Raw genomic sequence first — 115343 nt, forward strand, 5'->3', positions numbered from 1 at the left:
CTCCGATTCGCGCCGAGAGGCCGCTGAACCGCTCGGCTCGCGGCAGCCGTTCAGTGCGGTGGAGCCGTGCTCAGCCGACACGCGCTCCTGGACTTCCCGCACCGGGCGAACGGGTGCGGCCGACAGCCAAGGAGGGTGGGCGAGCGTGAGCATGAGCGGTAGTGCGATCGCGGGTCTGTGCCGCCTCAGATTCCGAGCGCCGGAGACGACCTTCGAGCTCGCGGTGCCCGCGGACGTCCAACTGGCCGACCTGCTCCCCACGGTGCTCGGCTACGCCGGGGCCGACCTGGAGGAGAAGGGCCTGGAGCACGGCGGCTGGGTGCTGCAGAAGCTCGGCGGGGAACCGCTGGACGAGAACCGCACCCTGGACGCCCTCGAGCTGCACGACGGCGACGAGCTCCACCTGCGGCCGCGCCGTCAGGCGTTCCCGCCGGTCCACTTCGACGACCTGGTCGACGGCGTCAGGACCGGCATGCAGGAGCGCGGCGACAACTGGCGGCCCGCGCTGACCCACCACTTCGCCCTCGGGCTCGGCCTGGTGGCGCTGGCCGGTGGCCTGGCCCTGCTGGCCATGCCGGGACCGCAGCAGCTGCGTGAGATCGCGGCCACCGTCGTGGGCATGCTGCTGCTGCTCGGCGCGGTCAGCGCCGCCCGGGCGGTCGGCGACGCGATCGCGGGCACCGCGCTGGGCGCGATGGCCATCCCGTACCTGGCGACGGCCGGTCTGCTGCTCCCGGTCGGCACCGCGGGACCGGCGCTGACCGGTGCCCGGCTGCTGGCGGGCAGCTCGGCGGCGGCCGGCGCGGCCGTGCTGGGGCTGGCGGCGGTGGGCTGCTCGGCGCCGTTCTTCCTCGGGGCCGTGGTGCTCGCGCTGCTCGGCGTGATCTCCGGGGTGCTCGCGCTCTGCGGGCTCTCGGCGCACGACTCGGCGCTGGCGGTCGCGGTGGTCGTGGTGGTGTTCGGCGCGCTGATGCCGTCGATCGCGTTCCGGCTCTCGGGCCTGCGGCTGCCGGCGCTGCCGCGCAACGCCGAGGAACTCCAGGAGGAGATCGAGCCCTTCGAGGCGTCGGGCGTGCTGAGCCGCAGCGTGATCGCGGACAACTACCTGCTGGCCTTCCACCTGGTGGTGGGACTGGCGCTGACCGCCTCGCTGTCGCTGCTGGGCACCGGCACCAGCACGGCGGCCCGCTGCTTCACGGTCGCCCTGAGCGTGCTGTTGCTGCTGCACGCCCGGGCGATCGGGAGCATCTGGCAGCGGCTCACGGTGCTGCTGCCCGGCGCGTACGGCCTGGCGCTGCTGCTCGCCGGGATCGCGCTGCACCAGTCCCCGACCGGTCGGCTCGGGGTGCTCGCCGGACTCGTCTCGATCGCCTCCGTGCTGCTGGTGGCCGCCTGGTCGGTGCCCGGCAAGCGGCTGCTGCCGTACTGGGGACGCGCGGCGGACCTGCTGCACACCCTCTCGGCGGTCTCGCTGGTGCCGCTGGGCATGTGGGCGATCGGCGTGTTCGGCAAGGTCAGGGGCCTGGGCGGCTGAGCTTCGCCGGGGTTGCGGTAGTCGGAACAACGCCACTGGAGGAACAGGATGCAGTCCCGACGCGATCAGGTGCAGGCGCACCTGTTCGTGATGAGCCGGCTTGCCTCGGGCATGCTGCGCGCCGAGCCGGACGCGCCGGACACCCCGCACGGGCGCACCACGCGCGGCGCGGTGATCGGTATCGCCCTCGGCATGGCCGCCTGCGCCGGCGTCGGCGTCTTCGGTCTGATCTCGCCCGGGGTGAGCACCAGCCTCCCCAAGGCGGGCACGCTGGTGATGGTCAAGGAGACCGGAGCGCGCTACCTGTATCTGGGTGGCGCGCTGCACTCCGTCCTCAACGAGACCAGCGCCAAGCTGCTGGCCGGCGACCAGATGACGATGCAACAGGTCGGCCAGGCCTCGCTGGCCGGTGTCACCCGCGCCGCGCCGGTCGGCATCGTCGGCGCGCCCGACGGGCTGCCGCCCGCCGGCCAGCTCGGCGGCGGTGCCTGGCTGGCCTGCGGCGTCACCAAGCCCGGCCAGTCCGGCGGCGCCACGCCCCAACTGGCCCTCGCGGTCGGCGCGCAGGACGAGGGCGACCAGCTGAGCGCCACCCAGGGCGCCTTGGTCGCCACCCCGGACGGTGGCAGCTACCTGCTCTGGGACGGGCAGCGGCTGAAGGTCGACACGGCGAACGGCGCGTTGCAGGCCCTCGGCTACGCCCAGGCCACGCCGACCCCGGTCACCGCGAGCTTCCTCAACGCCCTGCCGGCCGGCTCCGAGCTGACCGCCCCGGTGATCGACGGGCGCGGCACGGCGGGTCCGTCGCTGGCCGGCGCGCCCAGCAAGGTCGGCCAGCTCTTCGCCGGCCCGAGCGGCGAGCACTACGTGCTCACCGGCTCCGGTCTGGTGCCGCTCACCAACACCCTGCTGGCACTGCTGCGCGGCGACCCGCGCACCCAGCACGACGCCTACGGCGGCGGCGCGGTGACGGTGGCGACGATCGGCCCGGAGGATCTGGCCGCGCACACCGCCGCCGGGGTGAAGCCCTCGACGGCGCTGCCGGCCGACCCGCCACAGCTGGTGACACCGGGTCAGGGGCAGGGCGTCTGCGCCGACACGCACCCCGGCGCCGGGTCCCCGGTCACCTCGGTGAGCATCGTGGACGCGGCGGCGGTGGCGGGCCTGATGCCCCCGCCGCAGCCGGGCGTGGTGCCCACCTGCACGCAGGCCGACCTGATCGCGGTCCGGCCGGGCGGCGGAGCGCTGGTCCGGGCGCTGTCGGGTGGCGGCAACGGCACCACCGACTACCTGGTGACCGACGCGGGGGTGAAGTACCCGATCCCGTCCGCCGCCGTGGTCAAGTCGCTGGGCTACGCGGCGGTTTCGCCGACGGCGGTGCCGGACGGGCTGCTGACCTTCCTGCCGACCGGGCCCAGCCTGGATCCGAGCCTGCTGGCCAACGGCGGGGTGGTCAACCCGTCGGCGACGAACGCCCCCTGTGCGGGGTGACGGCGCGGCGGTTCCAGAGCTGAACCGGCCGTCCCCGGCAGCCCGTTCACCCTGGTGAGACGCCGCTGATCCGCGCGTCGAGAGAGATCGGCACACCGAGAGAAGGAGCAACAGTGGCCACATCGTCCAAAGTCGATGCCGACGTCCAGTCGTGCATCAACGGTCTGCAGGAGCAGGTCGCCAGCATGATCACGCACGCCCAGAAGATCGAGCAGGTCACGGTCGACGTCGAGACCTGGTTCAAGTCCCTGGCGGCCCAGTCCTTCGTCGGCACCATGCGGGACTGGAACTCCACCTACGGCAACCTCATGACCGGTTTCCAGAGCTTCCTGGACGCCACCGTCCACGCCCAGACCGTCCTCAACAACGCCGAGGACGAGGCCCACGCGATTGGTGGCAACTGGGGCGGCAACAGCCTGATCACCAAGGCCCTCGGCGGCTGAGCCGACCCACCGCACGTCCACCGGTTCAGCCACCCAACGAAAGGAGCCTCCGATGGACATCTCCATCGAGTACGACGAGATCGCCAACTGCATCACCCAGTTCGCCCAGGCCAGCGCGGCGATGGAGCAGGATCTGGCGAACCTGATCCAGAACCTGACCAACAGCACCGAGTCCTTCCAGGGCCCCTACAAGGACCCGTTCGACACCTTCAGCCAGCTGCTCAACCGGAGCCACGACCAGCTGACGACGGACCTCCAGCAGGGTTCCGTCGCGCTGCAGAACATCTCCGACGCCCTGCACCAGGGCGACAGCAGCGCGGCGTCCATCCTCTCGCAGCACTGAGGCCGGGATGGCTTCCACGACGAACTGGGACAACGGCAGCGCGGGCGTGACCGTTGTCACCGACGCCTGGTTCACCGAGTACATGGTGCCGAACCTCAACAACATGTACGACGACATGAGTGGCAGCACCGGGAACAACGGCACGCATGTCATCGACATGCTGCACGATTTCGCCGGCACGGGCGGAACTACCCCACAGGGCGGTTGAGCATGGCAAACCCCAACAGCACCGGCGGTCCGCCGGCGACCGACGGGCGCACCGCGCAAGCCGGTCGCTACACCCTGCTGATGCCGGGCAATCCCGCCTACTACTCGCGGGCCGGAGACCTCCAGCAGAAGTGGAAGACCTTCTGCGGAAGTCTGCAGACGCAGGTCGTCACGATCCAGGGACAGGTCCAGCGCACCGAGCAGGACCTGAAGAACGCGAGCACCACGCTGCACAACTCCGACACCGACAGCCTCACGTCGGCGGACATCTGGCTGGTCCTCAGCGACGTGGTGCCGCCCGGTGGCGGCAGCAGCAATCTCAACCTCACCCCGCCGCCCGGCTCGTAGCACCGACCGGTACCGGCAGCCGCAACCGCGGCACCCCAGGGGCCCGGCCGAACCTCGGCCGGGCCCCGACCCGCGACCACGAACCGCGACCACGACGGCGTCAGCCCGTCCGCACCCCTGGGAGTCCACGGCAATGGCGGCAATGAACTGGGAGAACGTGGTGGGGACCTTCGCCGACACGAAGCTGGTCCCGACCGTCACCCAACGCGCCGCCGTGGCCTCGGACGGGAGCGCCGGCTCCGGCGGCAGCGGCCAGGATGCGTGGTACACCGACTCGAACCGCTACGTCTGGACCTCGAACGCCGACTACTCGCACTCCTTCGACTACTGCTGGATGATCAGTTTCGACACCGGCGGCGGCTTCTACACGAACACCAGCGTCACCGGCGTGGTGGACAACCAGAGCGGTACCGGCATCGTCTACACCACCTACATCGGCATCAACGCGAACCAGGCCGCGTTCGCCACCGGCAGCCCCTACGACGGCTTCATCACCCAACCGGCCAACACCTGGGAGCAGTTGTGCTATGGAGGAGCCCAGAACAACACCACGAGCAAGTGGAGCTTCGAGGCCGCCTCCACGCTCACCCGGAACCTGGACGCCCAGTTCAGCACGTGGCAGCAGACGCTCAACACCTGGCGCAACACCGTGGGCGACCCGACCAGTGACTTCCAGGGGAGTGCGGCCAACGAGTTCCGGGCCGTCCTGGACGCGCTCGGCGTCGAATTCCACGGCCTGCAGGGCCAGATGAACATGCAGGCCATCGCGCCCGCGCTGGACGCCGCGTTCACCACGCTCGGTGCGACCCACTCGCAGCTGTACTCCATCTACTGGGCCTGGCGCGCCGATCCGTTCTCCAACCCGCTGAACTGCCTGAAGTGGGCGCTCGATCCCGCCGGGGGCATGGCCGGCGCGAGCGGTGTCGCGATCTGCGGTACGGACATGAGCAACTACTCGCCGACCCAGGTCACCATCACCACCCCCTATGGCGTCATCGTCGACAACCCGGACGCCAACGCCCACTACAACAGCGGTCCGTTCGGCTCGTCGAGCCCGGTGCCCGATGGGAACCACGCGGACTTCTGGCTGAAGCTCAAGACGGCGGCCTGGAACAAGTGGCTCACCAGCGTCACGACGTTGCTCGACGGCCCGGCCGGCCAGGCCATGAGCACGCTCGACGGGGTGTACGTCACGCTGTTGGACAAGATCCCCACGATCAGCGCGGTCTCGCTGAACGTCAACGCGTTCGGGAGCCCCAACAGCAGCGCCAACGCCAATAGCAATGCCAATGCCAACAGCAACGCCAGCGCGAACGCCAATGCCAACGCCAGCGCCAATTCGTCGATCAGCGGGCCGGCCGTCGGCCCGCCGGCCGGCAACGGCAACTCCTCGGGCAAGAGCCTGCCGGCGGGTTCCATCCCGAACGGTCTCGGCCCGGGCGGCCTCCCGCCGGTGTCACGTCCGAGCGGCACCAGCAACCCGGCCATGAACCCTGGCGGCCCGAGCCTGCCGGGCTTCGGCCCAGGCTTCGGCCCGGGGCTCGGTGGCGGCAGCGGCCAGGTGCCGGTGCTCGGTGCGAACGGCCTGCCGCTGACGGACCGGAACGGCTTCCCGATCCTGGTCCCGCCGGGTTCCACGATCGGTACGAACGGCGAGCTCCTCGGGCCGAACGGCCTGCCGCTGATGATCAACGGCATGCCCTACTACGCGCCGAGCGGCAGCCAGGTCGGCGCCTCGCCGAACCCCCTCGCGATGCCCGGCTCGAACATGCCGATGAAGGTTCCGCCAGGCTCGACGGTCAACGCCAACGGCACGGTCACCGGTCCGGACGGCAAGCTCGTGACGGACGGCAACGGCAACCAGGTCGTGCTCAGCCAGGGCAACACGATCAGCGCCGACGGCACCGTGCTGGACGGGAACGGCAATCCGGTCTCGCAGTCCACCCAGCTGCTGGCCGACGAGCAGCACACGCTCTCGCTGCTCCCGCCGGGGCCCACCCAGTTCGACCCGAGCGGCCTCAGCATCGGCTCGCACCGGCCGCTGGCCTCCGGCACCAGCGGGCTCGCGGTCAACCCCGACGGTGGGATGCCGGACGCCTCCGGCCTGTCCGGGGTGGCGACCGTCGGCGGGACCAACCCCCAGCTCAGCGTCAACGAGCAGAGCCTTCAGGACAAGGGCCTCGCGCTGAACCCGGAGCAGATCGATCCGATGGAACTGGCGCAGTTGCAAGGCCAGTCGACGCCGACCAGCTCGGCGGGGATGCCGGAGATGCCGCCGATGGGTGGCATGGGCGGCATGGGCGGCATCGGCTCCCAGAGCGGGCAGGAGCGGCAGCGGACCACCTGGCTCTCCGAGGACGAGGAGACCTGGGGCACCGATACCGACGAAGGGGTGCGTGGCGTCATCGGCCGGTAGCGCCGCAGCAGTACCGAACATCAGCACGTCTGGACACACTGGGAGCCAACCGCCATGAACTGGGAAGAAACGCTGCAGACGTTCGACTGGTCCGCCAAGGCGGCGAACATCGTCGACCGTAGTGCCGTCGCCTCGGACGGGACCAACCCGATGGTCAAGAATTCGAGCGGGCAGCTCAACCCCAACAACTCGAACTCCCCGTCCACACAGTGGCTCATCCCCAGCGGCCAGTTCGTCTGGACGACGCAGACCAATCTCTGGAGCACCTTCGACGCCTGCCTCTGGGTCCCCTACCTGGACGGGTTCGGCCAGAACTGGTGGTACACGTTCGTCGGCATCAAGATGAACTACCCCGCCTTCGACACGGGTTCCGCCTTCTCCAACTTCTACCAGCAGCCCGGCCAGGTGCTCACCGACCTGCTCTGGGGTGGGGCCCAGAACGACACCACGAGCGTGTGGAGCTTCGACGCCGCCTCCCAGATGATCGGGAACTTCGACTCCTGGCTGGTCGGCTGGCAGCAGACGATCCAGGGCTGGCGGGACACGGTCGGCGATCCGAGCAGCGACTGGCAGGGTACGGCGGCCAACGAGTTCCGCATGGTGCTGGACGGACTGGCCGGCGAGTTCAGCAGCCTGCACGACCAGTTGAACATGCAGGGCTCGCTCGCCCAGCCGCTGCAGGACGTCCGGTCGCAACTCGGGGCCACCCACCGCGCGCTCTGGGACACCTACAACCAGTGGCTGGCGACCGACCTCGCCTACCCGGCGAACTGCTTCAAGTGGGTGCTCGGTGTCGGTCCCGGACAGCCGATGAACGGGGTCAAGGCGAACATCCAGTACGACTCGTACGGATATCCCCTCCAGGTCAGCATCACCACGCCCTACGGCACCGTCGTGGACAGTCCCAAGCTCTACGACGACGGCACCCCGGTGTACAGCAATGTGACGCAGGACAGCAATCCGAACCAGGCCTTCTGGGACAACGTTCGGAACGCCGCCATGCAGAAGTGGCTCCTCAATCTGCAGACGACGCTGGACGTGGGTGCCGGCAACGCGATGTCCGATTTCGACAAGGTGATCCAGACCTTGATGGACAAGATCCCCACCAACATCACGCCGGCGCCGAAGAACATCCCGCTGCCGCAGAGCCCCTTGAACAGCAACAGCAACAGCAACAGCAACTCGAACCTCAATCCGAACCTCGACAGCAACTCGCTGCCGAACAGCAACAGCGGTCTGCCGGGCGGCGGCTCACCGGGCGGTGGCCTGCCAGGTGGTCCGAACAGCAAGAACAGCAAGAACAGCGGCAGTGGCCTGCCGGGCGGCCTGCCGGGCAGCAACTCCAAGAACTCCGTCCCGAACCTCAACAAGAACAGCAACGGCCTCCCGAACCCGAACTCCACGCACAACCCGAACCTGAACCCCAATCTCAACCCGAACGCCAACCCCAACAGCAACGGTGACGTCCCGCTGCTCGGCCCGAACGGCCAGCCGCTGAAGGACAAGCACGGCAATCCGATCATGGTTCCGCCGGGCTCCACGATCGGCAAGAACGGCGAACTCTACGGGCCGGACGGTCACCCGTACATGATCGGCGGTCACCCGTACTTCCCGCCCAAGGGCAGCAAGGTCGGCACGCAGCAGCAACAGCAGAACCCCAACGCGAACAGCGACGCGCTGAAGGTTCCGGCAGGGTCGAAGATCAACGCGGACGGGATGGTCACCGGTCCGGACGGCAAGCTCCTGACGGACAGCAACGGCAACAAGATCGTGCTCGGCCAGGGCGACACGATCAGCCACGACGGCTCCGTGCTCGACTCCAGCGGCAACCCGGTCTCGCAGTCGAGCCAGCTGCTGGCCGACGAGGAAGCCGCGATGAGCTCCAACCACCCCTCGCAGCAGCAGGGCGGCTGGAACGACTTCAACAACACCCCCTTGCCGCAGAGCGGACCGCCCCAGTTCGACACCTCCAACATCCCCGCCTCCACCCCGCTGCCCACCACGGGTGGTGCGGGCTCCGGCTTCAACCCGCAGCAGGTCCTGAACAACGGCGGCCTGCTGACCCCGGACCAGACGAAGGCCGCCCAGCAGGCGGCGGCGCTGAACCCGGACCAGGTCCCCGGCGGGCAGAACCCGGGCCGGAGCACGTCCTCCGCCGCCTCCTCGCTCGACCCGTCCCAGTCGTCCGGCGGTCCCTCGACGCCGACCCCGACCCAGTCCCAACAACCCCCGATGATGCCGCCGATGGGCGGCATGGGCGGCATGGGCGCGGGCGGTGCCGGCGGCCAGGGGCAGGAGCGGCAGCGCACCACCTGGCTCTCCGAGGACGAGGAGACCTGGGGGACGGAGTCGACCGCGGTGGACGGAGTCATCGGGCGCTGATCCGCCTGCCCGACCCCCTGTGAACCCCACTCTGAACCTCGCCGTGGACCGTGCCCGTAGAGCCGGTTAGAGGCGAGAGGTACCCGCGTCGATGCGCGTCGGGCCCGGCACGTCCGGCCCGGCGCGCATCTCGGTTTTCAGTGAGTTCAGTGAGTTATTCGGAGGTGGGACATGGCGGAGATGGACGACCCGTCCGGCTCGGAGCACGTCCAGGAGGTGATGGCCAGGGTCCAGGAGCACCACGCCAAGCTGCAGGAGATGCGCAAGGAGTACCTGGCGACGACCGCCGAGGTCACCACGAAGGACCGGATGGTCACCGCCAAGGTCGGTGCGCAGGGCCAGGTCGTCTCGCTGACCTTCCACACCACCGCGTACCAGGCGATGGCACCGGCCCAACTCGCCACCGTGCTCACCGACCTCCTCAACGAGGCCCGCGCGAAGGTCGGCGAGAAGCTCACCAAGCCGACCGAACGCCTGGACGGCGTACAGGACTTGCTCCGCCTGTCGGTCCCGGGCGGCGCGGAGCTGCACGCGCTGCTCGAACCGCTGCGGTCGATGCGTCCCGGCTATGCCGAGGCGGAGGCCAAGAAGAACCGGAACAAGAAGCAGGAGGAATTCAATGGTTGAGCTTTTCGTCGGCGAGGAGTCCCCACGGGGTTTCGAACTTCTCCAGAGCGTCTCGGATTCGCTCCTGAAGGTCCAGGGGGACCTCCACACGCTGAACGAGTACAACACCGAATTCGGCGGGGACCGGACGGTCGATTCCGCCGCCGAGGCGTACTTCGAGCAGAGCGATCCCGTGATGAGGGACGCCACGGACACGGTCGGCCGCCTTGGTGAGGTCGTGGACGCGAAGGGTGTGAACGGGCGGACCGCGGTCAACCACATCGGCAATATCGATGAGGCATCGGTTCATCTCGCGGATTTCCACCACTAGTACCGGTCAGCCGGGCGGTTCCGGGGGCCGGTCCAGTTCGTTCGCATTGCTGGTAGTAAGCATTTAAGGATACGCGGTAATGGCCAAGTTGAGTGAAGACCTCCTGAACATGCTCGCCGTGCTCGGCGGCCAGCAGTGCTATCCGACGATGGACCCGGACGGCATGCGGGAGACCGCTGTGGCCTACCAGCAACTCGCGAAGGACCTCCCGGAACTGCGGGACCACATCACCGCGCTGACGAACTGGCTCGCGGACAACTTCCAGGGCCAGGGCGGCAGCGCGTTCGTCGATTCGATGCGCAACCTGGTCGCCCTGTCGGACGGCACCGACCCCCTGTCGATGACCGCGAGTCAGGTGTCGGACCTGGCGGCTTACGCCTACCAGACCGCGACCCAGACCGAGTACACGCAGCTGATGATCATTGCTCAGCTGGTGGACCTGCTGATCAACACGATCAACGCGTGGCTCTGGGCGCCGTTCCAGCCGGAGGTGCTGTTCGAGCTCGCCTGGGAGTACTTCCTGACGAAGGAGTTCCTGGTCCAGCTCTCGAAGTGGTTCGTGGAGCAGGTCGCGAAGCAGGCGTTCAACCAGGTCACCTCAGGTCTGCGGCTCGACGCCCTGGTCCAGACGATCCAGATCATCGAGGGTCACCGCGACGGCTACGACACGTCGAACATCGTCTCGACGCTGGAGAACGCGGGCGTCAACGCGATCCTCGGTCCGATCATGCACATCGTGGGCAAGGGCCTGGGCGACTTCCTCAGCTCGGCGCTCGGCCGTAGTGGCGGCGAGGTGCTGGCCGGGGACCTCGCGCACGCGCTGGACACCGCTGTGAACGACGGCACGCACACGGCGGCGGGCGACCTCGGCCACGCCGTGGTCAACGACGTGACGCACGACCTCACGCACGACCTCACGCACGAGGTCACCAACGACGTCACGCACGACGTCACCACGGTGGCCGGCCACGACGTGACGCAGAGCGTCGAGACGCAGGTCGACGAAACGCTGGCGCTCGCGGCCAGGGCGGCCGCCGAGGAGGCCGCGAAGCAGGCCGCGGAGCAGGAGGCGGAGGCAGCCGTCGAGCACGTCGTGGCCGAGGAGGTCACCGAAGTCGCGGTCCACGAGGTGGAGAAGGAAGCCGGGCAGCTCGACCACGGCGGGTCTCTGACGCCCCAGGAGGCGACTGCCGTCGCCCAGCTGTGGTTGGAGACGCAGGCCTCGGAGGCGTTCTCGCAGGACCTGGGGATGCTGCTGAAGGCGACGGCCACCCAGTTCGGGACCGGCTTCCAGCGAATGGGCGAGGGCTCGATCGCCGAGTCCTTCGAGCAGAAGATGGACAACCTCTTCCGGAAGCACCTCGGCGAGGTACTGGGCGGTCGGAAGCTCGCGGGGGACGTCGGCAAGGACTTCGGTAGGACGATCACTCAGATGTGGGGCCGGGCCGGCGCAGACCACACCGATCTGAGCGCCGCACTGGAGCGGACACTGACCCAGGGAGCCGGTCGGATGGACGCGGGTGCGGTCGGCACGCTGTCGCACCTGCTGCCGGAGCTGATCGACCACATCGGCGAGGGCGACTCGACGTTCCTGATGGGCCGCGAGATCATCAACCACGTCGACCAGGGCCTGCAGAACCTCTTCTCCGGCTGGATCATCAACGCGGCCAACGGCCAGAACTTCGACGTCAACGCCGTGGGGTTCATGTCCGGCATGGCCATGGGCGTGCTCGGCCAGGCCATGCACCACGTGACGTCCCCGCTCGGCCACGTGTACATGGAGAAGATCAACGCCTGGCGGAACAACCCCGACCGGGCGCCGAGCGGGGACAAGTACTACGGCGCCAAGGACCCGATCACCTACCTCTCGGTGCTCGCCAACCTGGCCGGCTACGAGGCGCCCTTCCCGGTGCCGCGCAACAACCCGCACGGCGCGCCGACCATGGTCGAGGACCTCTACGCGGGCCACACCTGGCCGGACCTCGGGGACGTCTCCCGGCCGGCCACCTCCTCCGCCGCGCCCAAGCTGGCCGAGCCGGACCTGGGCGAGTCGTTCGGCGACCTGGTCAACACGGGCATGCAGCCGGAGAACCTGCCCAGCGCCCGCCCGAGCACTGTGAGCGACGGCGGGTTCCTCAAGCCGATCGAGCCGGTCAGCACCTCGTTCAGCGACGAGGCGCTCACCGGGATGGGGCTCAAGCCCGCCACCGCTTCCGAGCACGCCACTGCCACTGCCACTGCCACCGCCTCCGCGGATTCCGCCAGCACCGCTGATGCCCCCACCACCTCGCACACCCCCTTGTTCAGCAACGCGGAGGAGTCCCCGACGGTCCACGAGACCGTCGGGAACACCACGCTGAGCGACTCCTGGAACACCGCCCTCAAGACCGTCACCGAACGGTTCAACGACGGCAGCGTGGTCGACAGCCACAGCCTGCTCTCCGCGCTGGAGGTCAGCCGCCACGGCAGCCTCCTCGACGACACGCAGCTCGCGACGGCGAGCCGGAGCACGAAGCTCACGGTCGACGCCTTCCTGACCAAGACCACGCCGCAGACGCTGCCGGTCGAGGTCGCCAAGGCCTTCCGCCAGCAGAACCCCGAGGCCGTGCACGCGGCCGCCGAGGAGATGACGGTCCATCAGGTTCGGTCCGAGCTGCGGGCCTTGGGCCTGAGCAGCGCGCCCAGCCACGAGGTGGTCCCCGAGCACGTGCTCCAGGCCGCTTACCTCAAGGCGCGGGTCAAGGAGCTCACCGGTCAGGGGCGCAGCGAGCAGTACGCGCACCGGACGGCCGAGACCGAGGTCGCCTGGGACTTCCGGAACCAGACCGGCCGCAACGCCGCCCGTAGCTTCGTCGCCGCCCACCGGGAGCAGCCGGCCGACGAGGCGGGCGAGCTGCGCCGCCAGTACATCGAGCTGCGTGCGGCGGAGCTCGCCGAGTCCAAGGGCATCACCCCGGCGCGGGCCCGTGCCGAGGCCGAGGCCGAGTTCGGCCAGAAGTTCCCGGGCCGTGGTGGCCGCACGCTCTCGGCGGAGCAGCAGTTCGCCTACCTGGCCAAGAAGGGCGTGCGGATCAACCTCAACCGGCTCGCCAAGGAGAAGCTGGTCGACCTGCTGGCGAAGGCCCGCACCAACAGCCGGACCATGCTCTCCGAGGAGGAGTTCAAGCAGCTCCGCGAGCTGGTCAACTCGGGTGCGCGGCAGGACGAGACGCTGGTGCCGCTGACGGCGCACGCGCTCGGCATCCGGCTGCGCGTCGTGAGCAGGGACGAGGCCGGCATCGAGCACGAACTCGCGGTCCACGGCCCCAAGGGCCGCCCTGAGGTCACCGTGCACCGCGACGGCGACGGCTACCAGGCGAAGCTGACTCAGGCGCGCGAGCGGACTCCGGAGCGAGAGGAGGGGCCGGCCGAGTTCCGCGAGTGGGCGGACACTCTGTTCGGCGGGGTCGACGAGGAGCCCGTGGTCGAGGACTCCGGCAGCCACGGCGAGGGTCCCATCGAGTCGGACACCACGCCGCCGGCCCGCTCGACGGTCAAGGCGCCCGCGAAGCCCACGCTGGTCGAGGGGGAGGAGTACAAGAGCCTGACCGGCGACCATGGTTCGACCGACAGCGAGGTCGAGGCGCCGAAGCCCACCGCCTCTGAGTCCATGGGGGACGGTCCGAAGCCCGCCGTCGAGTCGTCGGCAGCGGACACGCATGAGGACGTCGCCGGTGGGAACCTCGAACTCCCCACCATCGCCGAGGTCTCGTCGTTCGGCGACATCTTCGACGAACTGGCGATGACGCCGCGTGCCGACCGGTCCGAGCCGGTGGCGCCGAACGTGAACGTGGAACCGGCTGCCCACGAGTCGGTCGCGTCCGACGTCCATGCCATGAGCCCGGACAACGGTCCGAGTGAGCACGGGCTGCCCGAGCTGCAGGTGAATCTGCCGTCGGGTGCGATTCTCGGTGCGAACGGGAGGACGAACGGTTCCGCGCGTGAGCTTGATGAGCTCGTGTCGCGGATGAGCAATTTCGAGTTGCTGTCGGCGGATCAGGCGAAGTCGTTGAAGGACGCGCTGGCGCCGATCGCCGAGAAGGACTTGCAGAAGAAGGCGAGCGAGTCGGTCGCGATCGGTGCGGTGAAGGGTCGTCCGGCGCCGCGTCCGACCGAGGTGAAGATCGAGATCGGTCTGGAGCTGCTGGAGCACATCGAGGTGGCGCGGCAGCAGCCGTTGCGGCGTGAGCAGTTGGCGCACCTGGACCTGGAGGTCGAGGGTTCGGTCGGGGTTGGTGGTGACAACCACCCGGCGGATGTCGCCAAGGTGCGGGAGTTCCTGCAGCAGCACGACATTCCGCACCTGGCGGAGTCGGCCGAAGGCTTGGCCGACCAGCTGCTGATGCACAACATCTCGGGTGCGCTGGACGACCACCCGGGGCAGCCGCTGCGGGCAGGTCGCCGGGTCTCGTCGCTGCTGGACGAGCTCGCGGTGAAGCAGGCGCGGATGCGGTGGGATTCGTCGGGTCAGGAAGGCACGACCGACTTCGCGGTCTGGGCGCGGAACGGTGCGGATCCGGAGCTGGCGCCGAAGTTGGCGGAGGGCACGTCGGCGAACTGCTGGGAGACCGTGATGTTGGCGGGCTTCCACAAGCGTGTGCTGTCGGCGGAGTGGATCAGGGAGACGTACCAGACCACGGACACGGGGGGCCAGGACTGGAATCAGTGGCTGGCGAAGCGTCTGCTGCCGTTCTCACAGAGCGAGTTCGTGGCGGGTGTGCGGGAGCCGAAGGTCGGCCAGTTGGTGGTGCTGGGTGCGAACTCGCAGCATGTGGCGATCGTGGTCGATGGGCGGGGGCCGGAAAACGACAGTGTGAAGGTCGTGGGCCTGGGCTGGACGAGTGAGACCTTCGGGAACACCGAAGAGAACAAGATCGCGTATGCCTCGCTCGCGGAGGATATGCCGGGGAAGGTGTTCTTCGGTTCTGGTCCGTTCTCGCTGCCCGATAACGGGCGGTTGGTGACGCATGGCGGGGAGGTGATCGATGATTCGCAGGTGCGGACGCGGCAGTTGACCGACCAGAGCGGCAAGTCGTTTGGCCGTGCCGTGTTCAAGGACAGCGACTGGCAGGTCCGGCAGGATCTGTACCGGCAGTTGCGGGACTTGCGCAGTTACGAGAAGCGTGATGACTGGCGTCAGCCGTCGGGGAAGTTCCAGCAGGTGCCGTGGGGCAAGGACTTCTATCTCTTCGCGGACCATTACGAGGCGAAGGGCTTCAGTCTGGAGACCGAGGACGGTCGCACGAAGTGGGTGGGTGGCAACGGTCTCGGTCGGCTGCTGAACCGGCGTGAGAGTCTGATCGATCTGAAGGCTGCTGCGGCCTTGGAGAAGGAGCCGGAGAAGCCGGCGTCGATCGTGCTGTTGAGCTGTGGGTCGGCGGCGGACGCGCAGGCGGTCGCGGACGAGACGAAGATGGTGGTGCACGCGCCGACCGGCCGTGCTGGTGTGGTGAGTGGTGACCCGGAGGACCCGTTCAACGCGAAGTCGGGTGCGGTGCTGTACGTGCGGCCGTCGGCGAATGGTGAGGAGGGGACATTCCAGACGTTCCACCCCCGGCCGCAGGAGACCCTCAGCGCCCACAGTGACGATGACTCGGTGCACCCGCTGGACCTCGTCGGGTCGGCTGAGCACCGGACCGAGGTGAGCCCTGACAACACTCCTGACGATGAGGGTGATGGTCCGCGTCCGGAGACGGTGACGCAGATGGGGGTGGCGGGGCATCCGCTGGACCGTCCGCTCCGGGTGCGAGGCGATCAGACCGAAGACCCGTTCACCACTGCGGCCTCGAAGTGGGACGAGTTGGCAGGGCAGCGCCGAGAGTTGGCAGACCTGAAGGATCGTCAGGATTCTGGCGGGGCCTTGTCGGATGCCGAGCGCGGTCGTGTGGGGGAGCTGGAGCGGGGTATTTCGCGTCAGCAGTCCGGTCTGCGTTCGGAGTTCTCGCGGTTCTTGCGGGGTTCGGATGAGTCGCTGCAGGCGGGTGTGGACCGCCGCACGGCGGAGATCGCCTCGCTGCGTGAGAAGTTGGGCTCGCTTACGCATGGGTCGGACCCGCAGTGGCAGATCGAGCATGTCCAGGCGAAGCTGCAGCATGTGGAGGCGGAGGTCGCCGACCTCCAGGGCGAGCAGGGTTTGCGCGATCTGGAGGGCTGGCCGCGCCAGTTGATGATTCCGGGTCCGCGTGACCTGGAGTTGTCGCACGACCTTCAGCACCCTGAGAGCGCGGTGGCGCACCTGGATGAGAAGGTCGCGCAGGCCCAGGCGTTGGCGGCGAAGGAGCCGAACAACCCGCTGGCGACGCTGGATCTGTGGCGCGCGCAGGATGACCGGGCGCTCTTCGACACGTTGAAGGACCAGACGGACTGGAAGGCGTTGGAGCCGGCGCAGGTCTCGGCGTTGGTGTTGGCGGAACGCAAGGCGGTCGAGTTCGAGGCGCGTGAGCGTCAGTTGCTGATCGAGAAGTTGCGGGACCCGAAGGGTGAGTGGGCGTGGGCGAAGGACTACCCGCTCGGCAGTGACGAAGAGATCAGTGCGCTGCTCCAGCGGGTGCACGACCACATGCACCGGAACATGACGGTGGCGACCAACTTCCACCTGGACCGCGAGCTGAACGCGAACCGCCGGGTGAGCGTGGGTGGTCGGCGCCGTTCGTCGGGGCTGCTGCTGGACAAGTTGACGGAGAAGTTCAAGCGGCGTCCGTCGACGTTGCTGGACAAGCTGATCAAGGATGAGGGTCAGGAGTTCCGTAACACGTGGGAGACGGGGGCTTCGCAGGCGGCGGTCGATGATTCGCGTCGTGGGAGTGTGGAGGAGCACTTCGGGTACGCGCCGTCGCTGCGGCGGGACTCGGCCTCGAAGGAGTTCTTCCAGGATACGGAGAGCAAGGGTTCGAAGTTCAAGCCGGAGAACCCGGATGAGCTGCCGAAGTACGCGGCGTTGATCTCGCCGTTGCAGACCAAGGGTGTGGCGACGCGCTACGGGGCGTTCGTGATGCACTGGGACGGGGCGATTCGTGGCCGGGTGACGCACACGCCGCGCGACAGTTGGACGGCCGGTCAGATGGGCGCGCGGTCCGTGACGCCGGACTCGCACCTGGACCCGCTGCTCAACTACGGTGACGCGCACCAGGTCCGCCTTGCGTTCGGCGAGGCCACCGACTTCGCGCACGACCAGGCGTTCGGCGAGGACGCCAAGAAGAACGGTGTGACCACCGAGTCGTACTTCGAGACGCAGATCCATGGTCCGCTGCGTTGGTCGGATCTGAAGACAATCACGGTCAACCACCTGCACGAGGGTCACACGGGCCTGAACCCGGACAGCCTGCCGACCGCCGCCCGCGCCCAGGAGTTGAAGGCGACCCTGGAGCAGCACGCGCAGCTCAAGGGTTACCGGTACACCGTCGAGCTCCGTCACCACGACGACGCGCCCACCAACCACGAACTCAGCCCCGACAACGGGACCAACAGCGAGGCCGGGACCGCCACTGACACTGCCCCGCACGGCGCGTCCTCGGTCGACCCGCAGTTGGACGCCGAGAGCCGGAGCCGCTGGTTCCAGGAGGGACTTCTGCAGGGGCACTTCGACACGATCGGCGGGGACGAGGCCTTCAAGCTGGTCAACGAGCTGCCGACCAAGTCGGCGCAGGAGCGCGCTCGCGAGCTGGATTCGCTGACCGACGCACAGCGTCGCTGGCTGGCCCTCAACCCGGACTTCGTCAATGGGTTGCGCGCCTCACTGTCGAAGGAGGAGATGGCCGCGACGGCGGCCCAGCTGATCGTCCGGGTGGATCCGCGTGCGGAGCAGCCGATCTCGGCCCGGCTGGCGGCCCGTGCGCAGGTCGCACGGATGCTGCAGGACCCGGATGTGGCCGCCCGGATGCTGAAGAAGGGCGCCGGGGCCACGGTGGTGCCCAGGGACGTCATGATGACGGAGGTCCCGCCGTTCGAGGGTCTGCGCGGGCAGAAGGCGGAGGGTGCGTCCGGTGACGGGCGAAGCCTCGACCAGATCAGGGGATTGCAGGCCGGCGGCGAGGCCGCCGTCACCGAGGAGAACCTGCTCGGGGAGGACACCTCGATCGGCTGGGTCCGGCACTACCCGGACGGCTACTCGACCACGACGCACGAGTTCGCCCACGCGGTCCATGAAGCGGGCCTGTCGCCCGAGGACAAGCAACTGGTGACTTCGGCGTACCAGTACAAGCTGATGATGGACCAGGCAGCTCACGCCCTAGGCCAGGACAGCCTGGTCGCGTGGTCCGACGGCCCGCGCCGGTACGACCACCCGGGCGGCGACAACTACGCCTCCCGCAACGAGTACGAGTACTTCGCCCAGGTCAGCAACGCGTACCTGGGGACCAATACCAACAAGGACCCGTACACGGATCATCCGCGCAACAACGGGCACGAGTGGGTTCGCGCGAACGAGCCGATGCTCCTGCCGCTGCTGGAGCGCCTCTACGGCCCGGACCCGCAGGCCGTCCACTCGGAGCGGGCCAACCCGGTGGAAGCCGTCGCGGCCGAGCGGCGGCTGTCCGAGGACTTCCGCAAGCTCATGGGCGCCGAGGAGCAGAGCAAGCCCCAGCACGGCTTCCAACTGCACGACGGGCCCGTGGCATCGGCCTCCCACGAGCCGAGCCCTGACAACGCGCCGCTGCAGACGCATGGCGGGGAGGTGATCGATGATTCGCAGGTGCGGACGCGGCAGTTGACCGACCAGAGCGGCAAGTCGTTTGGCCGTGCCGTGTTCAAGGACAGCGACTGGCAGGTCCGGCAGGATCTGTACCGGCAGTTGCGGGACTTGCGCAGTTACGAGAAGCGTGATGACTGGCGTCAGCCGTCGGGGAAGTTCCAGCAGGTGCCGTGGGGCAAGGACTTCTATCTCTTCGCGGACCATTATGAGGCGAAGGGCTTCAGTCTGGAGACCGAGGACGGTCGCACGAAGTGGGTGGGTGGCAACGGTCTCGGTCGGCTGCTGAACCGGCGTGAGAGTCTGATCGATCTGAAGGCTGCTGCGGCCTTGGAGAAGGAGCCGGAGAAGCCGGCGTCGATCGTGCTGTTGAGCTGTGGGTCGGCGGCGGAGGCGCAGGCGGTCGCGGACGAGACGAAGATGGTGGTGCACGCGCCGACCGGCCGTGCTGGTGTGGTGAGTGGTGACCCGGAGGACCCGTTCAACGCGAAGTCGGGTGCGGTGCTCTATGTGCGGCCGTCGGCGAACGGTGAGGAGGGGTCGTTCCAGACCTTCCACCCCCGGCCGAAGGAGACCGTCACCACCCACAGCGGCGACGACTCCGTGCACCCGTTGGACTCCGTCGGGCCGCGGGACCAGCGGACCGAGGTGAGCCCTGACAACACTCCTGACGATGAGGCCGATGGTCCGCGTCCGGTGATCGAGATGGGGGTGGCGGGGCATCCGTTGGACCGTCCGTTGCGGGTGGCGGGCGATCAGACGGAGGACCCGTTCACCACCGCTTCGCAGAAGTGGGATGACCTGGGGTCGCAGCGTCAGGAGCTGGCCGGCCTGAAGGATCGTCAGAACGCTGGCGACACCCTGTCGGACCAGGAGAAGGATCGTCTTGGGAAGCTGGAGCGAGGCATTCCGCGCCAGCAGGACAGCCTGCGCTCGGAGTTCTCGCGGTTCCTGCGGGGGTCGGACGAGTCGCTCCAAACGGGCATGGACCGCCGCACGGCGGAGATCGCCTCGCTGCGTGAGAAGTTGGGCTCGCTCACGCTCGGCTCCGACCCGCAGTGGCAGATCGAGCATGTCCAGGCGAAGCTCCAGCACGTGGAGGCGGAGGTCGCCGACCTTCAGACCGAGCAGGGTCTGCGGGATCTGGAGGGCCGGCCACGCCAGTTGATGATTCCGGGTCCGCGTGACCTGGAGTTGTCGCACGACCTGCAGCACCCCGAGAGCGCGGTGGCGCACCTGGACGAGAAGATCGCGCAGGCCCAGGCGCTGGCGGTCGAGGAGCCGAACAACCCGTTGGCGGCGTTGGATCTGCGGCGTGCGCGGGAGGACCGTGCGCTGTTCGACACGTTGAAGGACCAGACGGACTGGAAGGCGTTGGAGCCGGCGCAGGTGGCCGCGCTGGTGTTGGCGGAGCGTAAGGCGATCGAGTTCGAGGCGCGCGAGCGTCAGCTGCTGATCACCAATCTGCGGGAGCAGAAGGGTGATTGGGCGTGGGTGAAGGGCTACCCGGTCGGCACTGACGAGGAGATCTCGTCGCTGTTGCAGCAGGTGCACGAGCACATGCACCAGAACATGAGCATCGCGACCAACTTCCACCTGGATCGCGAGCTGAACGCGAACCGGAAGGTGAGCACGGGTGGTGGGCGTCGTCGTTCGTCGCAGATGCTGGACAAGCTGAGGGAGCCGTTCAAGCGGCGTTCGTCGTCGGGGGTGGACTCGACGCTGCTGGACAAGCTGATCAACGACGAGGGTCAGGAGTTCCGCAACACGTGGCGGACCCGGGCTTCGCAGGCGGCGGTCGACGACTCGCGTCGTGGGAGTGTGGAGGAGCACTTCGGATACGCGCCGTCGCTGCGGCGGGACTCGGCGACGAAGGCGTTCTTCCAGGACACGGAGAGCAAGGGGTCGAAGTTCAAGCCGGAGAACCCGGATGAGCTGCCGAAGTACGCGGCGATGATCTCGAAGTACCAGACCCGGGGTGTGGCCACCCGGTACGGCGCGTTCGTGATGCACTGGGACAGGGACATCCGTGGCCGGGTGACGCACACGCCGCGCGACAGCTGGACGGCCGGCCAGATGGGTGCGCGGTCCGTGACGCCGGACTCGCACCTGGACCCGCTGCTCAACTACGGTGACGCGCACCAGGTTCGCCTGGCGTTCGGTGAGGCGACCGGGTTCGCGCATGACCAGGCGTTCGGGGAGGACGTCAAGAAGAACGGTGTGACGACGGAGTCGTACTTCGAGACGCAGGTCCATGGTCCGCTGCGTTGGTCGGATCTGAAGACGATCACGGTCAACCACCTGCACGAGGGTCACACGGGTCCGAACCCGGACAGCCTGCCGACCGCCGCCCGCGCCCAGGAGCTGAAGACCACCCTGGAGCAGCACGCGCGGCACAAGGGCTACAGCTACACCGTCGAGCTCCGTCACCACGACGACCCGCCCACCGGCCACGAACTCAGCCCCGACAACGGCCCGAGGGAGGACGGGTACCAGGTCGTCCGGGGCCGCCGGCCGGTTCCCCGGGAGCAGGCGCGGCCGTCGACCTACCTCGACGACTACGAGGTGATCAACGAGCACGAGGACGTCACCGCGCAGGAGTCGGGGCAGCGCGAGCACCCGGAGTCCGTGTTCAACTACCGCGATGCCTACGCCACCGGCGGCCGGGTCAAGCAGGTCGGCGATGGCGAGGGCAGCACGTCGTTCCCCGCGTATCGGGCCGAGCGGCCCGTGGAGAGCCTTGACCACCCGCAGCTGCGGGTTTCCGGCGATGGATCGCTGGTGATCGCCAGCCACCAGGGGCGCTCGAGGGAGTTCTTCGGCCACCCGGACGCCATCCGTCACGCGCAGCAGAGCCTTCGCGAAGCCGGCAGTAAGGCCGAGTTGGTGATCGACACCAAGGTGAAGATCCGTTTCAGCCACGAGGGCGAGCAGCGTGAGCTGCTCAAGGTCAGCGTGCGCTTCGACAGTGACCCGTCATCCGTATGTCGCGACTTCTCCGAGAAGGTTCTCGGTGCCTCTCACACGCACGCGGTGCTCTCCGACATGCGCAGTCCCGAGGAGGGCGGCACCGGAAAGACGGTCACTGCCAGGATCGGCACCAACAACGGCGTCGAGATCGAGGGAACTCATCACCTGGCCGACGCCCTCGCCAAGGCTGCCTACGGGAAGAGCACGGTGGAGCTGGACCCCGAGTGGGGCCAGGCGGTGATGGCGCAGGCGCCGAAGACGAAGGAGAGTGACTGGCCCACTCCCGGCGAGGCATACGGCCGGGCGCTGAATCGGTTCACGCCCGGTAACGAGGCGCTGCGGAAGAAGCTGTCCGAGCAGGCCAAGAGCATGGGGGTGAACGAGGAGGCCTGGGCCCGGGTCGGCGGCGAAGGCTACGTCATGCAGTCGGTCGCCCACGACTACCGAGACCGCCGGCGCCGGTTCTCCCTCGACTTCGCCCAGACCTTGGGCAGCGACGACGACGGGGTCCGGGCACCGGTCTGGGGCTATCACTTCGCGCCGGTCGTGATCGAGAGCCTCGACGGTCAGCACCAGATCACCCTGGAGAACGCCAACTTCCACACGCGCGCCAGGGAGCTCGCGGCCGAGGCGCTGGACGCCAACATCCAGCACTACGGGGAGCGCATCGACGCCATCCTGGAGGACCTCAACGAGGCCGTGGCGCGGGGGGAGCTCTCCGAGGGAGACCCGCAGGTCGGGCTGGCCAAGGTGATCGTCCAGATCCGGGATGTGGGTGCGGAGCTCGCACGGGTCAAGGAGCAGTTGCGGGAGGCCGGTACCGGCGACGATCAGCAGCTGGCGCTCAAGGAGCGTTCCCTCCAGTCCGAGCTCGACGACGCGCGCGCCAACGGGCACCGCGTGATGCTCGCCCTCTCCGGCGACGACATGGGCCGCGAAGGTGACATGTGGTGGTTCGCCATGAACGGTCGTGCCAAGGGCGAGACGCTCTTCGAGCAGTACGCGATGCTCGACAGTCGCACGACGCGCGGGAACAAGAACAACCCGATCGCCATGGTCGTGCTCAGCGATCACGCCGACCCGCGAATTGAGCTGGAGTTCGGAGCCGAGACGGAACAGCTCACCGAGATCCAGAGCGACCGTGTCGACCACATCGCGCACCGGGTGGCCAAGGCCGCGTTGTGGCGCTTCCGCCAGGAAGTCGAGCTGCCGTCCGTCCGTTTCACGACGCACTCGCTGCCGACCGAGCACGAGTCGGCGAGTGGGCTGACGGATGCGGCGGTGGCCGAGTTCGGTCGACGTCTCGGCCACTACCTGGACGACTTCCAGCAGCATCTGGAGCCGGGCGAGGAACGGTTGACGGCCGACCGGATCGAGATCACCACCGAGCTCGGGGCCCGCGATCCGGAGGCGCTGAAGCGGGACTACCCCGAGCTCTACGACGGACCGGACGCGCAGCCGATCCTCTCGCAGCTGGCCATCAGTGCGACGCTGAGCGTCCACCCGGCCGAGCACACGCCGGAGCAACTGGCCGACCTGGCAAGGGAGACCGGACTGCTCCGGGAGCCGCGCACCCTCCTGGGGCGAGGGTCCGAGCCGAGCGCCGAGGTGTCCGGGGACGAGATCCTGCGGATGCGGGACATCGTCAAGGTGACCCGGTACCTCACCGGCTCCGACGCCACGCCCACCGTGGCCGAGCTGACGCACGTTCGCAGGCTCTCCGACGTCCTGCGCCAGGAGTACGGCCACAGCGGCGAGTTGCGCCCTGAACACCTCGACCGGCTGGCCCGCTCGGTCCTGGGCATGGACGCCGAGGCGGCGGTCCAGCCCGGCGACCGGCAGCGGCTGCTCGCCCTGGCGCAGCAGGCCAAGCGGCGCGGACGTCCGCTGACCGCGGCCGCGCTGGCCAAGGCGGCGGGCACCAAGCTCGACCCGGAGAGCCTGGCGACCGGTCGGCACCAGGAGCCGTCCGTGGAGCGACCGCTGGTGCTGGACGAGCTGAACGTCATCTTCGACAAGGGTGCGAAGACGCTCGACTCCGAGGGCCACAGCGAGATCAACAAGTTCGGTGGGAAGGTCGCCGAACTCATCAAGGTGTACAACGACCCGTCGAAGTTCGCCGTCAAGATCGAGGTCGGCGGAAACGCCCGGGTGTCCCGGCGCAAGGACACCGGTCAGCTCCGCGCGGACAACCTGAAGGGTGACCTGCAGAGCTTCCTCGAAATCGCCGGCCGGGACAGCGAGAACCCGTTCGACCACACGCAGGTGAACATCGTCGCGACCTCCCGCGGCCAGCGACTTCCCGCGAAGGACGTCCTGCCCGAGGAGCGCACGTCCGTCCGGCGCCGCGTGGGCAGCGTGCAACTGACCGGGACCGCGCCGGCGACGGACCGACCTGGCCCGTCGCACGTCGCCGACGAGCTGGAGCCGATCCCTGAGCCCGTTCGGCTCGAGCCGGCCCAGGAGCGACCTCTGACGGAGAGTCAGGAAGCCGCGCACGCTGAGTTGGGACATCAGGACGCGAACAACCCGGAGGAGCACTCCGAGCTGTCCGGAGCTGTGGCGTTCGGTGGTGATCGGGTAGCCGGTCCGGCGGTGGTGTCGTCAAGCGGCGACCGAGTGGACGCGATGGTCTCCGCGCTGATGCACCATCAGAGTCGCTCGGGTGCCAGGCTCTTGGATGACGGCTCGGCGTCGCAGGGTCGCCGGGACGCGGTGGATCGTTTCCCGCGAGATGACCGGTTCTTCGTGCTGGCAGCACACACCGATCGACAGGGGCGGCCGCTGTGGGAGGGCCGGCCGGTATCAGTGGACGAACTCGCTTCGGTGCTGGCGAAGTTGCATGGGCTGGGGGTGTGGCAGGGTGACAAGCCGCTCTTGGTGTCGGCCTGTGACGCGGCCAGCGGCGCCGAGGCGTCCTTTGCCGCCGACGTGTTGCGGGCGCTGCACGAGAAGCTGCCGCAGCTGGACCTGGAGGCGTACGCACCGGAGGGCACGCTCTGGTTCGCGCCGCCGGTGGGCAAGGACGGAGCGGTTCGGCCGTCGGGGTCGGGCCATCTGGTGGTGTCGAGCGCGAACGGTCTCGGGTTCGATCTGCTGGGTCGGCCGTCGGTGCAGACCGGTGGACACTGGCTGAAGCTGAAGGTGTCCGCTGGTGCCGGTGAGGTGACGGTCGAGCGGTTGGGTGCTCATCTGCCGGTGGACGACAGCCGGTCGCCGGTGGGTTCGGTGGCTGCGCCGAAGGGATACGTGACGCACGACGGGTCGCGGTTCGCGCGCCTGGCGGGCTCTGGCGACGGGCCGTTGCCGCGGGATCACGGCCGGGCGTTCCACGGGTTGTCCGGCCTGGTGGACTCCGGCGGTCGGCCGGTCGAGGGAATCACCCACGCCATCCGTTCGCAGTGGACCGGTAGTTCGACGGTCAGCGACTATGTGCTGACGTCTGGCCATGCGAAGGACGGGGCCTCGGGCCAGGGCGTGCCGGTGCCCTTCACCCGTCGGGAACCGAGGGCGAAGGTGGTCTTCGGCTCGTCGGGTGACCTGGTGGGCTCGTTCGGTGATCTTCAGGTGGCACGGGTACTGCACCACGACGAGAAGCCGGCGCTGCGGCTGTCGGCGGACGGGTCGATGGCGGTGAACTCGCTGCTCGGCGAGCACGGTGAGTTCTACGCCACGAAGGAGGTGGTGGAGCAGGCTTCGGCGGCGCTGCGCCGGGCCGACAGCGGAGTGACGCTGCGGATCGTGCCGGAGAACAGCGTCGAGGTGACGGTCGACGGCGCGCAGCGGAAGCTGTCGATGGTGGTGGCGGACTTCGGTGACGCGAAGCTGACGGAGGTCTGCCGTGACTTCGCGGCGATCGTGCTGGGTGGCGCTCCCTCGCATTTCGTCTTCCGGGACGGACTGGGCACGGCGCTCGGTAAGGACGAGGGCGGCCTGAACGCGTTGGTCGGGCCGCTGAAGGCGGCGAGTGGGATCGAGGTGACCGGCACCCATGAGATCGCCGACCTGCTGGCCAAGGTCGCCGAGGGTGGCGTGTCACTGGACGAGTTGTCCGGCGAGCAGGCCGTCTCGGTGCTGAAGGACGCGACGAAGCCTGGCGAGTTCGGCGGTTCGGCAGGACAGGGCAAGCGCTACGGGCAAGCACTGCACGCGAGTTGGGGACAGGATCCGGCAGAGCCGGATCCGCTGGCCGAGGCCTCGATGAAGCTGGGGACCAACCAGTTCGCCTGGCCCGATGTCAGTGAGGCGTATCTGATCCAGGCGGTGGGTAGCGGCGGTATCACCGGCGATCGTGACTTCGGCGCTGACTTCTCCCTGGACCCGGTGAACGGCTACCAGGAAGGCCGTCGCGGTGGCTACCACTTCGCCTCCGTGATCGCCGCCGCTGATGACGACCTGCACCACATGACGCTGCAGAACTACCGGCGCGACGGCGGGGTCCGGAACGCACTGCAGGAGGCGACCGACCAGATCTACGACCGGTACAAGGATGTGCTGCCGCAGATCGACGCGGAGTTGAAGTCCGGTCGGATGGCCGACCCGTCCGGGGGACGCGCCCAACTCCTCGACAACCTCGGCAAGATGCGCGATCTTCGCGCCGCTCTGGACACGGCCGACGAGGCGGATCGTCCCGAGTTGGAGAAGCAGCTCTCCGCGGTCCGGGACAAGACGGTCAACGTGCTGAAGCGGCTCTCTCCGGAGCACCTCGGTAAGGACACCGATCTGTACTTCTTCCAGATGTACGGCCGGGCCAAGGAGGAGACCTTCTACGAGTGGCGTGTCGCCCAGCGGGTCAAGCTCGCCAACCCGTTCGCGGGTGTCGTGTCCGGCGGCCGTGGCTTCAACCAGACCACGATCGCGTTCGACCGCAACGGCACGTCGCTCGACGATCTCGCGCAGCAACGGGTACAGAAGTTCTCCGAGCAGGTCCTCAAGGAACTGCACTACGACTGGCGCAACGACCAGCCGCCCTCGTTCAAGGTGGGGATCACCGGCTACAGCAACTCCCGAATCCCGTTCAACGCGAAGGCGCAGGGCCGCAGGCGCAGCGTCGCCACCGAGCACGCCCTGTTGGGCTACGTCTCGGCCGCGTTGAAGAAGGAGGCCGAGATCGCCGGCGATCCGAAGCGCACGGCCAGTGTCGATCAGCTCAACATCCAGAGCCGCTCCAAGGGACGCGACCCGAACCCGGCCGCGATGGGAGAGACCGTCGAGCAGCGCCGTCGCAGCTCGCTGATCACGATCGAACGTGAAACCGAGGCGCTGTCCCGGTTGCCCGGTGCGGTGACGTTCGGTGGCGAGCACGTTGGCAGCGCTGACGACCGTTCGCCGGTCGCGCTGCACTTCCCGCAGTCAGGGCCGGACGGCCGCGATCTGCACGAGCTGCCCGGAACGGAGCAACTGGTCCAGAGCCGCCCACTCGGTTCGGAGGACGACCCGCGGGCCAAGGGTCGGGCCTTCGCGGAGCCGGAGGACTTCGAGGAGCTCGATGGCGAACTTCCGCGCTTCCGGAGTCACCTGGTGGACTACCGCCACATCCTGGTGAACCCGGAGCGGGACCCGGACGAGCAGGGCTACCTGGTGCAGGACCTCGGCCGCTTCCCGGTGCCGTGGCTGGGCGGCCCGGAGCCGTACTTCGTCATGGGACGCCACTCCGGGGACGAACTGCTCATGACGGACGAGAGCGGAAACCTCATCACGGTCAGCCACGATGCGTTCGCGGCCGTCCTGGCGGGCGATTCGGAGTTGGCCCGGCTTCCCAAGGACGTCCCGCTGGTCCTCGCGATCCCGCACAGCGGCGACGGCACGCTGGACCTGCCGCGCCGGATCGCAGCGGCCACGGACCGGACCGTGTACGCCCTGACCGGCGACATGGACATGGTGCCGGAGGACGACGGCTGGTCGCTGGGCCTGCGGACCCCGCATCAGGACGGCCACGGCGAACCCGTGCCGCGCGGCACGATCGTGCGGGTCGACCCGCCGTCCGCCGGTGGTGTCGACCCCGCGCACGGCGACGACTCCGGCCAGGTGACCTTGGTCGACGGAACACAGGTCGCCGACAGCCGACTGCGGAGCTGGACGATCATCGACGGTCATGGGAGGCCGATCGGTCGGGCCTTGCTGGACCAGAGCACCCAGCATGAGCAGGCTCCGCTGCTCGGTCGGCTGAATGAGCTCTTCTCCTATCAGAGCCTGGCGGATGAGGAGTCGCTCAGCGGTCCGGAGCACCACGTTCCCTGGGACCCGGAGCACGCGTACTTCTTCAACACGCACGCGGACGAGACGGGCTTCGAGTTCGTCCCGGGTGCCGCACCGGCCGATGGACCGCAACTCGGCGGGTTCCTCAAGCGCAGGCCGAGCATCGTCGCGCTCAAGCAGGAGGCGGTTGCCGGAAAGCCCGTCTCGGTGGTGCTGATGTCCTGCGAGTCGGCCGCGCACGCGCAGGCGGTCGCGGACGAACTCGGTCTCACGGTGCACGCACCGACGGCCATGGTCGGCTTCACACCACCGCCGGACGACCCGTACGACCGCTCGGAGGAGGTCACGATCGCCGTGGCCCCCAATGCTGAAGGTGGCGAAGGGGAGTTCCGCACCTTCTACCCGGGTGGCCACGACGGTGTCTCGTCGGTCGCGTCGGGGCCCGCCGCCAAGCCTGCTCGGCCGCTGCTGGACGGGACGCAGCCCGACCGCACGGGGTCGTCGCGGAAGGGCGGCATCGACTGGTTCACCTCCGATCGGGCTTCGAGCGTCGAGGCCGAGCTGCCGGCCAGCGACTGGGGCTTGTTCCACTCCGTCGAGGGCACGGCGACCACGGAGACGGACGGCGGCCACGCCGGACCCGGCGACCTGCCGAGTCACCAGTCGCCCGGGACGTTGACGGACCAGCCGCCGGCCACCAGGACCTCCTCCTCGGGTCCGCCGCAGATCGGCGATGCCTCGCGCGACTGGCGTCGTGGCACGGTGCGTTCCGGCGTCCCGAAGATCGAGCAGGTGCCCGAGGCGGTCCTGGGCAAGGTGAGCTTCCTGCGCATGGCCCCGCGCTACGCGGAGGAGGTGCTGGGCATGCCCCGGGAGACCCAGCAGAAGTTCCAGGAGATCACCGACCGGCTGGGCGTCGTCATCGAGGTCCGGCCGACCAACCCCGACGCGGTGGCGCACCTGAGGGGCGATCACGGTATCCGGGCGCTGCCCAAGCCGGAGGACATCAAGGCGAAGACGATCAGCCCGGAGGACCTCTACCTTCGGGACGACGTACCGGGAGCGAAGCCGTCCGACCGCGGCCTCGTCGGGTTCTTCGAGCCCGTGCTGCCGGAGCGGTCGTCCAGGCCGGAACTGGCCGACGACAAGCTCTGGGCCGCCGTCCAGCGGCGCCACCAGCAGCGGGGCGCCGAGTTCAAGGAACTCCAGGAGAAGATGCGGCAGTTCGGGCAGGCGGAGCAGCCGCGCTTCCGGGTGGTGGACGGCGTGGTCGAGCAGCTGGACAAGGACGGGGTGTGGCGGCCGCTGACGGGTGACCACGACGTGTTCGACCTCCAGCGGGCAGACGGCATCCGGTTGGACGAGGACGAGTACGAAGCGGCCAAGCAGGAGATGCTCGACGCGGGCATCGTCCAGCACGGCGCGCACATGTTCTGGAAGCCGACCAAGCCCTTCGACCTGGGGATCTACCAGAAGATCGTGGGAACCCACCGGCCCTCGGAGACCAAGGGGCTCAAGGACCAGCCGGGTCTCGAACCGCTGCTGCGCTTCGTCCCCGGCGGGGAACGGCCGCTTCTGTCGTTGGCCGAGCAGGAGGCCGAACTGCCCGATCGTCGGGTCAGCCTCGGTCCGTTCGGCGGGGATCCGCGTCGGATCGGGGCGCAGATCGGCGAGATCGTCTGGCCGGAGTCCAGCGACTCGATGTTCGGCGAGGATGCGTCGCCGGAGCCCGAGACCGTGTCGCTGCACCCGGGCGATCACCCGGTGCTCTCGACCGACGAGCACGAGTCGGCGGCTGCCTGGCTGGCTGATGACGAAGCTTCGAACGGCACGGCTGCCGCCGGCTCCGCCCAGCTGACGGGTTCGGAGGAGGCCGGTCAGCTGGTCGCACTCGACGGGACCATCGTGCGGGACGACCAGGTCATCGCCAAGGATCTCTACAGCCCCAACGGAGAGCTGATCGGCCGCTTCGGCGCGATGGACCGCGATCCCAGCCTGTACTCGCACCTGCTGAAGCTCGACACCTATGAGCACCGGGTGCATCCGCAGCTGGCGACGGGTCTGGTCGAGAAGGTTCCGTACGAGCCGAAGAACACGGTCTTCTATGTGACGCACGCCGGGAAGCTCGGTGTGCGCACGTCCACGGAGTTGGGCGACAAGAGGTTCAGCGGCGCCCAGTTCGGCGGCTATCTCAAGCGCCTCCAGGTCGTGAAGGGGCTGAAGGAGGCCGCTGCGCAGCGTGGCCAGAAGCCGGAGCTCGTGCTCATGGGGTGCGAGGCGGCATCGGTGGCCCGGGACGTGTCCGCTGCTTCCGGGCTCAAGGTGCACGCACCGACACATCTGATTGCGGTTGCTCCGACCGTCCCGTCCGACGGCACCCAGCGTCCGACGCTCTCCATGCTGATGCGGGACGGGACGAAGGGCCGCTTCCAGACCTTCGAACCCGACAGCGCCCTCGCCGAGTCACTGACCAGCGCACCCTCGGGCTACCACCCGGGCGCCGGGCCGGAAGGCCGCGATCTGCACCGGGTGCCGGGGACGGACACGCTGGTGCACGGCATGCCGCTGGGTGAGGACGACACGAAGCCGGCCGGTCGCGCGTACCTGTCCCCGGGTGACTGGGACAGCATCGACCCGGTGATCTTCGGGTTCGACGGCGGCGCGCGGGCGTTCAGCAAGGTCACCGTGGATCCCGAGGTGTATCCGGGCGAGCCCGGCTACGTCCAAGGGGAGCACGGTTCGGTCGAGGCGCCCTGGTCGGCCGAGCACCAGCCGTACTTCGTGCTGGCGAGCGGTACGGCGCAGGAGGTGAAGCTGACGGCCGGGACGGACTCGCCGCTCGCGGTGGAGTCTGACGGCTTCGCCGAGATGGTCGCGGCGGACCCGGCGCTGGCGAAGCTGCCGAAGGCGGCGCCGATCGTGCTGATGGTCCCGGGCGCGGGGGTCGGTGGGATGGAACTGGCCCACCAGGTAGCAGACCTGACGGGTCGTACGGTCTTCGCGCTGACCGGTGGGCACGCGTTCCTGCCCGGCCGCCGGGGCAGCTGGATTCCGGCGATCGGATGGCCGGCGGACGGTGGCTCGCCGGGAGGGGCGCAGGGCTTCGTCCGGGTGGATCCGGCCGCGGAGCAGGACACCCCGGTGGTGGAGGAGGTGCTCAGCCCGCCCTCGACCGCCAATCCGCCCTCGATCGCCGACGACATCGCGAACGCGCTGATGGGCTGAGGCCGGTGGTGGTCCGGGGCTCGGCTGAACCTTCGGCCGAGCCCCGGCCGTGGATCCAGACGGACGCCGCTGTGCGTTCGAAACGCGTTCGCCCAACGATCAGGAGGCCGTCGTGGCCGAAATCGCCACCGAGAGTGCCGCCGAGGCACTGGTCGCACCGGCCATCGGTGCGCAGGACATTCCCGACTACGTCCGCGCTGCCGCGAAGGCCGCGCCCGGTCAGTGGATCGGCCTGGTCGACCCGACCTGGCAGGGTGAGGGGCCGCCGCCGGCCTGGGCCGTGCTGGGGGAGTGGCTCGGGGACGAGGGCGGCGAGGTGACCGAGTTCAAGGAGAACGAGGAGTACCGCCCCTCGCCACTCGCCCACGAGTGGCCGGAGCCGACCGACCCGGTCGACGCGGCCGTCCAGCTGGCGGCCACCGGTTACGGCTCGCCCGAGGACGTCCTGCGGGCGCTGGCCGGGGCGACGGTGGCCCTTGCCGTGGGCGAGGACAAGTCCATTCAGGTGGTCGAACTGCCGGACGGGGAGCGGGCCGTGCTGGTGTACACGGCGGAGGAGCACCTGGAGGCGGCGGAGGTCCAGTCCTACGGTGAGGTCGAGCTGGCGGGGCTGGCCGGGAACATCCCCGAGGGGCTGTGGATCATGGTCAACCTCGGCGGTCCGGTCTCGATGCGGATCGACCCGGCGGACGTCCGCGCGCTGCTCGAGGCCCAGGGCGCCGCCGCGGTTTCCTGATCCGGATGCCCAAGAGCTGCCCCCGGTCACGGCGAAGCCCGTGCCGTCCGATGCTCCGGACGGCACGGGCTTCGCCGCACCCACGGCCCCAGCGTGGGGCCGGCGTTCACCCCCGCGCGGACCAGCCGCGTTCGGTCGAGGCCGGGGCAGTAGCGGGGGTAGCGGGGACAGCGGGCGCGGTCGCGGCGGTCCTGGGCACGGTCCTGGAGACCGCGGGCGTGGCGGGCACACCGCCGCCGCCCGAGACCGTCGACACCCGTGCGGCGGGCGCGATACCGGGCCGCTCGGCGGTCCGCGCCGAGGTGGCGGGGGCGCGCTGCTCCTCCTCGTACGGGTTCCCGACCTGGTCCAGGCGGATCACGATGTTCTCCTCCACCGTGTCCCCGGGCCAGTCGTGGTCCTTGCTGTAGAGCAGCTCGCTGGTGAGGCCGTTGTTGTTGCGTCCGCCCGCGCGCGGCACGGTCCGGACGTTCTCCCGCCAGCCGGCACCGTAGTTGTGCTGGAGCTCGATCTCCCACGCCGGCGCGTCGATCAGCTGCCCGGCCCCGGCCCGGCCCGGGATCACGATCTCCCGCCCCCGCACCCTGACCAGCACCCGGTTGTCCCAGTCGGCGGCCTTCTTGACCACCGTGACCCGCCAGGCACCTCGGTAGCTACGCGCCATGTCTCTCTCCCGGTCGTTCCTGGTCGTCTCTGGTCGTTCGGTGGATGCCCCCCGGCCAGAGGTACGGGGGGCACCGGAGCCGGGGTTCAGTGCCCGCTCGGCGCGGGCGTTGGCGCGATGTTGGTGCGAGCGGTGCCGTTGGTGCGCGTGGTGACCGTTCGCCCGTTCGGCGTGTGACGTCCGACGGTCGACCGTTCGGCGGACGGTCGGCCGGTCCCCGATGGTCCCCAATGGCCCCCGACCGTCCGCCGTCCGTCCGCCGGTCGCCGTCCGCCGGTCCAGCGGTCGACCGGCGGCCGCCGAAGGCCTCCAAAATTGGCAGTCTTGGCCGGCCTCGCCTTGCCATCGCCGGAAAGCCGCAGGTCACAGCCTTCTCGTCGGGAATTGTTAGGAACGTTGGCAGTCCGTTGGCGGCCTACGGCACGCTGAGTTCTGTTGAGAGGACCCGCCGGTCAGGGGGGCACCTCGACCGTTCGGGTCGAGCCGAGGCAAGGGAAGCGGTGGCGATGCAGGCACAGGAGATGGTCAAGGGCGGCACCGCCGAGCGGCGGACGCTGGACCAGCAGACGCTGGCCGAGTTGTACCGACTGCACGGCCAGCACCTGCTGCGCGCGCTGCTCCGGCTGACCAGCGGCGACCGGGGCAGGGCCGAGGACATCCTTCAGGAGACCCTGCTGCGGGCCTGGCAGCACCCCGAGGCGATCGCCGGCGGTCCGGAGAAGAGCCGCCCGTGGCTCTTCACGGTGGCTCGCCGGATCGCCATCGACCACTTCCGGATGCGGGCCGCCCGCGCCCAGGAGGTCGGGGACGGCACTGTCCCCGAGGAGGCCGACCTCATCCACGACCCGTACGACGACGTGCTGGCCGCGCACGACATCGGCCTGGCGCTGGCCGAACTGCCGGCGCACCACCGCGAGGTGCTGGTCGAGCTGCACCTCAACGGCCGCTCGGTGGCCGACGCCGCCACCGTGCTGGGGATCCCGGCCGGCACCGTCAAGTCCCGCAACTTCTACGCGATCCGGGCGCTGCGCCCGGTGCTCGAGCAGCGCGGCCTGGCCGTCCTGGCGTGACGCGGCCGGCGCCACCGGTCAACCGCCCACCGGCCGACCGAGCCCTAACGCCCGGACGGCTGCGCGACGAGCGCCTCCACCTCGGCCACCTGGGCCACCAACTGCTGGGCCAGGGCGAGCTCCCCGCGCGTCGTGTACAGCTCGACGGCGATCCGCAGATGCCCGGCGGCGTCGTCCGGGCGCCCGCGTTCCAGCAGGAACTCCGCGAACTGACGCTCCGTCATGGCGTGCAACTGGAGCAGTCCGGCGCTCCGGCAGCGGGCCAGTGTCTCCTGCCACGCCGCTTCCGCCGCCTCCCACTCCCCGAGGCTCTGCAGGGCGTGCGCCTCGTTCACCATCGCCGAGAGGTGATGGGTCGCCTCGGGATGGTCCGCCAGCAGCCGGCGGGCCTGCCGGGCGAGCTCCAGCGCGGTGCCGACCTGCCCGGCCATGCCGTGCAGGGCCGAGGCATTGCTCAGCAGCCCGGCCGACTCGATGCCGAGGCCCAGCCAATTGCGCAGCTCCACGGCTCGATTGATCACGACCACGGCTTGGTCGATCTCGCCGGACTTCGCCCGCACCTTGGCATCGGTGACCAGCGCCACCACATGCACCTGGCCGTCCGTCGCACTGGTCCCCGCGACCGCCTCGCCGACCAGCTCCCGCGCCTCCTCGAGCCGCCCCGTGTCGGCCAGCACGCTCGCGGTGAGCGCCTGCAGCGCCGCGAGTGCCGTCCGCGAGCCGCTGCGGCGGGCCGCCAGCAGCCCTGACCGCAGGCAGCTCAGCTGGTCGGTGAGCCGGGCCGCCCCGTGGTACAGGACGTAGCTCAACGCGGCCAGCCGCCAGGCCCGTTGGTGCTCACCCTGGTCGGCGGCGATGGTGACCAGGCGGCGGATGGTCGGCTCTTCGGCGGTGAACCAGGCCAGCGCGGAGCGCACGTCGACGATCCGGGGCAGCGCGGCGGGCGGGTGCTCGATCGCGCAGGGGCTGATCTCGCCGCCCGGCTGGACCAGTTCGGCGGCCGCTCGGGCCGCTGCCAGGTAGTAGTCGAGCAGCCGGACCGAGGCGCCGCGCCGGCCGCCCTCGCCCTGCTCGGCCAGCAACTGCGCACCGAACAGCCGGATCAGGTCGTGCCGCCCGTAGCGGCCCGGCGCGTTCTCGCCGAGCAGGTGGTAGGCGGCCAGTGCGCCGAGCGCGTGCCGGGCCGGCCCGGTCCCGCTGCCGAGCAGCGCGGCCGCCGCCAGCGCGTCCACCTCGGTGCCCGGATGGGCGGCCAGCAGGCCGAGCAACTGGGCGGCGTCCGGTGGGAGGTGACGGTACGTCAGAGAGAGGGCACTGGTCACGCTGGCGGTGCCCTGGGTGTCCAGGGCGAGCAGTCGGGTCCGTTCGTCCGACAGCTCGGCGACCAGGTCGGCGATGGTCCAGCCGGGCCGGGAGGTCAGCCGGGCGGCGGCGATCCGCAGCGCGAGCGGCAGTTTGTCGCAGAGCTCGACCAGCCTGGCCGCCGTCTCCCGCTCGGCCCGCACCCGGGCCGGGGTCAGCAGGCGCTCCAGCAGGCCGATGGCCTCCTCCTCGGCGAGCGCCTCCAGCCGCAGCACGGCGGCGCCCTCGGCGACCACCAGGTCCTCGAGCGTGCTCCGGCTGGTCACCACCGTGGCGCAGCCGGGCCCGGCGGGCAGCAGGGGGGTGACATCGGCCGCGCGGCGGACGTTGTCCAGCACGACCAGCAGCCGGCGGTTCCTGGTCCGTTCCTGGAACAGCGCCGCACGGGCGGCCAGGTCCTCCGGGATCGCACTCTCCGGCAGACCCAGCGCGTGCAGGAACCGGCCCAGCGCCTGGGTGGGATCGGTGGGGCCCGCCGGGTCGAAGCCACGCAGATCGGTGAAGAGCAGGCCGTCCGGGAACCCCGGGGCCGTGGCGTGCGCCCAGGTCACCACGGTGGCGGTCTTGCCGGTGCCGGCCGGGCCGACCACGACGGCCAGGCCCGCGCCGGTGCGGTCGGCGCCGCACTCGCGGTCCAGCCACCGGGCCTCGGCGCCGCGGCCGACGAAACCACCGGGCCGCCGGGGCAGCCGGCAGCCGACCAGGTCGGCGGCGCTGTGGGCCCGGGGCGCGGCGGCGAGGCCGGCGCCGGGCAGCGTGGCGCCGGCGCGCGGCGGCTCGGCGCCGGGCGCGACATCGCACGGGGCGTCCGGTGCGCCGTCGGTGGCCGGCAGACGGTCGGCCGCCGCCTGGAGCGCGGCGCCCGGGCTGACGCCGAGCTCCTCGTCCAGCCGGGTCCGGGCGTGCTGATAGGCGGCCAGCGCCGCCGAGTTCCGGCCGGCCTGCCGCAAGCAGCGGATCAGCAGGGCGACGGTGGATTCGCGCAGTCCGTCGGCCCGCACGGCCTGCTCCAGCGCCGGGATCGCCTGCGGGCCGCTGCCCAGTCGCAGCAGCCGCTCGGCCCAGGACTCCACGGCGGCGACGCGGGCGCCGTCGAGGCGGTCGACCAGGGCCAGGGCCAGCGGGGTGTCGGGCAGGTCGGCCAGCGCCGGGCCGCCCCACAGATTGAGCGCGGACTGGAGCAGTGCCGCGGCCGCGGCGTCGTGGGCGGTCGTGGCGGCCTCGGTGACCAGGGCTTCGAAGTGCCGGGTGTCCACCGACCGGGCGTCCCCGTCGAGTTGGTAGCCGGGGGAGCGGGTGAGCAGCGTGAAGCAGGTGCCGTCGAGCACCTTGCGCAGTGCCGCGATGTGCCCCTGCAGTGCGGCCTTGGCCTGGGCCGGCGGCTGCTCGCCCCAGAGCAGCTCGAAGAAGCGCTCCACCGGGACGGCCTGGCCCAGTTCGAGGGCGAGCAGGGCCAGCACCGCGCGCCGCTTCGCTCCCGCTATCTCGGCCAGTCCCCCGTCGCCGGTCCGCAACTCGACCGGGCCGAGCAGCCGTATGCCCATGTCTCTGTTTCCCACCTCGGTGTCCGCACAGCACCGGATCCGAAGTCTAACGGCGTGCTGAACCACGCTCACCGCCCCTGACGTGCTCTGTGACAGAACCTCGAGTCCTCCTGCCATCCCCCGAAGGTCCACCGCCATCCCCCACCGGTAAGAATCGAGACCCTCGCATGCGCCTGCTCCGCGCCCTCCGCACCCTCGGCACCACCGTCGCCGCCCTCGGCCTCGCGGCCGCCGGACAGCTGCCCGCCCACGCCGACACCGCCCAGCCCAGCTACTACCTCGCGCTCGGCGACTCGCTCTCCCAGGGCTACCAGCCAGGTCAGGGCAACACCGACCAGGGCTACGTGGACGACGTCTACGCCGGGCTCCGGCTCACCCACCCGAACCTCCAGCTGGTCAAGCTGGGCTGCACCGGTGAGACCTCCGTCACCATGCTGAACGGCGGCCACTGCGCCTACGCCGGCTTCCCGAGCCAGCTCGCGGCCGCCGAGGATTTCCTGAGCACGCATCAGGGGCAGGTGGCGTATCTCACCATCAACATCGGTGCCAACGACATCTCCGCCTGCGTGACCCCGACCGGTGTCGACAGCTCCTGCGTCCCGCAGGCCATGCGGAACGTGTCCACCAACCTGCCGCTGATCCTGAGCGGGCTCGACGCGGCGGCCGGCGGCCGGGCGCCCGTCTCGGTCGGCATGGGCACCTACGACCCGGTGCTGGCCGCCTGGCTGTCCGGCCCGGCGGGCCAGGCCGAGGCCAAGGCGTCGGTGCCGCTGACGGACGCGTTCAACAGCACCGAGGCCGGCGCCTACCAGCAGGCGGGCTACCTGGTCGCGGACGTCGAGCAGGTCTGGCACACCGACGACTTCAGCGGCGCCCCCGTGCCGCTGAACGTGGCCGAGATCTGCGGCCTCACCTATATGTGCACCGAGCAGAACCTGCACCCGAACCCCGTGGGCTACGCGGCGATCGCCGCCGAGTTCCTCCACACCATCGCGACCGCTCCGCAGGAGGGCACCGGCTCCTGACAGCCACACCGGTGGGTGCGCCGCCCGCCGCACGTCCCGTAGTCTTCGGCGAACCGAAGGCGGCGCGGACTCGCGATGACGTGCGGCGATCGCCGGAGTCCGATGGCGTGGGGAGTCCGCATGCTGGTCCTGCTGCTGGGGCCGATCGCGCTGCGCGACGCGCGCGGCGCGGCGGTGCAGATCGGCGGGCCCAAGCGCCGGGCGGTGCTGGCCGCGCTGGCGCTGGAGATCAACCAGCCACTCTCCGTCGACCGGCTGCTCGACCTGGTCTGGGACGGCGAGCCGCCCGCCCAGGCCAAGGCCGCACTGCACGGCCATGTCGCGGCCCTGCGCAAGGTGCTGCCGCAGGAACTCTGCCTGCAGACCCTCCCCTCCGGGTACCGGCTGACCGGGGATCCGTCGCTGGTGGACAGCGAGGTCTTCGCGGATCTGTGGCGGCGAGCCCGGGCCACCGAGGACCAGGACGAGCGCTCGGAGTTGCTCCAGCAGGCCCTCGGCCTCTGGCGCGGCAGCACGATGGCGGACCTTCCGCCCAGCGCCTTCCAGCGGGAGGTGGCGGTGCGGCTCTACGACGTGCGCCTCACCGTGCTGACGGCCTGGGCCGACTGCGAGCTGCGGCGGGGCCGGATCGGCCGGGTGATTCCGGTGCTCGAGGTGGCGGTGCTGGCCGAAGGGCTGCGGGAGGACCTGGTCGCGGCCCTGATGCGCTGCCTCTCCCACGCGGGCCGGCAGGCCGAGGCGTTGGAGGCCTACCGGCGGGCCGCGACGCTGCTCCGCACGGAGCTCGGCGTCCACCCGGGGCCCGAGCTGCGGGAGGCGCTCAGCCGGGTGCTCGCCGGGGAGCCCGCCGCCGAGCCGGACCGGGCCGCGGTCCCGGACGCTGTGGCACCCCCGGCCGATCCCGCCGGCCCGACGGTGGGCGACGCCGGCCCGGAGCGGCTGCCCCGCGTCGACCGGCTGATCGGCCGGGCCTGCGACAGCCAGTGGCTGGACCAGGCGCTCCAACCGAGGCCGGGCGAGGTGCCGCTGGCGGTGGTGGTCGGCCCGGCCGGGGTCGGCAAGACCTCGCTGGCCGTCGACTGGGCCCACCGGGCGGCCGGCCGCTACCCCGACGGCCGGCTCTTCGCCGACCTCCGGGGCTTCGACGAGCAGGATCCGAAGGATCCGCAGGACGTGCTGAGCGGCTTCCTGCTGGCGCTCGGCGTGGAACCGGAGCAGATCCCGGCCGGGGAGCAGGCGCTGGCCGAGTTGTTCGAACGGCTGACCAGGGACCGCCGCCTGCTGCTGGTGCTCGACAACGTGCGCTCCGCCGAGGACGTCCGGGCGCTGCTGCCCGCCGGCGAGGGCTGCGCGGTGGTGGTGACCAGCCGGATCGCGCTGCTCGACCTGGTCGCCCAGGACGCGGCGGCCTGGCACCTGCTCCAGCCGCTGCCGGTCGAGGAGGCCGTCGCGCTGCTGACGGCCACCGTCGGCGAGGCGCGGGTGGCGGCCGATCCGGCGGCCGCCCGGCGCCTCGCCGGGCTCTGCGACCGGCTGCCGCTCGCGCTGCGGATCTGCGCCTCCCGGCTGGCGGTCCGGCCGGGGTGGACGGTGGCGCAACTGGTGGCCGAGATCGAGGACGAACAGACCGGCCTGGCCGGCCTGGACACCTTCGGCGGCATCGGCATCAGGGCCACCCTCGCTCTGACGTATCGTCAACTTCCGCCGGTGTCAGCGCGGTTGCTGGCACTGCTCGGGCTCTGCTCCGGGGGCAGGATCAACCCCGGGGTGGCGGCGACGCTGCTCGGCTGCGACCTCACCCTGGCCCGGTTCGCGCTGGGCATCCTGGCCGCCTACCACCTGATCTCCGAGGAACGGCCCGGTCGTTACACCCGCTCCAGCCTGATCCGCCGCTACTCCACCCACCTGCTGGCGGAGACCGTCCCCACCGAGGAGCGGGACGAGGCCTTCGAGCGGCTGCTCGACTTCGGGTTGGCGGTCAGCGCCGCGGCGGCGGAGCCGTTCGCGGTCTTCTGGTGGTCGGTGGAGCGCCCGGCCGGACCGCAGCCGCCGGGCCTGCCCTCCTGGGAGACCGGGGTCGAGGAGCAGGAATGGTACGGCGAGCACGAGCCGGAGCTGCGCTTCCTGATCCAGGAGGCCGCCCGGCTGGGCCGCGCCGGGCACGCCTGGCGGCTGGTGGAGAACCTCAGCACGCTCTACTGGCGTTCCGACCCGGCCCGGCACTGGCTGACCACCGCGACCATCGGCCTGCGCGCCGCAGAGGCGACAGGTTCGCCCACCGCCGTCGGCCGGCTCACCGGGCAGCTGGGGCTCGCGTTGACCCGGGCCGGCCGCCCCGAGGAGGGCCTGCCCCACCTGGAACGGGCCGTGGCCACCGCGATGGCCGCCGGGGACCTGCGCAACCTGTGCGCCGGCCAGATCCGGCTGGCGATCTGCGGCGAGGCGCTGGGCCGGCCGCCGATGGCCTGCCTCGCCGTCTGGGAGGCCGCGGTGGGCTGCGCGCAGGCCCTGGACGAACCACGGGTCCTGGCGGCGGTGCTGCGCCGGTGCAGCCGGCTGGCCCGCAGTTGCGGCGACCCGGAGTCGGCCCTGCGGTACGTCGAACGGGCGCTGGCGCTCGGCGAGGTGTGCACGGAGGAGGAGCACCGCTGGCTGGTACTGGAGCGGGCGCTGGTGCTGGAGTTGCTCGGCCGGCCCGGGGAGGCGCTGGAACTCGCCCGGGGCGTGCTGGAGCCGGTTCTGGCGATGGCCCAGGAGGCGTTCCCGCAGCGGGATCAGTTCGTGGCGGAGGGCGGCGAGCTGGTGGCCAGGCTGAACCACGGTCCGAACCGGGGGTAGCGAGCTCTGAACCAGGGGTGGCGGCGGGCCCGTTCTGCGGGGTGCGCCCGGCCTTCGGGCGAGACACCTGAGACAGATGGAGACAGCATGACTCGCAAGAGGGCCGCGGTCGCTCTCGGTACGGCCGGCCTCGCCGCGTCCGTGATCTGCGGTGCGGGCACCGCGTACGCCTGGGCGCCGGGCAGCGTCACGCTCACCGCGACCTGCAAGGACGAGCCCGGCAAGATCGTCCTCACGGTGACGGACAAGGACTCGCACGAGGGTTCGTTCGTGATCGGCAACGACAGGACGAGCGACACCGTCAAGGGCACGGTCAAGGGCGGCGGCACCGCCGACTTCACCGTCCCCTACGCGGGTGCCGGGACCACCTGGACGGTCAAGTTCGACCTCCCGGGCGAGGACGTGCACGCCTCGGTCACCACGGTCGCCGAGCCCAAGTGCGCGCCGGCCAGCCCGTCGCCGAGCCCGACCCCGACCCCGACCCCGACCAAGAGCGTCCCCGCGAGCCCGTCGGTCACCCCGAGCTCGTCGCAGAGCGCGACGCCGACCGCCTCGCCGTCCAAGCCGGCGGCCGTGGTTCCGTCGAGCCCGACCGCGAGCGCCTCGCCCAAGGGCCAGCAGCTCGCCTTCACCGGTGCCGGCAACGTGACGGGCATCGCCGGTGGGGCCGCCGCCCTGCTGGCCGCCGGTGGCGCCGTCCTCTTCTTCACCCGCCGCGCCGCGCGTCACCACTGACGCGGGCGCACTCCCGCAGGCCCGTCGACTCCCCGCGACGGGCCTGCGGACCGTCCGGAAGGCTCAGCCGGCCAGGTGCTCCAGCAGCAGCGGCATGATCCGCTCGGCGTCGGCCTCGGGCAGCCAGTGGGTGGCGCCCTCCAGGGCCACGAAGCGGTACGGCGCCTTGACGTGGTCCGCCGTCAGCTCGGCGGCCTCGCGGCCCAGCGCGCGGTCTTCGGTGCCCCAGACGAAGAGGGTGGGCACGGTGATCTCGCCGGCCGGCACCCGCAGTTCCTCGTTGAGCGCGCGGTACCAGTTGATCCCGCCGGTCAGCGCCCCCGGCTCGGTCAGCCGCTTCACGTTGGACTCGATCAGCTCCGGCGACAGCGCGCCGCGGTAGAGCGCGCGCAGCGTGGCCGCGTCGTCCGCCAGCAGCCCCTGCTCGGCGACGTGCCCGGGCAGCCGGAAGTGCCGGACGTACTGGGAGCGTTCCCGCTGGTCGCCGTCGCCGGTGAGGGCTCGGTAGAGGGCCTCGGGGTGCGGGGTGGCGAGCACGGTGAGGCTGCGCAGCCGCTCCGGGTGGGCCCAGGCCAGCGCCCAGGCGACCAGGCCGCCCCAGTCGTGGGCGACCAGGTGGAAGCGCTCGGCGCCGAGGGCGTCGGCGAAGCCGAGGGCGTCCGCGACCAGCTTCTCGACGGCGTACTCCTCGACGGCCTCGGGCCGGGCGCCGGGGGAGTAGCCGCGCTGGTCCACCGCGAGAGCGCGGTAGCCGGCTGCGGCGAGGGCGTCGAGCTGCTCGGTCCAGCAGTCCGCGAACTCGGGGAACCCGTGCAGCAGCAGGACGAGTTCGCCGTCGGCCGGCCCGGCGACCAGGGCGTCGAAGGTGTGCTGGCCGATGACCAGCTGGGTGGCGGTGGCTGTTGACATGGGGTCAGCTCCTGTCGGTGGCGCGTGAGGCCTGATGATCAGACCACACCGCCTCGGTGAACCCGGCACCGGCTCCGGGCCGTGTTCCACAAGTGCCGGTGGATTCCGGCGCCTTGTCCGCAGTTCCGCACCTGACGGGAGTCGTCATGCCGACCGGTGACCCGAACCCGCCCGACCGCCAGCTCAGCCGGTGGTCGTGGAGCGTCCAGCGCGCGGCGGCGCGCAAGCGGGCGCGGCAGCGGCGGCTGCGGCTCTCCCGGGGGAGCGGGGCGGCGCTGCTGGCGCTGGGGATCGGGCTGCCGCTGCCGCTGGTCTACGAGTTCACCATCGGTGACCAGCAGGCCCGTGACCAGGCCGCTCAGGTCACCGCCGGTGTCGAGCGCGGCTGGAGCCAGGCGGCGGCCGCGTCGAAGCCGTCCGCCGCGCCCGCTAGCCCGTCCGCCGTCCCGACCCCGACCGCCGTCCCGAGCCCGACCGCCACCGCTGCCCATGGCCTCACCGCGACCGGCAGCTACCCCCAGCACTACGCCGAGGGCCAGGCCTTCGCCGTGCTGCACGTCCCCGCGATCGGCCTCGACACCGCGATCGCCGAGGGCACCGACACCACCACCGTGCTCGACCACGGACTGATCGGCCATTACTCCGGCGCCCAGGAGACCGCCTTCCCCTGGCAGGGCCTGGGCAACTTCGCGCTGGCCGCGCACCGCACCACCCACGGCGCGCCGTTCAACCGGCTGGCCGAGCTCAAGCCGGGCGACGAGGCCGTGGTCGAGACGGCGGAGGAGTTCTTCGTCTACGCCTTCACCGGCGGCATCCCCCAGGTCGCCACCGGGGACGTCGGCGTACTGGCCCCGATCCCGGCCGGCTCCGGCTTCACCGCGCCGGGCCGCTACCTGACCCTGACCACCTGCACGCCCGAGTACAGCTCGGCGGGCCGGCTGATCCGCTTCGGGCAACTGGTGAAGGTCGTCCCGCGCTCCGCCCAGCCCACCGGGATCCCCGGCCTGTGAACGGGGACGCCACGCCCGGACAGGCCCTGTTGCCTGACGCGGCACTAGACTCCATCGCCGTGCTACGTGTACTGGCGGTGGACGACGAACCCCCGGCCCTCGAGGAGCTGCTCTACCTGCTGCGCGCCGACCCCCGGGTCGAGCGGGCGGACGGGGCGGGCAACGCGACCGAGGCGCTGCGGCGGATCGGCCAGGCCCTGGAGACCGGGAACGACGGGGACAACCGGCTGGACGTGGTCTTCCTCGACATCAACATGCCGGGGCTCAACGGCCTGGACACCGCGCGGCTGCTGGCCGGCTTCGCCAAGCCGCTGGCCATCGTCTTCGTCACCGCCCACGAGGGGTACGCCGTCCAGGCCTTCGACCTCAAGGCGGTCGACTACGTGCTGAAGCCGGTCCGCCGGGAGCGCCTGGCCGAGGCGGTCCGCCGGGTCTGCGAGCGGGTCGAGCCGGACCGTGCCGCGCCGCCGGCCGCGCCCGTGGCGCCGCCGGAGCCCGCCGCGCCGTCAGCCCCGTCGGTCCCGTCGGTCTCGCCAGTGCCGCCAGTGCCGCCGGCGCTCGCCGGACCCGCGCGGGCACCCGATCACGCCGAGCCGCCCGCCGCCCCGCTCCCGGCGGACGACGTGATCCCGGTCGAGCTGGGCGGCATCACCCGGTTCGTCCCGGTCGACCAGATCGACTACGCCCAGGCGCAGGGCGACTACGCCCGCCTGTACACCGCCACCGGCAGCCACCTGGTCCGGATCCCGCTCGCCACCCTGGAGGAGCGGTGGCGCGCGCAGGGGTTCGTCCGGATCCACCGCCGCTATCTGGTGGCGCTGCGCGCGGTGCAGGAACTGCAGACGGAGGGCGGCGCGGTGAGCGTCCGGGTCGGCGGTGAGCTGCTCGCGGTGAGCCGCCGCAACGCCCGGGCGCTGCGCGATCTGCTGGTCCGCCGGGCCACCAACGGCCCGGGGTAGCGGCCTGCCGCGACCGTTCGTCGCCGCGCCGCTGCCGTACGGCGCACCAGAGCCGCCGTACGGCGACGGGGCTCGCCGAATGCCCTCCGCGCAGAGGGGGTTGCCCTATCGTTGGCCCTGGTCCCGCGCCGTGAAGGGGACCGCGGGATGTCCTGCGGACGGCGGACCGAGCTAGGAGGAACCAGGGGTGTCCCACATCGATGAGCTGCTGGTCGAGGTCCATCGCCTCCCGGCCGGGACACCCACCAATCCTCGCGAACTCGCCGAGCACCTGGGGCGGTTGAAGACGGTGGCGGCCTGGTGGGCCGATGTGCTCCTGGAGGTCTCCGAGGCCAGCCGGGGGCTGGCGAGTGCCCCAGCGGCGGCCGCGATGGAGATCGCCTTCCGCCGGGCCGAGGAGTCCTTCGTGGAGCTGCAGATCGCCCACACCGCGGCGTCCGGGACGTCCGGCCGCTGACCCCGGGCAGCCGCCCGTCACCGCCGGTTTCTCCCCTGTTTTCACTGTATTTTCCGTGTGTTTTCCCGTGGTGATCGGTGATGACCGCATCCGACCGGATGCGTACACTGTGCGACTCAAGACACCGACAGCGGCAGGCGGCTGCCGTGCCATGCGCGCATGTGTGCGCACATGCGCGCATGCCGACGCGGAGGGAAGCACCGTGACCGCAGAGGAGCCGCGCCCGCGCCGCGAGCTGGTCACCGGCGGACCGCGCGCCGGACGGGTCCCGGCTCCCAGAGGCTCGGCCCCCGCGCCCCCGCCGGCCGAGGCCGCCGATCCCGCCGTCAGCGCGCTGATCCGGCGTCAGCTGCGCACCTCCCTCACCGCCGCGGCCGCCCTGGTGCTGCTGATCGCCTTGCTCCCGCTGCTCTTCGCCGTGGCACCGGGCCTGGCCGGCAGCAGCATCGCCGGCGTGAACACGGTCTGGGTGGTGCTGGGCGTGCTCAGCTACCCGGTGCTCTGGCTGATCGGCCGCTGGTACGTCGCACGTGCCGAGGCGAACGAGAGCAGGCCACCGGACGACGGCGCGGCCGGGACGACCGGATGAGCGGCTCCTACGCGCTCGTCGCGGTCGCGGTGGTCTCGGCGGCGACGGTCCTGATCGGCGCGCTGGGCCTGCGGGTCTCGCGCACCACCTCCGACTTCTACGTCGCCTCCCGGATGGTCAACCCCCGGCTCAACGGCGCGGCGATCAGCGGCGAGTACCTCTCCGCGGCCTCCTTCCTCGGCATCGCGGGCCTGGTGCTCACCCAGGGTCGGGAGGTGCTCTGGTACCCGGTCGGCTACACCGCCGGCTACCTGGTGATGCTGCTCTTCGTCGCCGCCCCGCTGCGCCGCTCCGGCGCCTACACGCTGCCCGACTTCGCCGAGGCCAGGCTGGAGTCCCGCCAGGTCCGGCGGGTGGCCAGCGCCTTCGCGCTCGGCATCGGCTGGCTCTACCTGCTGCCGCAGCTCCAGGGCGCCGGGCTGACCCTGCAGACCGTCACCGGAGCGCCGCGCTGGGTCGGCGGCGTGCTGGTCGCCGTGGTGGTCACCGCCAACGTGATGGCCGGCGGGATGCGCAGCATCACCTTCGTCCAGGCCTTCCAGTACTGGCTCAAGCTGACCGCGTTGCTGGTCCCGCTGATCTTCCTGCTGCTGGCCTGGCACGCCGACGGCTCGCCCACCGGCCAGGTCCAGCACCCGGTCTTCCAGAAGACCACCGTGGTCCAGGTGGACCAGGCGGTCCGGATCCGGGTGCCCGACCCGGTCCAGGTGACCGTGGACGGCACCCTGGACGGCCAGGCCTACGAGCAGGTCCCGCTGGCGCTCACCGCGGGCGTCCACACCGTGGCCGGCCACACCGACCTGACCTTCCCCGCGCACGCCCAGGTGCCGAGCCGGGTCGACGGCGCGGCCGGCTCGCCCTGGGGCCGCCCCCCGTCCGCCGACCACGGCTCCCACCCGCTGTACGCCGTCTACGGGTTGATCCTGGCCACCTTCCTCGGCGCCATGGGGCTGCCGCACGTGGTGGTCCGCTTCTACACCAGCCCCAACGGCCGGGCGGCTCGCCGCACCACGCTCGTGGTGCTCGGTCTGCTCGGCGTCTTCTACCTGATGCCCCCGATCTACGGGGCGCTGGCCCGGGTCTACGCCCCGGACCTGGCGCTCACCGGGAACACCGACGCGGCCGTGCTGGTGCTGCCGGAACGGCTGCTCGGCGGCACCGGTGGCGCGCTGCTCGGCGCGCTGCTGGCCGGCGGCGCGTTCGCGGCCTTCCTCGCCACCTCCTCCGGCCTGGCCGTCTCGCTGGCCGGCGTGCTGCACCAGGACGTGCTGCCGTCGGTCGGCATCAAGGGCTTCCAGCGCGCCACCGTGCTGGCGGTGGCCGCGCCGACCGTCTTCACGCTGGTCGCCTCGGACCTGCCGGTGGCCGACGCGGTCGGACTGGCCTTCGCGGTCGCCGCCTCCTCGTTCTGCCCGATGCTGGTGCTCGGCATCTGGTGGCGCCGGTTGACCCCGCCGGGCGCGATCGCCGGTGCCGTCACCGGCGGCGGCGCCGCCCTCGTGGCGGCCGGCCTCACCATGGCCGACTGGTTCCCGGTCGGCTGGCCGCACGCGCTGCTCGCCTGGCCGGCGGTGTGGAGCGTCCCGCTGGGCTTCCTGGTGATGATCACGGTCTCGCTCGCCACCCCCGGCAGCGTGCCGCCCCGGACGGACGCCACCCTGGCGCGCCTGCACCTGCCCGAGCCCACCCGACCCACCCGCAGCCCAGGAGGCGTCCGCCGATGATCGAGGCACTCGCCCTGCTGCTCGGCGCACTGTGCTGCGTCGCCGCCGGAGCCGCGCTCCAGTGGACGCTGAGCCGCCGCCGGACCCGGGACGAGCGCGACCTGGGCACACCCGTCGAGCGCGCCACCTTCCACACCCTGCACACCGCCGCGCTGGCCGCCCCGCCGCTGCGCGCCGGGCTGACCGAGGACACCGCCCGCAAGGCCGTCCGCCGGCTGCGCTCGCTGCTCGGCACCCCGGCGCTCTGCCTCACCGACCTGGACACCGCGCTCACCTGGGACGGCGCCGGGGACCACCACCGGGCCGAGGCGATGGTCCTGGTCGCCGACGTGCTGGCGGACGGGCGCCCGCGGGTGGTCGGGGTGGCGTGCACGGTGCCCGGCTGCGACCTGCGCTGGGCGGCGGTGGCGCCGCTGGAGGTGGACGGCCGGGTGCTCGGCGCGCTCGCGGCCTTCGGCCCCGACGAGTCGCCGGCGCTGCTCCGGGCCACCGGCGAGGTCGCCCGCTGGGTCGCCGTCCAGCTGGAGCTGGCCGAGCTGGACCGCTCCCGCAGCCGGCTGATCGAGGCCGAGATCCGCACCCTGCGGGCGCAGATCTCCCCGCACTTCATCTTCAACTCGCTGGCCGCGATCGCCTCCTTCGTCCGCACCGACCCGGACCGGGCCCGCGAACTGCTGCTGGAGTTCGCCGACTTCACCCGCTACTCGTTCCGCCGGCACGGCGACTTCACCTCCCTCGCCGACGAGTTGCGCTCCATCGACCAGTACCTCGCCCTGGTCCGGGCCCGGTTCGGGGACCGGCTTCGGGTCACCCTGCGGGTGGCGCCCGAGGTGCTGCCGGTGGCGCTGCCCTTCCTCTGCCTCCAGCCGCTGGTGGAGAACGCCGTCAAGCACGGCATCGAGGGCCACCCCGACGCCAGCCGGATCGTCATCACGGCCGACGACGGTGGCTCGGAGGCGGTGGTGGTGATCGAGGACGACGGCGTCGGCGTGGAGCCCGAGCGGCTGCGCGAGATCCTGGCCGGCCGGGGCGGGCCTTCGCACGGCATCGGCCTGAGCAACGTGGACGAGCGGATGCGGCAGGTCTACGGGGACGACCACGGCCTGATGATCGAGACCGGGGTCGGCGCCGGCATGAAGATCACCGTCCGGATCCCCAAGTACCACCCGGGCGTCCAGGTCACCGCCCCGCCCGGACCGGCTGCCTGAACCGGCCGCTTGAACCAGTTGCCTGAAAGGGCAGCCCGGACCGGCCGCCTGAACCGGCGGTCCGCGCCGTCCCGTTCTCCTGCACGTCAGCGGTTCGCGCGCCTCGCGGGCCGCTCGAGCCACAGACGAGACGGGGACCGGATGAGTACGACAATGATCGGCCCGCGTGGCAGACTTGTCGCCGTGAACGATGCCGATGGGGAGCGGGACACGTTCGGCGAGGACGAAGTCCGAGGCCTGATTGCCGGGTGGCTGGCCGAGCCGACGACCGGCCTCGCCACCGACGCGGAGCGCGAAGCGGACGTCGACCCGTGGTCGGCCACCTCACTGCCGCTCGGCACCGGTCTGGCGGTCCCGCCGGCCCCCGCGGACGCGGTCATCACGGTCGCCCGGCGACTGGCCACCGAGGGGCTGGGCAGCGGCCCGCTGCCCCAGCCCGAACTCGGCATGCGGGTGTTGGCCGAGGCGATGGTGCTGGACGAGCACCCCTCGGTCGACGAGTGGTCGGCGGCCGACCGAGCCGTGGCGCTGGACTGGATCACCCTGCTCATCCACCGCTTCGGCGAGGACGGCGTCCAGCGGCTGATCGCGGCGCTCTCCTGAACCTTTGAACGTTTGAACCTCTGAACGCTTGAACGTTGATTGACGATACGTCACATCCCCGGCCGCACAAGGTGCTTCGGCCGGGGATGCGTGCTTCTCCGTCTTCTGGCGGGCCAGGCTCAGCCCGCCGCCACCGCCGCGCGGTGCTGCTTGGGCGAGAGGTGTATCCCGGCGGCGAGCCGGGCGCGCTGCATCTCCTCGCCGACCATCGCCGCCAGGTCCAGGTAGGCACCACGCGTCTTCGGCCGCAGCTTGTCCAGCTCGATCTCCGCGCCGGTCGCCAGGTGTTCGTCGAAGGGGACGACCACGACGCCGCGGCAGCGGGTCTCGAAGTGCGTGACCATGTCGTCCAGCCGGATGAGCCGGCTGGTGTCGCGGACGCCGGAGATCACCGTGATGCTCCGCGCGACCAGGTCCTGGTAGCCGTTGGCGGCCAGCCACTCCAGGGTGGTGCTGGCACTGCTCGCGCCGTCCACGCTCGGCGTCGCCGCGACGATCAACTGGTCGGCGAGGTCCAGCACGCCGCGCATCGCGCTGTAGAGCAGGCCGGTGCCCGAGTCGGTCAGCACCAGCGGGTACTGGGTGCTGAGCACATCCATCACCTGCCGGTAGTCCCGGTCGTCGAAGGCGGTGGAGACGGCCGGGTCGACGTCGTTGGCGAGCACCTCGAGCCCGGCTCTGGTCTGCGAGGTGAAGCGCCGGATGTCCATGTAACTGCGCACCTGCGGCAGGGCGTCGACCAGGTCGCGGATGGTCGCGGTGGTCTCCGGACGCACCCGGCGCCCCAGCGTCCCGGCGTCCGGGTTGGCGTCGACGGCGATCACCTTGTCGGCCCGCTCCCCGGCCAGCGTGGCACCCAGCCCCATGGTGACCGAGGTCTTGCCGACCCCGCCCTTGAGGCTGATCACGGCGATCCGGTAGCAACTGGCCAGCGGCGTGCGGATCAACTTCAGCTTCTCGTCCCGCTGCCGCCCGCCCCGCCCGAACGGCAGACTCCGCTGCGAACGCTGCGGCTGCCGCCGGACCAACCGGTCGGAGCTGAGCTCGACGGCGGCGGTGTGCCCCAGCGCGGTCTGCTCGGCGACCGGCTGCTGACTGGCCGGCTGCTGGGGGGCCGGCTCCGGCTGGTACGGCGGCAGCGGGAGCGTGACCGCCGCCGACGCCTCCTCGGCCGGCCCGGGCAGCACCGGCCCGGGCCGCCGCGCCTCCGGCGGCACCAGCACCGTCCCGAGGGCATCCATCGGCGTGGCCCACTCCGGCAGTTGCTCCGGACCGTCCGCTGCCGCTGCCGCCCTGGCCGGCAGCGAAGCCGGCGTGTAGTCCGGAGCGTCCCCCCAGAAACCGGGGTCGAGCGTGACGACGGTGGTGGCGCCCACTGCTGCTGCCATCTGTGGCCTCCTGATCTCCGCCTTGCGCAGGGCTGGTGACGACCTTCACCTCGCACTACGGCGCAGCCGGCCGCGCCGGTTCAGCCGAGTCCACCAGACTGACTCCAGGAGGGGTGCTGGAGCAGGCCCGGCCGGGATGATCGGCTGGAGCTCACTCTGTTCTGGGTAGGGCCTGCAGTCGCTGCTTCAAGTCGGCAGTCTGATCGATGAGTCCGAGGCTTTCCGCCACGCCGAGGGCCACCGCCAGAGTCGTACGGCGCATGAACGGGGAGAGGTAGGCGATGAGGCCGAGTGCCAGCTGCGCGTAGTCCCACGCGCGCTCGTACTCGCCTGCCTCGTCATATTCACAGGTCAGAACCTGGTAGGCGCCCGCGAGATGCTGAAGGTCGCCGAACTCCTTCATGATGGTGATTGCTTCGGCTGCACTCTGCTCCGCATACGACCTTCGGCCAAGGGCGAAGAGGAGTGGGATTTGGGCTACCAGGGTGTTGGCGAGCCGTTTCTGGTCTCCCAGGTGGGTGAAAGCGGAGATTGCAGCATTGAACAGCTCGAAAGCCTCGTTGTCTTTCTCGAGCACGTAAAGCGTTGCGGCCGCGTTCGCTTTCGCCAGTGCCGCGCCCGAATCATTCCTGGATTGCTGTGAAAGCTCGATGTCCTCCAAATGGATCTCCAGAGCCTCGTCCAGCTTCCCTAGCCGTCGGAGAGTAAGCCCAAGGTCGTTCATGATTGTGCTCATCAGGTGCGGATTTCCGAGGTGCTTGGAAAGCTCAAGCGCCTGCCGCTGTAGAGCCTCGGCCTCGTTGAACTGTCCGCTGTCGACGTATGCGAGTGCCAAGGTATTGAGTGTCTCGGCCATCCCTGGCTCGTCACCGGATTTCTTGCAGGACTGCAGGTCATGTTGGAACCCTTGGAACGCCTCGCGATACTTGCCGCTGGCGCGGTTAATCGTCCCAAGGTTGTAGATGACCGTACTGACGCCGTGCTCGTTCCCTTGCTGTTCATATAGATCGAGGCTCTGTTGCAGGTACGGGTTGATCTCCTCGGCGGGCGCGCCGCAGTCGAGCAGGAGACAGCCCAGGATGTTGGCAGCCGGGGCGACGGCCAGAGGATTCTTGGACGCGGTGGCCAACTCGTATGCATCACGAGCGATCGCTAGAGCTGCCGGGAACTCCCGCCTGCTGCGGGCGAGGTTGGCTCGCGCGAAGAGAAAGAAAGCTTTATAGCCGTCATTTCGAAGTGCCTCGGCGGCATCGAAGCCACGGCTGGACACCTCCTCCCAGGCCTGCCAGCGGCCGAGGGTCTCACAGACGGCGTACAGATGGAGGGCTAGGAGTGCTGCATGTTCGGCAGATTTCCTGCCCAGGTGTATTGCGATTGCTGCGGTGGCGTTCGGCAGCTCATCGTCAGCCCAGCGATGAGCCGACTCCTTGGAGTCGATCGGTGCGGTGTGTCCAGAGGGTTTGCCGGCTGATTCCAGTTTCCCGGTGACGGCGAAGTGGGCTCTGGCCGCGGAGTTCCCTAGCCAGGCAAGCATGCGCCGTGTCGGTGCCTCACCCTTCTTGCCTGAGTCCTTCAGGAACTTGCCGCGCGAGAAGCTCTTGATCAGATCGTGGAATCGATATCTGCCATAGCTGGCAGCCGACTCGATGAGACTTGTGTCCAGCAGTTTGTCCAGCAGCTCCTGCGCCTCTCCTGCGGTGCAGTCCATGAGTGCTGAGCAGAGTCCCGCGCCGAAGTCCTCGCCAGGTACGAGTGAGAGCCGCTTGAATGCCCGCTTGGCGGGCTTTCCGAGTCTTCGGTACGAGAGATTGAAGGCCGCCCTGATCTCCAGGTCCCCGGCCTTCAACGCTGACAGTCTGTGCCGCTCGTCCTCCAGAGCTGACGCCCAGTCAGCCATACGCATGCCCCTGGTCGAGGCCAGCCGGTTCGCGACGATGCGAAGCGCTAGGGGCAGGTGGCCGCAGGCGTCGACGACGCGCTGCGAGCTCGGGACGTCGCCAAACACATGGTCCTCGCCGACGATTTGCGCCAGAAAGTCAAGCGACGTGGCGACTGGAAAGATGTCTAGATCGATGCGGGTGACGCCCTGAAGGCCACGGAGTGGATTCCGGCTGGTGACGAGCATGAAGGCACGGTTTCCCGGAGGGAGCAGCGGGCGTACCTGGCCCTCGTCGCTCACGTTGTCCAGGACGATCACCAGCGGTCGGTCGGCGAGGGCGCTCCGGTAGGCGTCGGCTCGTAGCTGCGGGTCGGTCGGGATGTCCTCTTCCGGGCTCCCGAGCGCTCTTATGAAGCGGCCCATGACCTCCTCGGGCGAGGCCGGCTCGGTGTCCAGACCGCGCAGGTCCATGTAGAGATCGCCATCGGCATAGGCGGAGCGCGCGCTGTAGGCGATGTGCACCGCCAGGCTGGTCTTTCCAACGCCCGGCTTGCCAGTGATCGTCGTGATGCCTACTGGCGGTGCCTGGCAGGGTGATGTGGCTCCGGCCCCTACGGCCTGAAGTTCCGATTCCCGGCCCGTGAAGTTGGGGACCTCGGGCGGGAGTAGGCATGGGCGAACGATGCTACCGCTGGACGGAGTAGTCGACTTTTCGTTCGGAGGCGCCTGGACGAACACGATTGTGGGGCTGGTCATGATTGCCGCAGAGGGGTCACCATTGATCGAAACGGCGGCGGCACCGCTGGCTTCACTGGTTCGTGGACGCATCAGATCGTCCCGTGGCGGGCGCTAGCGGTGCCTGACTCGATGCTCTCCGACTCGATGGAGGCTGCGACGTCCCCACCCACCGCGACAGCGCCGGCGCCCGCCGCCATAACGCCCTTGGTTGGCACTGACGGTGCGATGGCCTCTCGTCGTTGGCTTGCCCTGGCCTTGATCGGAGCATGGGAGGAGCCACCGATCGCGACCGATCCCGGGCCGGCGGCGATTACCGTCGCCGAGCTGCCCTCCGTGTAAGTCAGGTAGTACTGCAGGGCGGCACCAACGGTGACAAGTGAGACCAGGAAGACGATCCAGCTCAGAGTTGGCCTGTCGGTGGCCTGCTTGGTAGCGATGCCTGTCACTGCTGCTACGACGGCGCTGAGAACCCCGGCGAGGCCGCGCTTGGCGAATTCGGACAACTGACTCCCTGCCCTAGAAAATGACGCATCGTCAGCGCTTTATAGCACGACGAAACCTCATCCCGTCGCCCTCGCGGGCTGACGTGATCGGGGCCGGTGGAATTCGTATTTTCGGCATGCGAGAACTGCGCCTGATGCCAGCTGTACTCCCAGGAGGCGGGGGACCTGTCCCGCTGTCAGCAGCGGCCAGTTGAGCCGGGGCCCCGGCTCAACTGATGAAAAGACAGGTCAGGTCGGGCCTCAGAGCGTCACGAAGCTCAACCCCTTCGCCTTGAGCGCGGGCAGCACCGTCTTCAGCGCGTCCAGGGTCTGCGAGCGGTCGCCGCCGCCGTCGTGGCAGAGCAGGATGTCGCCCGGGTGGGCGGCCATCAGCTTCTCGGTGATGTGCGGGACACCGGGGCGGTTCCAGTCGCGCGGGTCGACGTCCCAGTCGATCGGGGTCATGCCGTACTTGGCGACGGTCGCGAAGACGGTCGGGGACCAGTCGCCGCCCGGGGAGCGGAACAGGGTGGGGGCCGGGGCGCCGGCGTCCACGATGACCGACTGGGCGTCGACGATCTGCTGCTCGATCTGGGCGGCGGTGCGGTGCGAGAAGGGCTGTGGGTGGGTCATCGTGTGGTTGGCCACGGTGTGCCCGTCGGCGGCGATCTGACGGATCAGGTCCTTGTGCGCGTGCGCCTCGCTGCCGACCACCGAGAAGGTGGCCTTGATGTCGTACTTGCGCAGCAGCGCCAGCATCTGCGGGGTGTAGATCGGGCTGGGGCCGTCGTCGATGGTCAGCGCGACCGCGTCGGTGGGCGCGTTCGGCAGCAGGTCGTGCACCTTGAAGACGGGCTTGGTACGCACCGCCGCCGGGGAGGCGGCCGCGGGGCTCGGCAGGCCGGAGGCCGCCTGCGGATCGACCGGCGCGGCCGGGGAGAACGAGTCGGAGGGGGAGGCGTCCTGGGCGGGGGCGGCGCCGTGGGCGTGGGCCGAGTCGGAGCAGCCGGCCAGCGCGGCCGAGGCGAGTGAGGCCGCGCCCATGGTGGTCCAGGCGAGCAGGCGGCGGCGGGAGGGCAGGGACGAGTCGGACGGCTGGGACGGCCGGGCTATCGGCATGGCGGCACCTCAGGGCAGGCGGGGACGGATACATCTGAGTCGACGCCGTGTGAACCCGAACAGTTCCTGGGAGTCCGCTGGGCGTTGGGCTTGATCGACAGCGGGCCCTCGATGAGACTGAGGCGGCGGTCGGGTCGGCCGTCGGCGTCGACTGGGGGGAACGCGCGAATGACTGGTATGGGTGTTGAGCAGGACCGCCTGCGAGATTATCTGACTGGGCCGCGCCTTGATCACGCGCTCTTCGCCCCGGGCTTCGTGGCGGAGGTCGGGGCCGCGAAACTCACAGGCATCCGTGACCGGATCCGCAAGGAGTTCGGCGGGTTGGGGTCGATCAGGCCGGACGAGGCGGCGGGGACCTACCGGGTGGACTGCCCGCGCGGGGTGCTGCGGGCCGAGATAGCGGTGGACGAACAGGGGCTGATCAGCCGGCTCTGGCTGGAGCCGCAACTGGACGACCGGCCGCGCTCGGTCGGGCAGCGGGTGAAGGCACTGTTGCAGCTGGCGGTGCTGATGCTGGCGACCCTGGGGGTCCCACTGATCGCGGTGGGCTCGGCGCTGGTCGACAGCCGGATCCTGATGCTTCCAGGCCTGCTGATCAGCCTCGCGATGCTGGTGGTCCTCTGGCTGAGTGCGCCGTGGTGCTGGGCGAGCCAGTACCTCCGAGCGGTGTTCGCGGCGGTCGTCCTCGGCGCGCTGGTCCTCGCGATGACCCGGCTGCCCGGCCTGCCCACCGGACATCTGCTCTGGACCTACCTGGGCGGCCCGGTGTTCGCCGGGTGGGCCGCCGTCTCGACGCTGTCCGGCCGTCGCGAGGCCCCGGCCGAGCGGACCCCACTGCTGATCGCCAACCCGCTACCGGGCAGCCGGGTGCTGGTCGGCCAGGGCGGCGGAAAGTCCGTCAACCACCATGCCGCCCACCCGACCCAGCGGTACGCCCTCGACCTGCTCTGCCTGGGCCGACTCGGCGCCCGGGCCCGCGGCCTGGCGCCCCGCCGGCTGACGGCCTACCGCGCGTACGGCGCGGTGGTCGCGGCGCCGTGCGAGGCCACGGTGGTCCTGGCCGTCGACGGCCACGCAGACCAGCCGGTGCTGGCGAACCCGTTCGAGCCGGGAGCGCTCCAGCCGCAGCCGGCGTACGGCAACCACCTGATCCTGCGCACGGCCGCCGACGAGGAGGTCGTGCTGATCCTCGCCCACCTGAGGGTCGGCAGCCTGCTGGTTGCCGAGGGCGAGCGGGTGACGGTCGGCCAACCCCTCGCCGAGGTCGGCAACTCGGGCAACACCACCGAGCCCCACCTGCACCTGCACGCCGAGGCCCGCACCGCGGACACCGTCACCCCGGTACCCCTGCGCCTTGCCACCCGTCCGGCGCGCGAGTTGCGACGCGGGCGGCGACTGGACCGCTGAGGCAACCGGTGCCGCGCGCCGTCCGGTGTGCGCCGATGGTCCATGGTCTGCTGGACCGGCGTTAACCCGCACCACACGCCCCGTCCGCGAGCATGGCCACCGTCCGCCGTTCCCGCACCCCGAGGAGTTCGCCGCCGATGTCCAGCCTCACCTATGACCGGGACGGCTTCACCCTCGACAGCAGCCCGTTGCGGATCCTCTCCGGCGCGCTGCACTACTTCCGGGTGCACCCCGAGCAGTGGGCCGCCCGGCTGCGGCTGCTGCGGGCGATGGGGCTGAACACCGTCGAGACGTACCTGCCCTGGAACCTGCACGAACCGCGGCCCGGGCACTACGACTTCAGCGGGTTCCTGGACGTGGAGCGGTTCGTCCGGACCGCCGAGCGGCACGGGCTGAAGGTGCTGCTCCGCCCGGGGCCGTACATCTGCGCGGAGTGGGAGTTCGGCGGGCTGCCCGCCTGGCTGCTCAAGGACCGGTCGATGCGGCTGCGGTGCGCCGACCCGGCGTTCCTGGCCGCCGTCGACCGGTGGTTCGACGTGCTGCTGCCGCGCCTGCTGCCGCTGCTCGCCGAACGGGGCGGCCCGGTGCTGGCGTTGCAGGTGGAGAACGAGTACGGCAGTTACGGCAACGACGCCGCCTACCTGCGCCACCTCGCCGACGGGCTGCGGCGGCGCGGGGCCGGCTGCCTGCTCTTCACGTCCGACGGGCCGACCCACCCGGCGCTGCAGGGCGGCACGCTGGCGGACGCGCTGCCCACGGTCAACTTCGGGGACCGGGTGGCGGAGAGCTTCGCGGTGCTGCGCGAGTACCTGCCGGACGGGCCCGCCGTCTGCATGGAGTACTGGAACGGGTGGTTCGACAACTGGGGCGCGCCGCACCACACCAGGGACGCGGGCGACGCGGCCAGGGTGCTGGACGAGCTGCTCGCCGCCGGGGCCTCGGTCAACCTCTACATGGCGCACGGCGGCACCAACTTCGGCTACCTGAACGGCGCCAACCTGACGGACGGGTTGTTGAAGCCCACGATCACCAGCTACGACTACGACGCCGCGCTCGACGAGGCGGGCCGCCCGACCGACAAGTACTGGGCGTTTCGCGAAGTGCTCGGCCGCTACACCGAGTTGCCGCCGCTGCCGGACGACACCGAGGTGACGTTCCTGGCACCGCGGATCCTCGAACTCGGCCCGCCGGTACCGCTGCTGGAGCTGGCCGAGCAGCTGGCCGCCCCGGTCCAGGCCGCCGCCCCACTGGCGATGGAGGAGCTCGACCAGTCCTACGGCTTCGTGCTCTACCGCACCTGGGTCAGCGGGCCGCGCGAGGCGGCGGAGCTGGTGGTGGACGGGCTCGGCGACCGCGCGCAGGTCTTCCTGGACGGGCGGCCGGTGGGCGTGCTGGACCGGACCGGACTCACCGGCGGGCCGGTCGAGTTGGCGATCCCGGCCGGCGGGGCCCGCCTGGAACTGCTGGTGGAGAACCTCGGACGGGTCAACTACGGCCCGCAGCTGGCCGATCGCAAGGGCATCGCGGGCGGGGTCCGGCTCGGCGAGCAACTGCTGCTGGGCTGGCAGATGTTCGGGCTGCCGCTCGCCGACCCGGGCCGGGCGGTCGCGGCGCCCTCGCAGAGCGGCGAGCCGGCGGACCGTCCGGTGCTCCGCCGCGCGGTGTTGGAGGTGGACCGTCCGGCGGACGCGTTCGTGCTGACCGAGGGCCACGGCAAGGGCCTCTGCTGGGTCAACGGCTTCCTGCTCGGCCGCTACTGGGACATCGGCCCGCAGCAGACCCTCTACCTGCCGGGCCCGCTGCTCCGCCCCGGTGCCAACGAGCTGGTGCTGCTGGAGCTGCACGGGCCGCGCGGGGCGGGGCTCGAGCTGGTGGACGAGCCCGTGCTGGACCGGCTGAGCGGTACCGATCGGGCCTGACCGCGGGCCGCTTAGGCTGGGTGCATGGAGAACACACCGAGGCGGTCATGAGCGACGGAACGATCGAGTGGATCACCGTGCCGAGCCCGCTGCCGACCGGGCCGCTCACCGTCGGCGTCACCGGGCTCGGGGTGGCGGCGGTGCACTTCACGCCGGAGAGCGTGCCCGAGGGCGGGCCGCGCTGCGCCGAGCCGCGGCGGGTGGCGGCGGTGATCGAGCAGTTCGCGGAGTACTTCGCGGGGCAGCGCCGCGAGTTGGCGTTGCCGCTCGACTGGCGGCTGGCCGGCGGCCCGCACCAGGTGGTGCTGGCGACGCTGCACCGGACGGTGCCGTACGGCGAGACGATCACGTACGGCCGTCTGGCCCAACGCAGCGGGGTGTTCGAGAGCGTCGCCGAGAGCCCCGGGCTGGCGGCCCGGGCGGTGGGGCAGATGATGGGCGCCAACCCGCTCCCGGTGCTGGTGCCCTGCCATCGGGTGGTCGCCTCGGTCGGGCTGGGCGGGTTCGGCAACGGCCGGGTGGGGCTGGACGTCAAGCGCTGGCTGCTGACCCTGGAGGGCTGGCTGGCGCCGACCCTGGACTGGGACGGGCCGAGTTGACGACGGACTGCGGACGACGGACGAAACGGTGCGATCGCGGTGGCCGGAAGGAACGATCCTGTCCGGAATTCCTCGAACCGGAATTCGAGCAGAATAGCTAATCGTACTTATTAATCCGACCATCCAATCACCCATCCGAGTGATTGCGTTGTGATCGTCGGGGCCCCAGGCTGGAATGCAGCAGTCCGCATCATTTTTCTGGGGGAGGGCCCCGTCATGACCACTGAGACCAATGTCGGTATTCCGGCACCCGGCAGCTCGTCGGAGAATCAGCAGCAGAGTCTTGCGACCGCCGCGGCTCGGAATCTTGCCACCACCACCAAGTCCACGCCGCAGATGCAGGGCATCAGCTCGCGCTGGCTGCTCAAGGTGCTGCCCTGGGTCCAGGTGTCCGCAGGCACGTACCGCGTCAACCGCCGGCTCAGCTACGCGGTGGGGCGCGGTCGGGTGGGCTTCATCAAGACCGGGGCCGAGGTGCGGGTGCTGGCCCCCACGCTCCGCGAGGTGCCGGTGCTGCGCGGCCTCGAGGACGACGCCCTGCTGGAGGAGCTGGCCGCCCGGTTCGTCCAGCGGGACTTCCGGGCCGGCGAGGTGCTCTGCGAGGCCGGCCAGCCGATCAACGAGGTCTTCCTGATCGCGCACGGCAAGATCAACAAGGTCGGCTCCGGCAAGTACGGCGACCAGGCCGTGGTCGGCGTGCTGGCCGACGGCGACCACCTGGGCGACGAGGCGCTGACCGCCGCCGACGGCCTCTGGCCGTACACCGTCCGGGCCGCCACCGCCGGCACGGCGCTGGCCCTCGCCTGGCCCGCCTTCCAGGAGCTCGCGGACCGCTCGGAGGCGCTGCGCACCCAGATCCTGCAGTTCCTGGCCGACGTCGACAAGCCGCAGACCAAGCACGGCGAGGCCGACATCGCGCTGGCCGCCGGCCACGAGGGCGAGCACGAGCTGCCCGGCACCTTCGTGGACTACGAGCTCACCCCGCGCGAGTACGAGCTGAGCGTCGCGCAGACCGTCCTGCAGGTGCACAGCCGGGTCGCGGACCTCTACAACGAGCCGATGAACCAGATCGAGGAGCAGCTGAAGCTCACCATCGAGGCGCTGCGCGAGCGCCAGGAGTACGAGCTGATCAACAACCGCGACTTCGGTCTGCTCCAGAACGCCGAGTACGACCAGCGGATCCAGACCCACTCCGGTCCGCCCACCCCCGACGACATGGACGAGCTGCTCAGCCGTCGCCGGGGCACCAAGGTCTTCCTGGCCCACCCCCGGGCCATCGCCGCCTTCGGCCGCGAGTGCAGCAGCCGGGGCCTCTACCCGGGCACCGTCGACCTTCAGGGCCAGCAGGTGCCCTCCTGGCGCGGGGTGCCGATCCTCTCCTGCAACAAGATCCCGATCGTGGACGGTCACACCAGCTCGATTCTGGCGATGCGCGTCGGCGCGGACAACCAGGGCGTGGTCGGCCTGCACCAGACCGGCATTCCCGACGAGTACCAGCCCAGCCTCTCGGTGCGTTTCATGGGCATCAACGAGAAGGCGATCATCTCCTACCTGGTGAGCGCCTACTATTCGGCGGCCATTCTGGTGCCTGACGCCATCGGCGTGCTGGAAAACGTGGAAATCGCCCGACCGCGCAGCTGAGTCGTGCCATTGCGACCGCCCCGGGCGAAGGTCCCGGGGCGGTCGGCGGGCAGCCTCCACGGTGTTGCCCGCTGCTTTCTCGTGCCCGACTTCTGGGGGGACCAGCGACCATGGGGATCGAAACACTCAACGACCAACCACTCAAGGACCAGAGCCAACAACACGAGCAGGCCGGCACCGTACCGGCAGCCCGGGCCGAACCCCCCGTCGGAACCACGCCGTTCAGCGAGGACCCGGCGGGCGAGCTGCTGGCCCGCGCCCGGGCGGTGGTCGACCCGGCGCTGCGGACCGCGGTGGAGAGCATGCCCGAGTCGATGGCCCGGGTCGCCGCCTACCACTTCGGCTGGCGCGAGGCGGACGGCACCCCGTCCGGGGCGGACGCCGGCAAGGCCATCCGGCCCGCGCTGGTGCTGGCCGCCGCACAGGCCTGCGCCGACCGGAGCACGCCGGCCGAGCAGGTCGCCCGGACGGTGACCAGGGCCGCCGCGGCCGTCGAGCTGGTGCACAACTTCACGCTGCTGCACGACGATGTGATCGACCGTGACCAGACCCGTCGTCACCGGCAGACCGCCTGGCGGGTGTTCGGGACGACCGAGGCGATCCTGGCCGGTGACGCCATGCACTCGCTGGCCCTGCGCACCCTCGCCGAGGACGGCCACCCGGCGGCCGGCGACGCGCTGCGCCGGCTGGCCCACTGCGTGGTCGAGCTCTGCGACGGCCAGCAGGCCGACTGCGCCTTCGAGCAGCGCAGCACCGTCTCGCTGGCCGAGTGCCTGGCGATGGCCGAGGCCAAGACCGGCGCGCTGCTCGGCGCCGCCTGCGCGATCGGGGCGCTGTACGGCGGCGCCGGCCCGCAGGGGGCCGCCGCGATGGACGCCTTCGGCCGCGAGATCGGGCTGGCCTTCCAGCTGATCGACGATCTGATCGGGATCTGGGGCGATCCGGCGGTGACCGGCAAGCCGGTCGGCGCCGACCTGCTGGTCCGCAAGAAGTCGCTGCCGGTGGTGGCGGCCCTCGGTTCGGGCACCCCGGCGGGCGAGGAACTGGCCGAGATCTACGCGCTGGACCGCCCGCTCACCGCCGACGAGGTGCGCCGCGCCACCGCGGCCGTGGAGCTGGCCGGCGGCCGCGCCTGGGCGCAGGGGGAGTCCTGCGAGCGGATGGCCGCCGCCATCGAGCACCTCTCGGTCGCCGTCCAGGAGCCCTCGGCGGCCGACGACCTGCTGGCGCTGGCCGAGCTGGTCACCCGCCGCAACCGCTGAGCCCGACACTCTCCAAGGGACCCGAGGGACCACCCGTCATGAGCCTGATGGACATCGGCACCGTCTTCATAGTCATGGCCCTGCTGGCCGTCCTCCTCAAGTTGCTGCAACGCTGGATCCCGCACCACGTCCGGGAGGCGCACAACGACGTCGCGGGGTTCATCTTCGCGGCGGTCGGGGTGATCTACGCCGTGCTGCTCGCCTTCGTGGTGGTCACGGTCTGGAACAACAACGACTCGGCCCGCCGGACCACCTTCCAGGAGGCCGACGCGGTCGCCGGAATCTACTGGATCTCGCGGGAGTTGCCCGCGCCGCTCGGCCCGCAGCTGGAGCAGCAGACCCTCAGCTACGCGCGGACGGTGATGGACACCGAGTGGCCGGAGATGGCCAAGCACGAGAGCAGCCCGCAGGCCACCGAGCTGGTCTACCAGATGCGCACCAGCGTCTTCTCGATCAACCCCAACGGCGCCCAGCAGCAGGTCCTCTACGAGCACGCGGTGACCCACCTGGAGGACCTCGCCTCGGAGCGCCGGGCCCGGCTGAACGAGGTGGACGACGAGGTCCCGGCGCTGCTCTGGGTGGCACTGATCGCGGGCGGGGTGCTCACCGTCGGCTTCACCTTCCTCTTCGGGCTGCCGAACACCCTGGCGCACTCGCTGATGGTGCTCTCGCTCGGTGGGCTGGTGGTGATCTCGCTGCTGGTGATCAAGGAGATGAACTTCCCGTTCACCGGGGTCACCGCGATCAAGCCGACCGCCTTCGAAGTCTTCCTGGAGCGGCTGCCTCCGCCGCGCTGAGCCCGAGCAGCACGGCGGTGGGGGGGGGGGGGGGGCGGCCCCCCCCCCCCGCCCCCCCGCCCGGGGGGGGGGGGGGGGGGCGCCCCCCCCGCGCCGCCCGCCTCCGACGGCTCCGGGGAGCGGCGGCCCCCGCCGCGCTGCGCCCGCGCAGCCCGGGGGTTGGGGGAAGTCGGCCCGGCCGACTCCCCGCAACCGCCGTCATGTCAGGGCTGTCAGGGCTCCCCGTCCAGGATCCGCAGTTCCTTCGCCGAGTCGATGCCGAGCGGCTCGGTGCCCTGGAGGTACGGCTGGTCGCGGGGCCCGCGCTGCTGGATCCAGGCCCAGGTGTCGCGCACCGTCTCGGCCAGCGGGCGGCAGCGCAGGCCGGCCGCCCGCGCCTTGCGGCTGTCCGCCTGCCAGATCCCGATCGGTCGGCCGTCCTCGTCGAACTCAGCTTCCCAGAGCGGAAGTTCGCTCCAGCTCTCGATGTCGGCCGCGCGCAGCCGGTCGTCGGCCACCCAGCTCAGCTCGGCGTCGGAGCCGGTCGCGGCCACGCACTCGGCCAGTAGCTCGCCGTACGTGCTCGACCCCGGCAGCGCGGTGGTCACGTAACGTCCGCTCGCGCCCCGCTCGGCCAGGTCGAGGCCGAAGACGGCGAAGTCGCGGGCGTCGATCAGCTGGATCGGCAGCCCGGGCCGGCCCGGAGCGAGCACCCGGCCGCCGCGGGCGATCCGCTCCAGCCACCAGGGCAGCCGTCCGATGTTCTCGTAAGGCCCGATCAGCAGGCCGCAGTTGAGCACGATCGAGCGCTCGCCGAACTGCTCGGTCACCGCCCGCTCGCAGCCCGCCTTGAGCGCGTTGCCGAACGGCAGGCCGGGCGGCGAGTCGGCCGGGCACGCGTGCAGTGGCGAGTCCTCGTCGACCGGCGCGGCGGGCCAGTCGGCGAAGGCGTGCACGGAGGAGACGAAGAGGTAGCGCCCGGCGTGCTCGCGCAGCGCCCGGGCCGAGCGCGCCACGCTGTGCGGCTGCTGGCCGCTGGTGTCGATCACCAGGTCCCAGGCCCGCTCCGGGCCCGGCGCCAGGGCGACCAGCGCGGCCAGGTCCTGGTCGCTGTCGCGGTCGCCGCGGACCGCCTCGGCGCCCGGCAGATCGGGGCCGGACCGGCCGCGGTTGAAGGTGGTCACCTGGTGGCCCCTGGCCAGGGCCTCGGTGACGAAAGCACGGCCGAGGAAGACCGACCCGCCGAGCATCAGGATTCGCATGCCGCTGATCCTGCCCACCCGGGGCCGATCCGGAGCGGGGCGTTCGCCTACGGCGGATCCGCCGAGAGCGGATCGTCCAAGGCCGGCTGACAGTCCGTCATGACGTTCCGCGCAGGCCTTGTGTATCGCTTCGGCCACATCCTCATTGCTTTCTCATCGGCCGGTGCAACAAGTTCCGCCTCGGGGGAGTCATAGGAATCACTGGGCGTTTCCGGGGGTTCAGCGTGCGGGCGACGAGGGCGAGGAGTGGGACGTGGCGGAGGTCGGAGCGGGGCTGGGGATCGGGCTGGGCGCGTTGCCGGAGGGGCTCGGCGAGGGCGTGGGCGCGGCGCTCGGCGAGTTGCTCGGGCGGGCGGACGAGCTCGGTGTGACCGACGGGCCCGACGTCGGGTTCGCGCTCGGGCTCTCGCTGTTGCTCGGCGCGCTGCTCGCGCTGCTGCCCGCGGTGGGCGTCACCGAGGGGCTGGGGCTGGCCACCCCGCTGGGGTTCGCGCTGGCGCTGGGGGCCGAGGTGGGGGAGGAGGCCGACGGACTGGAAGTGGGCGAGGGCGCCCCGCCGCTGTCGCCGGCCAGCGTGACCACGGCCTCGGACGGCGGCAGCGCGATCGTGGCCGTCCAGTGACCGCTCGGCGCGCGCTGCTCGTCGACGGTGACCGTCACGGTGATCCGCTGGCCGGGCGCCAGGGTGCCCGCGTCACGGCTCAGGCGTAGCCAGTCGCAGTCGGGCACGGCCCGCCAGTCGAGCGGCACGTCGCCGCTGTTGGTGAGGGTGAGCACGGTACGGCTGCCGTAGGCGCCGGCCTCGACGGTGAGCTGCGCGACCGGTCCGGTGGACGAACTGGGGACCGGGACGCTGTGCAGGCCCGGGTCGCTGAGCGCCACGGCGCCCGCGGCGGGGACCGGGACGGCGACGCCCCGCACGTTCGGCAGCAACGTTTCTGCACCCGTCGCAGCAGCACCAGCAGCTGGCACGGCCGGTCGCACGACCGCGGCGGCCAGCGCGCTGACCGGCGGCCGGCCGCCACCCGGGGTCGGCGCCGGCGCGGCGGAGACGCTCGGCGGCGCCCCCAGGCTCGGGTCAGGCGTCCCGTCCGACACCCGGACCGAGGAGACCGCAGCCGTGGTGGCCGTGGCGGACCCGTCCCGGTGCGACAGCCAGAGCGCGGCCAGCGGCGCGCTGAGCACGGCGGCCAGCACCCCGGTGGTGAGCGCCCGCTGGCGGACCAGGACGGCACGCTCGTGCAGATCGCCGCCCGGGCGATGGCGTTCCAGCAGGCCGGGCGCCCGGTGCCGGGGGAAGCCGCGCTCGTCGAACCGCGCGGCGCGGGCGTGCCGAGCGGGACGGCCGGCGCGCGGCGGGCTCGGAACGTCGACCGGGCCGACTTCCGGCGTCAAAGGCGAACCTCCGGACGCCGCGCGCTGCACCGGCGCCGCGAGCAGCGGCAGCCCGGCCGGGCCGCCGCCCACCGCGCCGAGCGTCGCGCCGACCCGCTCCGCGGTGCCCCGGCAGGTCGGGCAGCTGACCAGATGCCCCACCAGCTCGCGGCGCAGCGCCGGGCCGAGCACCCAGGAGCGCCAGTGGTCCGCGCCCGCGCCGCCGAGCCGGCCCAGCTCGGGGCAGCTGCCGACGCCGAGCACCAGCAGCGCCAGCCTGGTCCGCTCCACCTCGGCGCGGCCGTCCGCGAGCAGCTGCTGGGCGGCCTGCGCGTCGATCCCGAGCACCGCCGCCACCTCCAGCGGGGTGAGCCGGTGACGCAACGCCAGTTCCAGCGCCTCACGTTGCTCGGCGGTGGTGCCGGCCGCCTCCGGCCAGGCCAGCTCGCCCAGCCGCGCCGGGTCACCGCCGCCCGCCGCCGGCGCGGCAGCCGCGCCCTCGGCTGAAGCATCAGCCGAAGCGTCGGCCGCGGCGCCAGCCGTGGTGTCGGCCGTGGTGTCGGCCAGGGCGTCACCGGCGGCGGCCAGCCGCCGGACGCAGGCGTACCGCGCCAGCGAGTACAGCCAGGCCCGGTACAGCCCGGGGTCGGCCAGCCGGTCCGCGCTGGCGAGGGCCAGGTGCCGGGCCTCGTCCAGCGCGGCGAGCGCGGCCCGCCGGTCGCAGAGGACCGAGAGGCAGTAGGTGTACAGGCCGTCCAGCAGCTGGTCGAACGCCGCGGTGGGGTCCAGACGGGGGTTCATCCTCCCGACGGTAGGGATCCGGCGCCCGGCGACCCTGAAAGTCGGGCCGTTTGTCCTTCTTTCGGGTAACAGCACCACACAGCGGCTGACAACTCGTTGTCGGTCCCACCCGCTACCGTGGCCCCCATGGCAGCCCGCACCGCGAAGACCACCGCCAAGCCCCGTCCGGCCTACCGCTGCACGGAGTGCGGCAACCAGCTGCCCAAATGGGTCGGCCGATGCCCCGAGTGCAACGCCTGGGGCACGGTGGAGGAGTACGGCGCCGTGCCGATCCGCACCACCGCCGCCGGCCCGGTCAGCGCCCCGGCCCGCCCGATCGGCCAGGTCGACGGCCAGGTCGCCACCGCCCGCTCCACCGGCGTGCCGGAGCTGGACCGGGTGCTCGGCGGCGGCCTGGTCCCGGGCGCCGTGGTGCTGCTGGCCGGTGAGCCCGGCGTCGGCAAGTCCACCCTGCTGCTGGACGTCGCCGCCAAGGCCGCCACCTCCCAGCACCGCACCCTCTACGTCACCGGTGAGGAGTCGGCGGGCCAGGTCCGGCTGCGCGCCGACCGGATCGACGCGCTCTCCGACCACCTCTACCTCGCCGCCGAGCAGGACCTGGGCGCGGTGCTCGGCCACATCGACCAGGTCAACCCCGGCCTGCTGATCCTCGATTCGGTCCAGACCATCGCCTCCGCCGAGCTGGACGGCGCCCCCGGCGGCCCGGCCCAGGTGCGCGAGGTGGCCGGGGCGCTGATCCGCGCCTCCAAGGACCGCGGCATGGCCACCCTGCTGGTCGGCCACGTCACCAAGGACGGCCAGATCGCCGGCCCCCGCCTGCTGGAGCACCTGGTCGACGTGGTGCTCTCCTTCGAGGGCGACCGCCACGCCCGGCTGCGGATCATCCGGGGTGTCAAGAACCGCTACGGCGCCACCGACGAGGTCGGCTGCTTCGAGCTGCACGACGAGGGCATCGTCGGTCTGGCCGACCCCTCCGGCCTCTTCCTGACCCGCCGTGACAAGCCGGTTCCCGGCACCTGCCTGACGGTGACCCTGGAGGGCAAGCGCCCGCTGGTCGCCGAGGTGCAGGCGCTGATGGTGGACTCCCAGATCCCCTCGCCGCGCCGGACCACCTCGGGCCTGGAGTCGCCCCGGATCGCGATGATCCTGGCCGTGGTCGAGCGGCACGGCGGCGTCAAGCTCGGCAAGCAGGACATCTACACCGCCACCGTCGGCGGGGTGAAGCTCAGCGAGCCGTCCGCCGACCTGGCCGTGGCGCTGGCGGTGGCCAGCTCCTCCACCGACACGCCGCTGCCCAGCAACCTGGTCGCGATCGGCGAGGTGGGCCTGGCCGGTGAGGTCCGCCGGGTGACCGGCGTGCAGCGCCGGCTCGCCGAGGCGCACCGGCTCGGCTTCACCCACGCGCTGGTCCCGCCGGACCCGGGCAAGGTGCCGCCGGGCATGAAGGTGGTCGAGGTGGCGGACATCGGCGAGGCGCTGCAGGCGATCCCCGGCCGTCGCCGGGCCGCCGCCAAGCCCCGCACGGAGCAGCGCCCGCAGGCCGTCGGCGCCCCGCTGGTGCCGCCGCCGGCCGCCTGGCCCGAGGAGGTGATGGCGGGCTGGGAACCGGTCGATTCGGACGAACTGGGCTGACCGAGGCTCCGTCAGCGCGCCCGCACCGTAGACTTTGCCCTGTCCAGCACCAGAACGGGCAGTAGCCAACGAGGGACCGGGGCCACCGGGTGGCGCGAACCGGCCGGCCTAAGGAGTCACGTGGCAGCGAGCGACCGGGCGGAGAAGTCCCCCCGCGAAGAGGCCCTGCTGCGCTCCTCGCTGTTGGCGATCGCGCCCGGCACGCCGCTGCGCGACGGCCTGGAGCGGGTGTTGCGGGCCAACACCGGCGGCCTGATCGTGCTCGGCTTCGACAAGACGGTCGAGTCGGTCTGCACCGGCGGTTTCGTGCTGGACGTCGAGTTCACCGCGACCCGGCTGCGCGAGCTGTGCAAGCTGGACGGCGCGGTGGTGCTCGACAAGGACATCACCAAGATCGTCCGGGCCGGGGTGCACCTGATGCCGGACGCCGCGATCCCCACCGACGAGACCGGCACCCGCCACCGCACCGCCGAGCGGGTCAACAAGCAGACCGGCTTCCCGGTGGTCGCCGTCTCGCACTCGATGCGGCTGATCGCGATGTACGTCAACGGCACCCGCCGGGTCCTGGAGGACTCGACCACGGTGCTCTCCCGGGCCAACCAGGCGCTGGCCACCCTGGAGCGCTACAAGCTGCGGCTGGACGAGGTGGCCGGCACGCTCTCCGCGCTGGAGATCGAGGACCTGGTCACGGTCCGGGACGTCACGGCGGTGGCCCAGCGGCTGGAGATGGTCCGGCTGATCGCGGCCGAGATCGCCGGGTACGTGCTGGAGCTCGGCATCGACGGGCGACTGCTCTCGCTCCAGCTGGACGAGCTGATCGCGGGCGTGGAGCCGGAGCGCGAGCTGGTCGCCCGGGACTACTTCCCCGAGCGGGCCGCCAAGCGCGGGCGCACCGTCCCCGAGGTGCTGGCCGACCTGGAGGCGCTCACCCACGCCGAGCTGCTCGACCTGCAGACGGTGGCCAAGGCGATCGGCTACTCCGGCTCGCCCGAGTCGCTGGACTCCGCGGTCTCGCCGCGCGGCTACCGGCTGCTGGCGAAGATCCCCCGGCTGCCGAACACCGTCATCGAGCGGCTGGTCGAGCACTTCGGCGGGCTGCAGAAGCTGCTCGCGGCCAGCATCGACGACCTGCAGGCCGTCGAGGGCGTCGGCGAGACCCGGGCCCGTTCGGTGCGCGAGGGGCTGTCGCGGCTGGCGGAGTCCTCGATCCTGGAGCGTTACGTCTGAGCTGACACTGTGTCAGCTCAGCGCGTCGGCTCAGCACATCGGCTCGGACGTACGGTCAGCTGTCCAGCCGGGTGGAGACCAGGGCCTTGACCGGGCCGCCGCCGGGGCCGGTCAGCTCGGCCTGCACCGAGTACTTGCCGACCGGTGCCGGCGAGGTGTCGGTCGGCGTCGCGCACTGCGGCTGGCTGTGCGAGCGGTCCCAGACGAAGGTCTCGGTCAGCACGTCGGCAGGGGAGACCTGCACCCACCGGCTCTGCTTGTCGGTCGCGCAGTCGGCCGAGGACCAGAACCGCTCGCCGCTGGCCGAGCTGACCGTGATCGCGGAGGCGGTCTGGCCGAGGTCGACGCGGCAGGTCGCGGTGGAGACGTTGTGGATCTTCAGCTCGAAGGTCGGCTTGTCCTTGGCCTGGTAGGCGTCCTGGGTGCCGGCCAGCTGCAGGGTGAGCTGGGAGGCGGTGCAGGCGGGCAGGGCCAGCACGTCGCCGGTGTTGATCGGCGGGGTGCCGCCGCCGTCACCGCCCGAGCTGCCGCCGCCGGTGGTGCCGCTGCCGCCCGTGGTGCTGCTGCCGCCCGTGGTGCCGCCGCTGCCGCCGCTCGTCGAACCGGGAGTACCAGGAGCACCGCTGCCACTCGTGGCGCCGCTGCTGCCAGAGCCAGAGCCGCCGACCGCAGAGCCGCTCCCGGTGCCGCCGCTGGAGCCGCCGGGGTGCGAGCTGATCGCGGGACCGGTCGGGGTGGCGCCAGGCGTGATCGAGCCGGGGGAGGGCGGCGTGCTGTGGGCCGGCACGGGCTGCGCGGTCTTCTCCTTGCCGCCGTTCCCGCCACCCTGACCCAGCGTCAGCCACCCCATCAGGGCCACCACCACCGCGAGGGCGGCAAGCACAACAACCCGCCGTCGCCAGTAGATCGAGGCGGGCAGCGGTCCGACGGGCTGACGCAGAGAAGGCACGATCAAACTCTACGAGAGCCGGAGCACCGCTCGTTGCACCAACACCGCTCTCGAACCCCGATCTTTCCGATGATCCGGTATTTCCGCCGTTCGAGCGACGATCCGGCGGCCACCCGGCGGCGATCCGGCGCCCGTTCGGCCCCCTCATGGTGTGCGAGGATCGGAGAGCTATGGCAACGACCTCTGTGACCCCCGCCCCGCTGCTGCACGGCATCGTGCTCGACTGGTACCGGGAGAACGCCCGCGACCTGCCCTGGCGGGCGCCCGACGCCTCGCCCTGGGCGGTGATGGTGAGCGAGTTCATGCTCCAGCAGACCCCGGTCAAGCGGGTGTTGCCCGCCTACGCCGCCTGGCTGGAGCGCTGGCCCACCCCCGCCGCGCTGGCCGCCGACGCCCCGGGCGAGGCGGTGCGGATGTGGGGCCGGCTCGGCTACCCGCGCCGCGCCCTGCGGCTGCACGCGGCCGCCGCCGCGATCGTCGAGCGGCACGGCGGCGAGGTGCCCGCGGACCACGCCGAACTGCTCGCGTTGCCCGGCGTCGGCGAGTACACGGCGGCGGCCGTCGCCTCGTTCGCCTTCCGCCAGCGGCACGCGGTGCTGGACACCAACGTCCGCCGGGTCTTCGCCCGCGCGGTGACCGGCGAGGAGTACCCCGCCCAGGCCACCACCGCGGCCGAGCGCCGCACCGCCACCGAACTGCTCCCCGACCACCCGGAGGTGGCCGCCGCCTGGGCGGTGGGAGTGATGGAGCTGGGCGCCCTGGTCTGCACCGCGCGCGGCCCCGAGTGCGGCGACTGCCCGCTGCGCCCGCACTGCGCCTGGGACCGGGCAGGGCGACCGCCGTACCAGGGCCCGGCCCGCCGCGGCCAGAGCTACGAGGGCACCGACCGTCAGGTGCGCGGCAAGCTGCTCGCGGTGCTCCGCGAGGCGCACGGCGAGGTCCCGCGGCAGCGGCTGGACGCCGTGTGGCCCGACGCCGTGCAGCGGTCCCGCGCGCTGGACGGTCTGATCATCGACGGGCTCGTCGAGCCCGTCGGCTCGGAACGTTTCCGCCTTCCGGCGTGAACGACGACGGCGGGTGGGCCCGGGATCCCTCCGGGCCCACCCGCCGTCAGCTTCTCGGGCGGACGTCCGGCGTCAGTGCGCCATCGCCGCCATGTCGCTGCTCTCGGGCTTCTCGGCACCCTGGCCGGCGCCGCGCAGCGGGGTGCCCTTCAGGAAGAGGGCGGCCACGACGGAGACCAGGCTGATCAGCGCGGCCCAGATGAAGACCGAGTGGATGCCGTTGGACACCGCGTGGTGGAACAGGTTCTGCACCGGATCGGGCAGCGCGCGCAGCTTCGCCGGGGTCATCTGGTCGACCCCGCCGCCCGCGCCGGCGCCCGGGGCGCCCTTGAAGGTGTCGGTGATCCGGTTGGTGTAGATCGCGCCGAACAGCGCCACACCGAAGGAGCCGCCGATGGTGCGGAACAGGGTGGCGGTCGAGCTGGCCACGCCCATGTCCTTGAGCTCGACGCTGTTCTGCGAGACCAGCATGGTGATCTGCATCAGGAAGCCCATGCCGGCGCCGAGCACCGCCATGAAGATGCTGGACGTCAGCCGGGTGGTGCCGGTGCCCATGGTGGAGAGCAGCAGCGAGCCGGCGCCCATCACCACGGTGCCGATGATCGGGAAGATCCGGTACTTGCCGGTCTTGGTGACCACCTGACCGACCACCAGCGAGACCACCAGCATGCCGAACATCATCGGCATCAGCAGCAGGCCGGAGTTGGTGGCCGAGGCGTTCTGGACTATCTGCTGGTACTGCGGCAGGAAGGTGACGCCGCCGAACATCTGGAAGCCGACGATGAAGCCGATGATCGAGACCACGGTGAAGTCGCGGTTGCGGAACAGGCTCAGCGGCAGCATCGGCTCCTGGGCCCGCTGCTCGACGTAGCAGAAGCCGATCAGCGCGGCGGCGGCCAGCACGATCAGACCGATGATGTGCTTGGAGCCCCAGGCGTACTGGGTGCCGCCCCAGGTGGTGATGAGCACCAGCGAGACGATGCCGATGGTCAGCAGGGCCGCGCCGGCGTAGTCGATCTTCGCGGTGGAGCGGACCTTGGGCAGGTGCAGCGTGACCCACACCACGGCGAGGGCGACCAGGCCCAGCGGCAGGTTGATGTAGAAGATCCAGTGCCAGCTGAAGTGGTCCGTGATGAAGCCGCCCAGCAGCGGGCCGCCGACCGTGGCGATCGCCATGACGGCGGCGAACATGCCCTGGTACTTGCCGCGCTCGCGGGGCGAGACCAGCGCGCCCATGATCGACATCACGCCGACCATCAGACCGCCGGCGCCCAGGCCCTGAAGGGCGCGGAAGGCGATCATCTCGTTCATGTTCTGCGACAGTCCGGCCAGCGCCGAGCCGATCAGGAAGATCACGATCGAGGTGAGGAAGGTGCCCTTGCGGCCGTAGAGGTCGCCGAGCTTGCCCCAGACCGGGGTGGCCGCCGCGGTGGCCAGGGTGTACGAGGTGACCACCCAGGACAGGTGGTTGGCCCCGTGCAGGTCACCGACGATGGTGGGCATCGCGGTGCCGACGATCAGGTTGTCGAGCATCGCGAGCATCATGGTGATGACCAGGCCGATCATCACCAGCCTGATCTCCCGGTGCGTACGGGCCGGTCGCTGGTCGCCGGCCTCCCCCGCGACGCCCTCGGGCGGGTTCTCCGCCTTGGCGTCGACCTGCTGCTGTGCCATGGTGCCTCTCCCGAAAGCGCGTTCGGACCGTGGGCCGCGTGGGATTCGCGGTTCACGGCCTCTTGTCGTCGGCTGCGTCCTGTGCTTCGCTCTGCTGCTAGCTGGACTTACTTGCCGACCGGCTAGTTATTGCTCAGCTGGCACGGTAAGGTCTGGATAAGCCAGGCGTCAAGCCGAATTCGGTCACGAGGTTGCGGACGGCCAGAATGTCCGCATGACGTGGGCGGGTGCGACTCGACCACGACGGTCCCTTACCGCAGCTAGCTAGGCAGGCCACGAAGCCATGAGTACGTCGCAGAGCCCCCGCGGTGGCACCCGCGCGCGGATCATCGAGGTCGCGCTGGAGCTCTTCTCGGAACAGGGCTACGAGGGAACCTCGCTGCGGGAGATCGCCGACCGGCTGGGGGTCACCAAGGCGGCGCTGTACTACCACTTCAAGACCAAGGACGACATCGTCCACGGCATCGTGGAGTCGATGGCGGCGCCGATCGACGCGACCATCGCCTGGGGTGAGCTGCACACCTGGTCGCCCGAGGTGCGCGACGAGCTGATCCGCCGGTTCGCGGCGGGCGCGGCCGAGCGGGCCCCGCTGCTGCGGTTCTTCCACGAGAACCAGCCCGCGCTGCGCGACTCGCCGTCCGGGCTCGAGTTCAAGAAGCGGATGGGCAAGCTGGTCAGCCTGGTGCACGGCCCGGGCGCGGGCTTCGAGGACCGGCTGCGCGCCACCATGGCGCTGTTCTCGGTGAATTCGGCGTTCTTCGTGCTCAAGAACGACCTGGAGAACGACCTGAACCAGCCGAACGGCTGCACGCCGGGCGGGCCGGAGTGGACGGCGTCGGTGGAGGCGGCGATGGCGGCCGCGTTGACCGTGGCGCTGGAGAACTCCGCCCGGATCCACGCGCGGTAGCGCCGTGGTCGGGCCGCCGGCCCGACCGTCAGAGGCCCGTGACCCCGTGCGCCCGCAGGTAGGCGACCGGGTCGATCACCGCGCCGTAGGTGTCGGTGGTGCGGATCTCGAAGTGCAGGTGCGGCCCGGTGGCGTTGCCGGTGCTGCCGGCGGCGCCGATCCGCTGACCGGCCGTCACCTGGTCGCCGGCCTCGACGTCCAGCCGCGACAGGTGCGCGTACTGCGCGAAGTGGCCGTCGGAAAGCGCCAGCACCACCTCGTTGCCGTAGGCGCCGGCCCAGCCGGCCGAGACCACGCTGCCGGCGCCGACCGCGACCAGCGGGGTGCCCTCGTTCACCGCGAAGTCCACGCCGGTGTGGTAGCCGGCCGCGTAGCCGGGATCGGGGTGGCCGAAGCCGTTGCTGATCGGCGCGCCCGGCGCGGGGGCCGACCAGTCGGGCCGGGCCGGCGGTGCGGGCGGCGTGGACGGGGTGGGCGGCGCCGGGGGTGCCGGGTGCTCCTGCGGGGCCGCCGCGGCCGCCAGGTTGCCCGCCACCGCGACGGCCTGCTGGGAGGACGCCGCCCCCTGCGGCAGCTGGTACGCGCTCGGGTCGGCCACCTGCACCAGGTTGTCGAACGGCACCCTGCCGTGCGCCACGCCGAACGCGGAGCTGTCGGGCGTGGTCGGGTGCACCGTCTGCGCCACCGCGCTGCCCGGGACCGCCGCCAGCCCCACCCCGAGCAACGCGGCCCCCGCCAGCGCCGAGGAGATCGCCTTGCGCCGGTGCGGCCCGCGGAAGACGGCGTACGGGCCGACCCCGGGCGGCGCGGTGCGGCGCACCGTGGTGGCGGCCGACTCGATGGCGGGCTCGACAGCTTCGACTTCGACAGCTTCGACCTCGACGGGCTCGACTTCGACGGACGATTCGACGGACAACGTGTGCTCGACCTCGCAGCGGTTCGGGGACGGGGGTTCGGGGACAGCGCGGAGCCGGCCCTGGCGGGCGCTCGGCGGGGGACCCTACAGATGTAACCGTCGATGAGGTGGTAGCGAAATCCGATCAGCTACGACGGCGTGTAGTGGAAGGCGTCTCAAATTTTCAGGCGATCGGCGGATTGATCCACTGATCGGATCATCGGCGGGTCTACTATCGGCCCTCGTATCTGCCCTCCCATCGGCTCGCCCTGCTGTGACGAGTGCCACCACCGCTTCTGTCGCGGGCATTCCGCGCACCGCCCGCCTGATGGACCATCGAGGGATGGCCTACGAGTCGAACGGTCGATCGGATTCGGTGTCCAGTGCGGCGGACCGCCGCTTCACCCTCTGGCGGGCCGGCCGGCGGATCCTCTCCGGGTCGCGCCCGGTCACCCTGCACGAACGCCTGGCGGAGCTGGGCGCCGATGCGCGCAGCGCCGTCGGACCGCTGGAGCGGCCCGACTTCTACGGTGACGGCGTGGTCGCCGAACTGGAGGAGCGGGTCGCCGAGCTGCTCGGCAAGCCCGCCGCACTCTTCTTCCCCACCGGCACCATGGCCCAGCAGGTCGCGCTGCGCTGCTGGGCCCGACGCGGCGGCGATCCGGTGGTCGCCACCCATCCGCTGTTCCACCTGGAGACCCACGAGCGCCGCGCCTACCGCCGGCTCACCGGACTGGACGCGGTCTGGCCCACCACCGCGGCGCGGCTGGCGACCGCCGCCGAACTGCGCGGATTCGACGAGCCGTACGGCATCCTGATGCTCGAACTGCCCTTGCGGGCCGCCGGGTTCCTGCTGCCCCGGTGGAGCGAGCTGACCGACCTGGTGGCCGTCGCGCGCGAGCGCGGGGCCGTGGTGCACCTGGACGGCGCCCGGCTCTGGGAGTCCGCCGCGCACTACGGCCGGCCGCTGCCGCAGCTCGCGGCGCTGGGCGACTCGGTCTACGTCTCCTTCTACAAGGCGCTGGGCGGGATCAGCGGCGCCGCGCTGGCGGGCGACCGGGCACTGATCCAGGAGGCCCGCGGCTGGCGCCACCGCTACGGCGGACTGGTCTACCAGCAGTGGCCCGCCGCGCTCTCCGCACTGGCCGCGCTCGACCGCGAACTGCCCAGACTGCCCGACTACCTGACACAGGCTCAACGGCTGGCGGACGGGCTGCGCCCGGCGCTGGCGCGGGTGCCCGGCGGCCGGCTGAACCCCGATCCGCCGCACACCCACCAGTTCCAACTGCTGCTGCCCTACCCGCCCGAACGGCTCACCGAGGCGAACCTGCGCCACGCCGAGCTGAGCGGCGACGCGCTCTTCGGCACCTGGACGGAGTCCAGCCAACCGGGCCTGGCGATGACCGAGGTGACCGCCCTCACGCCGGCCCTCGACTGGAACCCCGCGCAGGTCACGGACTCGTTCACGGATTTCCTCAAACTGGCCGACCCGAGTCGGGGTTGACGCAAACTCGCCCATCGTCAACGCTGATGAGCGATCGGTCGTGGACCGGTCAATCGACGGAGCTCGATCCAGGTGGGGGCGACATGGACGACCGGTTCGCGGACATCGAACTCGCGGAGGCGATCGAGGCCATCCGTCGCCAGCTCGTGGCGGCGGCCGAACGCGCGGCCGGCGAGCGGTTCCAGTTCGAGGTCGGCCCGGTGGAGCTGGAGTTCTCCGTCGAGCTGCGCCGCGACGTGACGGCCAAGGGCGGCGTCAAGGCCTGGGTGCTGCACGCCGACGCCGCGGCCGGCGCCGGCCGCACCCGCAGCCACAAGATCACCGTCTCGCTCACCCCCAGAGACTCCCAGAGCCCCGACGGCCACGTCCTGGTCGGCAACCCCGACCTGGGCAGCGGTGAGGGCTTTTGAGCCTGACCGCCCAGCGGGTCGCGGCCGTCCGGGCGGCCACGCAGGGCAGCGGGCTGCTGCTCACCGGACGGCTGATCCTCACCGTCGCCCACCTGCTGCCGCCCGCCGCGGCCGCCCCCGTCCGGATCGAGGCCGCCGTCCCGGGCGGCGGGGTGAGCTGGGTGCGCTGCGCGGTGCTCTGGCGCGCGCCCGACGGCAGCTGCGACCTCGCGCTGCTGCTGGCCGCCCGCGACCTGGTCCGCCCCGAACTCGCCGCCGCCTTCAGCCCGTTGCCGTGGGGCCGGATCGAGGGCCTGGAGCCGCTGCCGCTCTGCCACGCGATCGGCTATCCCGCCGCAGGACGCGAGGACGGCGTGGTGCTGCGCAGCCACCAGCTGGTCGGCACGCTGGCCCCCGGCACCGGCATCGGCACCGGGCGGCACACCCTCAGCACCCAGCACCCGCCGCCGGGCCCGGTGGCCGGCGTCGACTCCCCGTGGGCCGGCATGTCGGGCGCGCCGGTGGTCTTCAACGGCCTGCTGCTCGGCCTGGCCACCGCCGACCTGGCGCCCAGCATCTGGCACCACTCCCAGCTCGGCCTGATCCCGCTCGTCCCGCTGCTCGCCACGCCCGGCCTGGCCGAGCTGCTGGCCCGCCACCTGCCCGCGCCGGTCCGGGTGCTCGGCATCTCGGAGGCCGAACGCAGGGACGCCGCCTTCGAGGAGCGCTACGCCCGCAGCATCGGCAAGGAGCACGGCCGGCTGAAGATCTTCGGTCTGCCGCAGTCGCTGCCCTGGGACCTCGGCACCGCCTACCTCAGCCTGCAGGCCGTCCAGCTCACCGACCCCCAGCGCGCCGCCGCCCGCCCCGGCGCCTGGCGTGATCACCGCGGCGACGCCGTGCCCAGCGGGGAGACCCTGCTCGGCCCGCCGGACCGGCGCGGCCGGGTCGAGGGCATGCTCAAGGACCGCCGCCGGGTCCTGCTGCGCGGCCAGGCCGGCTCCGGCAAGACCACCCTGTTGCAGTGGCTCGCCGTCAACGCCGTGGCCGGCACCCTGGTCGGCGAGCTGGCCGAACTCAACTACCGCGTCCCGTTCGTGCTGCGCCTGCGCACCATGTTCCAGCTGCGCAACCTGCAGCCGGTCCCCGCGGAGTTCCTCGCCATGGACCGCAGCCCGGTCGCGGACGGCCAACCGCCCGGCTGGGCCGACCGGCTCTTCGCCACCGGCCGGGCCATCCTGCTGGTCGACGGCCTGGACGAGATCCCGCAGAGCGAACGCGACGAGGCCGGCGAATGGCTGGCCGAACTCCTCGCCTCCCACCCGAACTGCTTCACCCTGGTCACCGTGCGACCCTCCGGCGTAGCCGCGCGCTGGCTCGAACACCTGCGCTTCGAGGAACTGTTGCTCTGCCCGATGGACGAGTGGGACCGCAACCGGTTCATCGACCGCTGGCACCTGGCCGCCCTGGCCGCCGAACGCGCCACCACCGAGGCGACCGCCCCCGAGCAGCTGACCGACACCGAACTCGAAGCACTGGAAGACGAGTTCCGCGCCCGCAAGCACTCCCTGCGGCGCACCCTGGGCCAGTCGCCCGAGCTCGAACTGCTCACCGACAGCCCGCTGCTCTGCGCGATGATCTGCGCCCTGCACAGCGAGTGGGAGGGCGCGCTGCCCCGACGCAAGATGGAACTCTACGAACTCGCCCTGGACATGCTGCTGCTGCGCCGCGACAAGCAGCGCCGGGTGGTCGTCGAGCCGCTCAGCCACCAGTTCGGCCGTGAGGAGCAACTCGCCCCGCTGCAACGGATGGCCCGCTGGCTGGTGCTCAACGGCCAGCACGAGGGCGACCGCAGCGACGCGCTGCGCCAGATCGACTCGGTGCTGCCCAGCCTGCCCGCCGCCCGCTCCGGCATCGACGCCGAACAGATGCTCCGCCACCTGGTCGAGCGCACCGGTCTGCTCACCGAGACCAGCGTGGACACCTTCGAGTTCGTCCACCGCACCTTCCAGGACTACCTGGCCGGACGGGAGTTCGCCCAGGACCGCTCCTTCGGCCTGCTGGTCGACAAGGCCACCGACGAGCACTGGGCCGACGTGATCCGGATGGCCGTCGGCCACTGCCCGCCCCCCGACCGGGCCCGCCTGCTGCACGGACTGCTGGCCGACGCCGACGCCCGCCAGGAGCCGCGCGAGGCACGCTGGTTGCGCCTGATCGCCGCCAGCTGCCTGCCCTACGCCTCGGTGCTGGACGAGGACATCCGCGCCGAGGTGCTGGGCGCGCTGCTGCCGATGCTGCGGCTGTACCCGGTGGAGAACCAGGCCGCCTTCGAACAGCGCGAGTGGCAGGGCCTGTTCGCGATCGGCGAGGAACTGCTGCCGCTGCTCGGCTCGGACACCGACCTGCCGCTCTGGCTGGTCTGCCGGCTGCTCGAACGGATGGGCGGCGAGGAGGCGTTGACCCGTCTGGTCGCCGTCAACGCTCGGATCGCCGCCGAGCAGAGCGACCGTGACGCCCTGACCTCCCGCGAGATGCTGGCCCGCGCCTACCAGGAGGCCGGCGACCTGGGCCAGGCGATCCCGGTGCTGGAACAGTTGGTCACCCTCTCCGAGACGGTCTACGGCGCGGGCCACCCCGACACCTTCGCCCCCCGGCTGCGGCTGGCCGACGCCTACCTGGACTGCGGCCGGCTCAGCGGAGCGCTGGCCCGCTACCAGCAGCTGCTCGCCGACGCCGAGTCGGCCGCCGCCGCGGCCGACCTGCTGCACATCCGGGGTCGGCTGGCCACCGCCTACCTGACGGCCGGCGCCACCGACCGGGCCGTCCCGCTCTTCGAGCAGCTCAAGGCGCAGACCGAGGAACTGCACGGGCCCGAGAGCCGCTCGACCCTGGAGGCCCGTGGCAACCACGCCACCGCGCTGCGCGACAACGGCGCGCTGGCCAAGGCGATCACCGCCTTCGAATGGCTGCTGCCGGACGCCGAACGCATCCTCGGCGAGGACGACCGGACCACCCTGGTCATCCGCACCGACGCCGCCACCGCGCTGGCCGAACTCGGCGACCTCTCCCGCGCCCTGCCCGCCCTCGAGCAGGTCCACGCCGACGCCGTGCGCGCCCTCGGCGAGGACTACCCGACCACCCTCGCGGCCGGTCTGCGGCTGGCCGCCGCCTACCTCACCGCCGACGACCAGTTCCGCGCCGTCCCGCTGCTGGAGGCCATCGACGTCGCCCGCACCCGGGTGTACGGCGAGGCCCACCCCGCCACCTTCGCCGCCCGGCGGCACCTGGCGGTCGCCTACCTGGGCCTCGGCGAGCGCGACTCGGCCTTCGACCTGCTGCACACCACGCTGGAGCAGGCCCAGCGGGCGGTCGGCGACGAGCACCCCGAAACCCTCGCGCTGCGCTACGAGTTGGGCGTCGCCACCCGGCTGACCGGCGACCCGGCGCGCGCGGTGAACCTGCTGCGGGCGGTGCTCAGCGACCGTTGGGCACTGCTCGGCGAGCGCCACCCGGACACGCTGCGCACCCGCCACCAGCTGGCCAAGGCGCACTGGGCGGCCGGCGAGCCGGTGGAGGCGGCCCAACTCGCGGGCCGCACCCTGGCGTTGTGCCTCACCTACCTGAGCGAGGCGCATCCGCTGACGGTGGCGGTACGGGAGAGCCTGAGGGCCGCCGGGTGACGCCACGGCATCCGCCGACCGGCAGAAGTCACCCGCGCGAGTGGCGAAACCTGGTGCCCGCCGCCTCGTTATCCAGCGCATGAAGAAGCGCAGCATGCTCGCCGTCGCCTCCCTCGCCGTCGGCTTCGCGGCCTCGCTCGCGGCGCCGAGCGCGGCCCACGCCGACACCGTGGTCGGCGACGGCACCAGGCCGAACCTGGCGGGCAACAACCCCATCGTCGACTCCCTGCTCGGCAACCACCACGGTCCCGCCGCCGCGGCCCCGAACACCACCACGGCGACCCAGGGCCTGCTCGGCGGCCAGTAAGTGTCAACCCAGGGTTGACGGGCCGCTGCTGTCAACCTACGGTTGACGCATGGCGCACTCCATCCGCCTCGATGACCTCATCGACGGCATCAAGAAGACCAACGACGACGTCCTGGAGCAGCTCTCCAGCGCGGTCATCACCGCCGACCACCTCGGCGACGTGGCCGACCACTTGATCGGCCACTTCGTCGACCAGGCCCGCCGCTCCGGCGCGTCCTGGACCGACATCGGGCGCAGCATGGGGGTAACCCGGCAGGCGGCGCAGAAGCGGTTCGTGCCCAAGGACCCGGGGGAGCCCTCCGACCTCGACCCCAGCCAGGGCTTCGGCCGCTTCACCGACCGCGCCCGCCACGTGGTGATGGCCGCCCAGGAAGAGGCCCGCGCCGCCCACAACGAGGAGATCGGCGTCGGCCACCTGCTCCTCGGCGTGCTGCACGAGCCTGACGGGCTCGGCGCCAAGGCCCTCATCGCCCAGGGCCTCACCCCCGACGCCGTCCGCGCCGCCGTGAGCGCCGCACTGCCCGCCGCGGCTGCCGAGGTGCCCGAGCTCATCCCGTACGACGCGGGCGCCCGCAAGGTGCTGGAGCTGACCTTCCGCGAGGCGATCCGACTGGCCCACAACTACGTCGGCACCGAGCACATCCTGCTCGCGCTGCTCGAATTCGAGCACGGCGAGGGGGTGTTGAGCATCCTCGGCCTCGCCAAGGCGGCGGTGGAGGCCGGCCTGGCGTAGCGCGCGAACCGAGCCGGCGTCAGCTGCGGCCGGGCAGCCATCCGTGCTGGACCGAGCGGACGCCGGCCTCGAACCGGCTCCGGGCGCCCAGGCGCTCCATCAACTCGGTTGCGAGGCGCCGCGCGGTGCGGTGCGAGACCCCGAGCCGTTTGGCGATCGCTTCGTCGGTGAGTCCGTCGGCGAGCAGCCGGATGGCCGTCGCCTCCTGCGGGCTCAGCCCGTTCGTGCCCTTCGGTGCGGCCTCGCCCAGCGGCTGCGCGCCGGCCCAGACGCTCTCGAAGAGCGCGCAGAGCGCGGCGAGGGTGCCGTGGCCGGTGAGGACGACGGCGCCTGCGGCCGCGTCGTCGCCGCTGACGGGGATGATGGCGGTGGTCCGGTCCGCGACGATCATGCGGGTCGGCAGGGCGGGCACGGTGCGGACCTCACCGCCCAGTCCGGCGAGCCAGTTGACGTACTCGACCGTGGCCGGGCTATTGCGAACGCTGTCCAGATAGACGGTTCGCATCCGGATCCCCCGGTCCAGCAGGTCCTGGTCCAGCGGTTTCGCCGCCGCGATGTCCGCTTCGGTATGGCCGCCGCCCGGGGCGAAGGTCATCACCTCCGTGTGGAGCTCCCGCCCGACGGTCACCAGGCGATCACGGATCTGGTCCAGCCCGACCAGTTGCTCGACGCCGGGATGAGCGCTGGCGGGCCGCAGTTCGGCGTATTCCGCGATCAGCTGTGCGGCGGCGGCTCTGGAGGCCTCGATCCGTAGCTGCTGCGCGGCGAGTTCGGCCTGCTGCCTGGCCATCAGGATCTCCATGCCGACATCCGGCGACACGGCCCGCAGCTCGCCCTGCCGCTCGTGGGAGGGCCGCAGCAGCGCCAGCTCGCTCAGGGTGTCCAGCGCCTGCCGTACGGAGTCCTCTGAGACGCCCAGCCGCTGGACCAGCGCGGCCACATCGTCCTGCGGATGCGCCAGCATCGCGCGGTAGACCGCCTCCGAGGCGACATCGAGGCCAAGACTCGCCAGCACGCGCAGATCCCCCATGGTGAACTCGAAAAGATTCCTATGGGTGCGATCGTCGCACATTCACAATTGCGAACCGGGTGCCCGCCCTGGCCTCTTTGGGCCAGGGACCGAAGCGTCCACGTTGATCCCCTATATGCCGGATGGCCGCTTTGGGATGGTCGACGGCATGTACCTCATCCACGCGAAGCTGCGCCCGCCGGCGGTCGGTGTCGACCTTCCTCCCCGGCTGGCCGCCCTGCTCGGTGCCATGACAGTGCCCGAGGACCGCCTTGAGCACATCGCCGTGCACCCCGACGCCGTGCCGTATCCGACGCTGGGCCTCTACCTGATGGCGGACAGCCTGCGAGAGGCGGAGCAGCGCGCGCAGCGACTGGGCCGACGCTGGGTCACGGATGTCTCCCCGTTGCGCGGCTGGCAGCTGGTCAGCGCCGAGGCTCCGCTCGTCGCGCCCTTCTACGACCGGCTGCTGTCCTCTTCCGGCCTCGGTGGACTGATCGGGCCAGGGCCGCTTCCGTCCAGTTGATCTCTCTTCCATGGGCCGTGACCTGCGACGAAGCTAGTACTCGCCAGCAGGGAGCACCGCCCGGCGGGCACCACCGGACGAAGCGTCACCGCGGGACGCGAGACCGGATCACCTCCTAGCCACTCTTCGCAGAACAGGAATCACGACCATGATCCGTATCGCCAAGGCCACCGCGGTCGCCACCATCGCCCTCGCCGCCGCCCTCTCGCTCCCCGCCGTCGCCGGCGCGGCCACCGTGCACCCCGCCGTCACCACCGCGGCCTCGGTGACCCCGGACAACCTGATCTGGGGCTCCTGACCCACCCCGCCGGCCGCACCGCCGACGGCTGCTCCTGCAGGGCAGCCTTCCGTCTCGCCGGCCCGGTTCTCACCCACCGTCGCTTCACTGACTCTGCTCGGAGCCCCGCCATGCCCAAGAACAACCGTAAGAAGTCCGCTGTCGCACTTTCCATCGCTTCGGTAGCGGCACTGGCCACTCAGGCGATGATGACCGGACAGGCCTCTGCCGCGTCGGTCGCCACCTGGGAGAAGGTGGCGCAGTGCGAGAGCACCGGCAACTGGAGCATCAACACCGGGAACGGCTACTACGGCGGCCTGCAGTTCAGCTCCTCCACCTGGGCCGCGTTCGGTGGCACCAAGTACGCCGCGCGGGCCGACCTGGCCACCGAGCAGCAGCAGATCCTGATAGCCGAGAACGTCCTCACCTCCCAGGGCCAGGGCGCGTGGCCGGTCTGCGGCCCGCAGGCGGGACTTGGCGCCGACACGGCCGCCCCGTACCCGTCCACTCCGTCGGCGCCGGCTTCTGGTGCGGGTGCGCTGTCGGCGTCCGCCACGAGCAGCACGGTGCACTTGGAGCTGGTCGGCTCGGATGGTGCCCAGTACAACAACGACGGTGACTACGGGTCAGGGCACTGGTCGACCTGGACCAAGATGGACAGCTCCAACCTCAAGTCGATCACCAGCGCCAGCATCGGCAACGTCGACCACATCTTCGCCGTCGCCGCCGACGGCGCGGTCTACACCCGCGACGCGAACTACAGCACGGGAACGTGGACCAGCTGGACCGCCGTCCCCGGCGGTGCTTCCGGTGCCCAGGCGGTCTCCGCTTCCGCGTCGAACGGTGTGGTGCACCTGAGCCTGATCGGCTCGGACGGAGCGCTGTACGACAACGAGGGCAACTACACCACCGGCACCTGGTCGACCTGGACCAAGACGGACAGCACCAGCCTCAAGTCCATCACCAGCACGACCATCGGCAACGTCAACCACATCTACGCGGTCGCCGCCGACGGCGCGGTCTACAGCCGCGACGTGGACTACAACGCGGGTACGTGGGGCAACTGGACCGCCGTGCCCGGCGGCGCCGCCGGTGCCCAGGCGGTCTCCGCTTCCGCGTCGAACGGTGTGGTGCACCTGAGCCTGATCGGCTCGGACGGAGCGCTGTACGACAACGAGGGCAACTACACGGCCGGTACCTGGTCGACCTGGACCAAGATGGACAGTTCCAGCCTGAAGTCCATCACCAGCACGACCATCGGCAACGTCAACCACATCTACGCGGTCGCCGCCGACGGCGCGGTGTACACCCGCGACGCGGACTACAACGCCGGTACCTGGAACAACTGGACCGCCGTCCCCGGCGGCGCGAGCGCCTGACCCCCAGCTTCGAGAGCGCCTTCGGCGCCCTCCGGGATCGTCACGCCGGTCCCCCTGAGACCACTTACCGCCATGCCGATTGGGAGTACCGCCATGTCCGCTCGTAAGTCCCACCGCGTCCTCAGCGCCGCCCTTGCCATCGCCGCCCTCACCGGCACCCTGCTGCTCGCCGAGACCGGCGCCGCCTCCGCCAGCGTCGGCACCACCATCGTCGGCATCGCAGCCGCGAACCTGGGCAACGGCCCGTCCAGCACCAACAGCGCGGGCGGCACCGGCTATTACACCAGCACCAACGGCGAGTCCTGGTGCGCCGACTTCGCCAAGTGGGTCTGGGCCCAGGACGGCGTCGACGTCACCGGTATCACCGCCGGCGCCGGGAGCTTCGCCACCTACGGCGCGGGGATGCACCAGACTCCGCAGGTCGGTGACGCGGCGATCTTCAACTACAACGGAGCCGGCTACGCCGATCACGTCTCGATCGTCACCTCGGTCAACTCCGACGGCAGCGTCAGCACCATCGGTGGTAACCAGGGCGGTGGCATGGTCACCCGTGGGAGCATCAGCGCGAGCGGCTACTACGGTTCGCAGCGCGTCAGCGGCTACACCAGCCCGGTCGGTGGCCGCGACACCACTCCGTCGACGTCGGCCTCTGGCGCGGGTGCGCTGTCGGCGTCCGCGACGGGCAGCACGGTGCACTTGGAGCTGGTCGGGTCCGATGGTGCCCAGTACAACAACGACGGTGACTACGGGTCAGGGCACTGGTCGACCTGGACCAAGATGGACAGTTCCAACCTGAGGTCGATCACCAGCGCCAGCATCGGCAACGTCGACCACATCTTCGCGGTCGCCGCCGACGGCGCTGTGTACACCCGGGATGCGGACTACAGCGCTGGGACGTGGAGCAACTGGACCGCCGTCCCCGGTGCCGCGTCCGGTGCGAAGGCCATCTCGGCTTCCGCGTCGAACGGTGTGGTGCACCTGAGCCTGATCGGCTCGGACGGTGCGCTGTACGACAACGAGGGCAACTACACCACCGGTGCCTGGTCGACGTGGACCAAGATGGACACCTCCAGCCTCACGTCGATCACCAGTGCCACGATCGGCAACGTCAACCACATCTACGCGATCGCCGCCGACGGCGCGGTCTACAGCCGTGACGTGGACTACAACGCGGGTACCTGGGGCAACTGGACCGCCGTGCCCGGCGGCGCTTCCGGTGGCAAGGCGGTCTCGGCTTCCGCGTCGAACGGTGTGGTGCACCTGAGCCTGATCGGCTCGGACGGCGCGCTGTACGACAACGAGGGCAACTACACCACCGGTGCCTGGTCGACCTGGACCAAGATGGACACCTCCAACCTCAAGTCCATCACCAGCGCCACGATCGGCAACGTCAACCACATCTACGCCGTCGCCGCCGACGGCGCGGTCTACACCCGCGACGCGGACTACAACGCCGGTACCTGGAACAACTGGACCGCCGTCCCCGGCGGCGCAAGCGCCTGACCCCATCAGTCGGTCTCGGCCCCGGCCTCACCTCACGGTGCGGACCGGGGCCGACCGGTTTTGGGAGGGGGCGTTCGTCCTACGGGCGCAGTTCCACGGAGATGTGCGAGGACAACGCGCGGAGGAAGTCGGGCGCGTCGAAGACCTCGCCGGCGGAGGCGACGCCGACCGCCTTGGTGCGGCCCGTGAGGATGCGGTCGACCGCCTCCACCACGAGGGGCGCGGTGACGGCGTAGATGTCCTGGCCCGTTGCCACGGCGCGCCGTTCGGTGTCGCCGGAGCGTACGACGACGTCGACGAGGAAGGTCTGTGCGGACCGGCCGTGCGGGTCGACCGGGGTCGGGGTCGGGGTGTCCGGGGCCGTCACCTCCCTGGCCGCCTCGACCGTCATGTAGGTGCGCACTTCGGGGATGGGCAGGTGGCTGGGGACGGTGATGACGTCGGCCATCGTGAACTCCGCGATGACGTCTCGCGGGCCCATCGGGTCGGGGAAGGGCCACTCGACGGTCGGCGGGGTGTCATAGCGGTACTCCAGTTGCCCGTTCGTGAACACCAGGCGGCCGCCGCCGCGCCGCTCCCGGGAGACCGCGCCCGCCGTGCGCGTCCCGGGGGTGGGGTGCCAACTGTTCAGCGCGTACGCGATGTGCGCCTCGTCGGCCGCCGTCCAGTCGCCCATCGCCGCGGTGACCAGCAGGTCCCCGAGCCCGCCGTAGAAGGCCATCGCGGGAACGATCAACGCTCCTGCGGCGCGAGCGCGGTCGGTGAAGTGGGTGAACGTATCGGTGTTGGCCTCGAGTTCGGCGGCCACGTCAAGGTACGGGATCCCGGCGCGCAGGGCCGCCTCGATCACGGGGGCGGCTGTGGTGGCGAACGGCCCGGCGCAGTTGATCACGGCCGCCGCACCGGCCAGGGCGCGGTCGAGCGAGGCCGGGTCGTCGACCGACGCCGGGCGGGCGTCGAGTCCGGTCTCGGACGCCAGTGCGCGCAGCTTGCCGGCGTCGCGGCCGGAGAGGATCGGGACGAACCCGCGATCCCGCAACTGCGCCACCACGAAGCGCCCGGTGTGCCCGTACGCGCCGAACACCGCCACCGTGAGTCCCGATTCCATGGGTTCTCCCCCGTACTCGAACGATCCGTTGTGATCCGTCACGAACATCCTGGCGAGGATCGGCGCCCCAGACGAGTGTCCGGAACGCCATCACCCATACAATTCCGGACATGGGAACTGTCGCGCTGGCCGTCACCGACGGGATGCTGCACTTCGAACTGGCCCTGGCCTGCGAGGTCTTCGGTCCCGCCCCGGCCGCCGTGACCGGCTCCTGGTACGACCTCGCCCTCTGCGGATCGGCTGCCGTGCGGGTCGGCCGGTTCCGACTGGAGCCGGACCACGGACTCGACCGGCTCGCGCGCGCCGACACCGTGATCGTCCCGGGCTGGGCCGACACCGAGCAGGACCCGCCCGCCGACCTGGTCGACGCGGTGCGCGCGGCTCACGAGGCCGGCGCGCGGGTGGCCTCCCTCTGCACGGGCGCGTTCGTGCTGGCCGCCGCCGGCCTGCTGGACGGGCGGCGCGCGACCACGCACTGGGCGCACACCGAGGCCCTGGCCGCCCGCTATCCCCGGGTGACGGTCGACCCGGACGTCCTCTACGTGGACAACGGCAGCGTGCTCACCTCCGCCGGCAAGGCCGCCGCTATGGACCTCTGCCTGCACCTCGTCCGCCTCGACCACGGCTCCTCGATCGCCAACACCCTCGCCCGCCGCCTGGTCGTGCCGCCGCACCGGGACGGCGGCCAGGCCCAGTTCGTCACCACCCCGGTCCCCGCCCCGGACAACCACCCGCTCGCCGAACTCTTCCCCTGGGTGCTCGAACGGCTGGACGAGCCGCTGACCGTGGCGGACCTGGCCCGCCGGGCCCGGATGAGCTCGCGCAACCTGGGCCGCCACTTCAGGTCGGTGACCGGTACCACCCCGCTGCAGTGGCTGCTCACTCAACGGATCCGCCACGCCCAGGAGTTGCTGGAGACCACCGACGACAGCATCGACAGCGTCGCGGCGGCGACCGGCATGGGCACCGCCACCACGCTGCGCCGGCACTTCAACCGCACGGTCGGCGTGCCGCCGGACACCTACCGCCGCACCTTCCGCGCGCGCACCCGCCCCGGCCCGGAGTGATCGGCATAATGAACGCGTCGGCTGGCAGGTTCCGTACGGCATGCCGAACGCCGGCACAGGGAAAGGGAAAGCGCGTGAGCAGCTCCGAGGGGTCGGTCCGGGAGGTGCTGGGCGCCAACCTGAAGCGGGTGCGGATCCAGCGCGGGTTGTCGCTCTCCGAGCTGTCCCGCCGGTCGAAGATCGGCAAGGCGACCCTGTCGCAGCTGGAGTCGGGCGCCGGCAACCCCACCATCGAGACGGTCTTCAGCCTCTCGCGGGTGCTGGAGGTGCCGATCTCCGACCTGGTGGAGGGCCGGCCGACCGGCGGGCTGACCGTGGTCCGCGCCGCCGACGTCGAAGTGCTCAGCGGTGAGGGCGTCGACCTGCGGCCGCTGCGGCGGATCGAGTCGGGCGACTCCGTCTTCGAGATCTACGACCAGCAGGTGCGGGGCGGCTGCCGGCAGGACTCGCTCGGCCACGTCGGCAGCGAGCACACCGTGGTCCAGGCCGGCCGGCTCGGGGTGCGGGTGGACGGCGACGAGGTGGAGCTGGGCCCCGGCGACTACGTGGGGTTCGACGCCACGATGCCGCACAGCTACACGGCGCTGGACGGCCCCGTCCGCTCGGTGCTGCTGCTGCACCACCGAGCGGAGGAGCGGTTGCACCTGACCGACCCCGAGTTCGGTGCCGCCCGGGGTTCGAGGTAGCCGGCAGCCGGCGAGGGCTATTCCGGCCGGACCTGCGCAGCCTGCATGCCCTTCTGGCCCTGCTCGGCGACGAAGGAAACCTTCTGCCCCTCCTTGAGGCTCTTGAATCCGTCGCTCTCGATCGCCCTGAAGTGCACGAAGAGGTCGTCACCGCCGCCATCCGGGGTGACGAAGCCGAAGCCCTTCTCGTCGTTGAACCACTTCACTGTCCCGGTCTGCCTGTCGGCCATGCCTACTCCCTGCGTCGCACGAGCTGTGACGGCCAGGGCGGCCGCCACAGAGCTGATCATGCCCCAGCCACCGCAGTGCGCACCTGGTTTCCTACAGATAGTCACCACGGTTCCCGGACCGACCTGGGATCATGTGCGCATGGATACGGGGGGATCTCGTCATGGACGCCGCATGTCGCCCGCCTCGCGGCGTCGTTGGGTCAGTGCCGTGCTCATCGCGGCGGCGGTGCTGGCGGCGCTCGCCGCGCTGACCGTGCTGGTGGTGGTGCTGCCAGGGTTGGTGGTCGACCACGATCTCGGGGGTGCCCGGATCGGGGCCGCCGACCGGGTCGGGGCGGTGAACAACGTGCGTACCACGCTCCTACAGGCGGTGGGTGGCGCCGTCGTCCTCTTCGGGGCGTACGCCACCTGGCGGCAGTTGAGGGTCAGTCAGGAGGGCTTGAACGCCACCCGGGAGGGACACATCACCGATCGCTTCAGCCGGGCGGTCGATCAACTCGGCAGCGAGAAGCTGGACGTGCGGATCGGTGGTCTCTATGCGCTGTGGCGGATCGCGGACCATTCGGCGCACGACCGCGAGGCGGTCATCTCGATCATGGCGGCGTACCTTCGGACGCATCTGCCATGGCCGCCGCAGGGGCCGCAGATCCCGTCGGCGGAGACCCCGTTGGCGGAGATCCCGTTGGCGGAGACCTCCGTCAACTCCGTGCCTCCGCTGGAGACCCGCGCCGCGGATGCCCAGGTGGCGCTCACCGGTCTCGGCGTCCTGTGCCAGCAAGGTCGTCGTCCCGACTGGCTCAACGTCAGCTATACCGACCTTCGGCGGGCCGACTGCGACGGACTGTGGCTGAACGAAATCAACTTCGACGGCGCCTGCCTGGAGGCCGCGAGCATCTACCAGGTCAACCTGACCAAGGCATCGCTGATCGCGGCCAACCTGCGGCACGTGGAGCTCGGGACGTCGATACTCCACCAGTGCCGCTGCATCGAAGCCGACCTGCGCGGAGCTCGCCTGGTCAAGGCCGACCTCGGCGACGCGGACTTCTCCGACGCGGACCTGCGGGAGGCGAATCTGCGCAAGGCACGGGCCCACGGCACCAGGTTCACCGGTGCGGATCTGCGGCTGGCCGACCTCCGGGGAACCGACCTCACCGGTGCTGATCTGGAACGCGCGAAATTGGCGGGCGCGCTGGCAAGCAACCGCACGATCTGGCCGACGGGCTTCGACTTCCAGGAAGCCGGCGTCGTCATCGCCGAGGACCCCGGCGCCGAGCAGAGCATTCTGCTGCCGGCCGCCGCGCTGGTGAGAGACGTGCCGACCCTGCGCTCGGTCTAGGGCCTGTACGGCGGATCTTTCCGGGCCCGCGACGCCGGGCATCCCGGCTGGACGCACGCCCGAATCGCCCAAGTACGTCCAGTACGAGGACGACTCGGGCACACGCCCAGCCGGGCGCCCAACGCCGCGGGCTCATCTGAAAAGATCCGCCGTACAGGCCCTAGGCCCGTCAGGCGAGGCCGGTCACGAACTTCGTCAGCAGGGCCGCGAGCGCCTCCGGTCGTTCCTCCTGGGGGCAGTGTCCGACACCGGGGATCAGCTGGATCTCGTGGCGCCACAGGGTGGGCAGCGACGGCGCGAGGGAGCGCAGGTAAGGCAGGCTGATCAGCTGGTCCTCGTCGCCGTGCAGGATGGCCAGCGGCTGCCGGAGCGTGCGGGCGATGGCGAGTTCGTCGGCTATCGCGCCCGAGGCGAGGGCGGCCGCGAGGTCGCTGCGGGCGGCCGGATCGGTGGCCAGGATGTCGGCGACAGCCGACGCCGGGGAGAGCGGCGAGTCGGGGGAGAGCTGGGCGGCCGCGTAGGCGTGCGCCTCCTGCGGGCCGACCTCCGCGCTGAAGCCCACCGCGAGTGCGGGGTGCGGCAGGAAAGCGCTGCTCATCGCCTCGGGGCCGGTCAGCGGCGGGGTGCCGAAGATCGCGAACCCGGCGGCGTCCGGCAGTTCGGGTGCCGCTTCGAGCGCGATGTGCCCGCCCAGACTCCAGCCCACGATCAGCGCGTCCCGGGCCCCGGTGTCCCGGGCGAAGGCAGCCAGCGCATGGGTGTAGCCCGAGATCGAGTAACCGTCGGTGGAACGCGGGGACTTGCCGTGCCCGGGCAGGTCCGGGGCGAGACAGCGGTAGCGCTGCCCGAACGGGCTGTCCAGCAGCCGCTGCCAGGTACGGGAGGAGCTGGAGTTGCCGTGCACGAGGATGACGGGGCGGCCCTGGCCGGTGCTCTCGCGGTAGGCGAGCTGATGAGTCGTCACAGAGCTAACAACTAGGCCCGTGTTGCGACAGTTCCGGACTTGAGGGCGGAGACGAAGGCTGACCAGGCGTCAGGGGCGAAGGCCAGTGCGGGGCCGTGGGGGTCCTTGGAGTCGCGGACCGGGAGGACGCCGGTGAGGCCGTCGGCCACCTCGACGCAGTTGTTGCCCTCGGTGCCGCCGCTGTAGCTGGACTTGCGCCAGGACGGTGCGCGGTCATTGCTCACGTGCGTATTCCTCTGCAGCCGCCTTGACCAGTGCCAGAGAGGCCTCGCGTGGCAGCGCGGACGCTCTCACGAGATCGTAGAGCATCCCGCACTTGGCCACCATGGCCGGATCATCGATCAGTTGGCTCGCGAATGGGCCTTCCACATAGGCCAAGGGCGGCGCGTCGGCGAAGGCCATGATGCGCATGTTGCCTTCCTGGAGTGCGTGGCCACCGGCCGAGAACGGAACCACCTGCAGGATGATGAGCCCGTTCTCGGCCAGCTCCGCGACGTGGCGGAGCTGGCCGGCCATGGTCGCCGGGCCGCCCAGCGGCCGCCGGATCGCCGACTCGTCGATGATCACCCAGAGCAGGGGCGTTGTTGGTCCGGCCAGCAGTTTCGGCCTGGCCAAGCGAGCAGCCACCAGTTGATCGAGCTCCTCCTTGGGGATCAGCGGTTGGCAGGCGAGGTAGATGGCCCGCGTGTAGGCCTCGGTCTGCAGCAGGCCGGGGAACAGCTGGCCCCCGTACTCGCAGATGCTGATCGCCTGCTGCTCAAGCTCGGCGACGATCGCGAAGTTGTCGGAGAACGGCGAGCTGTCGATCAGCTCCTGGCACATCCGGGTGAAGCGCCCTTTGGTGTCGAGCGCCACATCAATGCGCTCGGCGACATCAAGCTGCGGCTTGCGGGTGGCCGACTCGAACTGGCCGACATACGACCCCGATACGAAGATCAGCGCCCCCAACTGCTGCTGGGAGAGCCCCTTCTCCTCCCGAGCGAGCTTGAGTTCGGTGCCGAAGTACTTCCACCCGATCTTCTGATTGAACCGTTCTGCGCCCATGTGTTCGAACTCCCCATTCCCACAACGCTCTTGCTGCCATTGCCCCCCTGGCATGCCGCCCCCGCCGACCCCCAGGCTGGAGAGCGTCACATACCGGCCACCGTGCCCCATGGGAGGCTCCCGCATGCCCGAATCCGTTGCCAAACCACCCGCCTGGGTTGTCGAGGCCGACCGCTGGTTCCCCAGGAGCAACTTGAGCCCCCGCCGTGCCCGGGCGTTTCTGCGCGAGGTCCTCACCCGCGCCAAGGGCGGTGAGCGCTACGCGGACAGCGGCGAACTGGTCCTCAGCGAACTGGTCACCAACGCCGTGGTCCACGGCGCGGACCGGGGCACGCTGATCCGGGTGATCGTCAGCCTCGCCGAGAACCGGCCGCTGCGGATCGAGGTGCACGACATCGGCACAGCCCGGCGCCCGGTGCCACGCCAGGCCGTCGGTACTGGCGAGGAGTCAGGACGCGGCCTGCTCCTCGTCAAGTCGCTGGCGACTCGGTGGGGTTGCTGCCCGCGCGTGCAGGGCTTCGGCAAGTTCGTCTGGTGCGAGATTCCGCCCGCCGATGACCAGGCGTGAACAGCGGTGGGCCCCCTCGAAAACCCAAGGTCTTCGAGGGGGCCCACCGCCACTACGGGAAAAGCCAGGTACTACTTCGTCAGGTCGGGACCCGCGGCCGCGACCGCCGCCGGGGTGTCGGCGACCGCCGACTTCTCCTCGCCGCGGAAGGTGAACTTGGCTTCCTTGCCCTCACCCTCCACGCCGACGACCACGATGTGGCCGGCCCGCAGCTCGCCGAAGAGGATCTTCTCGGAGAGGTGGTCCTCGATCTCGCGCTGGATCGTGCGACGCAGCGGGCGCGCGCCCAGCAGCGGGTCGTAACCGCGCTTGGCCAGCAGCTTCTTGGCCTCGATGCTGAGCTCCAGGCCCATGTCGCGGTCCTTGAGGCGGCCGTCCACCTTCTCGATCATCAGGTCGACGATCTGGATGATGTCTTCCTCGGTCAGCTGGTGGAAGACCACGATGTCATCGACACGGTTGAGGAACTCGGGGCGGAAGTGCTGCTTGAGCTCCTCGCCGACCTTGGCCTTCATCCGCTCGTAGCCGGTGGCGGTGTCGCCGCTGGCCGCGAAGCCCAGGCCGAAGCCCTTGGAGATGTCCCGGGTGCCGAGGTTGGTGGTCATGATGATGACGGTGTTCTTGAAGTCCACCACCCGGCCCTGGGAGTCGGTCAGGCGACCGTCCTCCAGGATCTGCAGCAGCGAGTTGAAGATGTCCGGGTGGGCCTTCTCGACCTCGTCGAAGAGGACCACCGAGAACGGCTTGCGGCGCACCTTCTCGGTGAGCTGGCCGCCCTCCTCGTACCCGACGTAGCCGGGCGGGGAGCCGAACAGCCGCGAGACGGTGTGCTTCTCGCTGAACTCCGACATGTCGAGGGCGATCAGCGCGTCCTCGTCGCCGAAGAGGAACTCGGCCAGCGTCTTGGAGAGCTCGGTCTTACCGACACCCGAGGGGCCGGCGAAGATGAACGAGCCGCCGGGACGCTTCGGGTCCTTGAGGCCCGCACGGGTGCGCCGGATGGCCTGGGAGAGCGCCTTGATGGCGTCCTTCTGGCCGATGACGCGCTTGTGCAGCTCGTCCTCCATGCGCAGCAGGCGGGAGGACTCCTCCTCGGTCAGCTTGAAGACCGGGATGCCGGTGGCGGTGGCGAGGACCTCGGCGATCAGCTCCTCGTCGACCTCGGCGACGACGTCCATGTCGCCGGCCTTCCACTCCTTCTCGCGCTTGGACTTCGCGTTCAGGAGCTGCTTCTCGTCGTCACGCAGCGAGGCGGCCTTCTCGAAGTCCTGCGCGTCGATCGCGCTCTCCTTCTCGCGGCGGACCTCGGCGATCTTCTCGTCGAACTCGCGCAGGTCCGGCGGCGCGGTCATCCGGCGGATGCGCATCCGGGAACCGGCCTCGTCGATCAGGTCGATCGCCTTGTCCGGCAGGAAGCGGTCCGAGATGTACCGGTCGGCCAGGGTGGCGGCGGCGACCAGGGCGGCGTCGGTGATCGAGACCCGGTGGTGGGCCTCGTACCGGTCGCGCAGACCCTTGAGGATCTCGATGGTGTGCGGGAGCGAGGGCTCGGCGACCTGGATCGGCTGGAAGCGGCGCTCCAGCGCTGCGTCCTTCTCCAGGTGCTTGCGGTACTCGTCCAGCGTGGTGGCGCCGATCGTCTGCAGCTCACCGCGGGCCAGCATCGGCTTCAGGATCGAGGCCGCGTCGATCGCACCCTCGGCGGCGCCCGCGCCGACCAGGGTGTGCAGCTCGTCGATGAAGAGGATGATGTCGCCGCGGGTGCGGATCTCCTTGAGCACCTTCTTCAGGCGCTCCTCGAAGTCACCGCGGTAGCGCGAACCGGCCACCAGGGCGCCGAGGTCCAGCGTGTAGAGCTGCTTGTCCTTCAGCGTCTCGGGGACCTCGCCCTTGACGATCGCCTGGGCCAGACCCTCGACGACGGCGGTCTTGCCGACGCCGGGCTCGCCGATCAGCACCGGGTTGTTCTTGGTGCGGCGGGACAGCACCTGCATGACCCGCTCGATCTCCTTCTCGCGCCCGATCACCGGGTCGAGTTTGGCCTCGCGGGCGGCCTGGGTGAGGTTGCGGCCGAACTGGTCCAGGACCAGCGAGGTCGACGGGGTGCCCTCGGCGGGCCCGCCGGCCGTGGCCGACTCCTTGCCGCCGCCCTGGTAACCGGAGAGCAGCTGGATGACCTGCTGGCGCACCCGGTTGAGGTCGGCGCCGAGTTTGACGAGGACCTGGGCGGCGACGCCCTCGCCCTCGCGGATCAGCCCGAGCAGGATGTGCTCGGTACCGATGTAGTTGTGGCCGAGCTGAAGGGCCTCGCGGAGCGACAGCTCCAGCACCTTCTTGGCCCGGGGGGTGAACGGGATGTGACCGGACGGGGCCTGCTGGCCCTGGCCGATGATCTCTTCGACCTGCTGGCGGACCGCCTCAAGAGAGATCCCGAGGCTCTCCAGGGCCTTAGCGGCGACACCCTCACCCTCGTGGATCAGACCCAGGAGGATGTGCTCGGTGCCGATGTAGTTGTGGTTGAGCATCCGGGCTTCTTCCTGAGCCAGGACGACAACCCGCCGCGCGCGGTCGGTGAACCTCTCGAACATCGTTAATCGCTCCTCAGAGCGGTCGGGCAGTTCGGGGACTGTCCCCGCCCTGTCCTTCCGCATGCTAGTCCCGCTCAGCGGCGCGGCCTACGGTGTTCCCTCGCGACTGCGAGGAAATCATGCTGCGCGACGAGCCGACACCCTTCCCAACCTGATGCTGGGGAACGGTGTTCCCGCCAGTCGGCCCGATGCACGTGTTGCCGCTACGCCAACGGCGAACACGCTCCGCGCCCCGATTGGGAACAGTGCGCACGCGCCTCGTTTGTCGGCTTCGCGGCTTGCCTCCGGGGTGGGCTCCGGAAGCCGGTGCTGCCTCTGTCGCCCTCCCCACCTGCATTCATACCGGAAATTCCGGTCGTCTCGTGCAGTTTCCCGGGTGGTGTTGTTCGCCCGGGGAGAAGTGCGGCCCGGCGGGCCCCGGATGACAGGGACTCAACCGGCGGCCCGGCGGCCCGTGGTAGTGGGAACGCCGGCCGGAGGCGGTGGTGCTGCGGCCCGGGTAGGGCCGAACGGGGCGGGCGCCGTGACCGCTTCGTCGTTCCAGCGTTGCACAGTCCGTGAGTGTGCTGGCGGCTGGCGCGGGCCACGGCGCGCGGAGGGTGGACCTCCGCGCCCCGTCGTGGGCGGCGCGATGCGCTGCGGGCGCCGGGTGGCGACCAGGAGCGCGTCAGGAGACGTTGGCGGCCTCGTACGCCTCACGGACGTTGCTCGGGACCCGGCCCCGGTCGTTCACCGGGAAGCCGTTGTCCTTGGCCCACGTGCGGATCTTGGCGGTGTCCGCACTGCTGGCCGCCGGGCGGGCGGCGCTGCGGCCACCGGCACGACGCGCGCCGGTGAGCCGACCGCTCTGCTTGCGGCCCTTTTCGACGAACGGAGCGAGCAGCTCGCGCAGCTTCTCCGCGTTGCCGGACTTCAGGTCGATCTCGTAGGCAACGCCGTCGAGGGCGAACGTCACCGTCTCGTCCGCCGAACCGCCGTCGAGATCGTCTTCAAGAATGACCTGCACCCTCTGTGCCACGGGACTCCCTTTCCTCTTAACGACCCAATGCCTTAGGGAAAGGAAACCGCCTTTTCTCAGAAAACACAAACCCCGGTCTCTTCGCCCGGGCGTGCCAAGCGCTCTGCGGCAAGTCGCGGGTCAACTGCCCGGCAACTGTGCGGGCTACTGTCAGCCAACTGCCCGGCAACTGTCCGACACCGTCCCAGCAGCGGTTCAGAGGTGCAGCAGCATGCGGGAGTTGCCCAGGGTGTTGGGCTTCACACGCTCCAGATCGAGGAACTCCGCCACTCCTTCGTCGTAGGAACGAAGGAGTTCCTCATACACTTCCGTAGCGATGACGGCCGGGTCTGTCGTACCATCATCGGTTTCCCCGATCTCGACGAAGCCGTGTTTCGCGAAGAAGGCCACCTCGAACGTCAAGCAGAAAATCCGACGGACGCCGAGCCAGCGGGCGGTCTCCAGCAGCCGCCCCAGCAGGATGTGCCCGATGCCGTGGCCTCGGCAGATCGGGTCGACGGCCAGGGTGCGGACCTCGGCGAGGTCCTCCCACATCACGTGCAGCGCGCCGCAGGCGACCACCGTGCCGTCCTCGTCCCGCTCGGCCACCCAGAACTCCTGGACGGATTCGAACAGCGCGACGGTGGGCTTGTCCAGCAGAATGCCGTCGCGCGAGTAGCTGTCGATGAGCCGGCGCACGGCCCGCACATCAGTGGTCCGCGCCCGGCGGATGGTGACCTCCATGGGCGGGACGTTATCGCGTCGGCGGGGGAGGGGTCTCCTCCGTTCCGTATCGCAGATCGGGTCCGGCTACTCGAAGCGCGTCGCGCAGTGCGGCCCGTTGCTCGCCGGACATCATGCCGAAGAAGTGCACCAGCGCGGCGGCGGGATTGTCACTGGTGCTCCACGCCTCGTTCATCAGCGATGCCGTGTACGCCTCACGCGTGGCCACCGGCGCATATCGATAGGCGCGCCCCTCGCGCTCCCGACGCAGCCAGCCCTTTCGGTAGAGCTTGTCCAGCACGGTCATCACCGTGGTGTACGCGATTTCCCGTTCCGCGCGCAGATCGACCAGCACCTCGCGAACCGTCACCAGGCGGTTCCACTGCCACACCCGGGTCATGACGGCGTTCTCAAGCTCGCCGAGTTGCCGCACCATACGACCACTTTAAAGAGTTTTGTCCGGTTATTCGTGAAGGCCGCTCCCCCCGCGTGGGGAAACGGCCTCCACCAGTGGCCTGCCCGCCTACTCGGCCGGCTGCCGGGCGGCGGCGGCCCGCTGCATCGCGTCGACGGCCGCGTCCTCCTTGCCCTTCTGGGCGCCGCCCTGGCTGCGGATGATGGCCCGCACCAGGAACCCGAAGCCGATCGCCATCACCAGCGGCGGCACGATCGCACTGACGTACTCCATCAGGTCACTCTCCCTCGGTCTGCTCAGTAGTCTCGCTGGGCCCGGCGTTCCCGGTGCCGCTCTGCTTGGCCTCCGGCCGCACCAGCGGGAAGAGCACCGTCTCGCGGATGTTCTTGCCGGTGAGCAGCATGATCAGGCGGTCGACGCCCAGGCCCAGGCCGCCGGTGGGCGGCATGGCGTACTCCAGGGCGCGCAGGAAGTCCTCGTCCAGCTGCATCGCCTCGACGTCGCCGCCGGCCGCCAGCAGCGACTGGGCGGTCAGCCGGGCGCGCTGCTCGACCGGGTCGATCAGCTCGGAGTAGGCGGTGCCCAGCTCGGTGCCGAGGATCACCAGGTCCCACTTCTCGGCCACGCCCGGGATCGACCGGTGCTGGCGGGTCAGCGGGGAGACCTCGGTCGGGTAGTCCTTGATGAAGGTCGGCCGGATCGCGTTCTCCTCCAGCAACCGCTCGACCATCTCCAGGACGATCTGGCCGTGGCCCCACTCCTTCTCGTAGGGCACGCCGGCCGCGTCGGCGAGCTTGCGCAGCTCCTCGACCGAGGTCCGCGGGGTCACCTCGGTGCCCAGCCGGGCGGAGATCCCCGGGTAGACGCTGACCTCCTCCCACGGCTCGGCCAGGTCGATCTCGTGCTCGACGCCGTGCGGGTCGGTGCCGCGCACCACGGTGGTGCCCAGCGCGTCCTGGGCCGCGTTGATCACGATCGCCCGGATCAGCTCGGCCTGGGTGTCGTAGTCGCCGTACGCCTCGTAGGACTCCAGCGCGGTGAACTCCGGGTTGTGGGTCGCGTCGGCGCCCTCGTTGCGGAAGTTCCGGTTGATCTCGAAGACCTTCTCGGCGCCGCCGACCACCAGCCGCTTGAGGTACAGCTCGGTGGCGATCCGCAGGTAGAGGTCGACGTCGTAGGCGTTGCTGTGGGTGATGAACGGGCGGGCGTTGGCACCGCCGTGGATCGGCTGCAGCATCGGGGTCTCGACCTCGAGGTAGCCCCGGTCCTCGTAGGTGCGGCGGATCGAGCGGACCACCTTGGTGCGCAGCCGCAGGATCTCGCGCGCCTCCGGATTGACGATCAGGTCCACGTACCGCTGGCGGACCCGGGCCTCCGGGTCGGTCAGGCCCTTGTGCTTGTCCGGCAGCGGGCGCAGGCACTTGGCGGTCAGCGCCCAGCTCTCCACCATGATGCTCAGCTCACCGCGCTTGGAGGTGATCACCTCGCCCTCGACGCCCACCTGGTCGCCCAGGTCGATGTCGCCCTTCCAGGCCGCCAGCCGCTCCTCGCCGAGCCGGTCCAGCGAGAGCATCACCTGAAGGTCGCCCGAGCCGTCACGCAGCGTCGCGAAGCAGAGCTTGCCGCCGGTCCGCGCCAGGATCACCCGCCCGGTCACCCCGACCCGCTCACCGGTCGCGGTGTCGGTCGGCAGCTCCGGGTACTTGGCGCGCAGCTCCGCGATGGTGGTGGTCCGGGGAAACCCCACGGGGTACGGGTCGACACCCGCGGCCCGGAGCCGGTCGAGCTTCTCGCGCCTCACGCGCATCTGCTCGGGGAGGTCGTCGGTCGCGGGAAGGCTGCTCTGATCGCTCACCTCATCAGGGTAGCGAGCCGAACACCTCGCCCCGCCACCGCATGACGCCGGTGGCGGGGCGAGGGTGCCGCGGGTGTCAGTTGTGCGTGGCGGCCTTGCGGCGGCGGTTCGCGTAGACGAGCGCACCGGCGCCGAGGACGACCACACCGGCGCCGACGGCGGCGATGGTGCCGCTGTTGGAGCCGCCGCCGGTGAAGGCGAGGTCCTGGCCGGCGGCCTTGGTGGCGGTGGCCGGGCCGGCGGTGGCGGCGGCCTGGGTGGTCGCGGTGGCGGGGGCGGTGCTGGGGGTGGTGGTGGGCTGGGCGCCCAGCGCGACCTGGAGGGTGTTGTTGGCAGCGTTGGGGTCGAACGCCAGCTTGGCGCTGGGGTCCTCGCTGCTCACCAGGGAGATCTGGGCGTTGGGGACGGCGGTCGGGTCGTCGACCTGCAGACCGAAGTCGTAGCTGATCTTGTTACCGACCACGATCATGTAGGAGGTCTCGCAACGGTAGGTGGACGGGGCGTCCTTGGGGCTCGGCTGCAGGCAGCCCGACGGGACCTTGGTCGCCGTCACGCCCTGCGGCAGGACGACACGGATGTCGGCCGCGTCCTCCCCGCTCCGGCCGTAGATGATCGAGGCGGGGCCGTCGTTGCGCAGCCCGACCGAGAGCGTGCCCTGCTTGCCGCCGGCCTGCGGCGCCCAGTTGCCGAGCGCCACGAAGTCCGCCGTGTTGTCGACTGCCACCTCGAGGTGGGCCTGGTTGTCGTACGTGTGCCGGGGTGCGCTGAGGAGCGCGGCGTCGACGGTCTTGGCGGCCATCAGCGGTGCGCTGGTGCCGGCCCGGAAGCTCTCGTTGGCCCGCCACTGCGGGGCCTGGGAGAACGGCGCGTCCTCGCTGGTGAAGACCTCGATGTCGCTGAAGGTCGCGTAGGCGGTCGGGGAGACGCCGAACTGGATCGGGTCGATCTTGTAGACCTCGCCGGGGGCCACCGTCGCGTCGACGTAGCAGATGACGTCGGTCGCGGCCGGCCTGTTCTGGTTGGCGGGGGCGCCGGGGCCGCTGTAGACGATCTCCTTGCGGTCCGCGTACTCGCAGTTGGCGGCGCGCTGCTTCAGCTCCAGGCCGTCCGTCGCTGTCATCTCGACCACCAGCTTGGTGGTGGGCAGCTGTCCGAGGTTGGCGACCTCGATGACCGGGGACAGCGTGCCGCCCGGCTTGGCGTGGGTGACCTGGCCCAGGTCCTTGACCTTCAGGTCCGGCCCGCCGGCCGAGACCTTGACGTCGTGGCTGACGCTCGTCATGCCCGGGGCGCTCTCGGTGACGTGCAGCACCCCGCTCGTGCCGGGCTTGACGCCGGTGGCGGCGGTGAGCCAGAAGTGCTCGGTTATGTTGATGCTGGGGTAGCTCAGGTCGCCTGCGGCACAGGTGACGACCGTGGCCTTCGTGGAGCAGGGAGTGCCCGGGTTGTCCTGGACGTGGAAGGCGGCGACGTTCGCCAACCCGCTCGTGTCGAAAGCGACCTGGGCGTTGTGGACCGTGTCGGTGCCGGTCCGGCCCACGTTGACGAGGACCATGCTGTTGGGATCCGAGGCCGGGTCGGCGGGCGCCGTCATCGGAACCTGGACCGAGCCGGGCACGAAGAGCTGGAGCTGGCCGCTGTCGGCGTGCGCCGGCAAAGCCGTCAGGCCGGCGGTGAGGAGCGCGGTGAGCGCCGTGGCGCCGGCGGCGGTGGCTCTGCGGGTGCGGGCTGAAAGCACGGGGTCCCCCTGGTTGCTGAATTGGTCCCAGCGGACCTTATGGGGGCGGCGGCGGTACGAATCGGTCACTTGTGGACAGTCGTGCGTAAGCGTGCGGAGATTTTGAGAAAGATTGACCATTCATCAGTCATAAGGTGATCGAATTATCGATAAAGCACTGCGCGCCACCGCCCCGAGGAGCGATGGCACGCGGTTCGGACGCGGTTTCACCCCGTCCCGGTCGCGAGCTCCTCATCCTCTTCGTCCCGTGCCGGGACGGGAACGGGTACCACCGCCGGTGCCGGTCGGCGGGCGAAGAGCTCGGCGGGGGTGGGGATCCGGCTGGGCCGCTGAGCCGGGGCGGGGGGCTGCTGGGGGCGAGTGCTCATCGGGGTCGGTCCTCCGGCTCGGTCGGTGAGGGGGCTGGGCACGGCCGCCAGATGGCGCGCGGGGGCCGGGCCTGGCTCGGCGGCGGGGCGGGGCGGGCCGGCGGCGAGCGCGAGGCGTTCGCGGACGGCGGCCTCGGCCAGGGCGTGGCAGCGGGCGGCCAGTCGGGAGCGGCGGGTGTGTTCGCCGGGGCCGCAGGGCTGGCGGGTCAGGGCGCGCAGGGCCGAGAGGTCGTCGGGTCCGGGCAGGTAGCCGGTGGTGACCGCGTCCTCCAGGCGTTCCAGGTAGCCGCGGGCGCTGCCGGGCAGCGCGCCGCGGTAGCGGACCAGTTCGGCGAGCAGGAACCGGCGCAGCCGACCGCCCTCCTGGGCGGCCTCGTCGATCGCCTCGGTCAGGCGGAGCGCCTCCTGGACGTCCTCGACCCAGAGGGCGGCGCCGAGCGGCAGCTGCGCGGGAACGGTGGGGTGGAGAGCTTGGGCGAGGGCACGGCGCAGCACGCGCACTTCGTCGGCGCTGAAGGCCATGCCGCCGCGGGATCCGTGGGGCGTGGGCATGAGTTGACACTACGTGAGGAATATCCGATTTGTCGGAAGCCTCGCGTTGCGCCCCCCGTTCGGGTCAAGCTGCGATCAGCTTGTCGCGTTGCGTTCGTAGACCAGCCGCAGCCCGATCAGCGTCAGCCAGGGCTCGTGCACGTCGATGGTGCTCGCCTCGCCGAGCACCAGGGGGGCCAGGCCACCGGTGGCGATCACCTGGACGTCCTCCGGGTCCTTGGGGGAGAGCTCCTTGGCCATCCTGGTGACCAGCCCGTCCACCTGGCCGGCGAAACCGTAGAGCACGCCGGACTGCATGCCCTCCACGGTGTTCTTGCCGATCACGTTGCGCGGTCTGGCCAGCTCGATCTTGCGCAGCTGGGCGCCGCGCACCCCCAGCGCCTCGACCGAGATCTCGATGCCGGGGGCGATCGCGCCGCCCACGTAGTCGCCGCGCTCGTTGATCGCGTCGAAGGTGGTGGCGGTGCCGAAGTCGACCACGATGCACGGCCCCCCGTACAGGTGGTTGGCGGCCAGCGCGTTGACGATCCGGTCCGCGCCGACCTCCTTGGGGTTGTCCATCAGGACGTGCACCCCGGTCTTCACCCCCGGCGCCACCAACACCGCGGGCACGTCGCCGTAGTAACGACGGGTCACCTCGCGCAGCTCGTGCAGCACGGCGGGCACCGAGGAGCAGATCGCCAGCCCGTCCACCTTCACCTGCTCGGCGCCCGCGCCGCCGACATGACGGCTCATCAGCCCCTGCATCAGCACCGCCAGTTCGTCGGCGGTGCGGCGCGGATCGGTGGAGATCCGCCAGTGGTTGACGACCTCCTCGCCGTCGAACAGGCCGAGCGTGGTCTGGGTGTTGCCGACGTCGATGGTGAGGAGCATGGGCCGCTTTCGTAGGGGGAGCAGGGTCAGGAACGGAGGTCCAGGCCGATGTCCAGGACGGGTGCCGAGTGGGTCAGCGCCCCGACCGCCAGGTAGTCGACACCAGTCTCGGCGACCTCGCGCGCGGTGGCCAGGGTCAGACCGCCGGAAGCCTCCAGCTTGGCCCGGCCCGCGACCAGCCGGACCGCCTCGCCGAGCTCGGCGACGCTGAAGTTGTCCAGCAGGATCAGGTCGGCCCCGGCCTCCAGCACCGGCGGGATCTGGTCGATCCGGTCGACCTCGACCTCGACCTCCAGCTCGGGGTAGGCGGCCCGGACGGCCCGGAAGGCCTCGGCCACGCCGCCCGCGGCGACCACGTGGTTGTCCTTGATCAGCGCGGCGTCGGAGAGCGCCATCCGGTGGTTGACGCCGCCGCCGCAGCGCACCGCGTACTTCTGCAGCGCGCGCAGGCCGGGGTGGGTCTTGCGGGTGTCGCGCACCGCGGCGCCGGTGCCCGCCAGCGCGTCGGCCCAGGCGCGGGTGGCGGTGGCGATGCCGGACAGGTGGCAGAGCAGGTTGAGCGCGCTGCGCTCGGCGGTGAGCAGGTCGCGGGTGCGGCTGCGCACCGAGAGCAGCACCTGGCCGGCCTCGACCCGGTCGCCGTCCTCGACGTGCCGCTCGACCTCGAACTCCTCCTCGCAGATCAGCGAGACCACGGCCTCGGCGATCCGCAGGCCGGCCACCACGCCCGCCTGGCGGGCGGTGAAGTCGGCGGTGGCCACCGCGTCCTCGGGGACGGTGGCCACCGAGGTGACGTCCTCGCCGCCGGCCAGGTCCTCGGCCAGCGCCAGGGTGGCGATGTCCTCGACCTCGACCGGGTCCAGGCCCGCCGCCTCCAGCAGCTCCGCCAGCGCCGGGTCGAGACCGGTCTCGTAGCCCTCGCCGTCGGCGCAGCCGCAGCCCGCGCCGCAGCCGTCCTGCTGGTCGGCGAGCGGCAGTTCTTCGTGCGTGTGGGTCATGGTCGTCAGTGCTCCTCGGCGATGCGGAGGCCGTCCGCGGTCAGGGTGGTGATCAGGTGTCGCTGCCAGTGGACGTCGTCGCGCTCCGGGAAGTCCTCGCGCCAGTGGCAGCCGCGGGTCTCGGCGCGGCGGGCCGCGGCGGTCACCAGGGCGGTGGCGACCAGCAGCAGGTTGGCCGCCTCCCAGGTCTCCACCCGGGGGTCGGCCGGCTTCTCGTCGGCGAGGTGCGCGGCGGCGCCCTCGGCCAGCGCGGCCAGGCCCTCGGCGCTGCCGGCCATGCTCGCGGCCGAGCGCAGCACGCCCGCCCCGCGCGACATCAGCTGCTGCACCTGGGCCCTGGCCTCGGGCGCGGGCAGCGCGACGGCGTGGGCGGCCCGGGCGGCCGCCACGTCCACCGCGCGCTCGGGCAGTTCGCCCGCCCGGTGCCGCTCGGTCAGCTCGGCCGCGATCCGCTCGGCGAAGACCAGGCCCTCCAGCAGCGAGTTGGAGGCCAGCCGGTTGGCGCCGTGCACCCCGGTGCAGGCCACCTCGCCGCAGGCGTACAGGCCGGGCACCGAGGTGCGCCCGTGCAGGTCGGTGCGGACCCCGCCGGAGGCGTAGTGCGCGGCCGGCGCGATCGGGATCAGCTCGGTGACCGGGTCGATGCCGTGCGAGCGGCAGGAGGCCAGGATGGTCGGGAACCGCTCGGCCCACATGGCGGCGCCGAAGTGCCGCCCGTCCAGGTACATGTGCTCGGCGCGCTGGGCCTGCATCTGCCGGGTGATCGCCTTGGCCACGATGTCGCGCGGGGCCAGCTCGTTGAGCTCGTGCTGCCCCAGCATGAAGCGGGTGCCGGCGGCGTCCACCAGGTAGGCGCCCTCGCCGCGCACCGCCTCGGAGATCAGCGGCTGCTGGCCGTGCGCCTCGGGGCCGAGCCAGAGCACGGTCGGGTGGAACTGGACGAACTCCAGGTCGGCCACCTCGGCGCCGGCCCGCAGCGCCAGCGCCACGCCGTCGCCGGTGGAGACCGCCGGGTTGGTGGTGGCCGAGAAGACCTGGCCCATGCCGCCGGTGGCCAGCACCACGGCCTTGGCCCGCAGTGCGCCCACCCCGTCGCGCTGGCCCTCGCCCATCACGTGCAGGGTCAGGCCGGCCGCGTGGCCGTTCTCGTCGGTGAGCAGGTCGAGCACCAGGGCGTGCTCGATCAGCTCCAGGCCTGGGTCGTCGCGCACGGCGGCGACCAGGGCCCGCGATATCTCCGCGCCGGTGGCGTCGCCGCCCGCGTGCGCGATCCGGCGCCGGTGGTGGCCGCCCTCGCGGGTGAGCATGATCTCGCCCGTGGTGTCGGTGTCGAAGGCGGCGCCGACCGCGATCAGCCGGCGCACCGCCCCCGGGCCCTCGGTGACCAGCACCCGCACGGCCTGCTCGTCGCAGACGCCGGCGCCGGCCACCAGGGTGTCGGCCAGGTGCTGTTCGGGGGTGTCCCCCTCGCCCAGGGCGGCGGCTATGCCGCCCTGGGCCCAGCGGGTGGAGCCGTCGTCCAGCATCGCCTTGGTGACCACCGTCACCCGCAGGCCGGCCTGGCGGATGCCGAGCGCGGCGGTGAGCCCGGCCACGCCGGAACCGACCACCACGACATCGGTGGTGGCGGTCCAGCCCGGGGTGGGGGCGGTGAGGCGGTGGGTCACAGGCATGGTGGAGCTCCAGTCGGCAGGTGTTACACGTGGACGGCGTCGCCGCGCAGGGTGTCCGTCCCGGGCAGGGCCTCGGCGGCGTCCGCCCCGGTGCCGGTGATCTTGTTCTCGGCGTCCACGAAGACCACCGTGGGCTGGTAGGCCTTCGCCTCGGCGGTGTCCATCTGCCCGTAGGCGATCAGGATCACCAGGTCGCCGGGGTGGACCAGCCGGGCGGCGGCGCCGTTGATGCCGATCACCCCGGTGCCGCGCGGGCCGGCGATGGTGTAGGTCTCCAGCCGGGCCCCGTTGTTGATGTCGACGATGTGGACCAACTCGCCGGGCAGGATGTCGGCGGCGTCCAGCAGATCCTGGTCCACCGTCACCGAACCGACGTAGTGCAGGTCGGCCTGGGTGACGGTGGCGCGGTGGATCTTGGACTTGAACATGGTGCGAAGCATTACGGGTCACGCCTCCGTAGGTGAGTGCATGCCGAAGGGATAACTGGACTACCTGACCTGAAGGCGAACATTGTCGATCAGGCGGGTACTCCCCACCTTCGCCGCCACGGCCAGTACCGCCTCGCCCTGGAAGTCGTCCGGCGCCTCGACAAAGTCGTGCGGGTCGATCAGGGCGAGGTAGTCGAGGTCGACGCCCGGGGCGTCGTCGAGCACCTGGGCGGCCGCCTCGCGCACGGCCTTGGGGCCGCGTGCGCCGGCGTCCCGCCCGGCGAGCAGGGCGCGGGAGAGCGCCAGCGCCTGCTCGCGCTCGGTCTCGGAGAGGAAGCGGTTGCGCGAGGAGAGCGCCAGGCCGTCCGCCTCCCGGACGGTCGGCACGCCGATCACCTCGACGTCGAAGTCCAGGTCGGCCACCATCCGCTGGATCAGGGCCAGCTGCTGGGCGTCCTTCTCGCCGAAGAAGGCGAAGTCCGGGTCGGTGATGTGCAGCAGCTTGGCCACCACGGTCAGCATGCCGTCGAAGTGACCGGGCCGGGTGACGCCCTCGAACCGCTCGCCCATCGGGCCCGCGGCGAGCCGCACCTGCGGGGTGCCGTTCGGGTAGACCTCCTCGGGCAGCGGGGCGAAGACCACGTCGGCGCCGTGCTCCTCGGCCAGCCGCACGTCGGCGGCCAGCGTGCGCGGGTAGCGGTCCAGGTCCTCGCTCGGGGCGAACTGCAGCGGGTTGACGAAGACCGTCACGGCCACCCGGCCGTCCGGGCCGACCTCCTTGCGGGCCGCCCGGATCAGCGCGGCGTGGCCCTCGTGCAGGGCGCCCATGGTCATCACGACCGCGTTGTCCACCGGGCTCTCGTCGGGCCAGAAGGCCGCCTCGAAGTCGGTGACGGTGTGGGTGAGCTGCGCCGTGCGCACCTTGGGCGCCTTGGCGGCGGGCTTGGGGCGGGCCATCACTTCTCCTCGTTGAGTACGTCCAGCAGCGAGGCCGCCGCTTCGTCCGTCAGCGTCCCGTGCGCCAGCGCCCGCTGCGCGGTGGCCTTCGCCATCGCCCGGTAGGCCGCCGGGATGTCCGGAGACACGGTAGTCAGCTGCGCCAGGTGGCGGCGCACGGTGCCCGCGTCGCCGCGGGCGACCGGGCCGGTCAGCGCGGCGTCGCCGGCCCGCAGGCTGTTGTCCAGCGCGGCGCCGAGCAGCGGGGCGAGCAGCCGGCCCGGCTCGGCCACGCCGGCCACCCGCAGCAGCTCGATGGCCTGCGCGACCAGGGTGACCAGGTGGTTCGCGCCGTGCGCGAGGGCGGTGTGGTAGAGCGCGCGGACCTGCTCGGGCACCCACTCGGGCTCGCCGCCCATCTCCACCACCAGGGCCTCGGCCACCGGGCGCAACTCCTCGGGGGCGGTCACCCCGAAGGGGCAGCCGGCCAGCCGGGCCACGTCGACCGAGGTGCCGGTGAAGGTCATCGCCGGGTGCAGCGCCAGTGGCAGCGCCCCGGCCCGGGTGGCCGGGGTCAGGATGCCGACGCCGTGCGCGCCCGAGGCGTGCACCAGCAGCTGGCCCGGGCGGATCGCGCCGGTGGTGGCCAGGCCCGCGACCAGGTCGGCCAGCGCGTCGTCGGGGACGGTCAGCAGGACCAGGTCGGCGGCGGCCAGCACCTGAGGGGGCGTCACCAGGCGCACCCCGGGCAGCAGCGCCTCGGCGCGGCGGCGGGAGAGGGCGGAGACACCGGAGGCGGCCACCACCTGGTGGCCGGCCAGCTGCAGGGCCGCGCCGAGCGCGGTGCCGACCCGCCCGGTGCCGACCACGCCCACGGCCAGGCGCGCGGGACGGCCCGCCGGGTCGTCCGGGTCGGGGAGGTCGAACAGGTCGGAGGTGTTCACGGTCTGCGTTCCAGTCCTCTACGGGTACCAGACGGTCCGTCCCATCCTACGGCCCGCCCGCTGCGCCCCGGACAGGACTCAGACGTGCCCGCCCGCCCGCAGCAGCCCGGCCTCGTAGGCGAGCACCACGGCCTGGACCCGGTCGCGCAGGCTCAGCTTGGCCAGGATCCGCCCGACGTGGGTCTTCACGGTGGCCTCGGAGAGGGTCAGCGCGGCGGCGATCTCGCCGTTCGACAGGCCCTGGGCGACCAGCAGGAAGACCTCGCGCTCGCGCTCGGTCAGCGCCTTCAGGGTGGGCGGGCCGCTCTGCGCCTGGGGGAGCGGGAGGACCTCGGCGAACTGGTCGATCATCCGGCGGGTGGTGGTCGGGGCGACCACCGCGTCGCCCGCGTGCACCGCGCGGATCGCGGTGACCAGCTCGGTGGGCGGCACGTCCTTGAGCAGGAAGCCGCTGGCGCCGGCCTTGAGCGCCGCGAAGGCGTACTCGTCCAGGTCGAAGGTGGTCAGGATGAGCACCTTGGGCACGTCCGGCAGCGGTGCGCCCTCGGCGTCCAGGCAGATCCGCCGGGTGGCCTGGACGCCGTCGAGCCGGGGCATCCGGACGTCCATCAGGATCACGTCCACCGCGGTCCGGGCCAGCACCTCCAGCGCTTGGGCGCCGTCGCCGGCCTCGGCGACGATCTCGATGTCGGGCTGGGACTGGAGGACCATCCGGAAGCCGGTGCGCAGCAGTTCCTGGTCGTCGACGAGCATCACGCGGATGGTCACTTCGGGCTCTCCTTCGGTCGAGCAACGGTCGAGCGGCTAGCGGGCGGCTAGCGAGCGGCTAGCGGGCGGTCTTGAGCGGGAGGACGGCGCGGATCCGGAACCCGCCGCCGGGGCGCGGCCCGGCGTCCAGGCTGCCGCTGACCATGCCGATCCGCTCGCGCATGCCGATCAGGCCGTGCCCCTGCCCGTCCAGACCACCACGGGTGAGCTGCTCGTCGGTGCTGCCACGTCCGTCGTCCTCGATCAATACGTTCAGGTCGCGGTCGCCGAAGTCCACCGCGACCCGGGCGCTGACGTTCGGGCCGCCGTGCTTGCGCACGTTGGTCAGCGCCTCCTGGACGATCCGGTAGACCGTCAGCTCGACCCCGCGGGGCAGCTCGCGGACCTCCCCGGAGGTGGAGTACGCGACCGGCAGCCCGGCGGTGCGGACCTGGTCGAGCAGGTCGGGGAGCTCCTCGACGCCCGGCTGCGGCACGTACTCCTCGGTCGCGTCGGCGGTGCGCAGCACGCCCAGCAGGCGGCGCATCTCGACCAGTGCCTGCCGTCCGGTGGAGGCGATGGTGGACAGCGCCTCCTTGGCCTGCTGCGGCGAGTTGTCCATCACGTAGGCCGCGCCGTCGGCCTGGACGATCATCACCGAGACGTTGTGCGCGACCACGTCGTGCAGCTCGCGGGCGATCCGGGCCCGCTCGGCGGCCACCGCCACCTTGGCCTGGGCGTCGCGCTCGCGCTCCAGCCGCTCGGCGCGGTCCTCCAGCTCGGTCAGGTAGGCGCGGCGGACCCGGGTGAGCCGGCCCCAGGCCCAGCAGAGGATGAACGGGGTGGAGAGCAGCGCGGCCACGAAGGACTGCTGCAGGAAGCCGTGCCCGGGCGGGCCGTTGTCCGAGGTCTTGTGCAGCATCCCGACCGTGAGCGGCCCGGCGAGCAGGCCGCCGGCCAGCGCGAACCGGGAGATCCACGGGGCACCGAAGGCGGCGCCGGTGTAGACGAAGACCAGGTAGCCGATCGAGGAGGCGTCCGGGGCGATCTGGGCGGCCGCCTGGGCCAGGCCCAGCAGCAGTCCGGCGGTCACGGCCAGGTTCGGCCAGCGGCGGCGCACCAGCATCAACGCGAAGATCAGCACCGAGATGACGTAGTAGCCGGTCTGGTGCCAGCCCTCGTTGTTGACGTTGGAGACCACTGCCAGGAAGAGCACGACGGACGCCCAGGCGCCATCGACCACCATGGGGTGTCCGCGAAGCCAGGCGTTGAGTCGATGCACGTGACAAGCGTAGGCAGACCGCAGCGGCGCTCCCCTCCACCGCGAGGGCGATCCCCGCATCGTCCGCAGGTCGGAGCCCGGTACGGTCGCGAGCATGACCTGGATGCGCTGGCGCCCCGCCATGGAACGGGCCCTGTACGGGGCACAGGGCGGTTTCTACCGCAGGCCGGAGGGCCCGGCGGGGCACTTCAGGACCTCGGTGCACGCCTCCGCCCAGTACGGGTCGGCGGTGGGCCGGCTGCTGCTCGAGGTGGACGAGGCGCTCGGCCACCCGCCGGAGATCGCCCTGATCGACGTCGGGGCCGGGCGCGGCGAGCTGGTCGGCGCGCTCTGCGACCTGCTCCCCGGGCGGCTGCGCGCCTACGGGGTCGAGCTGGCCGCGCGCCCCGACGGCCTGCCCGCCCAGGTGCGGTGGACCGAGCGGGTGCCCGAGGGGGCGGTCGGGCTGCTCTTCGCCAACGAGTGGCTGGACAACGTGCCGCTGGAGATCGCCGAGCGGGACGAGGCGGGGGTGCTGCGCTACGTCGAGGTCAGCACGACGGGTGAGGAGCGGCTGGGGGCGCCGTTGACGGGGGCGGACGCGGCCTGGGCACAAGAGTGGTGGCCGGCGGGAGAACAGGCCGAGGGGGAGAGAGTCGAGCTGGGCGGGCCGCGGGACGAGGCGTGGGCGGCGGCGGTCGGCGCGCTGGAGCGGGGGCTCGCGGTGGCGGTGGACTACGCGCACCGGACGTCGGACCGGCCGACCTTCGGGACGCTGACCGGTTTCCGGGACGGGCGCGAGGTGCCGCCGGTGCCGGACGGCAGCTGCGATCTGACGGCGCATGTGGCGCTGGACTCGGTGGCGGTCCCGGGCATCCACAGCCTGTGGACAACCCAGCGGGCCGCGCTGCGCGCCCTCGGGGTGGACGGCACCCGGCCGCCGCTCGCGCTCGCCACCGAGGACCCGGCCGGCTACCTGCGGGCGCTGGCCGCCGCCGGGGAGGCGGCCGAGCTGACCGCGAGCGCCGGGCTCGGCGGCTTCGGCTGGCTGCTCCAGGCTGTCCGGATGCCGGTACCGCGGAGCTTCCAGGGCCTGCCGGGATGGCAGACTCTGGAGGCATGAGCAGCTTGAGGGAGACCACGGTCGGCATCGGCGCAGGTGCAGAGAACACCGCGACCGACATGGTGCTGAACATCGGTCCGCAGCACCCGGCCACCCACGGCGTGCTCCGCCTCAAGCTGGTGCTGGACGGCGAGCGGATCGTCTCCGCCGAGCCGATCATCGGCTACATGCACCGCGGCGCCGAGAAGCTCTTCGAGGCCCGCGACTACCGGCAGATCATCATGCTGGCCAACCGGCACGACTGGCTCTCCGCCTTCGCCAACGAGCTGGGCGTGGTGCTCGCCGTCGAGCGGATGCTCGGCATGGAGGTGCCGGAGCGCGCGGTGTGGACCCGCACCCTGCTCGCCGAGCTCAACCGGGTGCTCAACCACCTGATGTTCATCGGCTCCTACCCGCTGGAGCTGGGCGGCATCACCCCCGTCTTCTACGCCTTCCACAGCCGCGAGGAGCTCCAGCAGGTGCTGGAGGAGGCCAGCGGCGGGCGGATGCACTACATGTTCAACCGGGTCGGCGGCCTCAAGGAGGACCTGCCGGCCGGCTGGCTCGGCCGGGTCAGGGCGGCGGTCGCCGCCGTCCGCGCCCAGCTGCCGGTGTACCAGAACCTGGTGCTCGGCAACGAGATCTTCCGGGCCAGGACGGCGGGCGTCGGGGTGCTCGCCCCCGAGCACGTGCACGCCTACGGCATCACCGGGCCGATCGCCCGGGCCAGCGGCGTCGACTTCGACCTGCGCCGCGACGAGCCCTACCTGGCCTACGGCGAGCTGCAGGACGTGCTCACCGTCGCGCTGCGCGAGGAGGGCGACTGCCTGGCCCGGTTCGAGTGCCTGCTGGAGCAGACCGCCAACTCGCTGGACCTGGCCGACGCCTGCCTGGACCGGCTGGCCGGGCTGCCGGCCGGCCCGGTCAACCTGCGGCTGCCCAAGGTGCTCAAGGCCCCCGAGGGCGAGACCTACGCCTGGACCGAGAACCCGCTCGGCGTCAACGGCTACTACCTGGTCTCGCGCGGCGACAAGACGCCGTGGCGGCTCAAGCTCCGCTCGGCGTCCTTCAACAACATCCAGGCGCTGACCGAGCTGCTGCCCGGCACCCTGGTGGCCGACATGGTCGCGATCCTCGGGTCGATGTTCTTCGTGGTCGGCGACATCGACAAGTAGTTACTTCTTCGGCCGCTTCGGGTCGGCCGACCCCTTTCGATTTCCGGCGTCCGCCGGGTGGGGCGCCAGCTTCCGGTCGCCCTTGGCCTTGATCCGCTGCTCGCACAGCTCGACCAGCACGGCGTAGGCCTCGGCGCCCATCAGCTCGGTCAGCTCGGCGCGGTAGCCGACGTAGACCGGGTCGGGGGCCTGGTGCGCCTCCGAGCTGCTGGTGCACCACCAGTGCAGGTCGTGGCCGCCCGGGCCCCAGCCGCGCCGGTCGTACTCGCCGATCGACACCTGAAGGTAGCGGGTGTCGTCCGGGCGGTCGATCCAGTCGTAGGTGCGGCGGATCGGCAGCTGCCAGCAGACGTCCGGCTTCGTCTCCAGCGGCTCCTTGCCCTCCTCGAGGGCCAGCGTGTGCAGCGCGCAGCCCTGGCCGCCGGCGAAGCCAGGGCGGTTGAGGAAGATGCAGGCGCCGTCCACCCGGCGGGTCTGCCGGTCGCCGTCCTCGTCCAGCATGGTGATGCCGCCGTCGAGCTTGAGCCGGCCCTTCTTGTCGGTGCCCTGCTCGAAGTACTGCCAGGTCTCGGGGGTGAGCCGCTTGGCGTGCTCGACCACCCGCTGCTCGTCGTCCTCGTCCGAGTAGTGCGCACCCAGCGTGCAGCAGCCGTCGGACTCACCGCGCCCGGGGCGGATGCCGTGGCAGCCCTGGCCGAAGATGCAGCCCCAGCGGGAGGTCAGCCAGGTGAGGTCGCAGCGGAAGACCTGCTCGGGGTCGGCGGGGTCGGCGAACTCGACCCAGGCGCGGGGGAAGTCCAGCCCGACCTCGGGGAGAGGCTTCTTGCTGGTGGGGGCGGGGATGTCGATGGCGGCCACCCGGCCAAGGGTAGCCGCCATCGCCGCCGGTCCGGTCAGGCCCGGAGGAACGCCTCCAGCGCGGTGGCGAAGGCGACCGGGGTCTCGTACATCGGGTAGTGCCCGGTGGCCGGCAGCACCCGCAGCTCGGCGTTCGGATAGAGCGGCTGCCAGCCGGTGCGGAAGGTCTCCGCGGTGAGCGCCAGGTCGTGCTCGCCGATGAAGACGCCGACCGGCAGTTCGAGCCCGGTGAGCTTCGCGGCGAAGTCCTGGCCGGTCCACTCCGTCAGGTAGGCGTCGAAGGCGTCGGTGCGGCTGGTGGCGGTGGAGCGGGCCACCATCCGGTCCAGCCAGATCGGGTTGGCGCGGTGCCCGGTGACCAGGTCCAGGATCATCCGGCGGGCGGTGAAGTTCTGCGCGGCGGCCTCGAACAGGGCCCGGCCCTGCTCGTCCAACGGGTAGGCCGCCGCCGGCACCGGCGCGATGCCGGCCAGCTTGCGCACCCGGTGCGGCGCCTGGAGCAGCACCCGCTGCGCCGCCTTGCCGCCCATCGAGTGGCCGACCAGCGAGAACCGCTCCCAGCCCAAATCGTCGGCCAGCGCCAGCGCGTCGGCTGCGATCTCGGCCAGGGTGTACTCGCCGGGCACCTCGACCCGGTCGCCGTAGCCGCGGTAGTCCAGGAAGGCGTAGCCGAAAGTCGATTTGTCCAGGTAGTCGAGGAACGGGCCCCAGCCCGCCGAGGTGCCGAACCAGTCGTGCAGGACGATGACCTTGTGCTCGCCGGCACCCAGGCGGCGGTGACTGATCGTCATGAGGCGTGGCTCCCAAGTAGTCGATGGGATGTCGGAGGGGACGTCAGCTGACCAGGCTGGCCTGAACCGGCGCTGCTCGGCAATCGAACAGGCGGGATTTCCGCAGGTGCCGTGGCGTAGCGTGGTGGATTATGCGACTCGGTGTGCTCGACGTAGGTTCCAACACCGTCCACTTCCTCGTGGTGGACGCCCACCCCGGTGCCGCCCCGCTGCCCGCGTACTCGCACAAGGCGGAGCTGCGGCTCGCGGAACTGCTCGACGAGCGGGGGGCGATCAGCGCGGACGGCGTCCAGCGGCTGATCGACCACATCGCCTCCTCGCTCCGGGTCGCCGAGGACAAGGGCGTGGTCGACCTGCTGCCGTTCGCCACCTCGGCGGTGCGCGAGGCGGCCAACGGCGAGGCGGTGCTGCGCCAGGTCGAGGAGCAGACCGGGGTGGAGCTCACCGTGCTCTCCGGGCAGGACGAGGCGCGGCTGACCTTCCTCGCGGTGCGCCGCTGGTTCGGCTGGTCCTCCGGGCGGCTGCTCGACCTGGACATCGGCGGCGGCTCGCTGGAGATCGCCTGCGGTATCGACGAGCAGCCGGACACCGCCGTCTCGCTGCCGCTGGGCGCGGGCCGGCTGACCGCCGGCTGGCTGCCGGGCGACGTGGCCGACCCGGACGCGGTGCGCGAGCTGCGCCGGCACATCCGGGCGGCGATCGCCGGGGTGATCGCCGAGGTGGCCAGACTCGGGCCGCCGGACCACGCGGTGGCCACCTCCAAGACCTTCAAGCAGCTGGCCCGGATGACCGGCGCCGCGCCCGCCGAGGCCGGGCCACGGGTGCCGCGCAAGCTGAGCCGCGCCGGCCTGGCGGCCTGGCTGCCCAGGCTCGCCGCGATGACGGCGGCCGAGCGGGCCAAGATCCCCGGGGTCTCCGAGGGCCGGTCCCGTCAGCTGCTGGCCGGGGCGCTGGTGGCGGACGCGGCGATGGACCTGTTCGGCCTCGAGGAGCTGGACATCTGCCCGTGGGCGCTGCGTGAGGGCATCATCCTGCGGCGACTGGACAGCATGGGCCAGCCCGGCGGGACGCCGCTCGTGGCGCAGTCCGCATAACCTGTCTCCCGTACCTGTCTCCCGTGGAGGACGAGTCTTTGGTGGCGGACGAGCAGCCCCAGGAGCGGACCGAGGCCGAGCGGGCCGAGGCCCGCCCACGGCGGCGCACCGCCAAGGCCGCCGCCGCGCCGCAGCCCCGGCTGCCCAGGGCCGCGCGCCGCAAGGCGACTCCACCGCGCCGCGACCCGCTGCTGCGCACCACCGACCGGCTGGTGCTGCCGGCGCACCCCGCGCTGCACATCCCGGACACCAAGATCGCGCTGTCCAGCGCATCGGTCTACCCCGACAACACCGCGGTCGCCTTCGAGCTGGCGGCCAAGCTCGGCTACGACGGTGTCGAGGTGATGGTCTGGAACGACCCGATCAGCCAGGACCTGGACGGGCTGCGGGCGCTGTCCGAGCAGCACCGGATGCCGATCCTGGCGGTGCACGCGCCCTGCCTGCTGATCACCCAGCGGGTCTGGACCACCGATCCGTGGACCAAGCTCAAGCGGGCCAGGGCGGCCGCCGAGGCGCTGGGCGCGGACACCGTGGTGGTGCACCCGCCGTTCCGCTGGCAGCGCGGCTACGCGCGCGACTTCGTCCGCGGCATCGAGCGGATGGCGGGCGAGACGGCGGTGCGGTTCGCGGTGGAGAACATGTACCCCTGGCGCTACAAGGACCGCGAGGTGCTCGCCTACGCCCCCGGCTGGGACGTCACCGACGAGGCCTACCGGCACTTCACCGTGGACCTCTCGCACGTGGCCACCTCGCGGATCGACGCCTTCGCCATGGTCGACCGGATGGGGGACCGGCTGGCCCACGTGCACCTGGCCGACGGCACCGGCTCCGGCAAGGACGAGCACCTGATCCCCGGGCGCGGCAAGCAGCCCTGTGCCGAGTTGCTGGAGCGGCTGGCCCGCACCGGCTTCGACGGCCACGTGGTGCTGGAGGTCAACACCCGGCGCTCCGGCTCACCCGCCGAGCGCGAGGCGGACCTGGCCGAGGCGCTGGCCTTCACCCGGCTGCATCTGGCCACCGGCTCGCGCGTACTCTGACGGTACGAACGACCCCTGGAGGGACCGGTCATGACCGTCGATCAGCACCACGCGCACGCGTCGAGCTTCGGCTCGGTGGCCGCCGAGTACGACCGGGCCCGCCCTTCCTACCCCGGCGAACTGTTCGACGCCATCGAGGAGTTGACCGGTCGCCCGGTCAGCGGTGCGGATGTGCTGGACGTCGGCGCCGGCACCGGGATCGCCACCCGGCTGCTGCACGCGCGCGGCGCCCG

Annotated in this window: 87 protein-coding genes (1 of these 87 cut by a window edge); 51 read left to right on the plus strand and 36 right to left on the minus strand. The window is 71.2% G+C overall.

Annotation, left to right across the window (positions count from 1 at the left end; translation table 11 throughout):
* The first annotated feature begins 151 nt into the window (after window positions 1–151).
* The 12 genes from eccD to ABH937_RS07370 all read left to right on the plus strand — a co-directional run bounded on the left by eccD (window position 152) and on the right by ABH937_RS07370 (window position 31955).
* Window positions 152–1534, plus strand: coding sequence for a type VII secretion integral membrane protein EccD (gene eccD / locus ABH937_RS07315; protein WP_370217683.1), 1383 nt, complete (start codon window positions 152–154; stop codon window positions 1532–1534).
* Between the two features lie 48 nt (window positions 1535–1582).
* Window positions 1583–3025 (plus strand): type VII secretion protein EccB, encoded by a 1443-nt coding sequence (gene eccB / locus ABH937_RS07320; RefSeq protein WP_370217606.1) that lies wholly within the window; start codon window positions 1583–1585, stop codon window positions 3023–3025.
* 113 nt (window positions 3026–3138) lie between these two features.
* Entirely contained in the window at window positions 3139–3468 is a 330-nt protein-coding gene (locus ABH937_RS07325; protein WP_280688274.1) for a hypothetical protein, read from the plus strand.
* A 52-nt stretch (window positions 3469–3520) separates the two neighbouring features.
* Complete coding sequence (locus tag ABH937_RS07330; protein ID WP_280688272.1) at window positions 3521–3811, plus strand: WXG100 family type VII secretion target; 291 nt, start codon at window positions 3521–3523, stop codon at window positions 3809–3811.
* 7 nt (window positions 3812–3818) lie between these two features.
* Window positions 3819–4019 carry a hypothetical protein gene (locus ABH937_RS07335; protein ID WP_280688270.1) on the plus strand — a complete coding sequence of 67 codons (201 nt, stop codon included), beginning with the start codon at window positions 3819–3821 and terminating at the stop codon, window positions 4017–4019.
* Window positions 4020–4021: 2 nt separating this feature from the next.
* Window positions 4022–4366: a hypothetical protein gene (locus tag ABH937_RS07340; RefSeq protein WP_370217608.1), complete on the plus strand. Its 345-nt coding sequence runs from the start codon at window positions 4022–4024 to the stop codon at window positions 4364–4366.
* Window positions 4367–4499: 133 nt separating this feature from the next.
* Window positions 4500–6782 (plus strand): DUF3659 domain-containing protein, encoded by a 2283-nt coding sequence (locus ABH937_RS07345; RefSeq protein WP_370217610.1) that lies wholly within the window; start codon window positions 4500–4502, stop codon window positions 6780–6782.
* 54 nt (window positions 6783–6836) lie between these two features.
* Window positions 6837–9164: a hypothetical protein gene (locus ABH937_RS07350; RefSeq protein WP_370217612.1), complete on the plus strand. Its 2328-nt coding sequence runs from the start codon at window positions 6837–6839 to the stop codon at window positions 9162–9164.
* 171 nt (window positions 9165–9335) lie between these two features.
* Window positions 9336–9791 (plus strand): YbaB/EbfC family nucleoid-associated protein, encoded by a 456-nt coding sequence (locus ABH937_RS07355; RefSeq protein WP_370217613.1) that lies wholly within the window; start codon window positions 9336–9338, stop codon window positions 9789–9791.
* Window positions 9784–10101 carry a hypothetical protein gene (locus ABH937_RS07360; protein ID WP_280688261.1) on the plus strand — a complete coding sequence of 106 codons (318 nt, stop codon included), beginning with the start codon at window positions 9784–9786 and terminating at the stop codon, window positions 10099–10101. The genes ABH937_RS07355 and ABH937_RS07360 overlap by 8 nt, the downstream gene beginning before the upstream one ends.
* A 79-nt stretch (window positions 10102–10180) precedes the next feature.
* A complete protein-coding gene (locus ABH937_RS07365) occupies window positions 10181–31219 on the plus strand; it encodes a hypothetical protein (RefSeq protein WP_370217615.1) in 21039 nt (7012 codons plus the stop codon).
* Window positions 31220–31331: 112 nt separating this feature from the next.
* Window positions 31332–31955, plus strand: a complete 624-nt coding sequence (locus ABH937_RS07370) for a type VII secretion system-associated protein (protein ID WP_370217616.1) — start codon at window positions 31332–31334, stop codon at window positions 31953–31955.
* A gap of 106 nt (window positions 31956–32061) precedes the next feature.
* On the opposite strand, the gene ABH937_RS07375 is transcribed toward ABH937_RS07370, so the two are convergent.
* Entirely contained in the window at window positions 32062–32619 is a 558-nt protein-coding gene (locus ABH937_RS07375; protein ID WP_370217617.1) for a hypothetical protein, read from the minus strand.
* A gap of 506 nt (window positions 32620–33125) precedes the next feature.
* On the opposite strand from ABH937_RS07375, the gene ABH937_RS07380 reads away from it, so the two are divergent.
* On the plus strand, window positions 33126–33689 hold the full coding sequence (locus tag ABH937_RS07380) for a sigma-70 family RNA polymerase sigma factor (RefSeq protein ID WP_280688255.1): 564 nt from the start codon (window positions 33126–33128) through the stop codon (window positions 33687–33689).
* Between the two features lie 44 nt (window positions 33690–33733).
* Here ABH937_RS07380 and ABH937_RS07385 read toward each other — a convergent pair whose 3' ends face one another.
* Complete coding sequence (locus ABH937_RS07385) at window positions 33734–36595, minus strand: BTAD domain-containing putative transcriptional regulator (protein ID WP_370217618.1); 2862 nt, start codon at window positions 36593–36595, stop codon at window positions 33734–33736.
* A gap of 167 nt (window positions 36596–36762) precedes the next feature.
* Here ABH937_RS07385 and ABH937_RS07390 point away from each other — a divergent pair, with 167 nt between their 5' ends.
* The 3 genes from ABH937_RS07390 (at window position 36763) to ABH937_RS07400 (ending at window position 41193) form a co-directional block, all read left to right on the plus strand.
* Window positions 36763–37620 (plus strand): SGNH/GDSL hydrolase family protein, encoded by an 858-nt coding sequence (locus tag ABH937_RS07390; protein WP_370217619.1) that lies wholly within the window; start codon window positions 36763–36765, stop codon window positions 37618–37620.
* 120 nt (window positions 37621–37740) lie between these two features.
* Entirely contained in the window at window positions 37741–40458 is a 2718-nt protein-coding gene (locus ABH937_RS07395; protein ID WP_370217620.1) for a BTAD domain-containing putative transcriptional regulator, read from the plus strand.
* Window positions 40459–40545: 87 nt separating this feature from the next.
* The gene (locus tag ABH937_RS07400) at window positions 40546–41193 is read left to right on the plus strand and encodes a hypothetical protein (RefSeq protein WP_280688247.1); all 648 of its coding nucleotides are present in this window, start codon (window positions 40546–40548) and stop codon (window positions 41191–41193) included.
* Between the two features lie 63 nt (window positions 41194–41256).
* On the opposite strand, the gene ABH937_RS07405 is transcribed toward ABH937_RS07400, so the two are convergent.
* Entirely contained in the window at window positions 41257–42102 is an 846-nt protein-coding gene (locus ABH937_RS07405; protein ID WP_370217621.1) for an alpha/beta fold hydrolase, read from the minus strand.
* Between the two features lie 146 nt (window positions 42103–42248).
* Here ABH937_RS07405 and ABH937_RS07410 point away from each other — a divergent pair, with 146 nt between their 5' ends.
* The 7 genes from ABH937_RS07410 to ABH937_RS07440 all read left to right on the plus strand — a co-directional run bounded on the left by ABH937_RS07410 (window position 42249) and on the right by ABH937_RS07440 (window position 48652).
* On the plus strand, window positions 42249–43112 hold the full coding sequence (locus ABH937_RS07410; protein WP_370217622.1) for a class E sortase: 864 nt from the start codon (window positions 42249–42251) through the stop codon (window positions 43110–43112).
* Between the two features lie 59 nt (window positions 43113–43171).
* Window positions 43172–44071, plus strand: coding sequence for a response regulator transcription factor (locus ABH937_RS07415; RefSeq protein WP_280688241.1), 900 nt, complete (start codon window positions 43172–43174; stop codon window positions 44069–44071).
* A 187-nt stretch (window positions 44072–44258) separates the two neighbouring features.
* Window positions 44259–44528 (plus strand): hypothetical protein, encoded by a 270-nt coding sequence (locus ABH937_RS07420; RefSeq protein WP_370217624.1) that lies wholly within the window; start codon window positions 44259–44261, stop codon window positions 44526–44528.
* 202 nt (window positions 44529–44730) lie between these two features.
* The gene (locus tag ABH937_RS07425) at window positions 44731–45117 is read left to right on the plus strand and encodes a DUF485 domain-containing protein (RefSeq protein ID WP_370217625.1); all 387 of its coding nucleotides are present in this window, start codon (window positions 44731–44733) and stop codon (window positions 45115–45117) included.
* Window positions 45114–46841 (plus strand): cation acetate symporter, encoded by a 1728-nt coding sequence (locus ABH937_RS07430; protein ID WP_280688236.1) that lies wholly within the window; start codon window positions 45114–45116, stop codon window positions 46839–46841. The genes ABH937_RS07425 and ABH937_RS07430 overlap by 4 nt, the downstream gene beginning before the upstream one ends.
* Window positions 46838–48049: a sensor histidine kinase gene (locus ABH937_RS07435; protein WP_280688234.1), complete on the plus strand. Its 1212-nt coding sequence runs from the start codon at window positions 46838–46840 to the stop codon at window positions 48047–48049. Before ABH937_RS07430 ends, ABH937_RS07435 begins: the two co-directional genes overlap by 4 nt.
* A gap of 183 nt (window positions 48050–48232) precedes the next feature.
* Complete coding sequence (locus tag ABH937_RS07440) at window positions 48233–48652, plus strand: hypothetical protein (protein ID WP_280688231.1); 420 nt, start codon at window positions 48233–48235, stop codon at window positions 48650–48652.
* A gap of 119 nt (window positions 48653–48771) precedes the next feature.
* Here the strand turns inward: ABH937_RS07440 and ABH937_RS07445 are convergent, their stop codons facing one another.
* From ABH937_RS07445 to ABH937_RS07460, 4 genes are all read right to left on the minus strand, one after another.
* Entirely contained in the window at window positions 48772–50040 is a 1269-nt protein-coding gene (locus ABH937_RS07445) for an AAA family ATPase (RefSeq protein WP_370145795.1), read from the minus strand.
* A gap of 151 nt (window positions 50041–50191) precedes the next feature.
* Window positions 50192–52747, minus strand: a complete 2556-nt coding sequence (locus ABH937_RS07450) for a tetratricopeptide repeat protein (RefSeq protein WP_370217628.1) — start codon at window positions 52745–52747, stop codon at window positions 50192–50194.
* Window positions 52747–53160, minus strand: a complete 414-nt coding sequence (locus ABH937_RS07455) for a hypothetical protein (protein ID WP_280688229.1) — start codon at window positions 53158–53160, stop codon at window positions 52747–52749. The genes ABH937_RS07450 and ABH937_RS07455 overlap by 1 nt, the downstream gene beginning before the upstream one ends.
* Before the next feature lie 240 nt (window positions 53161–53400).
* Window positions 53401–54258, minus strand: a complete 858-nt coding sequence (locus ABH937_RS07460) for a polysaccharide deacetylase family protein (RefSeq protein WP_280688228.1) — start codon at window positions 54256–54258, stop codon at window positions 53401–53403.
* 177 nt (window positions 54259–54435) lie between these two features.
* Between ABH937_RS07460 and ABH937_RS07465 the strand changes: the two genes are divergently transcribed.
* The 6 genes from ABH937_RS07465 to ABH937_RS07490 all read left to right on the plus strand — a co-directional run bounded on the left by ABH937_RS07465 (window position 54436) and on the right by ABH937_RS07490 (window position 61883).
* Window positions 54436–55665 (plus strand): M23 family metallopeptidase, encoded by a 1230-nt coding sequence (locus ABH937_RS07465; protein ID WP_370217630.1) that lies wholly within the window; start codon window positions 54436–54438, stop codon window positions 55663–55665.
* 137 nt (window positions 55666–55802) lie between these two features.
* Complete coding sequence (locus tag ABH937_RS07470) at window positions 55803–57584, plus strand: beta-galactosidase family protein (RefSeq protein ID WP_370217631.1); 1782 nt, start codon at window positions 55803–55805, stop codon at window positions 57582–57584.
* A gap of 47 nt (window positions 57585–57631) precedes the next feature.
* Window positions 57632–58183, plus strand: coding sequence for a methylated-DNA--[protein]-cysteine S-methyltransferase (locus ABH937_RS07475; RefSeq protein ID WP_370217633.1), 552 nt, complete (start codon window positions 57632–57634; stop codon window positions 58181–58183).
* A 216-nt stretch (window positions 58184–58399) separates the two neighbouring features.
* Complete coding sequence (locus tag ABH937_RS07480) at window positions 58400–59824, plus strand: family 2B encapsulin nanocompartment shell protein (RefSeq protein ID WP_280688220.1); 1425 nt, start codon at window positions 58400–58402, stop codon at window positions 59822–59824.
* 110 nt (window positions 59825–59934) lie between these two features.
* Window positions 59935–61086 carry a family 2 encapsulin nanocompartment cargo protein polyprenyl transferase gene (locus ABH937_RS07485; protein ID WP_370217635.1) on the plus strand — a complete coding sequence of 384 codons (1152 nt, stop codon included), beginning with the start codon at window positions 59935–59937 and terminating at the stop codon, window positions 61084–61086.
* Between the two features lie 38 nt (window positions 61087–61124).
* Window positions 61125–61883, plus strand: coding sequence for a DUF4239 domain-containing protein (locus ABH937_RS07490; protein WP_280688216.1), 759 nt, complete (start codon window positions 61125–61127; stop codon window positions 61881–61883).
* Between the two features lie 212 nt (window positions 61884–62095).
* Here the strand turns inward: ABH937_RS07490 and ABH937_RS07495 are convergent, their stop codons facing one another.
* The gene (locus tag ABH937_RS07495; protein ID WP_370217636.1) at window positions 62096–63124 is read right to left on the minus strand and encodes an NAD-dependent epimerase/dehydratase family protein; all 1029 of its coding nucleotides are present in this window, start codon (window positions 63122–63124) and stop codon (window positions 62096–62098) included.
* A 219-nt stretch (window positions 63125–63343) separates the two neighbouring features.
* Window positions 63344–65299 (minus strand): sigma-70 family RNA polymerase sigma factor, encoded by a 1956-nt coding sequence (locus ABH937_RS07500; RefSeq protein ID WP_370217637.1) that lies wholly within the window; start codon window positions 65297–65299, stop codon window positions 63344–63346.
* 126 nt (window positions 65300–65425) lie between these two features.
* Here ABH937_RS07500 and radA point away from each other — a divergent pair, with 126 nt between their 5' ends.
* Together radA and disA are read left to right on the plus strand one after the other, a co-directional pair.
* A complete protein-coding gene (gene radA, locus ABH937_RS07505; protein ID WP_370217638.1) occupies window positions 65426–66931 on the plus strand; it encodes a DNA repair protein RadA in 1506 nt (501 codons plus the stop codon).
* Window positions 66932–67051: 120 nt separating this feature from the next.
* Complete coding sequence (disA, locus tag ABH937_RS07510; RefSeq protein ID WP_280688209.1) at window positions 67052–68158, plus strand: DNA integrity scanning diadenylate cyclase DisA; 1107 nt, start codon at window positions 67052–67054, stop codon at window positions 68156–68158.
* 55 nt (window positions 68159–68213) lie between these two features.
* On the opposite strand, the gene ABH937_RS07515 is transcribed toward disA, so the two are convergent.
* On the minus strand, window positions 68214–69107 hold the full coding sequence (locus tag ABH937_RS07515) for a hypothetical protein (protein ID WP_370217639.1): 894 nt from the start codon (window positions 69105–69107) through the stop codon (window positions 68214–68216).
* Window positions 69108–69277: 170 nt separating this feature from the next.
* Between ABH937_RS07515 and ABH937_RS07520 the strand changes: the two genes are divergently transcribed.
* Window positions 69278–70171, plus strand: coding sequence for an A/G-specific adenine glycosylase (locus ABH937_RS07520; protein ID WP_280688205.1), 894 nt, complete (start codon window positions 69278–69280; stop codon window positions 70169–70171).
* Window positions 70172–70243: 72 nt separating this feature from the next.
* On the opposite strand, the gene ABH937_RS07525 is transcribed toward ABH937_RS07520, so the two are convergent.
* Window positions 70244–71845 carry an MDR family MFS transporter gene (locus tag ABH937_RS07525; protein ID WP_280688203.1) on the minus strand — a complete coding sequence of 534 codons (1602 nt, stop codon included), beginning with the start codon at window positions 71843–71845 and terminating at the stop codon, window positions 70244–70246.
* 283 nt (window positions 71846–72128) lie between these two features.
* On the opposite strand from ABH937_RS07525, the gene ABH937_RS07530 reads away from it, so the two are divergent.
* Window positions 72129–72752 (plus strand): TetR/AcrR family transcriptional regulator, encoded by a 624-nt coding sequence (locus tag ABH937_RS07530; RefSeq protein ID WP_280688201.1) that lies wholly within the window; start codon window positions 72129–72131, stop codon window positions 72750–72752.
* Between the two features lie 28 nt (window positions 72753–72780).
* Here the strand turns inward: ABH937_RS07530 and ABH937_RS07535 are convergent, their stop codons facing one another.
* Window positions 72781–73668 (minus strand): M23 family metallopeptidase, encoded by an 888-nt coding sequence (locus ABH937_RS07535; RefSeq protein ID WP_370217640.1) that lies wholly within the window; start codon window positions 73666–73668, stop codon window positions 72781–72783.
* 322 nt (window positions 73669–73990) lie between these two features.
* Between ABH937_RS07535 and ABH937_RS07540 the strand changes: the two genes are divergently transcribed.
* The 5 genes from ABH937_RS07540 (at window position 73991) to ABH937_RS07560 (ending at window position 80260) form a co-directional block, all read left to right on the plus strand.
* Window positions 73991–75151 carry a low specificity L-threonine aldolase gene (locus tag ABH937_RS07540; protein ID WP_370217641.1) on the plus strand — a complete coding sequence of 387 codons (1161 nt, stop codon included), beginning with the start codon at window positions 73991–73993 and terminating at the stop codon, window positions 75149–75151.
* Window positions 75152–75234: 83 nt separating this feature from the next.
* Window positions 75235–75561 (plus strand): trypco2 family protein, encoded by a 327-nt coding sequence (locus tag ABH937_RS07545; RefSeq protein ID WP_280688198.1) that lies wholly within the window; start codon window positions 75235–75237, stop codon window positions 75559–75561.
* Window positions 75558–79220 carry a tetratricopeptide repeat protein gene (locus ABH937_RS07550; protein ID WP_370217643.1) on the plus strand — a complete coding sequence of 1221 codons (3663 nt, stop codon included), beginning with the start codon at window positions 75558–75560 and terminating at the stop codon, window positions 79218–79220. Before ABH937_RS07545 ends, ABH937_RS07550 begins: the two co-directional genes overlap by 4 nt.
* A 79-nt stretch (window positions 79221–79299) precedes the next feature.
* Window positions 79300–79527, plus strand: coding sequence for a hypothetical protein (locus ABH937_RS07555; RefSeq protein WP_280688195.1), 228 nt, complete (start codon window positions 79300–79302; stop codon window positions 79525–79527).
* A gap of 49 nt (window positions 79528–79576) precedes the next feature.
* A complete protein-coding gene (locus ABH937_RS07560; RefSeq protein ID WP_370217645.1) occupies window positions 79577–80260 on the plus strand; it encodes a Clp protease N-terminal domain-containing protein in 684 nt (227 codons plus the stop codon).
* 19 nt (window positions 80261–80279) lie between these two features.
* Here the strand turns inward: ABH937_RS07560 and ABH937_RS07565 are convergent, their stop codons facing one another.
* Window positions 80280–81275: a LuxR C-terminal-related transcriptional regulator gene (locus ABH937_RS07565; protein ID WP_370217646.1), complete on the minus strand. Its 996-nt coding sequence runs from the start codon at window positions 81273–81275 to the stop codon at window positions 80280–80282.
* 163 nt (window positions 81276–81438) lie between these two features.
* Here ABH937_RS07565 and ABH937_RS07570 point away from each other — a divergent pair, with 163 nt between their 5' ends.
* From ABH937_RS07570 to ABH937_RS07585, 4 genes are all read left to right on the plus strand, one after another.
* Window positions 81439–81795 carry a hypothetical protein gene (locus ABH937_RS07570; protein ID WP_370217648.1) on the plus strand — a complete coding sequence of 119 codons (357 nt, stop codon included), beginning with the start codon at window positions 81439–81441 and terminating at the stop codon, window positions 81793–81795.
* Window positions 81796–81943: 148 nt separating this feature from the next.
* Window positions 81944–82093, plus strand: coding sequence for a hypothetical protein (locus ABH937_RS07575; RefSeq protein WP_280688188.1), 150 nt, complete (start codon window positions 81944–81946; stop codon window positions 82091–82093).
* Between the two features lie 110 nt (window positions 82094–82203).
* On the plus strand, window positions 82204–83451 hold the full coding sequence (locus ABH937_RS07580) for a transglycosylase family protein (protein WP_280688186.1): 1248 nt from the start codon (window positions 82204–82206) through the stop codon (window positions 83449–83451).
* A gap of 93 nt (window positions 83452–83544) precedes the next feature.
* The gene (locus ABH937_RS07585) at window positions 83545–84954 is read left to right on the plus strand and encodes a CHAP domain-containing protein (protein ID WP_280688184.1); all 1410 of its coding nucleotides are present in this window, start codon (window positions 83545–83547) and stop codon (window positions 84952–84954) included.
* A gap of 79 nt (window positions 84955–85033) precedes the next feature.
* Here the strand turns inward: ABH937_RS07585 and ABH937_RS07590 are convergent, their stop codons facing one another.
* Window positions 85034–86062, minus strand: coding sequence for a trans-acting enoyl reductase family protein (locus tag ABH937_RS07590; protein WP_370217650.1), 1029 nt, complete (start codon window positions 86060–86062; stop codon window positions 85034–85036).
* Between the two features lie 110 nt (window positions 86063–86172).
* Here ABH937_RS07590 and ABH937_RS07595 point away from each other — a divergent pair, with 110 nt between their 5' ends.
* Together ABH937_RS07595 and ABH937_RS07600 are read left to right on the plus strand one after the other, a co-directional pair.
* Window positions 86173–87129, plus strand: a complete 957-nt coding sequence (locus tag ABH937_RS07595) for a helix-turn-helix domain-containing protein (protein WP_370217652.1) — start codon at window positions 86173–86175, stop codon at window positions 87127–87129.
* A 74-nt stretch (window positions 87130–87203) separates the two neighbouring features.
* Window positions 87204–87815: an XRE family transcriptional regulator gene (locus tag ABH937_RS07600; protein ID WP_280688178.1), complete on the plus strand. Its 612-nt coding sequence runs from the start codon at window positions 87204–87206 to the stop codon at window positions 87813–87815.
* Between the two features lie 17 nt (window positions 87816–87832).
* On the opposite strand, the gene ABH937_RS07605 is transcribed toward ABH937_RS07600, so the two are convergent.
* Window positions 87833–88045, minus strand: a complete 213-nt coding sequence (locus ABH937_RS07605) for a cold-shock protein (protein ID WP_280688176.1) — start codon at window positions 88043–88045, stop codon at window positions 87833–87835.
* Between the two features lie 172 nt (window positions 88046–88217).
* On the opposite strand from ABH937_RS07605, the gene ABH937_RS07610 reads away from it, so the two are divergent.
* A complete protein-coding gene (locus ABH937_RS07610; protein WP_370217654.1) occupies window positions 88218–89381 on the plus strand; it encodes a pentapeptide repeat-containing protein in 1164 nt (387 codons plus the stop codon).
* 169 nt (window positions 89382–89550) lie between these two features.
* Here ABH937_RS07610 and ABH937_RS07615 read toward each other — a convergent pair whose 3' ends face one another.
* From ABH937_RS07615 to ABH937_RS07625, 3 genes are read right to left on the minus strand one after another with little or no spacing between them, the layout of a single operon-like run.
* On the minus strand, window positions 89551–90345 hold the full coding sequence (locus ABH937_RS07615) for an alpha/beta hydrolase (RefSeq protein ID WP_280688172.1): 795 nt from the start codon (window positions 90343–90345) through the stop codon (window positions 89551–89553).
* Window positions 90346–90356: 11 nt separating this feature from the next.
* Window positions 90357–90569 carry a DUF397 domain-containing protein gene (locus ABH937_RS07620; RefSeq protein WP_370217655.1) on the minus strand — a complete coding sequence of 71 codons (213 nt, stop codon included), beginning with the start codon at window positions 90567–90569 and terminating at the stop codon, window positions 90357–90359.
* On the minus strand, window positions 90559–91389 hold the full coding sequence (locus tag ABH937_RS07625) for a Scr1 family TA system antitoxin-like transcriptional regulator (RefSeq protein ID WP_370217656.1): 831 nt from the start codon (window positions 91387–91389) through the stop codon (window positions 90559–90561). Before ABH937_RS07625 ends, ABH937_RS07620 begins: the two co-directional genes overlap by 11 nt.
* A gap of 124 nt (window positions 91390–91513) precedes the next feature.
* Here ABH937_RS07625 and ABH937_RS07630 point away from each other — a divergent pair, with 124 nt between their 5' ends.
* On the plus strand, window positions 91514–91957 hold the full coding sequence (locus ABH937_RS07630; RefSeq protein WP_280688165.1) for an ATP-binding protein: 444 nt from the start codon (window positions 91514–91516) through the stop codon (window positions 91955–91957).
* Between the two features lie 71 nt (window positions 91958–92028).
* Here ABH937_RS07630 and ABH937_RS07635 read toward each other — a convergent pair whose 3' ends face one another.
* The 16 genes from ABH937_RS07635 to ABH937_RS07710 all read right to left on the minus strand — a co-directional run bounded on the left by ABH937_RS07635 (window position 92029) and on the right by ABH937_RS07710 (window position 109074).
* Entirely contained in the window at window positions 92029–94545 is a 2517-nt protein-coding gene (locus tag ABH937_RS07635; protein ID WP_280688163.1) for an ATP-dependent Clp protease ATP-binding subunit, read from the minus strand.
* Window positions 94546–95212: 667 nt separating this feature from the next.
* Window positions 95213–95563, minus strand: coding sequence for an Lsr2 family protein (locus ABH937_RS07640; RefSeq protein ID WP_280688161.1), 351 nt, complete (start codon window positions 95561–95563; stop codon window positions 95213–95215).
* A gap of 195 nt (window positions 95564–95758) precedes the next feature.
* Window positions 95759–96286, minus strand: coding sequence for an amino-acid N-acetyltransferase (locus ABH937_RS07645; protein ID WP_280688160.1), 528 nt, complete (start codon window positions 96284–96286; stop codon window positions 95759–95761).
* A gap of 10 nt (window positions 96287–96296) precedes the next feature.
* On the minus strand, window positions 96297–96701 hold the full coding sequence (locus tag ABH937_RS07650) for a BlaI/MecI/CopY family transcriptional regulator (protein ID WP_280688158.1): 405 nt from the start codon (window positions 96699–96701) through the stop codon (window positions 96297–96299).
* 87 nt (window positions 96702–96788) lie between these two features.
* Window positions 96789–96953 carry a hypothetical protein gene (locus ABH937_RS07655; RefSeq protein WP_280688156.1) on the minus strand — a complete coding sequence of 55 codons (165 nt, stop codon included), beginning with the start codon at window positions 96951–96953 and terminating at the stop codon, window positions 96789–96791.
* Window positions 96954–96957: 4 nt separating this feature from the next.
* Complete coding sequence (lysX, locus tag ABH937_RS07660) at window positions 96958–98535, minus strand: bifunctional lysylphosphatidylglycerol synthetase/lysine--tRNA ligase LysX (protein ID WP_370217657.1); 1578 nt, start codon at window positions 98533–98535, stop codon at window positions 96958–96960.
* 76 nt (window positions 98536–98611) lie between these two features.
* On the minus strand, window positions 98612–100273 hold the full coding sequence (locus tag ABH937_RS07665; protein WP_370217658.1) for a hypothetical protein: 1662 nt from the start codon (window positions 100271–100273) through the stop codon (window positions 98612–98614).
* A 206-nt stretch (window positions 100274–100479) separates the two neighbouring features.
* Window positions 100480–101193 (minus strand): hypothetical protein, encoded by a 714-nt coding sequence (locus tag ABH937_RS07670; protein WP_370217659.1) that lies wholly within the window; start codon window positions 101191–101193, stop codon window positions 100480–100482.
* Between the two features lie 75 nt (window positions 101194–101268).
* Window positions 101269–102066 carry a type III pantothenate kinase gene (locus ABH937_RS07675; protein ID WP_280688148.1) on the minus strand — a complete coding sequence of 266 codons (798 nt, stop codon included), beginning with the start codon at window positions 102064–102066 and terminating at the stop codon, window positions 101269–101271.
* A gap of 26 nt (window positions 102067–102092) precedes the next feature.
* Window positions 102093–103064: a carboxylating nicotinate-nucleotide diphosphorylase gene (nadC, locus tag ABH937_RS07680; protein ID WP_280688147.1), complete on the minus strand. Its 972-nt coding sequence runs from the start codon at window positions 103062–103064 to the stop codon at window positions 102093–102095.
* 5 nt (window positions 103065–103069) lie between these two features.
* Window positions 103070–104737 (minus strand): L-aspartate oxidase, encoded by a 1668-nt coding sequence (locus ABH937_RS07685; RefSeq protein ID WP_370217660.1) that lies wholly within the window; start codon window positions 104735–104737, stop codon window positions 103070–103072.
* 23 nt (window positions 104738–104760) lie between these two features.
* A complete protein-coding gene (panD, locus tag ABH937_RS07690) occupies window positions 104761–105177 on the minus strand; it encodes an aspartate 1-decarboxylase (RefSeq protein WP_370217661.1) in 417 nt (138 codons plus the stop codon).
* 48 nt (window positions 105178–105225) lie between these two features.
* The gene (gene panC / locus ABH937_RS07695) at window positions 105226–106122 is read right to left on the minus strand and encodes a pantoate--beta-alanine ligase (protein ID WP_280688141.1); all 897 of its coding nucleotides are present in this window, start codon (window positions 106120–106122) and stop codon (window positions 105226–105228) included.
* On the minus strand, window positions 106122–107045 hold the full coding sequence (locus ABH937_RS07700; RefSeq protein WP_370217663.1) for a Rossmann-like and DUF2520 domain-containing protein: 924 nt from the start codon (window positions 107043–107045) through the stop codon (window positions 106122–106124). Before ABH937_RS07700 ends, panC begins: the two co-directional genes overlap by 1 nt.
* Before the next feature lie 78 nt (window positions 107046–107123).
* The gene (locus ABH937_RS07705) at window positions 107124–107813 is read right to left on the minus strand and encodes a response regulator transcription factor (RefSeq protein WP_280688137.1); all 690 of its coding nucleotides are present in this window, start codon (window positions 107811–107813) and stop codon (window positions 107124–107126) included.
* Window positions 107814–107871: 58 nt separating this feature from the next.
* Window positions 107872–109074 carry a sensor histidine kinase gene (locus tag ABH937_RS07710; RefSeq protein WP_280688135.1) on the minus strand — a complete coding sequence of 401 codons (1203 nt, stop codon included), beginning with the start codon at window positions 109072–109074 and terminating at the stop codon, window positions 107872–107874.
* Between the two features lie 94 nt (window positions 109075–109168).
* Here ABH937_RS07710 and ABH937_RS07715 point away from each other — a divergent pair, with 94 nt between their 5' ends.
* Together ABH937_RS07715 and ABH937_RS07720 are read left to right on the plus strand one after the other, a co-directional pair.
* Window positions 109169–110176, plus strand: a complete 1008-nt coding sequence (locus ABH937_RS07715) for an SAM-dependent methyltransferase (protein ID WP_280688133.1) — start codon at window positions 109169–109171, stop codon at window positions 110174–110176.
* Window positions 110177–110181: 5 nt separating this feature from the next.
* Window positions 110182–111330, plus strand: coding sequence for an NADH-quinone oxidoreductase subunit D (locus ABH937_RS07720; RefSeq protein WP_280688685.1), 1149 nt, complete (start codon window positions 110182–110184; stop codon window positions 111328–111330).
* On the opposite strand, the gene ABH937_RS07725 is transcribed toward ABH937_RS07720, so the two are convergent.
* Together ABH937_RS07725 and ABH937_RS07730 are read right to left on the minus strand one after the other, a co-directional pair.
* On the minus strand, window positions 111331–112209 hold the full coding sequence (locus ABH937_RS07725) for a hypothetical protein (protein WP_370145776.1): 879 nt from the start codon (window positions 112207–112209) through the stop codon (window positions 111331–111333).
* Between the two features lie 14 nt (window positions 112210–112223).
* Window positions 112224–112979 (minus strand): alpha/beta hydrolase, encoded by a 756-nt coding sequence (locus tag ABH937_RS07730; protein ID WP_280688130.1) that lies wholly within the window; start codon window positions 112977–112979, stop codon window positions 112224–112226.
* Between the two features lie 131 nt (window positions 112980–113110).
* On the opposite strand from ABH937_RS07730, the gene ABH937_RS07735 reads away from it, so the two are divergent.
* The 3 genes from ABH937_RS07735 to ABH937_RS07745 all read left to right on the plus strand — a co-directional run.
* Complete coding sequence (locus ABH937_RS07735) at window positions 113111–114073, plus strand: Ppx/GppA phosphatase family protein (RefSeq protein WP_280688129.1); 963 nt, start codon at window positions 113111–113113, stop codon at window positions 114071–114073.
* Between the two features lie 233 nt (window positions 114074–114306).
* Entirely contained in the window at window positions 114307–115110 is an 804-nt protein-coding gene (locus tag ABH937_RS07740) for a sugar phosphate isomerase/epimerase (protein ID WP_280688684.1), read from the plus strand.
* A gap of 30 nt (window positions 115111–115140) precedes the next feature.
* A protein-coding gene (locus tag ABH937_RS07745) for a class I SAM-dependent methyltransferase (protein WP_370217665.1) crosses the window boundary here: on the plus strand, window positions 115141–115343 show its 5' portion. It continues 565 nt past the right edge of the window; only the first 203 of its 768 coding nucleotides appear in the window; the start codon lies at window positions 115141–115143; the stop codon falls past the right edge of the window.

Origin of the sequence: Kitasatospora sp. GAS1066B, assembly GCF_041262605.1 — a bacterium.
In the GTDB taxonomy this organism is placed as follows: domain Bacteria; phylum Actinomycetota; class Actinomycetes; order Streptomycetales; family Streptomycetaceae; genus Kitasatospora.

What these genes read in the sequence shown, in the direction of transcription:
- eccD (WP_370217683.1), top strand. Translation starts at nt 152, where the DNA reads ATGAGCGGTAGTGCGATCGCGGGTCTGTGCCGCCTCAGATTCCGAGCG.
- eccB (WP_370217606.1), top strand. Translation starts at nt 1,583, where the DNA reads ATGCAGTCCCGACGCGATCAGGTGCAGGCGCACCTGTTCGTGATGAGC.
- ABH937_RS07330 (WP_280688272.1), top strand. Translation starts at nt 3,521, where the DNA reads ATGGACATCTCCATCGAGTACGACGAGATCGCCAACTGCATCACCCAG.
- ABH937_RS07335 (WP_280688270.1), top strand. Translation starts at nt 3,819, where the DNA reads ATGGCTTCCACGACGAACTGGGACAACGGCAGCGCGGGCGTGACCGTT.
- ABH937_RS07340 (WP_370217608.1), top strand. Translation starts at nt 4,022, where the DNA reads ATGGCAAACCCCAACAGCACCGGCGGTCCGCCGGCGACCGACGGGCGC.
- ABH937_RS07345 (WP_370217610.1), top strand. Translation starts at nt 4,500, where the DNA reads ATGGCGGCAATGAACTGGGAGAACGTGGTGGGGACCTTCGCCGACACG.
- ABH937_RS07350 (WP_370217612.1), top strand. Translation starts at nt 6,837, where the DNA reads ATGAACTGGGAAGAAACGCTGCAGACGTTCGACTGGTCCGCCAAGGCG.
- ABH937_RS07355 (WP_370217613.1), top strand. Translation starts at nt 9,336, where the DNA reads ATGGCGGAGATGGACGACCCGTCCGGCTCGGAGCACGTCCAGGAGGTG.
- ABH937_RS07360 (WP_280688261.1), top strand. Translation starts at nt 9,784, where the DNA reads ATGGTTGAGCTTTTCGTCGGCGAGGAGTCCCCACGGGGTTTCGAACTT.
- ABH937_RS07365 (WP_370217615.1), top strand. Translation starts at nt 10,181, where the DNA reads ATGGCCAAGTTGAGTGAAGACCTCCTGAACATGCTCGCCGTGCTCGGC.
- ABH937_RS07375 (WP_370217617.1), bottom strand. Translation starts at nt 32,619, where the DNA reads ATGGCGCGTAGCTACCGAGGTGCCTGGCGGGTCACGGTGGTCAAGAAG.
- ABH937_RS07380 (WP_280688255.1), top strand. Translation starts at nt 33,126, where the DNA reads ATGCAGGCACAGGAGATGGTCAAGGGCGGCACCGCCGAGCGGCGGACG.
- ABH937_RS07385 (WP_370217618.1), bottom strand. Translation starts at nt 36,595, where the DNA reads ATGGGCATACGGCTGCTCGGCCCGGTCGAGTTGCGGACCGGCGACGGG.
- ABH937_RS07390 (WP_370217619.1), top strand. Translation starts at nt 36,763, where the DNA reads ATGCGCCTGCTCCGCGCCCTCCGCACCCTCGGCACCACCGTCGCCGCC.
- ABH937_RS07395 (WP_370217620.1), top strand. Translation starts at nt 37,741, where the DNA reads ATGCTGGTCCTGCTGCTGGGGCCGATCGCGCTGCGCGACGCGCGCGGC.
- ABH937_RS07400 (WP_280688247.1), top strand. Translation starts at nt 40,546, where the DNA reads ATGACTCGCAAGAGGGCCGCGGTCGCTCTCGGTACGGCCGGCCTCGCC.
- ABH937_RS07405 (WP_370217621.1), bottom strand. Translation starts at nt 42,102, where the DNA reads ATGTCAACAGCCACCGCCACCCAGCTGGTCATCGGCCAGCACACCTTC.
- ABH937_RS07410 (WP_370217622.1), top strand. Translation starts at nt 42,249, where the DNA reads ATGCCGACCGGTGACCCGAACCCGCCCGACCGCCAGCTCAGCCGGTGG.
- ABH937_RS07430 (WP_280688236.1), top strand. Translation starts at nt 45,114, where the DNA reads ATGAGCGGCTCCTACGCGCTCGTCGCGGTCGCGGTGGTCTCGGCGGCG.
- ABH937_RS07435 (WP_280688234.1), top strand. Translation starts at nt 46,838, where the DNA reads ATGATCGAGGCACTCGCCCTGCTGCTCGGCGCACTGTGCTGCGTCGCC.
- ABH937_RS07445 (WP_370145795.1), bottom strand. Translation starts at nt 50,040, where the DNA reads ATGGCAGCAGCAGTGGGCGCCACCACCGTCGTCACGCTCGACCCCGGT.
- ABH937_RS07450 (WP_370217628.1), bottom strand. Translation starts at nt 52,747, where the DNA reads ATGCGTCCACGAACCAGTGAAGCCAGCGGTGCCGCCGCCGTTTCGATC.
- ABH937_RS07460 (WP_280688228.1), bottom strand. Translation starts at nt 54,258, where the DNA reads ATGCCGATAGCCCGGCCGTCCCAGCCGTCCGACTCGTCCCTGCCCTCC.
- ABH937_RS07465 (WP_370217630.1), top strand. Translation starts at nt 54,436, where the DNA reads ATGGGTGTTGAGCAGGACCGCCTGCGAGATTATCTGACTGGGCCGCGC.
- ABH937_RS07470 (WP_370217631.1), top strand. Translation starts at nt 55,803, where the DNA reads ATGTCCAGCCTCACCTATGACCGGGACGGCTTCACCCTCGACAGCAGC.
- ABH937_RS07475 (WP_370217633.1), top strand. Translation starts at nt 57,632, where the DNA reads ATGAGCGACGGAACGATCGAGTGGATCACCGTGCCGAGCCCGCTGCCG.
- ABH937_RS07480 (WP_280688220.1), top strand. Translation starts at nt 58,400, where the DNA reads ATGACCACTGAGACCAATGTCGGTATTCCGGCACCCGGCAGCTCGTCG.
- ABH937_RS07485 (WP_370217635.1), top strand. Translation starts at nt 59,935, where the DNA reads ATGGGGATCGAAACACTCAACGACCAACCACTCAAGGACCAGAGCCAA.
- ABH937_RS07490 (WP_280688216.1), top strand. Translation starts at nt 61,125, where the DNA reads ATGAGCCTGATGGACATCGGCACCGTCTTCATAGTCATGGCCCTGCTG.
- ABH937_RS07495 (WP_370217636.1), bottom strand. Translation starts at nt 63,124, where the DNA reads ATGCGAATCCTGATGCTCGGCGGGTCGGTCTTCCTCGGCCGTGCTTTC.
- ABH937_RS07500 (WP_370217637.1), bottom strand. Translation starts at nt 65,299, where the DNA reads ATGAACCCCCGTCTGGACCCCACCGCGGCGTTCGACCAGCTGCTGGAC.
- radA (WP_370217638.1), top strand. Translation starts at nt 65,426, where the DNA reads ATGGCAGCCCGCACCGCGAAGACCACCGCCAAGCCCCGTCCGGCCTAC.
- ABH937_RS07520 (WP_280688205.1), top strand. Translation starts at nt 69,278, where the DNA reads ATGGCAACGACCTCTGTGACCCCCGCCCCGCTGCTGCACGGCATCGTG.
- ABH937_RS07525 (WP_280688203.1), bottom strand. Translation starts at nt 71,845, where the DNA reads ATGGCACAGCAGCAGGTCGACGCCAAGGCGGAGAACCCGCCCGAGGGC.
- ABH937_RS07530 (WP_280688201.1), top strand. Translation starts at nt 72,129, where the DNA reads ATGAGTACGTCGCAGAGCCCCCGCGGTGGCACCCGCGCGCGGATCATC.
- ABH937_RS07540 (WP_370217641.1), top strand. Translation starts at nt 73,991, where the DNA reads ATGGCCTACGAGTCGAACGGTCGATCGGATTCGGTGTCCAGTGCGGCG.
- ABH937_RS07545 (WP_280688198.1), top strand. Translation starts at nt 75,235, where the DNA reads ATGGACGACCGGTTCGCGGACATCGAACTCGCGGAGGCGATCGAGGCC.
- ABH937_RS07555 (WP_280688195.1), top strand. Translation starts at nt 79,300, where the DNA reads ATGAAGAAGCGCAGCATGCTCGCCGTCGCCTCCCTCGCCGTCGGCTTC.
- ABH937_RS07560 (WP_370217645.1), top strand. Translation starts at nt 79,577, where the DNA reads ATGGCGCACTCCATCCGCCTCGATGACCTCATCGACGGCATCAAGAAG.
- ABH937_RS07570 (WP_370217648.1), top strand. Translation starts at nt 81,439, where the DNA reads ATGTACCTCATCCACGCGAAGCTGCGCCCGCCGGCGGTCGGTGTCGAC.
- ABH937_RS07575 (WP_280688188.1), top strand. Translation starts at nt 81,944, where the DNA reads ATGATCCGTATCGCCAAGGCCACCGCGGTCGCCACCATCGCCCTCGCC.
- ABH937_RS07580 (WP_280688186.1), top strand. Translation starts at nt 82,204, where the DNA reads ATGCCCAAGAACAACCGTAAGAAGTCCGCTGTCGCACTTTCCATCGCT.
- ABH937_RS07585 (WP_280688184.1), top strand. Translation starts at nt 83,545, where the DNA reads ATGTCCGCTCGTAAGTCCCACCGCGTCCTCAGCGCCGCCCTTGCCATC.
- ABH937_RS07590 (WP_370217650.1), bottom strand. Translation starts at nt 86,062, where the DNA reads ATGGAATCGGGACTCACGGTGGCGGTGTTCGGCGCGTACGGGCACACC.
- ABH937_RS07595 (WP_370217652.1), top strand. Translation starts at nt 86,173, where the DNA reads ATGGGAACTGTCGCGCTGGCCGTCACCGACGGGATGCTGCACTTCGAA.
- ABH937_RS07605 (WP_280688176.1), bottom strand. Translation starts at nt 88,045, where the DNA reads ATGGCCGACAGGCAGACCGGGACAGTGAAGTGGTTCAACGACGAGAAG.
- ABH937_RS07610 (WP_370217654.1), top strand. Translation starts at nt 88,218, where the DNA reads ATGTCGCCCGCCTCGCGGCGTCGTTGGGTCAGTGCCGTGCTCATCGCG.
- ABH937_RS07625 (WP_370217656.1), bottom strand. Translation starts at nt 91,389, where the DNA reads ATGGGCGCAGAACGGTTCAATCAGAAGATCGGGTGGAAGTACTTCGGC.
- ABH937_RS07630 (WP_280688165.1), top strand. Translation starts at nt 91,514, where the DNA reads ATGCCCGAATCCGTTGCCAAACCACCCGCCTGGGTTGTCGAGGCCGAC.
- ABH937_RS07635 (WP_280688163.1), bottom strand. Translation starts at nt 94,545, where the DNA reads ATGTTCGAGAGGTTCACCGACCGCGCGCGGCGGGTTGTCGTCCTGGCT.
- ABH937_RS07645 (WP_280688160.1), bottom strand. Translation starts at nt 96,286, where the DNA reads ATGGAGGTCACCATCCGCCGGGCGCGGACCACTGATGTGCGGGCCGTG.
- ABH937_RS07650 (WP_280688158.1), bottom strand. Translation starts at nt 96,701, where the DNA reads ATGGTGCGGCAACTCGGCGAGCTTGAGAACGCCGTCATGACCCGGGTG.
- ABH937_RS07655 (WP_280688156.1), bottom strand. Translation starts at nt 96,953, where the DNA reads ATGGAGTACGTCAGTGCGATCGTGCCGCCGCTGGTGATGGCGATCGGC.
- ABH937_RS07670 (WP_370217659.1), bottom strand. Translation starts at nt 101,193, where the DNA reads ATGCCCACGCCCCACGGATCCCGCGGCGGCATGGCCTTCAGCGCCGAC.
- ABH937_RS07675 (WP_280688148.1), bottom strand. Translation starts at nt 102,066, where the DNA reads ATGCTCCTCACCATCGACGTCGGCAACACCCAGACCACGCTCGGCCTG.
- nadC (WP_280688147.1), bottom strand. Translation starts at nt 103,064, where the DNA reads ATGACCCACACGCACGAAGAACTGCCGCTCGCCGACCAGCAGGACGGC.
- ABH937_RS07685 (WP_370217660.1), bottom strand. Translation starts at nt 104,737, where the DNA reads ATGCCTGTGACCCACCGCCTCACCGCCCCCACCCCGGGCTGGACCGCC.
- panD (WP_370217661.1), bottom strand. Translation starts at nt 105,177, where the DNA reads ATGCTTCGCACCATGTTCAAGTCCAAGATCCACCGCGCCACCGTCACC.
- panC (WP_280688141.1), bottom strand. Translation starts at nt 106,122, where the DNA reads ATGGCCCGCCCCAAGCCCGCCGCCAAGGCGCCCAAGGTGCGCACGGCG.
- ABH937_RS07715 (WP_280688133.1), top strand. Translation starts at nt 109,169, where the DNA reads ATGACCTGGATGCGCTGGCGCCCCGCCATGGAACGGGCCCTGTACGGG.
- ABH937_RS07725 (WP_370145776.1), bottom strand. Translation starts at nt 112,209, where the DNA reads ATGGCGGCTACCCTTGGCCGGGTGGCCGCCATCGACATCCCCGCCCCC.
- ABH937_RS07730 (WP_280688130.1), bottom strand. Translation starts at nt 112,979, where the DNA reads ATGACGATCAGTCACCGCCGCCTGGGTGCCGGCGAGCACAAGGTCATC.
- ABH937_RS07735 (WP_280688129.1), top strand. Translation starts at nt 113,111, where the DNA reads ATGCGACTCGGTGTGCTCGACGTAGGTTCCAACACCGTCCACTTCCTC.